We start from the raw sequence: 110463 nt of genomic DNA on the forward strand, positions 1-110463 counted from the left end.
TTTGCCGCTTTCATATACTGCCGCCACACCGTGGCCGCCCAATCCGGTTAGCACCTTGTCCGGCGCTGTGTCGGCGAGGAAGTCGACAACCTCGCTCGCGGTTTTCTCTTCCTCATTCGAGATTTCCGGATGCTGGTGCAGCCTGCGGCGCCATGCCGTCAGCTCGACAATGTCTCGATTGGTCAGGGTCATGTTTTTCCTGCTCCGCTTGGCGCTAGAGCAATTCCAGGAAACGTGTGAAACGGTTTTCCGTTCGGAATTGCGTCAAGACAAAGAGATAGAGCGGCTCGGCGTATCAAAAGCTGAACCGCAGCCTGACACGTTGCGCGTGCTCGATTATCCCGAGCAATCGGTGATGATGGGCATTGACGCAGCGTGAACGGTTTCACCCGGCCGCCGGCGTTGGACTAGAGCTACGTTCGCAAAGCCTTTGGCCACCGGCTTCTTGGGAACACGACGGCTTTTCCGCTCGTTGATCTTTGTGCCCTCTACCTCGATTCGCAAAACTGAATACGATCCCGAGCGCAAGGTCCTTTCCGTGTGGTTCGTCGCCAGCGGCAAGTGGTACGAGTTTGAGGGAGTACCGCCGGAGACCTTTGCCGCGTTTAAAGCCGCGTTCGCGAAGGGCCGCTACTTTAACGACAAATTCGCAATCATTTCCCGTACCGCCTGATTGCGAGCGATAGTGACCCGGGATGACCTAACCTGACCTGTCGTGGCGACGTGGCGCTAAGTGCGCCCGGTCATTGCGACCTCGTCCAGGAGACTGCTCGACGGCAACTGGCCGTCGGGAGTGAGCTTGTCCACTGCGTCGGGGAGTTCTCTTGTGAGCCGATCGAGAAGCTCGTCGTGGGACAGTCCGGTTTGCTCGGCCAGATCCTTCAACGTTTGCGGGTCGATTGCTTTTTCAACCTGCTCGCGCTGAACGGGCCGGTGTGATCCTTTACTTACCCATGAATCAACTTGGTCGCCCGCACCTGCATTCCTGAGGCGGTCCAAGATATCACCGAGACCGCCGGGGGAGCCGGCGCCATTGGGATCTGTCGATCTCTTTCCCGCGATCAGCTCGCCGATCTTGTCCCTGTTCTTGTAGGCAAGCAGCCCCAGCAAGGCTATGGCGACTTTTCCTATATCAAGGCTCATCTCCGATCTCCTTCTATTGAAAGCGATCGACGACATCGCTCGAACATCGTCCTGCGCCGCATAGTTGAGCGCCTTGAGTGAGGCGGGGTGCTGAGGCAGAACAACTAGAATACGAGGCGCGTTCGGCGGGGTTCACCATTCAAGCCAAGCAATATTGTTTGCCGTTCGCGCACGCAGCGACATCAACGGCGCGATCCAGGCGATGAACCTAGGCGAGGCCGCGTTTCGGCCGCTGGAAGAGCCCATCCGGCAGACCTTCAACGGCGGCGGCGTTGCCACGGTCAGCAGATGCCGGCGCTTCGCGATCCAAGCGGCTTTCAGGTCGTGCTGCGCTGGGATGCACGGAACATGGCGGCGGAGACCTGGCTGCGCGAGCACTCGGCGCAACTCGTCACCAACATTGTTGCTGATCAGCAAATTGCGATCCGTGCCGCTTTTTCTGAGGGTCTTGCCCGCGGCACCAATCCGACCAGGACCGCACTGGAGGTCGTTGGGCGCATCAATCGGGTGACCGGCAGCCGAGAAGGCGGGGTGATCGGGCTCACCACAGTTCAGAGCGACCTATGTTGCCCGAGCCCGCGATGAACTGCTCTCTGGCGAGCCCGACCAGTTGCGGGCCTATCTGACTCGGAAGCGACGCGACAAACGTTTCGACCGCACGATCACAGCTGCGATCCGAGATGGTAAACCAATCCCTACCGATATGGTGACGACCGCGAGGCGCCTGTTCATCGCTGGGAGCGATCCGCATCACCGCATGGGGCTTCTGCAGATCGATGCGTTCCAGATACTCGATGCCGGCGCTTCCGCGGCAACGGAGATCGCCGGGCAGATCGCGGCATGGTTTCCCTGCGATCTGCCACTGTTCCAGGAGGGTATCCGAATTCGGGTAACGAAAGCGCCGGACATCGCCGGTGCACTCTCTGATGACACCCACTGGATGGTTCCGGTGACCGTCTCCTACGAGGCTTTTGCCTGATGCCATAAGCCGCCCCTGGCGAGGGCAATCCACCTAAACTTGAAAGGATGCCGTTGTGGCCATCAAAGTCTTATCTCGGCCGCGCGAACCGGATTGTCAGATCGCTTGTGGCACATGCGATACGACCGTCGCCCGCGTGATTGCCATGCCTACATTCTTCATTGGCGGTGTATCAACTCGACTTCGAAAGTCATTGTCGCCTTCAAGAGCGGTTGGCTGTTTTCGTCGCGGACTTCGATTGCGAGGCAGCAGCGGCTGTCGGGTGGTGCGATTTCTCTCACATAGTCTGCCAAGGCTGCGAAAGCCTCCGCACGAGCAGCATTGAGGCCCCCAGCAAGCCTTGTCCCCTCATCGTCGGGAAAGAGCCGGTCATTGTCGCGCACGTCGAACAATACGGCGCCATGTTCGCCGACTGCACTCGGCTCTGCCTGTTCCATGTTTGATCTTGTACGATGCCGGTCCAGGTCGCTTCAGATAAGCCCGTTATCCTCGGCCGTCTGGCGAGCACGGCGTCGAGTCCCGTCAGTGTCGGATTTCCGGTGCCTTTCTATCGCAGCCTTGCGGGTCTGCTCGAGGCGGTTCTCTTCGCTTTCATCGGGCGCAGGCTGGAGCTCGGTTTTCTTTTCGAAGGTGATCACCAGTCGCGTTCCCCGCTCAGCTTGATCGGAAGGGCGCGCCGGGACGGGCGTCCCGGCGATGGTCGTTTCAATCAAAGCGAGCTTCAGGCGGCGAGAGCGGTGGTGCAACCTTGAATGCCCAGCTTGTCGGGCGTCGTCTGTCCAGGCATGGTCGCCCAGCCTCCCGCTTCCACGAACTGAAGCTTCTTGTAGCTGTCGGTGATGGCCTTGAACTCGACAAGCTTCGCCGCCGCATCCGGCGCCGCGTTGAACCTGTCAACGCATATGGCGGATGCCAGGTCTCCACGCGCCGTGTCGCTGGCCGTGGCCGCCATCTTTTGGGACGTGCCGCCGGTGACCCAGCCTCCCCAACTGAAGCCGATGACGATCGTGGCGATCACGGCCGCGATGCACGCCCAGACCAGCATGGTCTTCGAAGGCTGGTAGTCCTCCCAACGACGGGAGAGAGATTGTTTAGTGGTGTTCTGCATGGCCATGGAGGTTTTCCTTCCAGGTTGGAGTGCGGATTGCTTTGTCCGGCCGCGCTGGCCGAACGGTTCAGGCACTGTTCTCAGTATCCACCCATGCCGCCGTTGCCTGCCGCCGGGGCGGAATCCTTCGCGGGAATGTCGGCGATCATTGCTTCAGCGGTGATGAGCAGCGCCGCGATCGAACCGGCATCCTGCAGCGCAGTTCGCACGACCTTGGCAGGATCGACGATGCCGGCCTTGATCATGTCCACATAGGTTTCCGTCTGCGCATCGAAGCCCTGGTTGCGATCCTTGCTGTCGGTCAGCTTGCCGACCACGATCGAACCTTCGACGCCGGCGTTCTCGGCGATCTGACGGATTGGAGCCTCAAGCGCCCTGAGCACGATGGAGATGCCGGCGATCACGTCGGCGTTGGCGCCTGTAAGGGAGGTCAGCACGGCCTTGGCGCGCAGCAGCGCGACACCGCCACCGGGCACGATGCCTTCCTCAACGGCCGCACGCGTGGCGTTCAGCGCATCATCGATGCGATCCTTCTTTTCCTTGACCTCAGTCTCGGTCGCGCCGCCGACGCGGATGACGGCGACGCCGCCTGCGAGCTTCGCCAGCCTCTCCTGCAGCTTCTCCTTGTCATAGTCGGATGTGGTCTCCTCGATCTGCGCCTTGATCTGGCCGATGCGCGCTGCAATGCCGGCCTTGTCGCCGGAGCCGTCGATCACCGTGGTCGTATCCTTCTCGATCAGCACGCGCTTGGCGCGGCCGAGCATGTCGAGCGTGACGTTTTCCAGCTTGACGCCGAGATCTTCGGAGATCATCTGGCCGGCGGTCAGCACCGCGATGTCCTCCAGCATCGCCTTACGGCGGTCGCCGAAACCGGGAGCCTTGACGGCCGCGACCTTGAGGCCGCCCCGCAGCTTGTTGACGACGAGCGTGGCGAGAGCCTCGCCCTCGACATCCTCGGAAATGATCAGCAGCGGCTTGCCGCTCTGCACCACAGCTTCGAGGATCGGCAGCATGGCCTGCAGATTGCCGAGCTTCTTCTCGTGGATGAGAATATATGGGTCATCGAGTTCGACGCGCATCTTCTCGGCGTTGGTGACAAAGTAGGGAGAGAGGTAACCACGGTCGAACTGCATGCCCTCGACGACGTCGAGCTCGGTCTCGGCGGTTTTCGATTCCTCGACGGTGATGACGCCGTCATTGCCGACCTTGTCCATCGCCTTGGCGATCATCTCGCCGACGGTCGCGTCGCCATTGGCGGCGATGGTGCCGACCTGGGCGACCTCAGCCGAAGACTTCACCTTCTTGGCGCGCGCCTGGATTTCCTTGACGACGGCGCTGACGGCAAGGTCGATGCCGCGCTTGAGGTCCATCGGGTTCATGCCGGCGGCAACGAATTTGGCGCCTTCGCGCAGGATGGACGCGGCGAGCACGGTCGCGGTGGTTGTGCCGTCGCCGGCGAGGTCATTGGTCTTCGAGGCCACTTCGCGCACCATCTGCGCGCCCATGTTCTCGAACTTGTCGGCAAGCTCGATCTCCTTGGCGACAGTGACGCCGTCCTTGGTGATGCGCGGCGCGCCATAGGCCTTGTCGATGACGACGTTGCGGCCTTTGGGGCCGAGCGTCACCTTGACGGCGTTGTTGAGCAGTTCGACGCCGCGCAGCATCCGGTCGCGAGCATCGGCGGAGAATTTGATTTCCTTGGCAGACATGATGTTTTGTCCAGTTCGATCTTGACAGTGAGGGGTCGGAGTCTGGTCAGGCGGCTTTTTTGGTGGCCGCTCCGGCTTTCTCGACGATGCCCATGATGTCGCTCTCCTTCATGATCAGAAGGTCTTCGCCATCGATTTTGACCTCGGTTCCGGACCACTTGCCGAACAGGATGAGATCGCCCGCCTTGACGTCGAGAGGAACCAGCTTGCCGCTTTCGTCGCGGGAACCTGGGCCGATGGCGATGACCTCGCCTTCCTGCGGCTTTTCCTTCGCAGTGTCGGGAATGATGATGCCGCCTTTGGATTTGAGATCGCCTTCCGCACGTCGGATGACGACGCGGTCGTGGAGTGGCCGGAATTTCATTGGGTTCTTTCCGCAGCCGACGCATAGGGGCAGCCGCAACACTTACATAGTGCTGTTGGCACTCGAATGATAGGAGTGCCAAAACTATTTTGCAGACTTCAAAAAATACAAATCCGCTCCCGCTGCCCGGGCACGTCGGGCGAAAAGAAAATTCATTCGTGTTTGGGAAGTTATTTTGCAGAGATATGCCGTTCTGTAGGGTCGAAGAATAAATAAATATGCCGATCGCCTTGTTAAAACACCAATTGAGGCGCATATGTAAACCACGTTGATTTGGCCGTTTTGGCTTTCGCGGTGTCAGAGACTACGACCCGCCATTCACCACCGAATTCTCGACAGCGAATGCACAAGTGCCGATCCGGCGCGCATCTCGCTCTGTTCGAACCTGGGGCGAAGTCCAGTGCTGACCACGGATGTACTGGCAGCCGCGGGATCGTTCCGGTTCGGATGGGAATGATGCAGGAAGCGCATCCGCGTGTCCCTGCGGAGACTCCTATCATGACCACACGCACCACGCAGACGGTCGTCCGATTTTCGTCCGCATTCCTGTTGCCCGGCTTCGATGCCCCGCAGCCGGCTGGAGAATACCGTGTCGACCAAGACGAAGAGTCAATCGACGGCTTATCCCGGCTTGCCTGGCGACGCGTCGCCGCCTTCATCCACCTGCCGGCGATCGCCAAGCAGGTTCCACTGCAGCAGATGGTGCCGATCAATCCGGCGGACCTCGATGCCGCACTCGAAAAGGACCATGAATTGTCATGACAGCAACGAGCTTTTCACACCGCAGCCGGGAGCTTCCGCGCGACACCGCAGCACATCGCTTTGCAGTGGGCCAGGCTGTCCGCCTGAAGAGCGGCTTCGGGAGACCGGCTTTGCCCAGGGACGTCTATCACATCACCGGCACCCTGCCGCCGCGGAGAGATTCACCTCAATACCGCATCCGCAACGACGACGAACGTCATGAGCGGGTGACGACGCAGGACAGTCTCGAGCCGGTCGGCATGTGGCCGGCAGGCGACGGCGAAACCCTCATCGAAAGGACGTTCGGCCATGGCCAAGGGACAAAAACGCAGCAATCGCGAGATCAGAAAGCCGAAGCAGGAAAAGGCTCAGTCCAAGCCTGAAAGCACGTTCGGCAACCAGATCAAGCTCGCCGCGAACGCCAACGTCCCGCGCGGCAAGGGCTGAGAGCAGCACGCTGTGACGAGACGGGAGCGCGGGCATCAATGAAGTGGTGATCGATTTTTACCGCACCCGGGACGTTGACGATGCACATGCGGTCGTCGCCCGCGAGACCGCAGAAGCTGCCGATCTTGCGAGACCGCAGAAGCTGCCGATCTTGATGACGCGGTCGAGATTGCACGGCAGCTTTCGCAGACCCTCGACATGTCGCAGCAACCGGACGCGGTGGCGATTACGGACGCGAATGGATTGATACCCTATTCAGGGCCCATCCACGCCGAAGCAGCCAATGAAGAAAGGCTACAATAATGAACCTCCACAACAACGACACCGAGCGGGTGCGCGATGCCACCGCGCTAGGCACGTGGGAGAATGAAGGCGGAGCACCCGGCCGCCATTCCGTGGACCATCAATACGGCCGCCGCATCGAAACGGATCGCTCCTGGACCGTCTACCACGTCTTCACCGGTGTTCCAGCCCAAGCAGACGGCCAGATCATGACCGGCCTCAGCCGATCGGCAGCAACAGAAGACATGGGGTCGCTGAATCGTCGTAATGAACGACGCAACAGAGATCAGGGTACCCTGATGGCACGCGCCCAACTTGCACGATGTTCAGTAGAGGAATGCCGACGGTGACCCTCGAATTTCCCAACCGGAGCCGGAGCTTCGACGAAGTGCGCAATGCTGTCCGCTTCGTCGGCCATGACGGCATGTTCGAGGTGCCGTTCTTCGTCGAGACCGCCGCGCTGGCACAGCCCGGCAGGACGCAGCTGTCCGAAGCGGATCTCCTCACGGCTTTCGATGCAGCGCGCAACTCGATCCACGATGTCGCGCGGGAAGCCTACTCTCATGGACGCCGCACCTCCTATATGCTGACGGCCGTCGATTTCCGCTAGGGGGAGCTCTCGATGCTAATCCGCTACGGTTATGAGATCACACTGACCTGCCAGCAGCCGACCGCATTGGTATGTCTCCTGTCGGTCCACGAAGATCGTGCGGCCGAGATCAGGGTTCCGGAAATGATCGAGGCAGCGGATGGCGCCGCCGCCATGGCCGCAATGGCTGCCCATCTCGATCACATCGAGGCTAGCACGCGCGCTGAAAGGCCGCGTCACCGAGTGGGCTGCCTTGCGGCCGAAGGCCGATGTAAGAGACGAGGCCGCCGGCGAGGAGGGCCGGAACGAGCGCCACGATCGCGACCATCTGCAATGTGGTGTTGCTCTTGTGGAGCCAGAATTGTTGCAATGGGGCGAATGGATTGGTGGTGATCGTCGCTTCGAGAATGCGGCCGTCACGGAAAAAAATCTGGAGGCCAAGGCCATAGCCAAGAATCCAGACTGCAAAGACGATTCCCGTGCAGAAGAACAGGTAAAAGGCCTTATAGCCTTGGCTCATGATTCATCCCGGGCAAAGAAGATTTCCGACACGACGCGCTTGCCGCCGTCGCGGCGAAGCTGGATGACGATCGGGATGACCATCTGAATGTAGGACATCAGATCGGCCTTGGAATAACCTGACGACAGCCAGCCTGTTGCATCATCATGGCAAGTTGCTCGTAGGCACCCATCGGTGTGTCGGCATGGACAGTGGACATGCTGCCGGGGTGGCCGGTGTTGATCGCGCGAAGGAACGAGAAGGCTTCGGCGCCGCGGATTTCGCCGACAAACAGGCGGTCGGGCGCATGCGAAGCGATGCTTCGAGCAGGCTTTGAATCGTCACGTCAGCAGTGCCCTGATCGCCCTTTGAGGCGACGAGGTGCACTTTGTTGGCCTGGGGCGGGAACAGTTCGCGTGTGTCTTCCAGGGTCAGAATGCGCTCATTGGCATCGATGCTTTTCAAGCATGCGTTCAGAAACGTCGTCTTGCCGGAGGATGTGCCGCCGCTGATCAGGATCGATACCCGTTTCGTGATGGCCGTATGGATGAAGTCATAGATACGACCGGCGCGCAGATGGGCAATCAAGTCGCGATCGATGTCGCTTAGGCCGCCGACAGCGACCGATACTTTGTCGAGCGAACCGCTGTCGCGATACTCCTCGAGCGTGAAGTTGTTGACCACCTGCTTGCGGATCGAGATTGAGCCCCCTTCCGGAGCGGCCGGCGGCAGGACGATCTGAATGCGTTCGCCTGTCGGCAGCGCGGCGCTGAGAATGGGCTTGGAGCGGCTGACAAACTGACTTGTCGCGCCGGCGACGCGCTCACCGATGTTTTGGATTTCGGCGGCCGTCAGTTCATGAATCTCGTGGTGCTCCATATGGTCGGAGCCGAGGCGTTCGACATAGACGTGGCCCGGCTTGTTGATCGAAAGTTTCGACGACGCGCGGGTCTTCCAGGAATGGTTTCAGCGGAGCCAGCGCGCGATCGAGAAAATGATGAGGGTTCGGGGCTCTACATACGGCGACGTTCACGTTGAATTTCCTTCATCGCTTCGGTGACGGGATCGTCGTATATGGCGCTGAAATCGAGATCCTGTCGGACATAAACAAAGATGCGTTCGCCTTGGCTAACGCCATGACGGTCAACCAAGACGAGACGCATAAGAGATTGTCACTCACGCGCCTCGGCCAGCGATGCGCGCAGCATCACGTCTTGGGTCGTTATCCGCGCCCTGATCTTCATCAGTTTCAACGAATAGTGCCGGCGGCATCGCCATCATGTCGGCACCGCGCAGCCAGTCAGCTTTCAGGTCTGTCATCTCGGTCGATGAGGATGCGCTCCGCGGCTCCGTCGAGGTCCTCGTATTGCCCGCTCCTCAAAGCCCACAGAAACCCAGATAGCCCAAGAGCACCGAGGAACAGGGCCACAGGTATCAGATAGACGAGCGTCGTCATGACGATCGCGCCAGTGCGCCGATGGCGGACCGGTTGCCGCGCCTGCCCACCGTCTCCGGTGCGTTCGTCGCAAAGGACGCCAGGCGTAATGCATTTCCGATGACAAGCAGCGACGAGGCGGACATGGCGATTGCGGCGATCAACGGTGTGACGTGCCCCGAAATGGCGATCGGTACGGCGACGGCATTGTAGATAATGGCGATGGCGATGTTTTGCCGGATCAGTCGTCCGGCCTTGCGCGAGACGTCGAGGGCAAGCGGTACAGCCGAAAGGCTTTCGCGCAGGAACACGAAGTCCGCTGCCTTGCGGCCGACATCGGCGGCCGTGGCTGGAGCTATCGAGACGTGTGCCGCGCTTAGCGCAGGGGTGTCGTTGAGGCCGTCGCCAACCATCAGCACCTTGTGGCCGTCCTTCGCCAGCGTTTCGATATGTTCTACCTTGCCCGAAGGAAGCAGCGCCGGAACAAAGTGATGGATGCCCAACGCCGCCGCGACCTCGCCGCAGGCAGCGGCGGTGTCGCCCGACAGCATTTGCGCGGAAACCCTCGCGTTGTTCAATTGCTCGACGGCCGCTCTGGCGTCTGCACGCAACGCGTCCTCGAAGACAAAGGAAGCCACAATGATCCCATCTTTCGTCAGAACCGTTCCGCCATATCTACTTTCGCCGCCGGTTCGGGCCTTCCATCCAGCCCATCCGCGCCTACCCAGCCGCCAGGTGCTGCCCGCGGCAGTGGCCTCGATGCCGAATCCAGGGTGCTCGCTGACAGAATCGAGCTTTGGCTGGCCGGCGAAACCTGCAAAGTTTGCAATGGCCTTTGAAAGTGGGTGACGGGAATGCGCGGCCATATCGGCTGCGATTGCCAGCATAGTCGGGTGGATGGACGGTGCGTTGAGGAGCCGGGGCTGTCCGAGCGTTAGCGTGCCGGTCTTGTCGAACACCGCGACGTTGATCGTCGCCAAGCGCTCCATGGCGGAACCGTCCTTGACCATGACGCCAGCTTCGAACAGACGCCGCGCGGCGACAACCTGCACGATCGGCACGGCGAGTCCAAGCGCACAGGGACATGTGATAATGAGGACGGCGATGGCGATCGTCATTGCCCGGTGCCAGTCGCCGATGGCCACCATCCAGCCGAGAAACGTCACGAAGGCGGTCAGATGGACCACCGGCGCATAGAGCGCCGAAACGCGGTCGGCGATCCGGCGATAATGCGCGCGACCGCCCTCGGCCGCTTCCATTAGTCGGACCATCTCTGCCAGGAAAGAGTCTTTTGCGGCGGCTGTCGCCTCGACCGTCAGTGGGCCCGTGAGATTGAGAATGCCTGCCTGTACGGCTTCTCCTGACGCCACGGTTCTGGGAACGCTCTCACCGGAAACCAGCGAACAGTCGAGATCCGAGAAGCCACGAATAATCTTGCCGTCGACCGGAATCCGCTCACCCGCCGCGATCAGCAACTGCATGCCGGGTTCTATCTCGCCAACCGGCCGGTAATCGCGCGTGCCATCATCACGCATCACCATGGCGCCACGCGCCGCCAGCCGTGACAGACCGTTCACCGCGGTCCGGGCACGCTCCCGCATCACGTGATCAAGCGTGCGGCCGATCAGCAGGAAGAACAGCAGCGACACCGATGCGTCGAAGTAAGCGTGGTCGCCATGGTGGATGGTTTCGTAGAGGCTCATCGCGTAGGCGAGCGAGACCCCAACCGCAATCGGCACATCCATGTTCATGCGGCCGTGACGCAACGCGTTCCATGCCGAGCGGAAGTAAATGCCACCGGCGAAGGCGAGGGCAGGGATGGCAATCAGCGCCGAGATCCAATGGAACAGGTCGCGGGTCGCACCTTCAGCGCCGGACCAGACCGAGACCGAAAGCAGCATGATGTTGCCCGCCGCAAAGCCGGCAACCGCGACGGCGCGGATCAGTTCCGAAAGCGTCTTGTCTTTTTCATCAACCTCGGGCTCGAAAAGATGCGCTGGGTAGCCCAGCCGCTCAAGCGCAGCGACGAATGGCGGTGCCTCATTCCCACGCCATCTGATCGAAACCCGTTTCGTCGACAAGTTGACCCGTGCGTCTTCGAGGCGATCGAGCTTTTCGAGTGCTGTCTCGATCGTCTGTATGCAGGCGCCGCAGTGAACAGTCGGCACTGAGAGATCGGTCTGGTGAAGGTCATCGCCAAGCGAGCGGCTCGCCAATTTGACCTCCTGGTTTGACGGCAAGACGGGTGTGACCCTATCGAGGGCCAGCGCCATTTCAGCGCCCGGCGCACAGCAGCTCATTGCAGCGCTCCTTGGGAAATCATGATCCGACGGACATCGCGGTAGGGTTCGGCGAGACCAGCATCGGCATCGACTTCGACGATCCAGACGCCATCTCTCGGCGTGTGCTGCGCCGCAAATTCCTGGCCTGTAGCAGAGGCCAGAGTGACGGACTTGTCCTCCGCCTCGTAAGCGGGGTGGCGAAACAGAACCTTCACAGAATGCAGGGGAATGGGCTTCCCGGCGGCATCGCTGAGGCTGTAGCGGACCTCGCCCCATGCGATGGTGAGTTTGCCGGTCCAGCCGAGTGCGGCCTGCGCGCGCCCCTCCTCGGCCTTCTTGTTGAACTGCTGGCTCGCCACATAGGTGTTTTCAACGACAAGACCGGTCCAGCTCGTGCTGGCCAGCGTCGCCATGGTCACATTCACGCCAACAACCACGCCGAAAAAGCTAAGAATGGTAAGCAGCATATGCCTTCCGGTAAATTCGCGGGGCCTTCGCATATTGACGCTCATCTAACGGTCTCCGGAGCGTTGAACGTGGCCGTGTATTCGTCGACTTCGAAACTTGCCTTGTCTTCGACCCGGAACTTGAATGTCTGCGCTTGCCCCTTGAGCTGTTCAGCCGGCTGGCGGACGAAAACCTTCAGCATCTTCAGCCGGTCTGGTTCGACGGCGATGGCAAATGAGCGATCTGCAGGCAGGTCGATCCCGACGACGTTCATTTCGGCGCGTTGTAAGCCCTGCATGGTGACGACAATCGTCCTTGGCTCGGGGATCATGTTGAGCAGCTTGACGGTGTAACCATTGCGGATCGAACCATCGGACAGCGTCACGAACTGCGGATTGCGGTCGTGCAGAACGCTGACGTCGAGCCGGTCGCGCGTCAGCAGCGAATAGAGCAGGGCAAGGCCGATCGCCGACCACGCGCCCATGTAGACGAAGGTGCGTGGCCTGAAGATTTTGCGGAGATGGAAATGGGCCAACCTATCGGAGAAAACGCCGTCGTCGGTCCGCACGAGCGACGGGTTCACCGAGCAAGAACCGCCTGCGGTGGCTACCGTCATGTTGGCGTTGTAATCGGACAGCGTCGCATAGGAGATCAGTCCCCGCTCCTTGCCGAGCTTGTCCATGACGCCGTCGCAGGCATCGATGCAGAGCGCGCACGTGATGCATTCGAGCTGCTGGCCGTCGCGAATGTCGATCCCCATCGGGCAGACGGCGACACAGGCATTGCAATCGACGCAGTCTCCAACCGGCTGCCCCGCGGCAAGCACCTTCTTGGCGTGGCGCGAACGCGGCTCGCCGCGCCAATCATTGTAGGTTACGGTGAGCGAATTCTCGTCGAGCATGGCCGCCTGGATGCGCGGCCATGGGCACATATAGGTGCAGACCTGCTCGCGCATCAGTCCGCCGAACGTGTAGGTGGTCGCCGTCAGCACCGCGATGGTGATGTAGGCGATGGGCGCTGCGGTCCCGGTGAAGACCTCTTGAATTAGAGTTGGCGCATCGGCGAAATAGAAGATCCAGGCACCCCCCGTTGCCGCGCCTATGGCCAGCCAGATAGCGTGTTTGGATACACGCAGCACAAGCTTGCGTGCGGCCCAGGGCCCGGCATCGAGTTTCATGCGCGCGTTGCGGTCGCCCTCGATCGCACGTTCGACAACCAGAAACAGGTCGACCCATACGGTCTGTGGGCAGGTATAGCCGCACCAGGCCCGGCCGACCGTGGAAGTGACCAGGAAAAGGCCGATGCCGGCCATGACCAGCAGGCCGGCAACATAGTAGAATTCCTGCGGCCAAATCTCGATGAAAAAGAAGTAAAAGCGGCGATTGGCGAGATCGATCAGCACAGCCTGGTCGGGGGCAAACGGCCCCCGATCCCAACGCAGCCAAGGCGCCAGGTAGTAAATGCCCAGCGTGATTGCCATCACCAGCCACTTGAAGCGACGAAAGCTGCCTGAAGCGCGCTTCGGGAAGATCTTCTTGCGTGCGGCATAGAGCGGCTGACGCGTTTTGGCCGAGTTGACCGCCTCGGCCTCAAGTCGCTCTACCTGAATGTTGTCCAGCACGAATATCTCCAGTCGCAGCGGATCATTTTGCCGTGCAACCGGACATCTCTGATGTGGGCGACGTCCGGAATGCAGCGTGCTAGCCAAACTTTGCCGCATGATGGGCCGCGCCGCGTTGATGCAAGTCAATCGCCGATGCCGCAAATACGATCGAGGCCCGGCGCTAGCCGGGTCTCGTCGCTTAGCTGGCGGAGGCCGGGAATAGAACCCCCCTTTATTCCCCACCGCCAAGCGAATGGATGTAGACGGCGAGCTCCTTCACTTTGGTGTCGCCAAGACGTCCGCCCCAGGCTGGCATCACGCCCTGTCTGGGCGCGCGAACCTGTGCGGCGATCGATGCTTCCCCGGATCCGTAAAGCCAGATGGCATCGGTCAGGTCCGGCGCGCCAAACTCCTTGTTGCCTTTTGCATTTTCGCCATGACACGCGACGCAATTCTCCGCGAAGACCTTGGCACCCGGCTCGACCAGACTTTCGTCTTGAACAGGTCCCGACAGGCTGGCGACGTAGGCGCTGACCTGCCTGATCTGGTCAGCCGTGATAATGTCGCCAAAGGCCGGCATTTCGGATTGGCGTGTGTCCGGGTCCGATGCAAAGCGGATGCCGTGTGTGATCGTCTGCTGGATCTGCTCGGCACTTCCCCCCCACAGCCAATCGTCGTCGTTGAGATTGGGAAAGCCGCTGGATCCTTGGGCGCCGGAGCCGTGGCACTGCACGCAATTGACCTTGAACGCGGCGCCGCCGGCGGCACCCGCGAATTCGCGCAGCGCATCGTCGGCGGCAATCTCCACGACAGTTTTCGACTGTACAGCCGCAACATACTTGCCCTTGGCGATTTCAGCTGCGGCGAGCTCGTTCTTCACATCATTTCGGCTCGAATAGCCGATTACGCCTTTGGTCGCGGAACTCAGCATCGGCCATGCTGGATAGGCGATGGTATAGCCGATCGCCCAGAGGATGGTGATGTAAAAGGTCGTGATCCACCAGCGCGGAAGCGGATTGTTGAGCTCCCGGATGCCATCCCACTCATGGCCGGTGGTTGAAATGCCCGAGACTTGATCGATATGCTCGTTGCTCATCGTCAATCGTCCTTGAGAGGTATCCGGGCGGCTTCGTCAGCTTCCCTGCGGCCGCCGGGGCGAAGCGCGAAGGCAACGCATCCGACGAAGAACAGCGCCATGGCGAGCAGGCCCCAGCTGTCGGCAAATTCCCGCATCAGATTGTAGTTCATCGATATCTTCCTCAGCGGTAGCCGGCGGCCTCGTCATAGTTTTTGAAGTCGACCAGCGTGCCTAGCATTTGCAGGTAAGCGACCAGGGCATCCATTTCGGTGACCTGCTGCGGGTTGCCATCGAAATCGCCAAGCTTGGCTTTCGGATAGCGGGCTTCGAGGCCGGACGTGTCGACGTTGGCATCCGCTTGTGCCATGAGATCGGCATTGGCATTAGCAATCATGTCATCGGAGTAGGGGACGCCGACACGCTTGTTGGCGACAAGATGTGTCGAGAAGTCCTTCACCTCGATCGGTGTATTTTTCAGGAATGCGTAGCTTGGCATGATCGATTCCGGCACCACAGAGCGCGGGTCGGTAAGATGCTGGACGTGCCATCCATTCGAATAACGGTCGCCCACCCGTGCTAGGTCCGGTCCGGTGCGTTTCGATCCCCACTGGAACGGGTGGTCGTACATCGACTCGGCCGCCAGGCTGTAATGCCCATAGCGCTCGACTTCGTCGCGGAACGGCCTGATCATCTGGCTATGGCAGAGGTAGCAGCCCTCGCGCACATAGATGTTGCGGCCGGCGAGCTCGAGCGGCGAATAGGGCCGCATGCCTTCGACTTTCTCGATCGTATTGTCGAGATAGAAGAGCGGCGCGATCTCGACTATGCCGCCGACCGTCACCACCAGAAGGGAGCCCACGAGAAGAAGCGTGGCGTTCTTCTCGATCACGGCATGTTTGTCCATCAAGCCCATTTTCTGGCTCCTTATTCGGCAGGCTGGAGGGCGGGAACAGGATCCGGCATCGGTTGCTCCTCGCGCTGGTAGCCGAGGATCGTCATCGCGATGTTCCACGCCATGATCAGCATTCCGGCGAGATACATCGCGCCGCCCAGAGCGCGCATGACATAATAGGGATGCATGGCTGCGACGGTCTCGGCGAAGGAGTAGACCAGGAAGCCCTGCTCGTCGTATTCGCGCCACATCAGGCCCTGCATGACGCCGGAGACCCACATCACCGCGGCGTAAACGACGATCCCAAGCGTCGCCAGCCAGAAGTGCCAGTTGACGAGCCGCAGCGAATAAAGCCGGTCGCGGCTCCATAACTTCGGGACCATGAAATAGATCGCGCCGAACGAGATCATGCCAACCCATCCGAGCGCGCCCGAATGGACGTGACCGATGGTCCAGTCGGTGTAGTGCGAGAGCGAGTTGACGGCCTTGATTGACATCATCGGGCCTTCGAAGGTCGACATCCCGTAAAAGGCGATGGCCATGACCATCATACGGATGATCGGGTCGGTGCGCAGCTTGTCCCAGGCGCCCGAGAGCGTCATCAGGCCGTTTATCATGCCGCCCCACGAAGGCATCCAGAGCATGATCGAGAACACCATGCCGAGCGTCTGGGCCCAGTCCGGCAGGGCGGTGTAGTGGAGGTGGTGCGGACCGGCCCAAATGTAGAGAAAGATCAAAGCCCAGAAGTGGATGATCGACAGCCTGTAGGAATAGACAGGTCGGTTGGCCTGCTTGGGCACGAAATAATACATCATGCCTAGGAAGCCGGCGGTGAGGAAGAAACCGACGGCATTGTGGCCGTACCACCACTGCGTCAACGCATCCTGGACGCCGGAAAAAGCTGAATAGCTCTTTGAACCCACGAACGAGACGGGCATCGACAGGTTATTGATCACATGCAGCATCGCGATCGTCACGATGAAGGACAGATAGAACCAGTTGGCGACGTAGATGTGCGGTTCCCTGCGCTTCAGGATGGTGCCGAGGAACAGGACGAGGTAGGCGACCCACACAATGGTCAGCCACAGGTCCACATACCATTCGGGCTCGGCGTATTCGCGGCTCTCGGTGATACCGAGCAGATAGCCGGTTGCCGCCATGACGATGAACAGCTGATAGCCCCAGAACACGAACCAGGCGAGATCGCCGCCGAACAGCCTGGCACGACAGGTCCGCTGCACGACATAAAGCGACGTGCAAATGAGCGCATTGCCGCCGAAGGCAAAAACCACGCCGGAAGTATGCAAAGGCCGCAAGCGGCCGAAGTTGAACCAGGGCTCGATGTTAAGATCCGGGTAGGCAAGCTGCAGCGCGATGACGACGCCGACCAGCATTCCCACCACCCCCCAGAACATGGTGGCAATGGCACCGTAGCGGATCGGCCCATCCATATAGGCGGACGAATCGATTGCCGCGGGCGCTGCGAAGCTCGTGTTGCGAAGAAGGATAGTGATAAAGCCAAGCAGCACGATGAGCAGCACCCACATGTGCTGCCGAAAAGGTTCGTCCACACCAAAGCCGGCAGCCACCAGCGCGACAAAGGCGAAAAGGCCCAAAGCGACGATTTCCGTGCCGAACTTCATGACATGTCCCCGAGGTCGGATTCCGATGCGCGGACGCCAATCCGCATCGATACCAATTCAGCAGTCTCCCGATCGCCGCCTTGATCCATGTCAAAGCCATTTGCTTTTGGATTGGGCAGCTTTGATCTCGCAAACGGTCAGGAGGCTGTCATTGAACAGGGAGAGGGAGCGGGAATCGTCGCGGTTCGAAACAGGCCGCGACAGTTCGACATCCGGCAGAGAGGCGGTACCAGTGGCGTTGATGAAACGCGCGCATCTGGACAAACTGCAGCTCTGTGATGCCCTGGAAAGAATCGCCGACACCTTGCCGAATGTCGACCGCCTGAAATGCCTTGGCACAGCCAACGCGATCGTCCCGTTGTTGCGCAACATTCATCAATACGAAGAGACGATCATCTTTCCCGCCTACGAGGCCTCTGTCGCTGGCAGCGATGCCAACCTTGCCTCAGTCCGACGGCTGCGCGCCGAGCATGTCGAGGACGAATGCTTTGCCGGTGAGGTGACCGAAATCCTGCTGGCGATCGGCCATGGCGAGAGGTTGCACAACGCGGAAGCCGTCGGGTTCATGCTGCGCGGATTCTTTGAAAGCTTGCGCCGGCATATCGCCTTCGAGCGGGAGCACGTCTTGCCCATGATCGGGATGGCCGACGAGCACTAGGCGCCTGAACGCCGCTCCAGCCGGCTCAAGTTGTCCACCCTGACGTGCCGATTGTTCTCGATCCGGATCACGCCGTCGGTCCGCAGCCTGGTCAACTGGCGGCTAACCGTTTCGATCGTCAGGCCAAGGAAGTCGGCGATGTCGCCGCGTGTCAGCGGCAGATCGAAACTCGCCGACCTAGCGGCTGGATCAATCGTGGGATCGATGTTCCTGGCGATCATCAAGAGAAAACTCGCCACTTTTTCCGAAGCGGTCTTGCGCCCCAGCGTCAGCATCCAATCGCGTGCATGGTCGAGCTCGTTCAGCGTTTGCTTGAGCAGGCGATGCTCGAGCTCTGGTGATTCCTTCATCATCCGTTCGATAGCCGCTTTTGGAAATGAGCATAGGGAAACTGCTGTTGCGGCTTCCGCGTTGATTGCGCTTTCCACCTTGAACGGCCGTCCCAGAAAGTCGGGCGCAAACTGGAGGCCGACGATCTGCTGTCGACCATCGGAAAGGCTCTTTGTCAGCTTCACCACACCCGAAAGCACGTTCGAATAGCTGTCGACGGCCTCTGCGTCGCCGATCAGTTCGAACCCCGGGTCAACGCTGTGTCTTGACGAGGTCTTGGCGAGTACGACCAACTGGTCGGGATCGAGCGCACCGCAGACACCGCGATGGCGTGCCTCGCTGAAGCCCGAGGATATGGTGGCGTTGGGGACTGCCTTACGGAACAGCTTCGATTTTGTTAAGGACGCAAAAATCAGCGTCGAGATCGATCCCAACGACATGGACGAGGCGCGCCTCGATGCACTGTGCGAAATCGGCATGACCAGGGCAAGCCTCGGTGTGCAGGACTTTGACCCGAAGGTGCAGAAGGCGATCAACCGCGAGCAGAGCTTCCTGCAGACCAAGACGGTTGTCGACGGAGTTCGTTCACGCGGCGTCGGTTCCGTCAATCTGGACCTGCTCTACGGCTTGCCGCACCAGACCAGCGAGAGCGTCTGTTCCACCGTAGCGCAGGCGCTGACCCTGGAACCAGACAGGATGGCGCTGTTCGGCTACGCGCATGTGCCCTGGTTCAAGAAGCACCAGACGATGATCGACGAAGCGTGGCTGCCTGGCCGTGCGGAGCGGTACGCTCAATCGCAAATTGCCGCCGACCTCGTACTGAAGGCAGGGTATGAAGCCGTGGGCTTCGACCATTTCGCCAAGCCAAGCGATGCGTTGGCGCAAGCAGCCCGTACAGGCACCTTGCATCGCAATTTCCAGGGCTACACCGAGGATCGCTGCGAGACACTGATCGGGCTTGGCCTTCATCCATCAGCCGTTTTCGCCAGGGCTACGTGCAGAACATGCCGGCGACCGCAGAGTACGGTCGCATGGTTGCAGGGGGCGGGCTGGCCGCGGTCCGCGGCATCGCGTTTTCCGATGATGACTGCGTCCGTGGCTGGATCATCGAGCGACTGATGTGCGATTTCGGCTTTTCGGCGATCGAGCTGCTGGAACGCTTCGGCGAAGCCGGCCAGAAGCTCCTTCTTCAGGCAAGTTCGATCGCCCTTCACGATCCCGTTCGATTGCTTGAACTCGATGGCGATTGTTTCGTCGTGCCGGCCGAAAGTCGGCCTTTTGTTCGAAGCATTGCGGCAAAGTTCGACAGATATTTGGAGACCGGAGCAGCCAGGCATTCGGTGGCGGTGTGAGCTCCCTCAGAAATGCTCGCCGGCTTTGAACGGGCCGATCCGGGTCCCCGCCGCGATCAGGTACGCGGTCGACCAGCCTATCAGCAGGAATCCATTCACCCCCTCAAGTGCCGCCAATACGCGCCATGCGTGAGCGGGTACGATGTCACCGTAGCCGACCGTCGAAAAGGTGATGGTGGAAAAGTAGAGTGCTGTTTCGAAGTCGGCGAAGATATCGAGCAACCGGTAAAGTCCGGCCCAAACCCAGACCTCCGCTGTCATCACGGCGAAGAGCCCCATCACCACGCTGATCATCGCAACGGTTCGGCTGCGGCGCCCGTGCATGCGAAATCGCGCCACCAGATGTCCCATTGCGCGCGTGACTGCGATAAGACCAAAGGTGTGAATCACTACCGTCAGGCTTATGACGATCGTACCGACGAAGAGGTTGAGAGCCATCCAAGGAAATTACGAAATTCGAGGGAAGCATTCCTTGCGCGAAGTCAATCCGGCCGGGTTTCGCCGAAGCCTGCCGGTTCGCCATCGCCCGTCACTACGGAGCGAGACGAAAGAACATCGCCAGCTTCAGGCTTGTCGCGATCCGTTCAGCGCGGTCGACGAACACTGCAGCGGTTTCCGGCGCGAAGAGTTCGACCGCCGTTTGCCGGAACAAGGTCAGCCAGACATCGAAATCGGCCTCGGTGACATCCTTGAGTTTGAGGTGTGCCGGCACCGGTCGTCCGTGGTAGTCGCCGCTCTTCAGGATAACGGAACACCAGAAATCCGTCATTTTCTCCAGATGAGGTTCCCAATCGCCGGTGATTTCGCGCGCGAAAATCGGTCCAAGACGCCCGTCCTTCCTGACCTTTGCATAGAATTCGCGGACCAATCTTTTGATCCTCGTGCGCTCGACGCCGGTACGGTCCAGCGGCCGTTCCGCGACGGGACCAGCCCGATCGGTAAAAGCTGATTTCAATGTCATCATGCACTCGTGTATGCGTCAGGAAGCTGTGTTTGTGCGTCAGGAAAATCCCAGGCGCCGAAGGGCAGCCTGCATAGGGCTGGGTCGGTCGCGGACAAGCCGGAAACCCAAATTGCCAGGCGGCGTCCCGACTGCGCAACCGCCGCTCTTTCCGTCCCGAATGAAGTCAGACATGTAGGTGCGGTGAAATCCCTCGACAACGTGTACGCCGCAATTGTGGATAGAACTCTCTATCCGCTTGCCATCAATCGCTATTATGGCGTGGGAATAGCATGTCGAGGTCCATTCCCAGACATTTCCCGCGATATCTGCCACGCCTTTTGAATTGGTGCCGAAGGACCCCTGAGCTCTCGGTTCCGGATCAGGTTTCCGCCCGAGTGCAGTCTCGAGCCGATACCGGGTGAGCCACCGCTGCGCTGGGTTGTTCGGGTCGCCTTCGCCGCCCTCAATGTCACCTCGGAACTTTTCGCTGGCCGCATAAGCCCACTCGACGTCCGTTGGCAGCCGCCATGCCTGTCCCGTGCGGGCTGACAGCCAGGTCGCATAGACTTCGGCATCTATGTGGCTGACGCCAGTGACCGGAATGCTGTTGCCCCTCTTGCGTGAGTCGGCGGGCTTGCATGCGCCGTCCGCCACGCAGCGTCCGTATTCCGAAATGCTTACCTGGTACTTCATGATCTCCAGCGGCGCCTTCATGGTTTGCTGCATGATGGGCGCTGCGACGGGATGGTTCCCCCTGAGGAACTCCCCAGCCTGTGGGTGCTCGAACGAGCCGGATCCCAGGACGACCAGTTCGCTCACTGCGGTTTGGTGGGGGAGGTCAAAAGGGCGCGTGTCGAGCGCATGGCTTACGCCCCAACCGATCAATGCGACGGCCGCAGTTGTTCCGAAGGTAGTGACGGGGTCAAAGGACATGGTGCGAACTCCGGCCGCAAGCGCAACCCCTTTGGCTCCGCCGCGGGGTCGCACCGATGATCGGATCTCCGGTCTAGGAGGTGATCGCCCTGGGCGCTTCGACCTGCATCATCAGATCGTCGTCCCAGTTTCCCTCGACCATGAAATGCGCGGTCGCGCCGAGCTCGACTGCCTCGATCAGATTGTGGTTGACATAGGCATAGATGCCAGGCTGCAGGAACGTATACAGCGCCGCCCCTGCCGACCCGCCACGGATGAACCAGGTTTCCAGATCCTTGGCCGGTGGGTTGGCGAACTTGCCGTGTTCCCAGACAAAGTCGCCATGACCCCCGATCAGGTGCGGACGCGTGTCGCGGTTGGCCTGGGAATGAACGAGCAACATGGTTTCACCGACCCTTGCTTTCATGGCATTGTCGCCGGTCAGCGAACCAGCCCTGCCATTGAACACCACATGCGTCGGGATTAGCCCGCGCATCACCTTGAGGGTATCGTCGTAATTGTCGCCGGCGGTTTCATATTTCTTGAATTTTCCCTGCTCGTCGCTAGGGATGTAGAAGTCGTTCTCGCCGATGTAGTAGATGCGATCATACCGAACGGGGTTGCCCTTCTCGTCCTTGAGGCCGTCGCGTGGCAGCACCATCACCGCGCCGCTCATCCCCGATACGACGTGCCACGGGATCATCGCGCCGCCGGGTGCGCAGTGATAGACGAACGTTCCAGCCCGCGTGGCCTTGAAGCGCAGCGTAACCTGCTCGCCCGGATTGACCAGCGTCAGCTCGCCGCCGCCGAGCCCGCCAGTGGCAGCATGGAAATCGATATTGTGGGCGAGAGTATTGGTGTCTGGATTGATGAGGGTAAGTTCAAGGTAATCGCCTTCATGCACGACCATCAAGGGGCCTGGGATCGAACCATTGTAGGTCATCGCATTGAGCTGCGTGCCGTCGGCGTCAATGACCATCGGCTTCTCCTCGATCGTCATGGTGAATTCGACGATCTTTGGACCGCCCTTGGCGACCTGATCGTGAGTATGCACGAATGGCGGCGGGACCAGCGTTATCTTTTCACGGGGCAGCCCGGCGACATGCTTGACGCTTGCCACTGCCGGCATTGCACCAATGGTGGCGACCGCGGCTGCGGTAAGAACAGAGCCCAACAAAGCTTCGCGTCTCGTAAGCATTTCCATCTCCTTGGTGTCGGCCATCCGATGTCATCAGAATAGCCTCGGCGTCAGCCAAGTCTTTGCGCTAGCGCAAATCCACTGCGTCATTTCAGTTGTCTGTGTTTTGGAGACTAATGTACCGACGGAAGGTATCGGCTTTGCTGCATGAAATCGGGAATCAAATAGGCCGGGCTGGACCTCCCCTCGGTCCACCCGGCCTTCCCCCGGCCGCCGAAGCGGGGGGATCTGCGAGATCTGCAATGAAGGTCAGTTAGAAGCGGTTTTGGTCGCCTCGGCGAATAGTTCGGCGAATACCGGCTTGGCTTTCCCGACCTGCTTGACGGCTTCCGCTGCCGCGAGGTTGACGGGCTTGCCGACGACGATCAGCGCAACCATGCCCATGCCGTAATGTGGAGCGCACTTCACGCCATAGACCCCCTCCTGCGTAACGGTCACGGCAATTTCCGCGCTGGGCTTGCCCTTGAAGGCTTCAGCTCCGTCCGGGATCATGCCCTTGATGCTTTCGGCGTTGTGGGACTTGTCGGTGGGCACGAACTTGATCGTGTCCCCAGGCGCCGCCCGAACAAAGGCAGGCTGGAAGACCATTGAGCCTTTCTCTCCCTTGTTCAGCATCTGTACGACATGTTCTTCGGCATTTGCCGCACCGGCGATGGAGAGCAGGGCGATAGCGGCGGCAATCAGGGGCAGTTTCATTGGGAATTCCTTTCTTGACTTCGTCACGGCACTAACCGTTGCGCTCTTCTACTGGACCGGCAGACGTGGTGATTTGCGCTGGCGCAAATTGGCGTGCGAAATGTGCGTGGGAGAGCCCGTCTCGCCCGGCGAGCCGGTTCCGCCCGCCTTCAGGCTGCGGTTTTTGACTGTCGCACTTGCAAGCGTGGTCGAACCAGCATGCTGCCGAACAGTCCCGCATAGCCAACGAAGGATGCGATCCACAGTGCCACAGAGATATGAAGGAGCACTGCCTCGGTGGGCGCGAACGCAGCTGCGATCCGAAAAATGGCCGCAAGCACGACAGCGGCAAAGATTCCGCACGTGCCTGTACTTGCTCGCAGTTCACGGCCCGTGTGTCCGAGCGTGGCGCGGCTCATGACGGCCAGCGTCATACAGGCCACCGCTCCGACGCCGAACGCATGAATGCCGGCCACCGCGGGCACTCTCTCGGGCACGAAGACAGCGAGGCCGGCAATCAGGAAGCCGATCGGCACGAAAGGCGAATGCCACGTGCAGGACCAGCACTAGAGGATCGCGCAGCGTCCGGTCCCCAGCCCAACGAGCAAGCCGGACCGCATTGAGGACCGCTCCGGCGATCAGCACCGCGCCGGTGCCTGAAAGGGTGGGAAAGAAGGCCCAAGCCGCCAATCCGGCCGCAGAGAGTGCGATCGTTCCCACGTCGAACCTGCCGAACGGGACCGGCAGGCGCCCCGGTCTCTCACCGCACCAGCCGGTTCCGGGTGAAGGAAGGAATGATGCGGCCGCCTATGATCATGACAAGGACGACCGCCGCGCCAAGGCCGAGACGGCGGCTGATGTCAGACACGCCTTGATAGTGCGCCTCGGCATGAAACACCATATTCGCCGCCAGAAGTGCCGTCACTGGCAGCAGGACCTTGAGGTTTCGCCAGTTTCGGCCCGCGATGATTTCCGTTGCGGTAGCGGCGACAACCGCGAGAAGAAAGGCGCAGTCTATGACGGCACTGAGCAGCCAGCCTGCCTGCGCCGAAAAGAAGACGATGAACCGCCCCGCGGACCAAAGCAATACGAGGCCCAGCAGAGAAAGGCCCTGCACCGGAAGCCTTCCGGTCCAGTTCGGGATTGCGGTCAATAGGAAACCGGTCACAACGGCCGCCGCATAACCAAACAGCAACTCGTGGACATGCCAGTCCACGGGCGAGAAGCTGCTGGAGGTCTCGAGCCTGCCGTAAAACAGAGGCAGCCAGAACAGCATCGCCGCACCGCCATACAGTGAGCCGATAAGAAAGAATGGCCGGAACCCGTAGGAGAGAACAGCCGGATGACGTCCCTTCAAGGAGAAAAAAACAGGTGGGCGTAATAGGTGACATGGGCGGCCGCCACGCCGGTCCTTCTATCGTGACTGGGCAGACGGAATTTGCCGCAGCGCAAACAAGATTGGAATTTCAGGGAAAGGCGGCGAATACACGCCTCTTGCCGCACGAGGGCCGCCCATGACACATTCTATGACTGGGCTGCCCTGACCACGGCGAACCTGATGTTGGGCGCAACAGCACTTGGGAGGGGACAGCGTTGGGTAGCCTCGATCGCTCGCTGATTGCCGGGCTTCCTGTGTTTGGGGGCATAGCCCCCACGGATCTCGACCGCATAATCGGCCAGGCCAGGTCGTTGAGGATTGCCAAGGACCAGCCGGTGTTCGAGCAGGAGCAGGAAGCAGCGCGTCGTGAAATCAACTCCCGACGGTCACGAGGTGACGGTGCGATACATAAGTCCGGGTGAGTTGATGGGCATCGCCCATGCGCTTGGCCTCACCACCTACCCGGCAAGTGCCATTGCCGCGGTTGATTGTATCGTTCTTGCTTGGCCGAGTCGCTTATGGCCGACATTCTCCGCCGATTTCCCCAGTTTCGGCTCCAATACGTATAAGGCCGTGGGCAGCAGGCTTCAGGACGCTCATTCGCGCGTCATCGAGATGTCCACCGAGCAGGTGGAACAGCGCGTCGCCCGTGGGCTGCTCAAATTGGTCATGCAGTCAGGCAAGAAGACCGACGAGGGCATCCTTATAGATTTCCCGATCTCACGTCAGGACATTGCCGAGATGACCGGCACGACACTTCACACAGTCAGCCGGCTGCTCTCGGCATGGGAAAATCATGGATTGGTCAAAAGCGGACGCCAGAAAGTGATGGTGGTCGAGCCTCACCGGCTCTTGGTAATTGCGGAAGGGCGTGGTGAAAAAGCCTAATCCGGGCCACCGGCATTTGTCACCGCCAGCAGGTCGCGACGGAGTTCTTCTTCACTCAGATCGTGCTCTCGTGCCGCGTCGGAAACGGTGTGAAACGAAGCAATCGGGCAGCCAATGCAAAGCATGCCATGCTGGAGCACTACCCGGATGGTCGCCGGCGACCCATGCATGATTTCGTCCATCGTCGCATCGTCGCTGAATTTGCGTTTCATGCCGCTTGTCCGCGTTTGGAGAGCGACATCCTGCTGCTGGTTTCAGGGATGTTCGTTGCGCTGAGGCAAACAAGAAGCAGTTCGGCCTACCTCACGCCTGAACGACGCGGATCGTCGAGCGCGTCAGGAATCTCTTCTCCCGCCCATTGTCGAGCGAGAACATGCCGCCGCGGCCAGGCACCACATCGATAACAAGATTCGTATGCTTCCAGGCCTCGAATTGCGAAGCCCGATATAGAACGGCGCGCCGTGGATGTGGCCGAGCAACACATCGTGATCGCCGATGATGAAACCGGCACGCGGATAGCACATGGGCGAAGAGCCGTCGCAGCAGCCGCCGGATTGGTGGAACAGCACCGGTCCATGCTCGGCAACGATCTCCGCGATCAGTTCGAGCGCTGCCGGCGTTGCCGTGACTTTCGCATGCATGGCTATTCCGATTTTTTACCCTGGGGCGCGGCCCTCGCGGGGCCGCGCAGTAGACGAAAAGACGATCAGAAGAAGCCAAGCTTTTTCGGGCTATAGCTGACAAGCATATTCTTGGTCTGCTGGTAGTGGTCGAGCATCATCTTGTGCGTCTCGCGACCGATGCCCGACTGCTTGTAGCCGCCGAAGGCGGCATGCGCGGGGTAGGCGTGGTAGCAATTGGTCCAGACCCGGCCGGCCTGGATCGCGCGGCCAAAGCGGTAGGCGCGGTTGCCGTCACGCGTCCAGACACCGGCGCCAAGGCCGTACAGCGTGTCGTTGGCTATTGCCAGCGCGTCCTGGTCGTCCTTGAAGGTCGTGACCGAAACCACCGGTCCGAAAATCTCCTCCTGGAAGATGCGCATCTTGTTGTTGCCCTTGAACACCGTGGGCTTGACGTAATAGCCACCCGCCAGGTCACCCGGCAAAAGATTGCGGGTCCCGCCGGTCAACACTTCCGCGCCTTCCTGAAGGCCGATGTCGATGTACGACAGGATCTTTTCCAACTGCTCGGACGAGGCCTGGGCACCGATCATCGTCGCCGGATCGAGTGGATCGCCCTGCACGATCGCCTCGACACGCTTGAGGGCACGTTCCATAAATCGGTCGTAGATCGACTCATGGATGAGGGCGCGGCTGGGGCAGGTGCAGACTTCGCCCTGGTTCAGCGCAAACATGACGAAGCCCTCGATCGCTTTGTCGAAGAAATCATCATCCTCGGCGACGACATCCTCGAAAAAGATGTTGGGCGACTTGCCGCCCAGTTCCAGCGTAACCGGGATCAGGTTCTGGCTGGCGTATTGCATGATCAGGCGGCCCGTCGTGGTCTCGCCAGTAAAGGCGATCTTGGCAATGCGCGGCGAGGAGGCGAGCGGCTTGCCGGCCTCGAGGCCGAAGCCGTTGACGATGTTGAGCACGCCCGGCGGCAACAGATCGCCGACGAGATCGGCCCACAGCAAGATGGCGGCTGGGGTCTGCTCGGCAGGCTTCAGGACCACGCAGTTTCCGGCGGCAAGTGCTGGTGCAAGTTTCCAGCAGGCCATCAGCAGCGGGAAGTTCCATGGGATAATCTGTCCGACCACGCCGAGCGGCTCATGGAAATGATAGGCGACGGTGTCGTCGTCGATCTGCGAGAGGCTGCCTTCCTGGCCTCGTAGGGCGCCGGCGAAATAGCGGAAATGGTCAATGGCGAGCGGCAGGTCGGCCGCGGTCGTTTCGCGGATCGGCTTGCCATTGTCCCAGGTTTCGGCGCACGCGAGCAGATCGAGGTTTTCCTCCATGCGGTCGGCGATGCGGTTGAGGATGAGCGACCGCTCGGCCACGCTGGTGCGCGCCCAAGTGTCTTTGGCCGCATGGGCCGAGTCAAGCGCCGCTTCGATGTCGTGGGTATCCGAACGCGCCACTTCGCACAGCAGCTCACCGTTTACCGGTGAGTGGTTCTCGAAGTAGCGGCCGGAGTGGGGCTCTGCCCATTTGCCGCCGATGAAGTTGCCATAGCGCTTGTCGAACGGCGCCTTGACCGCGCGTGAGAATTCTACCTTGTTCATGTGTCTTCCTCCCAAAGTAGACGCCGCGGGATGCGACGCTTAGGGAGAGAGACTTGCGATTTCCGCCGCCATTGTCACCGTGGCGAGGACAGTAGCCGGGCGCGGTGTGTCGCAGAATTGCGACAGTCATGTGAGTTTTCGAATGGTCAGTGGGACCTATGGACGTCCAGGCGATTGAGCTTGCGGTGAAGCGTCGCGCGGCTGATCCCAAGCGCCTGCGCAGCAGCCGACACATTTCCGTCTGCTCGCGCCAGCGCCCGCTGCAGAACGCCGCGCTCCGCCTCAGCGAGAACTGCGGGCCCGCTCTCCGTCCAACCGAGCAGATCGGCCGCGGGCATCGGCTTGTCGAGACACAGCTGGGTAATTCCAAGCGCCAGGCGAGCCGACCGCGTCGCGCCGACCACAAGGTCGTCCGCATCAACCGCGATCAGCGCGCCGGAGCCCTTGTCGGCTACTGGCGCCAGAAGGATCCGCGCCTTCGGGAAGGCCATCCTGAAGTTCTCCCCCTCAATCTGACGCACCGCGTCGACCACGGCCACCGAAATGAGATTGGCGAAGGCTTCGGTCAGATCGGCCCGGCAGGAAGACACGTCAAGCGCAGCCACAAGATCTCCCCGGTGATCATAGATCGGTGCCGTGGTGCAACTCAGCCCCGTGTTGCGCGTGTGGAAGTGCTGGTCGCGATGGATTGTCAGCGCTCGCTGTTCCACCAGGCAGGTGCCGATCCCGTTGGTGCCCTGGCTTTCTTCGTTCCAGATAGAGCCGGTCCACAAGCCCCAGGAATGAAAAGTCTCGTCGTCGACGGGCGCGCCGCGCCGCTCGACCGGCACGCCGTCACGATCGGCAAGAAGCACGCAGCAGCCAACCCCGCCCACCGCGAGATAGAGACGGTCCAGGCTGGATTGGGCCGCCCGGACGAGCGGTTCAATGCGTTGCCGGGCCGCGATCAACTCCATTTCCGTCAGGTAGCGTGGCGGCCTGCAATCGGCGGGATCGAGCCGATGCAAACTGGAAGAGCGTCGCCAAGAGGCGACCAGCGCGGACTTCGCGGCGGCGTCCGAAGCGATCGCGGCCTGAATGCGGTCGGCATGACGACCGGACAGATCCTCGCTCATGTTCATCCTCCCTTTCAGCTTCTGGAACAGCCTGCCTCAGAAGAGGCAACGTTGGCATAGCACCAGGTTCCGCCTTCAATCACCACGCTGTCAATTCGACAGAAGCACCAGAAGGCACATCCTTATGTTTCCCGTCAGTTAGTGATGTTTGGCAGATCGATAGTCATTCCTCGCCAGTGCACCTTTCGGTGTTGATGCCCCAAAGCCTACAAGTACGAATTTGATCGAGGGCAAAGACGAACCACTATGTTCAGCCGCCGTACCGTGCGGAACGATGCGGGAAGGTTCTGATATTGGCCGGCCCATGAAGGCAAGGATCAGATACGGCCTCGGGTTCATTAAGATCAGTGCTATCAAAGCATGCTCGCCCGGCACCAGTTCAAAAGGAGCCCTCACGGGCGCCGGCATGTGGCTACAAGAAGGGCAGCGACCGATATTTCTCGATCGTGAAGCTCGGCTGGGCAGCCATGAGCTTCCGAGCGGCCCAGCGGGCGGTCTCCAGATCTCCGTTCATCGCCGACCAGGGGGCGAGGTATCGATAGAAATGATGATGCCGGCAGGGGCGGCGATGACCTTACGGGCGGAAAGGCTGTGGCCATAGGTGCCCGCTCGCTTTTTCGCCGCGACAACCCTTGCGTCAAATATCATTATACATTATATGCAATTGTATATTGACGTTAGGAGCAGACATGAGAATGATCCGTGTGAACGATAGGCTTTCCGTAGGTCCGCAGCCCGCACTGTCTGAAATTCTGTTGCTTACTGATCAGAAGTTCGCAGGAGTGATAAACGTTCGCCCTGATTTGGAAGAGCCCGCCCAGCCCGGAAACGAAGCTGAACGAGAGGCTGCCGATCGAGCGCGCATCTCCTACAAATTCATACCTGTCACAATGCCGACCATCACGGAAGGGGACGTGCGGTCCTTCCAGGCAGCTATGGCCGATGTTGGTGGCGCGGTCTTTGCCCACTGCAAGACCGGCACCCGCGCATTGAGCCTATATGCCCTGAGCGAGGCGCTCGATGGCCGAATGTCGCCTGTCGAGATTACTGCACTCGGCCAGAAGCTCGGGGTAGACCTGTCGGCAGCAAGCCGATGGTTGGAAGGGCACAGGCGGACCCGACCGGCAGTAAAAGGGTTTTTCGACCCCCGAACATGGAGCGTGCAATATGTAGTTTCGGATCCCAGTACCCGCAAATGCGCGATTATCGACCCGGTGCTCGATTTCGATGAGAAGTCCGGGGCGACCAGAACACGCAACGCCGATGCGATGCTTGATTACATCGCCGAGAAGCGGCTGTCCGTTGAATGGATTCTCGATAGCCATCCTCATGCCGACCACTTTTCTGCTGCGCAGTACCTGAAGGAGAAGACCGGCGCGCCGACTGCGATAGGAGCGAGGGTCGTCGACGTCCAACGTTTGTGGCAAGGCATCTACAACCGACCTGAACTTCACATAGACGGCTCGCAGTGGGACAGGCTGTTCTCGGATGGAGACACTTTCAAGGTCGGTTCAATCGAGGCGCGCGTAATGTTTTCGCCCGGTCACACGCTGGCCTCGATCACCTATGTGATCGGTGATGCGGCTTTTGTTCACGACACCATCTTCATGCCCGACAGCGGAACGGCTCGCGCTGATTTCCCTGGTGGAGACGCTCGCACGCTGTGGAGATCGATCCAGGCCATTCTGACGCTTCCAGACGAAACGCGGTTGTTTACTGGGCACGACTACCAGCTAGGCGGACGCGAACCCAAGTGGGAAAGCACGGTCGGCACTCAGAAGCGTACCAATGCACATCTGGCCGACATGACCGAAGAGGGCTTCGCCGCACTGCGTCAAGAGCGAGACCGTATGCTGCCTATGCCGAAGCTGATCCTCCATGCCTTGCAGGTCAACATCCGGGCTGGGCGTTTGCCGGAGCCGGAAGGAAACGGTAAGCGCTACCTAAAATTTCCCCTCAACGCATTGGGAGAAGCAGTGTGGTGAGCGAAATCCTTATCGATGAAACCGAAATGGAGATGTCGCTTGCCGCAATGGAATCCCGCGCCGGCGAAGTTGCAGCTCTTCTAAAGACACTGGCGCATCCAATGCGACTGATGCTCGTCTGCACCCTTGTTGAAGGAGAGCATTCGGTTAGCCAATTGGAAGATGAGCTCAACATCCATCAACCAAACCTATCCCAGCAGCTGACAGTGTTGCGGGACGCCAAAATTGTGGAAACCCGGCGCGACGGAAAACAGATCTTCTACCGGTTGACCGCCGAGAAGGCTGCTCAATTGGTTTCGGCGCTCTACACGATCTTCTGTTCGGACGGTCCGTCATGACCTCTTATCTTCCTTCGCTTTTGGGCGGGGCTCTGATCGGGCTTTCGTCTATGATGCTCTTGATCCTGAACGGTAGAATTGCCGGCATCAGCGGGATTGTTGGCGGGTTGCTCCAAGGCAACAATAGGTGGACAAACGCTGCCTTCGTCGTCGGGTTGCTGCTTGGCCCGGTCGGTTATTTCCTAACTTTTCATCATTGGCCGACCGCGACCATCACTGCGTCACTGCCGCTGGTTATGATAGCTGGTTTTCTGGTCGGTTTCGGATCCCGCATGGGTTCGGGTTGCACCAGTGGTCACGGAATAATGGGGCTGGCGCGGCTATCGCCGCGGTCAATTGTCGCCGTTGTGACGTTCCTTCTGAGCGGCGCTCTAGCCGTCGCGCTTCTCCACGGAGCAGTCTTGTGAGACACGCTAAATTACAGGTCATGGCGGCCCTGGCCGCGGGCACCATCTTTGGCTACGGTCTGGCGTTGTCGGGTATGCTTGATCCTGTCCGTGTACAGGGCTTTCTCGACGTCTCTGGCGCGTGGGATCCGAGCCTCGCATTCGTGTTGGGCGGCGCCGTTGCAGTTGCAACGGGAGGCACAGCCTGGATGGGGCAGATGTCACGACCATTTCTGGCGGAGACCTTCCATTTGCCTGTCAGTTCGCGGATTGACGCCCCCCTGGTTCTAGGTTCGGCGATTTTCGGCCTTGGATGGGGACTGGGCGGGTTCTGTCCTGGCCCTGCGGTAGCTTCGTTGTCTCTGGGATTATCGCCGGTACTTTTCGTAGCCTTAATGCTGGCGGGGATGGTTGCTCATGACCGCTGCTTTGTCCGAAGAGCATCATGACAGGTACTTTGTTTTCTGCTGTGGGCTCAGGGAGTCTGGTGGGCTTCACTCTTGGTATGGTCGGAGGCGGCGGATCGATCCTTGCCACGCCGCTCCTGCTCTATGTTGTCGGTGTCGCTCAGCCGCATATTGCCATCGGCACGGGCGCCCTGGCGGTGGCCGCCAACGCATTGGCGAACTTTGGAGGCCATGCCCTCAAGGGGCACGTCTGGTGGCGTTGTGCTATCGTATTTGCAGGACTGGGCTCGGTTGGGGCGCTCGCAGGTTCGACCTTGGGAAAGTCAATCGACGGGACGCATCTGCTTTTCTTTTTTGGGCTGCTTATGCTTGTGGTCGGCGCACTGATGCTTCGCCCGCGGCGCCGTTCTTCGACAGCAGGCCGACCTGTCGATGCCAAGATGTGTGCGATGACTGCTGCAGTCGCCGCCGTCGCCGGTGCGGCCTCTGGCTTCTTCGGAATTGGCGGCGGCTTCCTCATCGTTCCCGGATTGATCCTGGCGACCGGAATGCCGACGATCAATGCAATCGGCACGTCTTTGCTTGCCGTCGCAGCTTTCGGCCTCGCGACGGCCTTCAACTACGCCCTGTCGGGAATGGTCGACTGGCAACTGGCCGCAGAATTTATTGGAGGCGGCATTGGCGGCGGGTTGATCGGCATGTTTGTGGCGACACGCCTCGCTTCGTACAAGAACATGCTCAATCGGATCTTTGCCGTACTTGTAATTGTCGTCGCGGGCTATGTTCTCCACAGGAGTGTCGGTCAACTGGCAGGCGGATAGTTTAGAGTTGCAGCTTGATAGATTCGCCGATCGGAGGTGAGGTTTTTTCGCCTCGTGCGTTCATCACCCGGTCTTTGCTAGTAATGTATGCCCTGCAGCATGAGCCCAGAGACCAAGTAGTCTGTGATCACGGCCGTCACTGTCCGACGCGCCGCGTCCCGAACGGTCCCCAAATGACATTGGCTGGTGCCGATACTGATCGCCTCCGCCACCTGGCTTTCGTTCGGCGAGTATTCCTACGGGCCTTTCGGGAAGCGACAGTATGATCCTGCCGGAACATGAACGACGGGCAGCCGTGCAGACAGAACTGGCCAATCACCCTATCCGTCGAATTGTGGCTCCTCGTCGGCCTACGCATCGAACGAAGCGACCGCTGCGAGCTGGCCTCGACCCCGGCAGCGCGTCGAGCGGGACTTCAGGCAGCGCCGGCCATTTCCCCGGGCAGTTCGCCTCCGCGGACATTGACCTGCAGCGCATGCAAAATGAGCTTTGGCATCGGCAATGTCCTGTCGCGGGCCTCTCGAAGCTTGATGAAGTCCTGCTGCGATTGGCCGGCGACATGCGCATTTTTTGCTTTTTGTTGTTCCACTGAGCTCTCCCACAGTGACCCGCGCCCGCCCGGCGTTGCTGGCCGTCGAGCAAGCCCTCGGCCGCAGCTTGCGCCAGGGTTCGGAGTCGTCGTTTACATGAGCCCGCAGATCCTTTGCAGACACGCCCGATGCTCGTCGTCAGTTGTTTGCAGGCCGTACTGCGCGGTGAATTCCCCCGACCTCGATGCTTTAGAATTCCGAGGAGGTTCCGCTCAGGTCCGCACCCTCAGCGCCCGCTCCAGCCTGTCGGCAATCTGTGTGACGATATAGGCAATCACCATGTAGATCACGACGGCAATGACGAAGGCTTCGAGGTAGTAGTAGTTCAGCGCGGCGGTCAACTGGGACTGGGCGAAGATATCGACAACCTCGATGGCGAATCCGAGCGAAAGCGCCTTCATGATGACCATCATCGAGGTTGTCAGGTCGGGAATTGCCGTGAGGGCCACCTGGGGAAATAGGATACGTCGGAACAGTTGGCCGCCCGTATAGCCCAGCGAATGGGCTGCGTCCGACTGACCGGTATCGAAGGCGTTGAGGGCTCCTTTGATGATCTCCGCTTGGAACGCCGCAACACAACCGGTGACTGCAATGACAAGGATTACCCAATTGGGCGTTTCGTGGGCGTTGAAGTTGATCCCGAGCAACGAGAGCAGGAACTGGAGTGCCGGGGGCAGACCGAAATAGGCGAGGAAAATCACGATCACCATCGGAACGCCCTTGAAGACGACCTTATAGGCCATGATGAGCTCTCGCAGCACGGGGATCCGCCTATATTCGACGAGCGCAAAAAGGCTGCCGACGATCGTGGACAGGATGAAAATCGTGAAAGCCATGCCGAGCGTCACGGGTACGGCGCCCAGAATTTCCTGCGAGTCCTGGAGCAGAATTTCGGTATCAAACATGGTCGGATTACCCTTTCGTCACACGCTCGCGACGGCCGCGTTCTTGATCTGAGCTGTTGTCGTCGCCTCTGGCGCTTGCATTGGTGAGCGGAGCTCGAAGAAGCGCACGATGAGCCACGCGACAAGGCACATCAGCGAATAGATGACCGCCAGCACCAGGTAGGTTTCGAACTGGTACTGGTTATAGTCGCGCTCCATGATCAAGTGCGCGGTCGCCATTACGTCCGCAGCCCCGATGTACATGACCAGCGCAACGTTATGGATCAGGTAGATGATGGAGTTTCCATAGCCCGGCAATGCGAAGTGCACCGCTTGCGGGCCGACTACGCGGGTGATCTTCTGTCGGAAGGTATATCCCAGACTGTCGGCCGCATCATGCTGGCCGCGATCGACGGCCAGGTATGCAGGTCGCATGACTTCCGACAGATACCCTCCATGATAGAGGCTCAGCCCCACCATCGCAGCGATCGTTGCAGAAATAAAATCCTCGGCGCCGAACAGGATTACCAACAAGGGCAGCCCGTAGAACGCGACGAACAACTGCAGGACGACGGGAACACTCCGGGCATAGGACACGTAGAGGTCAGTCAGATGACTGATCACCGGTATCCTCCGAACCCGGAGTGTTGTCGCGACGAGAGCCAAGCAAAAGCCCACGACCATAGCGGTAAAGGTGATGGCGAGCGTTAGCGGCAACGCCGAGAGCAGCTCGGGAATCATAGCAGAAACATCCACTTTGAAACGCTCCTTCTTTCAATTCAGCCTTACCGCTGGCTATCGCTACATCTTTGGGGAAATGTCCTGTTACTTCATGTATTTGACGATGTCCTCGCCGAACCATTTCTGCGAGAGTTTTTCGATCGTGCCATCGTCTTTTAATTCCTTGAGAACCTTGTTCACGTCGTCGGCTAAAACCTTGTTTTCGTCCGACCTGTGAATCAGCATGTAGGTGTTGTTGCTGAAGACCGGATCGGACGCCACAATATCGAGCTTCTTTTCCTCGATGACGGTCTGCTCACCGAGATTCGAAGGCAGAACAAGCGCGTCGAATTTGCCGTTCTGAACTTCGTCCAGTCGGTTCGGATAGGGAATACCGGCGCTAGATGCCGTTACATCAAGCTTGTATTGTGGATTTTCTTTTTGCCAGTTCATAATGAACTTGTATGTTCCACCGCCGGCCGTGGTCGGAACGATCCTCTTGCCGACCAGGTCCTTCATTTCCTTTATGCCGCTGCCTTTTTTGCTATAGATCTTCATCAGGCTGGCGCCCATGGGGTTTTCCGGAATGAAGAACTGCTTGGCGCGCTCAGGCGACTTGTAGTAGCCACCGACCGCGATGTCGTATTTGCCCGTGGCCAGGCCGGTTTCCTGCGCGATATCCGAAACACCTTCCATTTCAAACTTGTACTGCGGGAGCTTTGCGTTGATCGCTCTCAGAAGATCGGGCTCATAGCCTTGCGGCTCGACGCCGATCGCGCCCCATGCCAGCGGCTTGGATTCGGCAGACGTCGCGATCTTGATCGTGCGAACGGTCTGACCATAGCTGATCCCTGCGGTTGCAAGGGCAATTGCGATGCCGCCGGCAACAGCCAGGGCAGCGCGACGGGAGAAACTGGATGTGATTGCAGACATTTCTTTGGTTCCCTTCTTGTTGAGCTATTGAAAAGCGAGTTCTGACTGCAGGAATTGAGCAAGTCGTGGGCTGGATGGCGCATCGAAGATCTCAGTTGGACTGCCATCGGCGGCAATCACGCCACGATCCATGAAGACGATCCGGTTCGAGATGTTCTTTGCGAATTGCATCTCGTGGGTCACAAGCAGCGAAGTGATCCCTGACGACGTGACATCCTTGATCACCTTCAGAACTTCACCGACGAGTTCAGGATCCAGCGATGACGTGGGCTCATCGAAGAGCATCACGTCGGGACGAACCGCCAGCGCACGCGCGATGCCGGTGCGTTGGAGCTGGCCGCCCGACAGCTGGGACGGATAGCTGTCCCGCTTCGCTGAGAGGCCGACCCGGTCAAGCTCTCGCAGCGCGATTTCACGCGCCTCGTCCGCGGACTTGCGCTGCACGACGACAAGCGGATCCATCACGTTCTGGAGGACTGTCATGTTCTTGAAGACATTGAATTGCTGAAAGACCATCGCTGTTCGAAGCCGGATCGCCTGGACAGCGGTCTTGTCGGCGCGCTGGTAGTCCATCCGAATCTGGTCGAACGCGATGGTTCCGGACGACGGCTTGGCCAGGTAGTTGATGCATTTCAGCAGCGTGGTCTTGCCGGTGCCGCTGGGGCCGATGATCGACACCACGTCACCCCGCTTTACCGAGAGATTGACGCCGTTCAGGACCTGCGTGCTTCCGTAGGACAGCCTTATATCTTTGAGTTCAAGCATTTCTGGTTAGCCCTTCAGAGTGTGGGACGGACTGCCTTGACATGTGGGTCATCATCATCCGCTCTCCGCGTGGCCGAGAACGTGCATCAGCCGGTTTGCCCAGCCGAAGATCGCTATGGCGTGGATCAGGTCGATGATCTCAGCATCATTCATGCCGACGGCACGCAGCGAGGCGATGTCGTCCACCGTTGCTTCCGACGGCGCCGCCGACAGACGGCGGGCAAAGCTGTAGATTGCTGCATCGCGCAGCCCAAGCTTTTCGGGTTTGTCGAGGTAGAGCGCGGTGACCACTTCGTCGCTCTTGGTCAGCTCTGCATGGCGGCGGGCGTGAACCACGGCGCAGAATTTGCAGCCATTGACGATCGAGGCACCCAATGCGCCAAGTTCGCGGTCGGGACGGGCAAGCCCGCCTTCGACATACATGATCGCGTTGAACAAGACGGTGCGGGCAAGATAACTCTCGGGATCATGCACAAGGGTGCGCACATATTCCGAAACTTTCTTGGCCGACGGCGTTACCTTCATCGCTTCGAGTTGTTCCGGCGTGGCCTCGGATAGCTCGACCGGTGCGATGTAGGGACGCCAATTCAGCGGCTTCAGGCGAACCGAGGAAATCATGCCGATCTCATCAATCGCAGGCCGGTCGCAACCCGCGTCTGGAAGTTTACGAAAGCAATCAGTTCGGAGAGCGCGACGATCTGAGGATTGTTCAGTCCGGCCGCGGCGAGGAGGGCGATGTGGTTCGCCTCCGCCTTTTTCGGCGTCAGCGTGATCAGGTCGACGTGACGGGCGATGGTCGCCAATGGCTCATCGAGATCCGTTTCGCCCCGAGCCAATGCCCTGAGCTGCTCTGTCGGACCAAGTTGGGCCAGCTGCACATCATATTCGGCCATCAGGACGGGATCGGCATTCAGAGCGGCCATGCGACGGGCCAGAGCAACCCTCAAATTCGGCGCCAGCCCCTGATCGTTTGCCGGCTGCAGGACGGAGAGGCGACATTCCTCCGCCCCTTGCACAAATTCGGGCCGAAACCGCCGCGCAGCGAAAAGTGCATCGTTCGGCGAAATACCGGCGGCCTTGTCCATTGCGTCGATCACAGCGCGGCCTCCTTTTGCAGCAAGGGTGTTGAATCGACCCATTCGTCGCCCAGAAGTTCCGGGGTGTCGTAAGCGATCAGATTGGCGAAGTGGGTTTCGACATCTTCAGCAAACAGCGACGCCGCAATGCCGCGGACGAGACGGTCGGCACCGGCACTGACGGCTGGGATATCGCCGGAGACCTTGCCATGTGTCAGCATCGCGGCATCGTTGAAGCAATGGATGTGCGCCAGCACCGGGCAGGAGCCGGGAACGCGTTCGCGAAACTCGAAGGCAGGACCGAGGTCCGGCGCCTCCGACATGCCTGCACGTGGCGACCCCATATCCGGTGTATATCGGCCATCCGACCAGGTGCGGATGTGTGGGGCGAGTGCTGCAAACTCCGGGCGGTCGCTGAAATCGTTTGAAAAGCCGGTTGCCGCGATTATGAAGTCGTATCGCATCGGCCCTTGTGTGGTTTCGACCAGAAGGCCTCCCGCATCTTCCTTCACCGCAACTATGCCGCAGTCGAGAAAGAACCGGGCATTCGAGTGGCGAGACACGCGAAGCGTCGATGAACGCGGCGGCGGTGTCTGGGTCGAGGCGGTATAGTCGAAGAATTTCCACTTCCAGGCATCGGGCAGGTGGTAGATGCCGAGGACGACACCCTGGCTACCTATGCCGGTCAGCTTGTTGATGCGCGGCATTTCCTTGCGCCGGATTAACATGTCGACAGAGCCGGCACCCGCTTCGAGTGCCGTTGCGGCATTGTCCATGGACGAGGCACCAGCGCCGATAACCGCTACACGCTTACCTTTCAGCGCGTCGAAATCGATGTCGTCGGCAGAATGGGCCCAATAGGCGCGATCGATGCCCCTGAGGAAATCGGGCACGGCAAAACCGCCGAGACCGGACCGACCGGTGGCCAGAACGAGGCGACGGGTGAGAACCCGGCCGGCTTCCGCGCCCTCGATATCGATTGCAATCAGATCACCAACGGCTGCGACGCCGGTCATGCGTACACTGTTGCGCACCGGCAGACCAAGAACCTTCCGGTACCAGACCAGGTAGTCCATCCACTGGCCCTTGGGGATTTTGTCCAGCGACTGCCAGGCCTCAGGTCCCCATTGTGCCGTAAACCAGGCGCGGAACGTGAGTTGCGGCAGCCCGAGCGACGGACCGTGGAGGGTCTTCGGCGAGCGCAGCGTCTGCATACGCGCAAACGTTACCCATGGTCCTTCGAGCCCGGCCGGAGCCGCATCGTAGGCAACGACATTGGTTATCCCGGTCAGCACAAGCTTTGCCGTGGCAGCAAGTCCGCACATGCCGGCGCCGATCACTACGACGTCACGGACTGGGGCGCCATCGTGCGTGCGCTTGGGGACCCAAGGCTTGGCGGGCAGCTCGAGAAAGTCGAGATCCTGCGCGAGCTGGGCTTCCAGCGCGGCAAGGCCGCTCGAAGCTGCCGGGGTGGGAATATGCTTCATATTCCCGTCCCGTTATTTGTGTCCGAGGCGGGATCGGTGACCAATTGGCCGGCCAAAGCTGGATCGAGTTTCCTGAAACCGGCAATTGACCGTTCAGCCACCGCTTCGACCGCATCCATCAGCGCCTGCGCAACTGGACGGAGGGGACGGTTTGCGGCAGCCACAACACCCCAATAAAAGAGAACGGTTACGTCGAGAGGGCGAATGACGACACCGGGCAGGGGAACGCCATAGGCGGTGAGGGGATCGATGACAGCCGCCACCCCAGTCTGACGCACGATCTGCAAGGCGCCATAGGCAGTATTGGTCCGGATCACTGGGCCAGTGTCGATGCCGCGAGACGCCAGCGCTTTGGCGACATGCAACTGAAAACGCAGTGGATTGAGCAGCGTGGCGACGCGGCGACCGGCAAAACCCGAAAGCGGCACGACATCAAGTTCAGCCAGCGGATCGTCCTCCCGCACGGCAGCCACGTCAGGCGCCGAGTACAGCCGCAGGACATCCAGACCGGGCGTATCGAGCGGCAGGCTTGAAAATCCGATCTCGGCGCGTCCGCTGCGCACTTCCTGGGCGACGATCGAAGGAAGAAATTGCCCGAGATGCGTCTCGTGCGGAAGCTCGGCACCTTGGAGCTCAGCTAGGGCCGTCGGGATCAAGCCGGTCCCGATCGCAGAGGTTGTGACAATCTGCAGGATCCGTCCCCTGCCGGCGGCGATCATTTTGGCTCGCGCTGCGAGTTCGGTGAAGGACATCAGCAGGCGCCGCGCTTCCTCTTCAAAGGCGACTCCCTCTTCAGACAGCTGCACCCGTCGACCGATCCGATGCAGCAATTCGAAGCCAAGCTCGGCCTCGAGATCCTGAATGGTGCGCGTCACCGCAGGCTGGGAGCGCCCGAGCATGTCAGCCGCCTTGGTGATGCTGCCGCTGGCAGCAACCGCAAGGAAGGTCTGAAGGTCTCGGGTTTCCATGCTCTCCTTCATGCGCAATCCGTATGATTGACATCGTCTCATTCGTTTTTGATATATGTCAAGCGGAAACCAATGTTCGTTACGGCTTTTGCATTTGGCCGGCTTCAGAGCCGGAATCCCTGGCGGAGGCGGACGAGGACGGCAGACGCGGGCTCCAACCTGATGAAAAACTTTCAGGTGACGACGGCAAGAATTCTCAAACCACAAAGCCTGCAACAGGAGGAATATTATGCGCGTGAGTATTCTGGGCGCCGGAGCAGTTGCTTATGGCCTTGCCGCCTATTTGGCAGGATCGGGACATTCGCCAATGCTTTGGTCACCCTCGGGACACCGCACCAGGGCTTTGGCTACTGGCGAATTGTTAAAAGCGACGGGGGATATCGCGGCGACGGTACCGGTGCGCATTGCCAAGGATTGCAAAGACGCCATTGTCAACGCGGACGTGGTGGTGATTGCGCTTCCGGCTTACGGCCACAAGATGGTGATGGATGCGGCGGTCCCTCACCTGGCTGATGGAATTCCCGTCATCATCAGTTCGCATTGTTCCTTCGCGGCGCTGTATCTCTCCAAGCGGTTAGCCGAGCGCAAGGTCAGGTTGCCGATCGTTGTTTGGGGCACGACGCTCCTATCTGGCCGCCAGCTCGGACCAACTGAAGTCCATGTCACCACCATTCGCCAGAAGCTTGATGTTGCGACGCTGCCTTTCAGTTGCCAGGATCAAGGACACGAACTTTGCACGACCGTGTTCGGCGATCGTTTTGTCAACCGCGACGGGATGCTTGCGATCGCACTTAGCAACCTCAATCCGCAAAACCATCTAGGAATTGCCCTTCTTAATCTGACACGCATGGAAAAGGCCGAGCAATGGAGCCAGGGGGGAAATGTCACTCCTGCCGTCGGCCGCCTTATCGAGGCTCTGGATGCCGAGCGGTTGGCCATCGCTGCCCATTTCGGCATCGCCGTTCGCACCGTCAAAGAGCATTTTTCATTATCGTTCCATGTTCCGATGGGAACGGTTTCGGAGATGAACCAGGAGATGGACCGCCAAGGCCGCGGCGGCTTTGGCCCGACAACCATCGAAAGCCGCTACATTCTCGAGGATGTCCCGTTCGGATTGCTGTCGACCGTACTATTGGGCAAGATTAGCGGGAATCCGGCGATACTCCACGAGTCTGGAGTTTCGATATTATCGGCGGCCTATGGTCGCGACCTCAAGGAAGATAATGATATTCTTCCTGCCCTTGGGATCGAAGGGTTATCAGACGTGGACCTCGCGAACCTTTCGCGTGAGGGATTCTAGACCGGGTGAATTGGTAAATGCCCACCTCAGCCAGGAAGAAATCCGCAACTTACGGATAATGTCGATGTTGCCGGCCGGGCCGCTGAGCCTAGTCGTGCGCAGTACGGTTTGAGGCCCACTGGTTTGGCGCTCAACGAGCAGTCCTTGGATATGATAGTCTGCTCACGGAAGCCGCGAGTAGTATGTTAAGATGCCTCGTGATTTCTCTGAATGTCTCCCGTACGGCGGGCCAACTTATTCGAAATCTGAGCACTTCAGTTGGACCTCCTGCCGGGCTGATTCGGCGTGTCGCTATAGTTCCGACTAATTCCTGGTTTCCTGCACCAAAGTTTGGCATTTGCAACATCTGCCACGGAAAGCGGATGGACAAGCCGCTTGCCCGAAGGAGACGCCGGCTGCCAAGACGCCGTCAGCAAAAAGGAAGGGAAGGGGTGAAATTGCGCGTTCCCTCCGCCAATGAAAGACGGCTTGAAGAAGTTCCCACCAGGGCCGCAACATGAAACGGCCGCTTCCGTCCCCATACCGGCCGGGCGACAATGCGCGCGTTGCAGACATATTGGGATCTGACTGCGAAGACTAGAAAGCGGACATTGTTCCGTCCAATTGCTACAACGAACAACTATTTGCCCTTCATACCGAGCTCGGCAGGACACGAACTCATGATGCATGACGATCAAGTGAATATCGACATCGATATCGCCCGCCAGTTGATCCGCGATCAATTTCCCCAGTACCGTCATGAGGACCTCACCACAGTCACATCGTCGGGAACCGTCAATGCGATCTTCCGCGTTGGCTCGAAGATCACTGCCCGGTTCCCGCTGAGGGCGATGAATCCGACCGAATGCGCCGATATGCTTCGGTCAGAGGCCGCTGCTATTGTTGAAATTGGGGAACATTGCTTGTTTCCGACGCCTCAACCAATTGGGCTCGGCGAGCCAGGTCCTCACTATCCAATGCCATGGGCATTACAAACGTGGATCGAAGGCGAGGTTGCCACGCCGCACGGGCTAATTGGTTCTTCGGCGTTCGCGCTAGACCTTGCACACCTCGTGGCATCGTTGCGCCAAGCGGACACACGGGGCCGACGCTTCGACGGGCAAGGACGTGGTGGACATCTCTCGGATCATGACGATTGGATGAGTGTTTGCTTTGAAAACAGCGAGGGTCTTCTTGATGTGGCTCGACTGCGCAATTTGTGGACTCGCTTCCGGGAGTTGCCATCCGCTGGGTCTGTCGTGATGAGTCATAGGGACCTTATCCCAGCAAACCTTCTCGTGCAGGGCGGGCGTCTTGTCGGAGTGCTTGATGGCGGCAGTTTCGGGCCAGCCGACCCGTCGCTGGATTTAGTAGCCGCGTGGCATCTTCTAGACCGCGAGCGAAGGGCGACCTTTCGGCGCGTCCTTCAAGTTGAAGATCTTTGGTGGAAGCGCGGTGTCGCTTGGGCATTCCAGCAGGCAATGGGTCTCGTCTGGTATTACCATCGCACCAACCCCGCAATGAGTGCGCTGGGGTGCAGCACGATCTCTCGCATTCTCGATGACCCGGACATCTGAATCGAGCAGACGGGTCACCGGGTGGAGTACAATGCGGCTGCGGCCGGCAGGTCGATAACCGATGTTCGCGTCTTCCTACGAGGAGTCTCTGGGAACTAGGGTAGGTGGGTCGTCTCCTGGCCAGATCGGGCTCTGTAAGTCACCCATCGTAAGGGTCGCCAGTGTCGACTTCCCCACCCTTCCAAGACATTCGCACGAAACCAAGCAGCTTCCAAAGCAGCCGATGAGGTGACCGCCGCTCCGGTTTCCCTTAACAGCGTCATTGGACAATCACCTGGAACGGCCGTTGATCTCGTTTGCGGCATGTTGAGCATCGAAACGATTGCGCAAACGTTTCGATTGCATTATCGTTTCGCCTAATCGCCAATCAGAACAAGAGCGGATGGGAAACACAGTGAGGGAGGAGCGCTTGCGAGCACCCCATTCGAGCCGCCATGCCGACAATGGCTGAAGTGGCGCGCCGCGCGGGCGTGTCGGTTTCGACCGTGTCGCATGTCGTCAACCGCACCCGTTTTGTATCGCCCGAGAAGGCGAAGCTCATCAACGACGTGATTGCCTCGATGGGCTATCAGCCTAATGAACTGGCGCGCTCTCTCAAGGTCTCGACGACCAACAGCGTCGGCCTGGCAATCTCGGCAATTTCCAATCCCTATTTCACCGACATCATCTGCGCAGTGGAGGCCGAGTGCGCGCGTCTCGGCCTCATGGTTTTCCTGTCCGACACCCAGGACGACCCGGATCGCGAGCTTTCGGTAGTTCGTGCGTTCCATCAGCGGCGGGTCGACGGCGTCATTCTGGCGCCATCGGGCGCGCCGCAGCGAGCGATCGACTATCTGGCCGAGAAGAAGCTGCCCTGCGTCTTGATAGACCGCTTGGCCGACGAGCGCTTCGACCAGATCGGCGTTGAAAACCATTCGGCAATGCGAGCCCTTATCGATCACGTCGCCTCCTTCGGCCACAAGCGGATCGGCTTCGTCGCTGGCCAGCCGGGCTTGGCGACGACCCGCGAACGCGTCGAGGCGTTCCGGTCTTCCCTGGCCGGCAACGGACTTGACTGCCTGCCGCGCTATTTGTCGGTCGGGAACGTAGACACCGCGTCCGCGACAGCATCGACCCGCGTCATACTGTCTTTGCCGTCGCCGCCCACGGCCTTGGTCACCGGCAACAACATGACGACGATCGGAGCAGTCCGCGCGATCCGCGAAATGGGCCTGGCGATACCGGGCGATCTTTCGCTTGCCGGCTTCGACGACTTCGAGTGGGCCGATTGTTTCGAGCCGCGGCTGACGCTGGTGGCGCAGCCTTGCGCCGAGATCGGCCGGCAGGCGGCCGCTTTGCTCAGCGCTCGTATCGCATCCTCCGCGACGGAGCCGCGCACCGTCCGACTCCAAGCCACGCTTCATGCCCGCCAATCCTGCGCGAGGCCGAGATGAGCGCGCCGCTGCTTTGGGTCACCGGCGCGGTCAAGCGCTTCGGTGGTGTCCAGGCTCTGCGCGGCGTCGACTTCGAGCTCAGGGCCGGTGAAATCCACGCCCTTCTCGGTGAGAACGGCGCCGGCAAATCGACATTGATGAACCTGTTGTCGGGCGTCTATGCGGCGGACGAAGGCACGATTGAGATCGACGGCAAGCCAGTGCGCTTCAGCAATCCACGCGAAGCGCAGGGTGCCGGCATTGCCACCATCTTCCAGGAGCTCGATCTCGTACCGACGCTCGATGTGGCGTCGAACCTCTTCCTGGGCCGCGAGTTAATGCGCCCGGGCGGCTTGCTCGATGTGGCGGCGATGCGCCGCGAGGCCCACAGGCGGCTGGAAGCGATCGGACTCGCCATTGACCCGGCACGACTGGTCGCCGATCTCTCGATCGGCCAGCGCCAGGTGGTGGCGATCGTCAAGGCGCTGTCCTACGCGTCGCGCGTGCTGATCATGGACGAGCCGACGGCGGCCCTGACGGTGGGCGAGGTCGAAAGGCTGTTCGACATCATGCGCAAGCTCGCCGCCAGCGGCATCGGCATCGTCTATATCTCGCATCGGCTGGAGGAAGTGCCCGAGATCGCAGACCGGGTGACGGTGATGCGCGACGGGCGCGTCGCCGGCGTCACCGAGCCGCACGCGCCGCAAGCCGAGTTGGTGCGGCTGCTGGTCGGGCGTCCGCTCGACGAGCTTTATCCCCAGCGCGCTAAAGCAGTCGGCCGGGCACTGCTCAGCTTGCGCGATGCAAGCTTCCGGCTGGCGCGCGACAGTGCCGGCTGGCAGGCCCCGACAGGGCTTTCGCTCGATGTGCATGAAGGGGAGATCGTCGGACTGGCCGGCATCATGGGGGCAGGGCGGACCGAACTTCTCAGCGCGCTTTACGGCACCGGCCTCTCCGGCCACTGGGAGGGCTGTGTCGCCCTCGACGGCCGTCAGGTGAAGCTCAATTCGATCAGGGCGGCGCGAGCGGCCGGCATCGCCTTCGTCACGGACGACCGTCGCGGCAGCGGCCTAATGCTGAGGATGGCTGTCGGCCTCAACCTGGTCATGTCGGTGATCCGCCGCCTCTCGCCGGCCGGACTGATGTCGCCGGGCCGGCAGGCGGAGGCGGTGAAGCAATCCTTCGGTCAGTTCGACATCCGGCCGAAGAACCCCGACATCGCCGTCGGCGCGCTTTCGGGTGGCAACCAGCAGAAGGTGGTATTGGCTAAGGAAATCTTAGGCAATCCGCGTCTGCTGCTGCTCGACGAACCGACGCGCGGCGTCGATGTCGGTGCCAAAGGCGAGATCTATGCGCGGCTGAGGCAACTGGCCGCTCAAGGGTTGGGCATTCTGGTCGCCTCCAGCGAAATGCCTGAGCTGATCGGCCTATGCGACCGCATCGTGGTGCTGCGCCAAGGGCGCAATGTGGCGGAATTCATCGGCGGCGTCGACGAGCACACGGTGCTGGCCGCAGCAAACGGCAAGGAGGCCTAATGTCTGACGAGACGACTTCGGTTGCAGGCGGCCCGTTGGCGGCAGCACCCGTGCATCGCGATCCGCTCGCTTTGGTCGTGCGCTTCCAGAGCTTGATCGGCCTGGTGCTGGTGGCGATCGGCGGCGTCATCTTCTCGCCGAGGCGCCATGGCGAGATCCTGTTTCTTGCGCCCGACAACATGGCCAACATCGTGCGCGCGGTGTCTGAGACCGGCATTATCGCAATCGGCATGACCTTCGTCATCATCACCGCCGGCATCGACCTCTCAGTGGGCGCCGTGCTCGGTCTCTCCAGCGTGGTTACCGCAACGATGATGATCTCCGGCGGCTTCGGGCTTATCCCGACCGTCCTCGCCGTGCTGGTAATGGGCACCGTCTTCGGCATGATCCAGGGCATGATTTCCAGCCGCTTTCGCCTCGAGCCGTTCATTGTCACGCTCGCCGGCCTGCAGGCGGCGCGGGGGCTCGCGCTGGTCGTTTCGGGCAACCAGTACATCAACATTTCCTATGGCGACGGCCCCGGCCTGGCGCCACCTGTTTTCGCGGTGCTGGGCGAGCGTCTGTTCAACAACACCGTGCCGGTGGCGACCATTGTCTTCATCGTCTTCGCCGCCATTGCCACCTTGGTACTGAACACGACGCGCTTCGGCCGCTATGTCTTTGCCGTCGGCGGCAACGAGCGGGCGGCGCGTATTTCCGGCGTGCCGGTCTCGGTGGTCAAGATGTCAGTTTATGCCATCACCGGCTTTGCCGCCGCCCTTGCCGGCATCGTTCATGCCGGCCAGTTCAATTTCGGCAGCGCCAATGACGGCATGGGCTATGAGCTCACGGCAATCGCAGCAGTGGTCATTGGCGGGACAAGCCTGTTCGGTGGGGCCGGCTCTATGGTCGGCACCGTCGCCGGGACTATCATGCTCGGCGCGCTCGCCAACATCCTTCAGCTCAACAACATTACCCCGGCCATGCAGTTGCTCGCGACCGCCGCGATCATCGTGCTGGCGGCAGTGCTTCAATCCCTTGTTCGCCGCCGCGAGGGTTTGGGCAGATAGCAGGCAGACGGCGAGCAAGTGGAAGGCGTTAAAAACCAAGGTCTGGCCGCAGCGGCCCCAAAAGGAGGAGAGAGAGCATGAGAACCATAGAACGAGGATCGTGGCGTGCCTGGCGGCTTGGACTGCTCGCCGGCACGTGCCTGTGCATGGCGGGCACCGCAGAGGCCGCCGACCCTATGGTCAAGGCCTGCGCCAAGGACGGCCAGTTCATCATTGGCTTTTCGCAGGCAAACAACGCCGAGCCCTACCGCCAGCATGTCAATGACGAACTGAGCGCGGCGGTCAAGGAAGTGTCTCAGTTCACGCTGCAGATCGCCGATGGCGCCGGCAACGTCAACACGCAGACATCGCAGGTCGACAACTTCATCACTCAAAAAGTCGATCTGCTCTTGATCTCGCCCTTCGAGGCAGCGCCCCTGACCCCGGCGGTGAAGCGCGCCATGGATGCCGGCATTCCTGTGATCGAGCTAGACCGCAAGACGGTAGGCGACCCAGGTAAAGACTACACCGCCTTCATCGGCGGCGACAATTACAAGATCGCGCTCGAAGCGGGCAAATACACCGCAAAGACCCTGCTCCCGGAAGGCGGCGAGGCAGCGGTGCTTGAAGGCCTGCCAAGTTCGACGCCGGCGGTGGAGCGACTCAACGGCTTCAAGGATGGTGTGAAGGAAAATGACAAGATCCAGGTGGTGGCCGAGCAGGCCGCCGACTGGGTGCCCGACAAAGCTCAGACCGCTTTTTCTGCCATGCTGCAAGCGCACCCCGACATCAAGGTGCTCTACGCCTCGAACGACATGATGGCAGCCGGCGCGCTGCTTGCAGCCAAGGGCGCGGGCAAGCAGGTCAAGATTATCGGCACCGACGGCCTGCCGGGCCCAGCCGGTGGCATCGAGGCCGTGGCCAAGGGCGACTGGGCGGCAACCTTCACCTACCCGACCGGCGCCAAGGAGGCGATCGAGATGTCGAAGAAGATTCTGCTTGATTGTGCTTCGTCGGTGGAGCCGACGGTGACGGTGGCCACGACCGCGATCACGCTAGAGAATGCCAAGCAGTTGATGGGGAAATGAGTTCAGAGCAAAAGTTGACAGGACAAGGCCCCCGTGAGGGGCCTTGTTGCGTATTGGGAGACGCCATGCAGCGCACGCACCGTGCCGAAGAGCCTGCCGATTCATCGCCTGGGAAATTAGCTAGTCTGATGGAAGGGTGGCACGCGCCGAATGAATAAGTTGTCCATGAGTAGATAGATTGCCGGCAACCGGACTTTCGCCAGGGCTCACGCCGGCCGATAGATCTGCGCCACCGCGCCCCCGGAAATGCCTTCGAGCTTGTCAGCTTGAGAGACATCGGCGCGGCGACTTCGGAGAACAGCGGCAGGCCTTTGCCCAGCGCCACGGGCACCACCATCAGGGCGAGCTGGTCGACCAGTCCCTGAGCGGCGAGACTGCGGGCAAAGCTCACTCCGCCGTGCGCGATGATCGGCTTGCCCTCTTGGGCTTTTCAACTTCCCGATTTCCTCCGCCATGTCACCGCTCGCCACATAGGCCTCCGCCCAACTTTCACCACCGGGCTGCAACTCCGCAAGCTGTCCTGTTCCCGCATTGACGGCGCGCGCCTCATCCAGCGCTGCCGTCGTGTTCGGAGCTGTGCAAAGACCGGTTCTCGGGGCGCCATGCGCTTGGAGCTTGAAACCAGTCGAAAAGCGCCATATGTTTTGCACAGTAAATGCGGCTGTTAATATGACAAGGAACTCCATGGGGCAGGTCCTCAAGAAATCCGTGCAGAAGGAACCCCTGGTTTTGTCCTATATGGACCGGGCCGGGAAAATTGCCGTTGACCAGGTGGCCGACAGCTTTGGAATGTCCAAGGCTCAGTTGGCTCAGACGGCCGGGCTTGCCCGCGAAACCCTCTATCGGCTGGAGCGCAGCCGAACGGCCAAGACGCAGGGCCGTCTGCGCGAGATGCTCGAGATCATCAGCCGCGTGACGGATTGGGCGGGAGGCAAGGAACAGGCCATGGCCTGGTACCGAGCCCAGCCGCTGCCGGCATTCGGTGGACGGACCGCCGAAGCCCTCGTGAAGGACGGCAAGGCCGCTGCTATTCGCGACTACCTCGATCACATGGCCTTGGGTGGCTTTGCTTGAGGTTTGTCGGAACCTGCTACCGGGCGCATCATCCACGTTGGGCATTCAAGCCGAGTTCCGGTGATGGAGCGGCGATCAGGGGCGCTCGATTCAATCCCAAAGGTGTGCCCGCGCTATATCTGGCGCTGACCGTCATGACAGCTGTCAAGGAAGCCAACCAGGGCTTCGCGCATCGCATCGACCCCTGCGTGCTGTGCTCTTATGAGGTGGACTGCGAGGACATCACTGATCTGACAACCGAGCGGGGGAGGGGAGAATCTTTTGTCACGCTTGCGGACATGGGCAGCGCCTGGGCCACGGCTCTCAGCAACGGAGAGCGACCTGCATCCTGGTCCATCCATGACCGGCTGCGGCCTGAAGGCATCGCTGGAATTCTGGTGCCGAGTTTTGCTCCGGGCGCGGAGACGGAAGACCGCAATCTGGTGCTATGGTACTGGGGCCCCGATCTTCCGCACAAAGTGAACGTGTTCGATCCGAGCGGTCGGTTGCCGAAAGACCAGCTGTCCTGGCGATGAAACAGGCCTGGAGGCTCCGGGGCTGCCCGAATGGCAGAAACCAGTCTGTTGGCGCTCAGGGTGAAGGCGTTCGCGCGAACCTGAGCGGCGGAATAACGGCAGAGGAGGGGTTTTTTGCCTCGAGGTCGGAAGCCCTGGTCAGGTTGATGCGGAAGCGATGTCTGCGGCGCTGACAGCGGCGGGTCATCTCCGAGGAGGTATGGCCGAGCTGTTTTTGCACATCGCGTTCGTCGACCTCGGCCGACGAGGCGAGGTCAGCGCGCAGCGAGTGGCCGGCGAATTTGACGATGCGGGCTGGCTCCCACGCCCTGCATCGCCAGCGACCGATCGGGAGCACCTGCTGCTCTGTCTAGGTGCAGAATAGGAGCCGCGTCTACAACTGCTCGCGGCGCCAATGGCGCCCAAAAGGCATTCGTCGACGAAGCTGGTGCACGACGAGGCATTGAGCATCCACGGCCTGCGGCGCCTCTACGCGTTGATGACCCGAAGCCGCCTTACGCATCGCCTGTTGACCCAGGCATATCTTCTCTGTCCGCACAAAAGGCATACAGTGGTATAAACAAGAGATATCGTCGGTTTCCAATCTGATAACCGGATGAAGGGAGTTGAGTGATGTTCACGAACAGCAAACGTTTTTCGCGCCGTCGGTTCCTCGGCGTCAGCGCCGGCGCCCTCGCAGCCGGCCCGTTGGGCCCGTTTGTGCGAGCGGCACGCGCGCAGGTGACGACATTCAAGGCCGGCGTTATCACCTCGCTGTCGGGCGAGAACATCCTCGGCGGCAACCTGACCAAACGCGGTTACGACCTATGGGCCGAGGCCATCAACGCCAAGGGTGGGGTTGAAGTCGCCGGCGAGCGCTTCAAGGTCGACATGTTCTACGGTGACGACCAAAGCAACCCCGCGACCGGCGCCGATGCCGCCGAGCGCCTGATCGTCCAGAACGAGGTCGACGTGTTATTCGGCCCCTACACCAGCGGCTCGACTATCGCCGTGCAGCCGATCTGCCAGAAGTACCAGGTGCCGATGATTTCCGGCTCCGCGGAATCGCCAAACGTCTGGAAGGCCAAGCCGGAATTCAACTTCGGCATCATCCCGGCCGTGGACACCACTGCGGGCAAATCGCTGGCCGTGCTGGCGAAACTGTCTAACCCCATGGCCAAGACGATTGCTGTGATCGGCGTCAACGAACCCTTCTCGAAGGAAACCGGCGAAGGTTTTCGCGACGGGGCCAAGGAGGCCGGATTGGAAGTCGTCGCCTACGAATTGGTGCCGGCCTCGGGCGACCTTACCCCCGTCATCTCCAAGATCGCAGCGCTTAATCCCGATATCGTCGCCGTCGGCGGCCATGAGGAGCCGCTCATCAATGTCGTCAAGACGTCCAAGTCGCTGAATTTCCGGCCCAAGGCGCTGATAATGCACTATGGCGTCACCGACCCGGCCTTCGCCCAGGCGCTCGCCACGGACGCCGACGGCACCTGCGGCGTCTCCGTGTGGCTGCCGTCAGTTCCATATAAGGACGACCTCTTCGGCACCGCAAAGGAGTTTGCCGAGATGGCGCAAAAGAAGTCCGGGCACGAGCCCGACTATACCGAAGCGGCCTGCGCGGCCAGCGGTCTCGTTTTCGGCGATGCCGTCAAGCGGCTTGGCAAGAAGCCGGGGCTCACGCCTGAAGACAGGGTGGCTCTTAAGGACGCGATAGCCGCGACCGACATCCAGACCTTCTACGGACCGATCAAGTTCGAGAAGGAAGGCATCCACTACCACGACAACGTCCAGCCGGTGCCGGTGCTGATCCAGATTCAGGGTGGCAAGACCGTAGCGGTGGGGCCGAAAGAGGCCGCGGCAGCGGACCTCACCTACCCGCTGCCAGCTTGGAAATAGCCGGTTCTGGGCAGGGTGCGGGCGGGCCTCGTCGCCATCACCCTTGCCCGGCGCAATGACGGTGGTTGCGCGTGCTCGGAAAATGACGGACCATGCTATCGTGTGTACGGCCGCTTTGCCGCGGCACTCCGCTCTTTCGTTGGCTGACGGACGGTTCCCGCGTTGGATCTATTCCTACAGACCTTGCTGAACGGCCTTCTGATCGGCGGCGTTATCGCCACTTTTACGATCGGTTTCCAGCTCGCTTTCGGCGTGCTGCACGTCATCGATTTCGCGGTGGGCGGCTGGGTCGTGCTGGGCGGCTATCTCGGCTACTACATGGGTGCCGGACTGGGTGTCGACGGATTCCTGGCGATCCCGGTGGCCTTCGTGCTGTTCGGCGCCATCGGCTATCTGATCGGGCCGATCCTCTACAATGTCCGCAACAGCCGCACGGCGCGGCCGGAATTGATGGCGCTTGCGTTGACCTTCGGCCTGTTCACGCTGCTGCGCGGCGGCATGCTGACCGCGTGGGGCTTCAATACCCACAGCGTGCCGACCGTGTTGAGCGGCGAGAGCCTCGCCGTCGGGCCCGTGACGGTGCCACTGATCCGCGTGGCCGCGGCGGTCTTCGCGATCGCCATCGCCGGCGGACTGTTCCTGTTCCTCTACCGCACCCGCTATGGGTTGGCGATCAGAGCGACGGCTGAAAACCGGCAGAACGCCGCACTGATGGGCGTCAACATCCGCCGCCTCAGCGCCACTGTTTACGGGCTCTACGCAGGCATCACTGCCATGGCCGGCGTACTAATGGGTGCAATCTTTTCAGTGAACCCGGAAGTCGGCCTGCGCTATACTCTGTTCGCATTTTTCGTGGCTGTGCTTGCCGGCTTGGGCTCCGTCGGCGGTGCCCTCGTCGCCGCGCTGCTGCTCGGCGTCATCGAAGCCTTCGTCGCGACCTATGTCGGGTCGAGCTATTCGCTGCTGGCGATCTTCGGCACCCTATTCCTCGTCCTTCTCGTGTCTCCGCGCGGGATCCTGCGGCACGGCTTGTGAGGCGGGACATGAAGCCAAGCTGGGCCGGCCTCCTCCTGCTGATCGCCGTGATCGTTGTGCTGGCGCTGCTGCCGATGCTGGTCAACAACTACTGGCTGCGCATTGCCACTGGCGCGCTGATGTGGGCGGGGCTGGCCTGCTCTTGGAACATGCTCGGCGGCTATGCCGGCTACATCAATTTCGGCCATTCGGCCTTCTTCGGGCTCGGCGCCTATGTTACGGCGCTGCTGATGGGCGACAGGCTCGCCTGGCCCTTCTTCGCCACCCTCCCGGCCGGTATCGTGGTGACGGCGCTGTTTGCCATCATCATCGGCGCGCCGACGCTGCGCCTGCGCGGCGCCTATTTCGCCATAGCCACCTGGGCCTTCGCCGAGGTGCTCATACAGTTCGCCTCGGTGATGGACTTCACCGGCGGCATCGGCGGCATTGGGCTGCCGCCCTTTCTTGACGAGCGCTTCTTCTACTTCGCCATGTTCGGCGCGGCTGCGCTCACCTATCTCATTACGTGGGCGCTGTTCGAGCGCTCGCGTTTCGGGCTGAAGGTCAAGGCGCTGCGCGATCATGAGCCGGCGGCCGAGGCTATCGGTATCAACACTTCGCTGGTCAAGCTGCAGACCTTCGTGCTCAGTGCCGTCACCGCCTCGGTATTCGGCGCGATCTTCGCCTACTGGGTCACGTTCATCAATCCGAAAAGCGTCTTCGGCGGCGACATCACCGATCAGATGGTGGTGATGGTGCTGCTGGGCGGGCTGGGCAGCCTGTGGGGGCCGGCATTGGGCGCTGTGGCGCTCTTTGTCGTAAACCGCATCATCTGGATGTACTGGGGTGACACCGCCTTCTATATCGCCATATTGGGCGCGGCCATCGTGCTGGTGGTGCTGTTCCTGCCAAACGGCATCGCCGGCCTGTTTTCGAGGCGCGTGGCCAAGTCTGGCGCCGTGCTGGACAAGGCGGTCGGCAATCTTGTCGGCGGCGGCCCGGGACGGCCCAGTTGAGCGCCGCCGAGGGCAAAACGGCTGGCACCGGCAAGCCTATTCTCGTCGTGCGCGAACTCCACTGCCATTTCGGCGGCATCAAGGCCGTCAACGGTGTCTCCCTTGACGTCGGTCGGCGCGAGATCGCCGGCCTGATCGGACCTAACGGGTCTGGCAAGTCGACTCTGTTCAACCTAATATCGGGCACGGTGACGCCGGATCGTGGCCAGATCCGCTTCGACGGTCACGAAATCGGCGGCCGAAAGGCTCACGCGATCGCGCGGCTGGGGCTTGCTCGCACCTTCCAGATTCCGGCCATGTTCGACAATATGAGCGTCACCGAAAACCTGCTGGCGGCTGCGGCCGAGGGCCACTGGCAGGGCGCGCGCGAACGGGCGGCCGATACGCTGGCGCTGCTCAAGCTGGAGCATGTCGCAGACAACCGCGCATCCGATCTTTCGGGCGGCCAGCAGAAACTGCTGGAGTTCGGGCGCGTTGTGATGCGCCAGGCCTCGCTCATTCTGCTCGACGAGGTGACGGCGGGCGTGCATCCCAGCATCCGCAGGATCATCGTGGATGCCATCGCGCGGCTGCGCGAGCGCGGCACCACCGTCCTGGTCATCGAGCACGACATGGAAATGGTGCGGAACGTGTGCGACCGCATAATCGTCATGGATGCGGGCCGTGTCGTGGCCACAGGGCCTTTCAACGACATCGTTCGCAATTCGGAGGTTATGCAGACCTATCTGGGGCGGCCGCAATGAGCACCACGCTCACCACCGACAACATCGTTACCGGCTACGGCAAGCAGGAGATCGTCCATGGCGTCTCGCTGAGCGCGGAAGCTGGCAAGATTACCTGCATCTTCGGGCCGAACGGCAGTGGCAAGTCGACCCTACTCAAAGCCATTGTCGGCGCGCTGCCGGTGTGGAGCGGCACGGCGAGCCTGGGCGAATCAACACTCTCCAACCTTGCCGTCCATGAAGTGGTGCGCCAGGGGCTGGTGTTGATGCCGCAGGGCGGCGGTGTGTTTCCGCGCCTGACAGTGACGGAGAATTTGCGCATGGGTGGCTACGCCATCGCGGACCGGCGGATAGTCGAACAGCGCATCGAGGCGCTGATCGAGCAATATCCCTCTTTGGCACGGCGGCGCCGTACCGCGGCCGGTTCGCTTTCGGGCGGCGAGCAGGCAATGCTTGCGCTGGCGCGGGCGCTGGTTTCGGAACCGCGCTTCATTCTGCTGGACGAGCCTTCCGCCGGATTGTCGCCGGCCATGGTCATCGAGACGCTCGAACGCATTACCACCCTCACCGCGCACGGCATCGGCATTGTGATGGTGGAGCAGAACATCCGCGAGGCGATGCCGATTGCGGACAAGCTTTACATCCTGGCGGCCGGCGAAAAGCGCTTCGAGGGGACGCGTCGGGACGTGCGCGACGACCGGCAGATCATGGAAATCTATATGGGGGGAGCGTGAGAGAAGCGGTCGACACCCCAGCGCGAGTTTGCAAGTGCCAAATGTGGCTTGGCGGCTAATTGTAGGAAGGCGGTCATTTTCGGCAGTCAATTGGGAGAATGATCAGGCTGAGATCGGTTGTCGTACAGAAGTTCAAGCCTGCTGCTCAGAACCTGAACACTCGCCTATGGCCGACTTGGCGAGACCCTTTGTGTCGAGCAACATTTCCGGTCTCATATCCAACTCCCGCCGTTCGTTTGCCGAAGATCTCGCCGAAAAAGGGAATGTTCAGATCACCGGCCCGGCGCTTCGCCGAAGGCACCGGCAGGATTGCCAAGACGGACCGGCTCCTTGGCGAGTGGCCATGGGAATCTCGCCACACTTGTCACTCCAGTGTCGATGTCCGATCCTATTCTATCGCACGAGCAGCCAAATGGTTTACAATTGCTCCAACTGTCGCAACTATGGAGGAGGCCGATGCAAGAGGCCCTCGTCGTCCGCCGCGAGACACACATCCCGGCGCCCCCCGCTGCGCTGTTTGCCCTCCTGACCGATCCGGAGAAGATCCTGCGCTGGATGGGAACGGAGGCGCAGCTCGAGCCGCAGCCCGGCGGGCTCTATCTCGTCAATGTTACCGGGGCTCGCGTCGCTCGCGGCTCCTTCCGGGAGGTGGTGCCGGTGCACCGTCTGGCATACAGCTTCGGCTGGGAAGAGAGCGATGAGGTGCCGCCGGGATCGAGCCTGGTCGAGATCGATCTGATCGAGCAGCCGGACGGAACGCTGCTGCGCCTGACCCACACCGGCCTGCCCAATGCCGAGCAATGCGCCGGCCATGCGGAGGGCTGGGCTCATTACCTCGGCAGGCTGGGCGAGGTTGCAGCCGGGCGTGATCCCGGCCCGGATCCCAAATACGGCCACACGGGCAGGGGGTGACGGCCTTCCGCGCTCGATATCGCCGCCCGTGAGCCCGTTGCAATTTGACGGCGGACGCCGGCTCGCAGGGCGTGTCGAACCCGGCGCCATCGAGGATCGGACCGTACCAGCGCCGGGGGGCGGGGGGAGGATAGATCGGCGGGCCGGCTGCGCATCGTCACGGCGCGGATGACAGGCCGGGCGCGGTGGCCGCATAATCGCACCATGGATCTGCCCGCGCCTCTCGCCTGGCTGGTGGACGAGGCCGGCGCCTCGGCCGCCCCCGACCGGTTTCTGGCCGAGCTCGGCGGCCGACTTCTGGCCGACGGCCTGCCGCTGGCCGGCGGCGCGCTGACGCTCGCGGTGCCGCATCCCATCATCACCCGCCGCACCTGGCTTTGGCGGGCGGAGACCGGGGCAGTGATCGAGGCGCTGGGCTTCGCCGGCGGTCCGCTCGGCCAGGCCGGGCGCGACTGGCTGGCGGAGCTCGGCCCGGTGCAGGAGGGCCCGGTTGGCCGGGCGCCGGATAGTCCGGTGCTGGGCTGGGCCGGAACCCGGCCGTTCGGCCCCGCCGAGGCTGCCCGGCTGCGCCAGGCCGCGCGCTTCGCCGCGGCGCCCCTTGCCGCACTTGCGGCGCGGGCGGCGCTGACAGCGCTGCTCGAGGCTTATCTCGGCCGGCGCAGTGCCGCCCGGGTGCAGGGCGGTGCCCTGCGCCGCGGCACCGGAGAAACCATTCACGCCGCGCTGCTCTATGCCGACCTGCGCGGCTTCACCGCCCTGTCCGAGGCAACCGAGCCCGCGGCGGTGATCGCCGCGCTCGACGCCTGGTTCGACCGCGTCGCCGGTGCGGTGCACGCCTTCGGGGGCGAAGTGCTGAAATTCATCGGCGACGGCGTGCTGGCGATTTTCCCGGTCACCGCTGCGCCGGCCGAGGCCTGCGAGGCGGCGCTGCGCGCCGTCGTCGCCGCCCGCGCCGGCATGGCCCATCTCGATGCGGGGCGGCAGGCGCAGGGCCTGCCGCGGCTGCCGTTCGGCGCGGCGCTGCATCTCGGCGAGATGCTGTGGGGCAATATCGGCGCCGTCGACCGGCTGGATTTCACCGCCATCGGCCCCGCGGTCAACCTGGTCAGCCGGCTGGAGGGGCTATGCCGGCCGCTCGGCCGCTCGGTGCTGATCTCGGGCGCGGTCGCCGCCGAGACCACCACACCGCTGGTGCCGCTGGGCGAACACGTGCTGCGCGGCATCGCGGCGCCCTGCACCGTCTTCACCCTGCCGGATGCGTAATCGCGGTCCTGCGGGGCGGCGGCGTCAACCGCAGATTTCGTTAGCTTGATTTTGGCCATCTAGTCGTCTCCGAACGTCAAAAACTAGGAGCAGAATAGGGGCACTCAGACCCACTGCTCCGGGCTACTGCCGCGTGCTAGAGAAAAGGTCGAAGGCTCAAGAACGCAAGCTAAGTCCTTGCATCGTAGTGGCTTTTCGCATTTTTACTTGCAAACGGCGGACATGAACTTAGACGAAATTGGCGGGCTCTCAGTCGGCTTCCGCCCCCTTCGGCGTCTTCATCCGGTACGGTTTCATCAAAGATGACCGACCAGACAACATCCATCAGCCTGCAGCGCCTCGACGCCATGATCGTCGCTTGGGGGGAAGGCCGGACTGGCGCCCTGAGCATTTGTGGCGCAACTGCGACCCATGGCATGTGCATGGAATGGCGCGAAGACACCGTCCTCGGGCAAGGTGCGGCAATGCTATCAAGTCACGATGATAGTCATCAATTCGCCCTTCTGCCGTGCAGACTTTGGTCTTCCGCTTGATTGGCGCGAACGCGACTTCCTATTCCAAGCACGCTCGAATGCTTAGGCTCAGGTTTAAGGTGGCGGCGCATTGCGGTCTGGGCAATCAAGGGTTGAGCCTTCCTCACATGGAGAAGGCTGATCGCCAACGCCGCCATAACGTTCAACGAGTTTTGCGAATCCGTAGGCGAAGGCGGAAAGAAGCGCCAGGATAACCACTATTCGGATGGCCATAGGGGATCGTAACAGGATCCCACATTGGATGTCGCAATTCCTCCGCTGCCGGTAGTGCGTCAGTTTGAAATTTGACCTTTGCCGTGTCGCATCCGGTCCCGGCTCCTATATGCTTAGCGGAGGTACGCAGGAGACGTGGGTCATGAGCGTGACGTCTGGTAAGCCCGAGCATGTCGCTACCGCTTTTGCGAACGCTTGGAACCGGCATGACATGGATGAGTTTGCGTCTCTGTTCGTTTCCGATGCTAATTTCGTTAACGTGGTAGGTGTTTGGTGGAAGAACCGATCCGAGATCGAAGCGGCGCACCGAGCCACCCATGACACCATGTTTCGGGATAGCCGATTAGAAGGCGATATCTCGTCGGTTGTGGAATTGGCTCCGGGGCTTGCTGCTGTTCATTACACTTGGACCCTAACAGGAGCATTTGCTCCTAACGGCTCCCCGGCCGGGGTTAGGAAAGGCATATTGCTTCTGATTGCCCAAGAAGGGCAGTCGGGATGGCGAATCAAGGTGGCTCAGAACACGGATATTGTTCCAGGCGCAATCGCCCCAGCCGGCTCGAAAGGCTAGCTCGCGCCAACCGGAGGCGGAACAGGGCGTCCACCAGCGAGTCTGACCACCAATACGTATGCGTGTCGGAATGCCGAATTCGACTGCTTTGATCCTCATCACCGAGGCCGTCAGCGCGACGCGTGCCGAATTCCTGGTCTTCGCCAAGGCCCATGGCGCCATGGACCTGAGGGTACCGCCCGAGGTGCGCGTCGTTGCGAAAGTGCCTGTCCTCAGCTCAGGCAAGCTCGATTTCCCCGCCGTGACCAAAATGGTGAGCGGCGAAGACATGAAAACCCGAGCGGCTTGACAATAGCTGACTGAGGAAGTCGGCCTGTTTGCCCAATCACATGCAACTAAGGTCGTCTTGGCTCAAAGGTAGCCTTTGGCCGAGGTCGGTTCTGAATTGAAGCCGGCCTACATCTATCACGAAGTGAACGGCAGTTTTGCGCTTCAATATCGGCCGCAGAGGCGGATTTTGCTTTCGCCCAAAAGCAGACATCGCAGCTGACCATGCTGAAGGTCGCGCTCGCACCACCTGCCGACCTCAGCACCTCTAAGCGCAAACGTCTGGTGTAATGGCTGATGCGCGCGCTCGTAGGGCATCTCGCTGTTACATCGCCGTGACAAAAGCACCGCCACGGTGGCGTCAACCGGTTACACAGGACAGGAAATATCTCCGGCCTTCTGGGAGTGACGTGTCAACGTCTCCAGAGTCTGCGTAGGCGCGGCGACTGGAACGCTCCACGCCTCGCAAGCCGGATAGCGAAATCTCGTGAAGGCAAGGTCAAGCTGCGTTCTCCGTTCTGTATCGGCAACGGCCAGCGACTGGGAAAGATGGATACGATGCACGTGGGGCGTCAGGAAGTTGGCAGGACCCGGACGCGGGGCGGCCCCCGTGCAGGCGCTTGGCTTGCCGGTGCAATGACCACGCAGCGCCACCTCGCAGCGATCCTGGCTTGCGACGTGGTCGGTTATTCGCGCCTGACGGAGCGCGACGAGCGCGGCACGCTCGAGCGGCTGAAGATGTACCGCAAGGACCTCCTCGAACCGCTGGTCACTGAGCACCAGGGTCGGATTGTCAAGCTCACCGGCGACGGGATGCTGTGCGAGTTCGCGAGCGTCGTTAACGCGGTGACCTCGGCGATGGCGATCCAGCAGGCCCTGGCAGAACACGAGGCGGAGAGGTCCGAGGAAGAGCGGATTCGCTTGCGCATCGGCGTCAATCTCGGCGACGTGGTCTGCGAGGAGGACGGCGACCTCTACGGTGACGGGGTCAACATCGCCGCCCGACTCGAAAGCATCGCCGATCCCGGCACCGTGGTCGTCTCGGGCACCGCCTACGACCACCTTCAGGGCAAGCTCGATTGCGGCTTCACGCCGCTCGGCAACCTGCGCCTCAAGAACATCGAGCGGCCCGTGCGCGCCTACCGCGTCGAGACCGACGCCAGCGCCTCGGTGGCTGCACCGCCTCCCTTGCCCGAGAAACCCTCGATCGCGGTTCTGCCTTTCACCAACATGAGCGGCGACCCCGACCAGGAATACTTCGCCGACGGGCTGGTGGAGGACATCATCACGGGATTGAGCCGGGTGAACTCCTTCTTCGTCATCGCCCGCAACTCGTCCTTCACCTACAAGGGCCGGGCGGTGGACCTGCGCCAGGTCGGGCGCGAGCTGGGCGTCCGCTACGTGCTAGAAGGCAGCATCCGCAGAGCAGGATCGCGGGTGCGCATCAGTGGACAGTTGGTGGACGCGATCAGCGGACATCATGTCTGGACCAACCGCTTCGAGGGCGACGTGAGCGACATCTTCGACCTGCAGGACAAGGTGACCGAGAGCGTCGTCGGCGCAGTCGAACCGAGCATCCGGCTGGAGGAGATCAAGCAGGCGCGCATGAAGCCGACCGAGTACATCAGCGCCTACGACCTCTACCTTCGCGCGCTGCCGCGCTTCTACAGCATGACGCGCGAAGGCTTTGCCGACGTGCGCCGGCTCACCAACGAGGCGCTCAGCATCGACCCTGGCTTCAACTTGGCGAAGGCACTCGGCGCCTATATCCGCAGCCTATCCGTGAGCCAGTGCTGGCACGAGCCCGACGATATCCGAGTCGCCGCGCGCATGGCGCGAGAGGTACTGGCGGAAGCGCGCGACGATCCCACGACCCTGCGCTTCGCCGCGCAGGTGATCGCCTACAGCGCGAAGGACTACGAGATGGCGTTGCGCACGATCGAGCGATCCCTGCTGCTCAACCCCAATTCGGCGCAGGGCCATACGGGCAGCGGCTGGGTGAACGCACATTCCAGCCGCCCGCTCGTCGCCATCGAGCACTTTCACAGGGCAATGCGGCTGAGCCCGGTCGACCCCGAGAAGGGCATCGCGCTCTCCGGCATCGGGATGAGCTACCTGATGCTCGAGCGCTACGAGGAAGCGCTGGCATGGGGAGAACGCGCGCTGCACGAGATGCCGAACTACGGCTCCTCGCACCGGGTGGTGATCATGGCGCTGGTCAAACTCAACCGGCTGGACGAGGCGCAGGCGGCGGCGCGGCGGCTTATGAAGGCATTCCCGACCTACACGCTCACCCTGCAGAGACAGATCAACCCGTGGCTGGACGAGGTGTTCGCCGAGCGTTACGTCGAGGCGCTGGGCATCTCCGGCGTGCCAGAGTGATCGTCGCGGTTGCAAAGATGCCCGGCGAGGCGACGTTCCCTTGACCCGCGTCGCTTCTGGAAGGCCAGTTCTCTGGCGGCTTGTCTTAGGACTGAGCGCGTAGAGCAGCCGTGAACAGCCGGCGAGCTCTCTGTTGAATTCGCGTCGAACTTCCGGTTTCGATCCGCTTCTTATAAGGCAACAGGCAACCTCCGGGCGGTTCAGATCCTGCTTGGGCACACCGAGATCGAGAATACGGTTCGCCATCCGGATGTCGAGATCGGGGACGCGCTCACACTCGCCGAGGGAACCGAGATCTGATCACGACGGCCTCTCGACTTCGCCGAGAGGCCATCATGTTCTGAAAAGCCAGCGGTCAGTTACGGGGCTGGATTTCAGCAGTGCGCCGCATCACAGCTGTTCGGCAGGGAAGATGGTCATCCCGAAAGCCGCCGGTCCACTGTCGCCCATCAAAAGCGGAACTATGCGGCGTTGAGGCGCTAGGCGAGTTTGCGCCTCGTCTCGGCCGTTGCGACGAGCTCTGCCACTTCCTGAAAGCGCACGCTAACGGCGATCACAAGCCAGATCCGGCCGAGCACCCAGAAGGAAAGCGCCGACCGGAGCAGCAGCCAGAGATGCGGTGTTGGCATTTTCAGGCCCCCTGAATTCGGCCCGGCTAAGTTTGATGGAAAAGTTCGAACAGGCGCCAGGCATTGATCGGCAGCAGAATCAGTTCCAACAGGCTCAGGGATAAGCTGCCGATGAGGGCGCCATAGGCAAAGCACAAACAGCTCAGCACCGCCGTGATGTGCAGCCACAGCATGGCTTTCATTGAGTAGGTGAGAACGGTGGAGAAGCTTCCGAGGAAGCCGATCGTCTCGGTCCAGATCATGATCATGTGCAGCCGGCGGGCCTTGGTCAGCCGGCGAAGCCGCCGTCATCGAGAAAACGTCTCCGCGTCCGCCGTTCCTCTCCTGGTCGCGGCTGGCACTGACCACGACCGGGCATTGGCCCCGGCTGCGCACATGTCCCTCAAAAGTCTGCGCCATGGCGGAGAAGTAACGATTGTCGTGGATGGGCAACATCAGTCCGACCAGGCCCGATCGCGAGCCTCCCAAGCCCCGCGCCTGCAGATTGGTAGTGTACTGGTGGCGTTCGGCGAGGTTGAGAATTGTTTCCGCCGCCGCAACCCGATGGCGCTTGCACGGCGATACGCTTCCTTCACCGGCCCGATAATCACGGCGAACTCGGAGCCAATGCCTCGATCGACAGCCAATACGCGGCGTCAAGACGATAAGGCGATCCGGCTCGGCACGATCCGGCTGCGCTTGCGCCCGTTCCGGCCCGCTCGCATGCGATCAGCCCGCTGGCCGACAAGGCGAAGGTGCGCCGCGATACGTGAGTCTGGTCGCATCGATCCACGGAATGAATGCTTGACCTCAAGTTAACTTCAGCTTGTACCAATGGGTTGTATGGATTGAAGGAGTATCGTCAATGCTGACCAACATTGATCTTCAGGGACTTCGTGTAGCAGTCACCGGCGGCACGTCCGGCCTAGGACTGGCGCTTGTCCGGCAGCTTGCCAGAGAGGGTGCGTTCGTCGCCTTCGTTGCCCGCACTGCCGCGAACGTCGAACGCATCGCTGACGAGACGGGCGCACATGGCATCGTCGGCGACGTCGGCAAAAAGGACATCTACCCGATCGCGTTGCAGGTCACCGCGAGCCTAGGCGGGCTCGACGTTCTGATCAACAATGCGTCGAGCCTCGGGCCCGTTCCACTGGCGCTCCTTGCCGATACCGAGTGCGAAGAGCTGGAAAAAGCGCTCGCGGTCAACCTCGTCGGCGCGTTCCGGCTGACGAAAGCACTGTTCGGTGCACTTGCCGCGTCCGCGCGCGAGGGCCGTGGCGCGCTGGTGATCAACATCTCCAGCGACGCGGCGGTGAACGCTTATCCCGGCTGGGGCGCGTATGGTGCGAGCAAGGCCGCTCTTGCTCACCTGACGGCGATTTGGGACGAGGAGGCGAAGGCCGACGGCATCCGGCTCCTCGCGCTCGATCCCGGCGATATGGACACCCCGCTGCACGCGCTGGCGCTTCCTAACGCCGATCCGTCGACATTGAAGCGTCCCGACCTGGCTGCTGCCGAGATCATCGAAAAAATGCTCGATACGTTGCCGGCCGGCGCAACACTTCTCGCCGAGACACGCGGATGATTGCCGCCGACCGTCCGGATCGGCGCGCCGCCAGGCTGCTCGTCGTGGAGGCGGACGGCGCGACGCGCGACCTGTCGCGCACTGAACTCGCGATACTGTTCGATGCCGGCGATCTGGTCATCGCCAATGACGCCGCGACCTTGCCTGCCAGCTTGCGCGGCACGCACCTTCCCAGCGACGAGGCGATCGAGATCCGCCTGGCAGGCTGGCTGACATTTCCCGACCCAACCAACTTCCTGGCGATTGCCTTCGGCGCGGGCGATCACCGAATGCGCACGGAAAATCGGCTGCCTCCGCCCCCGCTATCACCAGGCGATCACCTCCGGCTCGGCCGGCTTGAAGCCGTCATAGAGTGCCTTCTCGACCATCCTCGCCTTCTCGAGTTGCGCTTCCCAGGCGACCGCGCAGCGGTGCTTGCAGGACTGGCGCAGCACGGCCGGCCGATCCAATATGCGCATGTTCGCGAACCGTTGGCACTTTGGAATGTCTGGACGAAGATTGCCGCCGGGCCGGTGGCGTTCGAGGCGCCATCGGCAGGCTTCGCACTCAACTGGCGCACGCTCCAGGCCTGGCGTCGGCGAGACGTGGGCTTCGCAACACTCACGCATGCCGCGGGCGTGTCTTCCACCGGGGACCCCGCTCTCGACTTGCGCCTCCCTCTCGACGAGCCGTACCGCATTCCCGAGCGCACGGCGGCGCAGGTCGCGCGGGCGAAGCTCCGCGGAAGCCGCATCATCGCAATCGGCACGAGCGTGGTGCGCGCGCTTGAGGCAGCTGCCAACCCCGACGGCAATGTGCGTGCCGGAAATGGCATTGCGACGGGGCGCATCGCGCTGGGCACGCCACTTCGCGCGGTCGATGCGATTCTAACAGGCGTCCACCAGTCTGGCGAAAGCCATTTCGAGCTCCTGCGCGCCTTTGCCGACGATGCTCTGCTCGCCAAGGCCTCCGCAGCCTTCGCCGAGCACCGATACCGCACGCATGAATTCGGCGATTCCATGCTGCTCAATCGCCAACGGTTGGATCGATCGCGCGAACAGAAACGACCGAAGCGCGCAAAAGGAAGCCTCAACTCTAGGCGATCCGATGATCTTGGTTTTCCAGCCTTTCGAAAATGACATTTTGATTAAGTAATTCATCTAAAACAACTATTTTTGACACCAGTAACTTCGACTCTAGGGTCCGGAGTTCGAATTTCGTCGCCGGGAGTCACGCGCGAGCTGCGGCTGAGACGCGGATAGGCCCGCGCCCTGCGCCGCCCAGCGGTGATCGCCACCACTGCCTATTCGCCGCGCGGGGCTGAGCCGGGACCGACGATGGCGGTATTCAAATTGACGCTAATACAATATTGCCTACGCTCCAACGTTGGGCGAAAGTGTGCGCCGAGAGGCAGGAGGCCATAGTTGGCTTTAGCTTAGACCTTGCCCCAATCACGAGAGAATACCTTGCAGCTCGTGAACCGGCTCAAGGCAGCAGCTTGTGCTTCAGCCTAGGCTGAAGATGCCAGGTGGATCGTCTCTTCCACTGTAACGTTGCGTGGTTGGGAAGCAATTCGGCAAGCCTTTTCACAGAACGAAGACAGAGATCTCGCTTGCGCAATACAGGAACTCAGCTACTACCCTGATGTTTGGGCAGGATGCCTTCGATGCGCCATGACGACCAGGAAACTGGGAGGCGACGCGTGAAGTCTTGGTAAGGGCAGCTGGCACGTAGTGGTGGTGTCGACGATCGGCTGAACGCCCGGGCTCCAGACAGTGTCGAGGAGACAGCGGATGAGGCAACTCGAATTTTTCTATTTCCTTGGGAGTGGTTATGCATACCTCTCCGTCATGCGTATCGGCCCTTTGGCGAGGGACGCTGGCACGCGATGAACGGGAATGTTTGATATGACAACGTTGACAGTGACGACAAGGGGACAGGTAACGTTCCGCAAGGACGTGCTGCAACATCTGGGCATCAAGCCGGGCGAGAAGATCGAGCTTGATCTGCTGCCCGACGGTCGGGCAGAATTGAAGGCGGCACGCGCGAAGGGGTCGTTCCGGGACCTCCACGGCTTCCTCAGAGGCAAGACGAACGGCCGGGCGCTCAGCATCGAGGAGATCAACGAGGCGATAGCGGAAGCGGGCGCCGCGGCCGGGTCCGGCAAGGAATGAGGGTTACGGCCGACACGAATGTGCTTCTGCGCGCCTATGTCGCCGATGATGAGGGGTAGGCAGCCATTGCGGTCGACCTGCTGGCCAAAGCGGACATCGTGGCCGTGAGCTTGCAGGCCTTGTGCGAGTTCGCCTGGGTTCTGGCCCGGCAATACCAGACAGAGCGCGAAAATATTGCCGCGGCGATCCGGGCGTTGCTGAACACCGCGAATGTTGTAGTCAACCGGCCCGCAGTTGAGGCAGGGCTGTCAGTCCTCGATGCCGGCGGCGATTTCGCGGACGGCGTGATCGCTTTTGAAGGCGGCTGGCTTGGCGGGGAGACTTTCGTCTCGTTTAATCGGAAGGCCGTCAAACTGCTTTCGGCGCAGGGACAATCCGTACAGCTTCTTTTCTAACGTTTCCGCGGTGGTCTTTCGCCCTGTGCTGTCCGTCTTTAGAGGCTGCTGCGAGCAATCGGATTCAGTCTGCGGTTCGGATGTCAGATCAAGAATGGCGCGGTGAGAGCCGATAATCGCCGATAGATGGGTTGTGGAAATCGTTAGAAATTTCCCAACTACGAGGCCGACTTGGTCGCGCAGATCGCGTAGCGATGCTGCGTCGAGCGTTCCAGCGCCCTGAGGAAGTTCATGTGCCGTGCCTGCGCGCGATGAATCGCGCCGAGCCGGGTGTCGACCACCGGTATCTCGAAGCCAGCCTCCACGAGAAGCGCGCAAACCTCGTCCGCTTTGGCGCCGTGCGAAAAGTGCAGCCGCGACAGGATGCTGCGATGGCGGTCCGCCATCGCCTGATCCAGTCCGTGGACCGGCTCGCCTGTCCGGCCAATGGCCCTTTCCAGGACTTGTCGCAGAGAGGTTACCCAGGTCTTACTGACGAAATCACCATCAATGATCAGCAGCCGTCCGCCAGGCTTGAGCAGCGAGAACCATTCGGCGAACGCCGCTCGCGGATCCACCAACGTCCAGACGAGATGACGGGTGACGAGGACGTCGTAACTTTTTCCTTTTTCAAGGGTGCGCTCGGCGTCGCCGATCAGAAACCGCATGCCGCTTTCCCTCTGCGTCGCCTTTGCACGCGCGCGGGCAAGCATGGCCTCTGACCAATCGAGCCCGGTCACGGCATAACCCAGGTCGTGCATGAGATGGGATAGAACCCCGGTGCCGCAAGCGAGATCGAGCGCGCGACGCCCATCCCCAGGCCCCAAGTGCTTGAGTATCAGCCTGTGCCAGGCCAGGCGTTCCCGCTGTGAGAAGATTTCATGCCCCACCGAAAGGTCGAATGTTCCGGCGCGCGTCGACCAATAGTCGCGTATCTCGTCCCGCAGCGAATAATTGGGCTCCCCCGCCATTCCAGACCCCTTGTCGTCGCACCAGTCTGGAATGGCTCTAAAAGATATTTCTTGAGAATTGAAGTCATCTTTTATAAGCCACCTCTGGCTAATCCACTTCAAGAGAGGGCGCGATGAGTTTCGGAAAGATCCCAGCAGGGACGATGGCGGCCGCTATAGTCGCCCTGTCGATGACCCTGGCCGCCAGGGCCGAAATGGTTGCAGTGACTGACATCACGGGCCGCCAGGTCGAGGTGAACGTCCCGGTCGAGAAGGTAATCCTGGGTGAGGGCCGGCAGGTCTATCTCGTCGCGGCGCTCGACACCGAGGATCCGTTCAAGCGCATCGCTGGCTGGCGCGAGGATTTCAGCCAAGCGGATCCGGACAATTACGCCGCCTATCTGGAAAAATTCCCCAGGATGGCGGAGATCCCGACTTTTGGCGGCTTCAAGGACGGTACTTTCGACGTCGAGCAGGCCGTCTCGCTCAAGCCCGACGTCATCCTGATGAATATCGAGTCGAAGCAGGCTACGGAAGACGGCAAGTATATCGAGAAGCTCGCCGCCGCCGGCATTCCGTTGGTCTATGTCGATTTCCGCGAGCGCCCCTTCACCAACACCGAACCCAGCATGCGCCTGTTTGGCAAGTTGTTCGGCAAGGAGGAGCGCGCCGAGGAATTCATCACCTGGCGCGCCGCCGAGATCGCGCGCGTTACCGATGTCATCGAGAAGGCCAAGCCGCAAAGGCCCAAGGTCCTCATCGAACGCGCCGGCGGCTATTCCGACGACTGCTGCATGAGCTTCGGCGACGACAATTTCGGCAAATTCGTCGAGATGGCAGGCGGCGACAACATCGCCAAGGACATCATCCCCGGCACGTTCGGCACGCTCAATCCCGAACAGATCATCGCATCCGACCCGGATCAGATCATCGTCACCGGCGGATGGTGGGAAGCCTATGTGCCGGGCGGTGCCTGGGTCGGCGTCGGGCCCGGCCGTGATCAGGCAGAGGCGCTGCGCAAGCTGAAGGCGCTGACCGAGCGGCCGGCGCTGACCGGCGTGAAGGCCGTCGAGGATGGCGCGGTGCATGCCATCTGGCATCAGTTCTACAACAGCCCTTATCAGTTCGTGGCCATCCAGCAGATGGCGAAGTGGCTGCATCCGGATCTTTTCGCCGATCTCGATCCCGAGGCGACCTTCAGGGAGTTGCACGAGAAATTCCTGCCCGTCGCATACAGACCCGGCCACTGGGTCTCGCTGACCGATGTCGATTGAATCGACGGCCGTCAGCACCGCGCTCGACAGCACCAATGGACGGGGGCGTTACCGCGCTCTCGTCTGGCGGCGGCAGTTGATCCTTGCCGGCCTCGGCGCTGCCCTGCTCTTCAGCCTGTGCGTCGACCTTGCAGTCGGTCCCGCCCGCTACGGACTTGGCGAGGTCGTGCGGGCACTTGTGTTCCCCGACACGGTGCCGCCGCAGGTGCGCGTGGTGCTCTGGGACATCCGCATGCCGGTAGCCCTGATGGCCATTGTCGTCGGGGCAGCGCTCGCCGTGGCCGGCGCGCAGATGCAGACCATTCTCAACAACCCACTGGCGAGCCCCTTCACGCTCGGCATATCCGCCGCCGCGAGCTTCGGCGCCGCGCTTGCACTTGCCTTCGGGGTGAGGCTTCTCCCCGCCGCAGTCGGATATGTAGTGCCGATCAACGCCTTCGTGATGGCGATGCTGGCGGCCTTCCTCATTCACGTGCTGAGCGTAAAGCGCGGCGTCAGCGCGGAGACCATCGTGCTGCTCGGCATCGCGCTGGTTTTCACCTTCAACGCGCTGCTCGCGCTCGTCCAGTTTTTCGCGTCGGCGGAAGCGCTGGCGGCGGTCGTCTTCTGGACAATGGGCAGCCTCACCAAGGCCACCTGGCCCAAGCTTGCAGTCACTACCTTCATTCTCCTCGCAGTCTTACCCGTTTTCGCCCGTCGCGTTTGGGCGCTGACGGCGTTGAGGCTCGGTGAGGACAAGGCGGCCAGCTTCGGCGTCAAAGTCGGTCGCCTGCGGCTCGAGACGCTCATCCTGGTGAGCCTCCTCGCCGCCATTCCCGTCGCCTTCGTCGGCACCATAGGTTTTATCGGCCTCGTGGGCCCGCACATCGCGCGCATGGTCATCGGCGAGGACCAACGCTTCTTCCTGCCCGCCTCGGCCCTTGCGGGCGCGCTCATCCTGTCGGCTAGCTCGGTCGTCAGCAAGTCGCTTATCCCGGGGACGGTCTTCCCGATCGGCATCGTCACCTCGCTGATCGGCATCCCGTTCTTCATCTCGCTCATCCTGTCCAGCACGAGGCGCTCATGGTGACGATCCGGCTCGAGGCGCTCGGCGCGCGCTACGGCACGAGCCTCCGGCTTCGGGATGTGACGACGCCTGCGTTCGAGGGCGGAGACATCGTGGCCGTGATCGGTCCGAATGCCGCCGGGAAGTCGACGCTCTTCAGGCGCATCGCCGGCCTCCTGCACGGTCCGGGAGCAATGCATGTCGAGGGGGCCATTCGCGGGAAGAGCGGCATCTGCTACATGCCACAGGAAACGTCCGCCAACGCGGTGCTCACCGTCTATGAGTCAGTGTTGCTCGCCCGTAAGCAGGGTATGGGCTGGTCTGTGGGCGACGATGATCTGGCTCGCATCGACGAGACGCTAGCGGCGCTCGGCATCGCCGACATCGCTTTCCGCAACATTGGCGAGCTTTCCGGGGGCCAGCGGCAACTCGCCAGCCTGGCACAAACGCTGGTGCGCGAGCCTGAGATCCTGCTGATGGATGAACCGACATCAGCACTCGATCTGTCGCGGCAGGTGGAAGTGCTCGGCCTCATGCGGGGACTTGCTCAGGCGCGAGGCATGGTCGTGCTGATCGCCCTGCACGACCTCAATCACGCCCTGCGCTTCAGCGATCAGACAATGGTCATCGCGGACGGCCGGCTGGTCGCATGCGGGCCATCGCCGGCCGTCATCACATCCAATCTGCTGCGGGACATTTATCACCTCAACGCCCGCATCGAGCCGTGCTCGCGCGGCATCGGCCACGTCATCGTGGACGGCGTGGCGGATGGGCGTCGGACGGTCATTATGGCGGCAGCGGAAACCGAATCCGGGATTAGGAGCAGATTCGAAGCGGCAGCCGTTCCGGCCGTGTGACGGCAACCGCATTATGCCGGTTGATCGACGCCGCGCACTGATCGACCTGATCCTCTGACGGCTGGTTGAAGGCGACAGCGTGCTTGCATTCAACTCAAGGCATGGCCGGCCAATCCATAGACCCAAGGCCCATTGCCTTCTCGGTTCAGGAAGCGGCGCCCTTTGGACATGGTCGTAACGGTCTCGGCAATGCCGAGGCCGCACTGCTGGAGAAACGCGGCAAACACGCCATCCTTCTCGCGGGTGTCGACGCGGGCGAACCGTCCTGCCAGTTCCTTCAGATGCACGGCTGTGAGATGGACCGCATCAAGATCGTTGCGCGCGACCATGGGGCCGATCACGTGACCACGTCCGAACTCGCGACACATGGAATAGCCGACGATCTCGCCGCCGCGGCTCAAAGTGCAGATTGAGGCATCGGCCGCGAGCAACGCGAGCAGCCTCTCGCGGTTCGTCCCAAACGCGCGCGTATCCAGCGCCGTGATCTCATTCAGCCTGTCGCTCGGTAACGCCTGCAATTGACCATCCAGGGCCGGCATTGTTGGGAGCGTCTGTGGGACCTCCCCCTGGCGCATGTATACGATCGCCTCGGTCGCGAAGCCGAGTGAGACATAAAGAGGATAGGCAGCATGGGTAGCATTGAGTGCCAAGTTGCGATCGCCGCACTGCTCGAGCACCAAGTCCATGAGCCATCGGCCGCCGCCTTGCGCTTGCGTGCGGGGCGTTGTGATCACTACGCCGATTGTGGCGAAATCGTCTCCGTGGGGAAACCACATCGCACTGCCGAAAACGCGTCCAATACCATCAACGGCAACAATGCCGCGGCCGGCACGGCGCAGAAAGTCCCAATCCTTTGGCCGATGAGGCCAGCGGACTGAGATCGACAGCGCGTGCAGTAGCTTGACGTCGACATCATCAATGTCCCGCGCGACCAGTTCGAAGGATTTCAGGCGTACTGATCTCTGCGTCACAGTCGATCCGCTCCTTCAACGAATGCGCAAGGCACCCGGTGTTGATCCTGTCATCGATCACCATATCGCGACATGCCTCTTTTGCCGCAGCATTATACGGGAAAGCCAGCAGGTTTCGCTGGTTCGAGGTGCTTTTTCGCAATCTTCGGCTAAAGCACGACGCAATTCGGCAGGGAACACTGCCGCCTGCGGATAGGCTGGTTGCACCCGGTGATAGTGTGCAAGCAGAGCGGACCGCCATGAACGTGGAAGAAATCCTCGCGACGCTGATTGGATTTCCCTCTGTTGTGGGCACGCCAAACGGCGCGATCGTCGATTGGATCCGCGACTACTGTCAGGCAGCCGGAGCCGAGGTGACGGTCCTACCCGGTCCCGAGGGCGACCGGTCCAACCTTTTCCTCACGATCGGCCCGCGCCAGGGTCGGGGCTACATCATCTCGGGACATATGGATGTCGTGCCGGCCGGCGAGCCGGAATGGAGCTCGGACCCGTTCGTCCTGCGCCGCGAGGGCGGCAGGCTATACGGCCGCGGCACCACCGACATGAAGGGCTTCCTCGCCTGCGCATTGGCCGCGCTCCCAGGACTTGCGGCGATGAACCTGCGGCAGCCAGTTCATCTCGCATTCTCCTATGACGAAGAGGCGGGGTGCCGTGGTGTGCCGCATCTCCTAGCCGCGTTGCCGAGCTTATGCGAGAGGCCGCTTGGCGCGATTGTCGGCGAGCCGAGCCGGATGCAGCCTGTGCGCGCGCACAAGGGGAAGGCCGCCGCGCGACTCGAGGTGATCGGGCGATCAGGCCATTCGTCACGCCCCGATCTCGGACTCAATGCCGTGCATGCCATGGCCGGCGTCATTACGCATGCCGTGGCCTACGGCCGATCCCTCGCCGACGGGCCGCTCGATGACAATTTCGAGCCCCCGTATTCTTCCTTGCAGGTGGGCGTCATCGCCGGTGGACAGGCGGTCAACATCATCGCTGGCCACTGCACAGCCGATATCGAGGCGCGTGCCGTGCCCGGCGTTTCTCCAGCCTCCCTGCTTGAGCCGGTCAAGGCCCGGCTTTTCGCCCTGCGAGACAGCGGCTTCGATGTGGCGTGGCACGAACTGAGCACCTATCCCGCCCTTGCGCCCGCCAACGGGAGCGAGCTAGCGGCCATTCTGACGGAGCTGACGGGGCAGGAGCCGCTGACAGCCGTCAGTTACGGCACAGAGGCAGGCCTTTACCAGCAGGCCGGCATTGACGCGATCATTTGCGGCCCTGGCGAGATCGGCCGTGCTCATCGTGCCGACGAATATATCGATATTGGTGAACTCGCCGCTTGCTGGAAGATGATCCACGGTCTCGGCGCGCGTTTTGCGGCCTGAAGGAAGGGGCGGTCACCTTGGCGTTTCTTTTCAATTCCGATACCGCGCGTGCTGCGGTCTTCCGCGAGATCTTCGCGCGCCAGCTCCCGGATCTGGAATTCTTCCATTCAGGAGACGAGATGGAGCCGGAGAAGGTGCGCTATCTCATCACCTGGACGGTGCCGGACGAGATCTCGCGCTACCGCAATCTGGAAGTGCTGTTTTCCATCGGGGCGGGCGTCGACCAGTTCAAGCAGGACGTGGTGCCAAGCCATGTGAAGCTGGTGCGCATGGTCGAGGACGGCATCATACGCATGATGCAGGAATACGTCGCGCTCGGCGTGTTGGCGCTCCACCGGGAGATGCCCGCCTATCTCGAGCAGCAGAAAAGATGCCTCTGGCAACCGATTGCCGCTCGACAGGCGGCCGAACGCCGGGTTGGCTTTCTCGGCCTTGGCATGCTGGCCCGCGCAGCTATCGAGCGCTTGGAACCGTTCCAGTTTCCGGTTGCCGGGTGGAGCCGCAGCGAAAGGCGCATAGAGGGCGTCGCCTGTTTTCACGGCACGGACCAACTCGCGGGCTTTCTGAAGCAAACGGATATTCTTGTCTGCCTGCTCCCGCTCACGGAACAAACGCACGGCATGCTCGATGCAGAGTTCTTCGACTTACTGCCCGTCGGGGCGCAGCTGCTGCATGTCGGCAGGGGTCCGCAACTGGACCAGGCCGCGCTGATCGACGCGCTCGACACCGGTCACGTATCTGCGGCGATGCTTGATGTCACCGATCCAGAACCGCTCCCGCAAGACCATCCGCTGTGGTCGCATCCGAAGGTGATGATAACGCCGCACATCGCCTCGGTGACGCAACCGCATACGGCGGCACAATCCGTCGTGGACAATATCCGGCGCCACCGCGCCGGAGAAGAATTGATCGGCCTCGTCGATCGGACACTCGGCTACTAACCAGGAAACATCACATGTCACTTCTGATCACGATCGACACAGTTCCAGACTTCGCGCCGAAGGAGGCATTACCGGCTCCGGAGCGGCTCATTTCCGGCAATCCATCCTTTAAGACCTGGGCGCAGGATTCCTCGAAGGAAGAAAGGGTGCTCACCGGTGTCTGGGAGGCGACGCCCGGCGAGACGCACTCGATCAAGGGCACTATCTACGAGTTCTGCCACATCGTTTCGGGTCTCGTCCAAATCGAGGAGAAGGGCGGTGAGACCAAGACCTACCGCGCCGGCGACAGTTTCGTGATGAAGCCCGGTTTCGTCGGCGTCTGGCGCACTATCGAGACCGTGCGCAAGATCTACGTCTGCGTTTACGACTGAGTTCAGTGCTCAAGGTCGGGCCGAATAGCGCCCGCGGCGGCTCCAGAACAATCGGCTTTCCAGGTTCCGCCTGACGCGATTCGACGCCGTCGGGCGGCTCATCCTCGACGGAAAATGCGGCGGGCGGTCCATTATTGTTCCGATGACGCTAGTGCGAATGAGGACCCCCATCAATGAAGACCTACAAGATAGCGCTCATCCCCGGCGACGGCATCGGCAAGGACGTGACGCAGGCGGCATGGCAGGTGCTGCAGGCGGCGGCTAAGCGGGGCGGTTTCGCCCTTGATGGCACAAGATTCCCGTGGTCGTGCGCCTACTATGTGGAGACCGGTGCAATGATGCCGTTAGACGGCATCGAGACACTTCGAAAATTCGATGCGATCTATCTCGGCGCTGTGGGCTGGTCCGCGGAAGTGCCCGACTCAGTATCGCTTCATGGACTGCTCCTGCCGATCCGGAAATCGTTCACGCAGTACGCCAACATACGACCGCACCGGCTGCTGCCGGGCGTTCAGGGGCCCCTCCGCTCCGATGGTTTCGACATCCTGTGCATCCGCGAGAATACGGAAGGCGAATATTCCGGCGCCGGTGGGCGCGTTCATTCCGGCACGGCCGATGAGGTCGCGGTTGAGACTGCGATCTTCACGCGTACGGGTGTCGAACGGATCATCCGTTTCGGTTTCGAACAGGCGCGGGCCCGCCGCAAGAAGCTGGCATCTGTCACCAAATCCAACGCGCAGAAACACTCCATGGTTTTCTGGGATGAGGTCACGCGCGAGTTGGCGAAAGACTATGCCGATGTGGAGGTCTCGCAGTACCACATCGACGCCATTGCCGCCCGTATGGTCCTGGCGCCGGAAAGCCTCGACGTAATCGTCGCATCGAACCTTTTCGGCGACATCCTCACGGATATTGGAGCGGCCATTCAGGGCGGGCTGGGTTACGCCGCCTCCGCCAATATCAATCCCGATCGCAGCGCGCCTTCCATGTTCGAGCCGGTCCATGGTTCGGCGCCCGACATCGCGCATCTCGGCACCGCCAATCCGATCGCAGCGATCTGGTCCGGTGCGATGATGCTCGAGCATCTGGGCGAGGGGCATGCTGCGGCAGAAGTGATGTCGGCAATCGAGTCCGCAACCGCGCGGGGGATTGGCACGATCGCAGGCAAGGACAGGACTGAAACAATCACGCAGGCCGTGCTGGCAGGATTAAGCTGAAAGAGCAGAGGAAAGACCATGAATGCGATGACGAAGATTGGCATGTTCAACGATTCCGACCTTTTCCGCCAGCAGGCGCTGATTGGCGGTGTCTGGTGCGATGCGGAAACGAAGGGCGTGGTCGATGTCGTTGACCCTGCCAGCCAAAGTGTTCTCGGCACAGTTCCCGAAATGAGGGAGAACGAGACGAGAGCCGCAATCGACGCTGCGGCTGGGGCATTCAAAGGCTGGAAGAAGAGGACCCATGCCGACCGTGCAGGATTTCTGGAGCGCTGGCACGACCTCATCCGCCAGCACGAACAGGATCTTGCGCTCCTGCTGACGCTGGAACAAGGCAAGCCGCTTGCCGAGGCGGTGGCGGAAATCCGCTACGGCGCATCTTTTGTGAAATGGTTTGCGGAGGAGGCGCGCCGGATCGGTGGCTCGACCATTCCGTCACCCACTGCCGATCGCCGCATTCTGGTGCTGAAAGAGCCCGTCGGGGTCTGCGCCATCATCACGCCGTGGAATTTCCCCAACGCGATGATCACGCGCAAAGTAGCACCGGCGCTGGCCGCAGGTTGTACGGTTGTCATCAAGCCGTCGGAATTTACGCCATTCTCGGCGCTGGCGCTCGGCGTTCTGGCGGAACGGGCAGGTATTCCTGCCGGCGTGATCAACATTGTGACCGGCATGCCCATCGAAATCGGCAACGAACTGATGGCCAACGAGACGGTGCGCAAGATCTCGTTCACCGGTTCGACCCCCGTCGGTGCGCTGCTCATGCGCGGCGCGGCCGATAGCATCAAGCGGCTGAGCCTGGAGCTTGGCGGCAACGCGCCCTTTATCGTCTTTGACGACGCCGATCTGGATAGGGCAGTTGAAGGGGTGATCGCATCCAAGTTCCGCAATGGCGGTCAAACCTGCGTCTGCGCGAACCGGATTCTCGTGCAGCAGGGCGTTTACGATGCTTTCGCCGAAAAGCTGAGCCAGCGCGTCACGCGGATGAAGGTTGGCGCAGGGACCGACGAGGGCACTGAGATCGGCCCGATGATCAACGCGGCCGCGATCGACAAGATCGAGCGTCACATCGCGGATGCACAGGCGAAAGGTGCGCGGGTCATCGCCCAAAGCGAGACGATGCCGGAGGGCAAGCAATATGCACGGCCCGTCGTGCTGGGAGAGGCTACTACCGAGATGCTCCTGGCATCGGAAGAGACGTTCGGTCCGGTGGCGCCGCTTTTTCGCTTCGAGACGGAGGAAGAGGCCATCGCGATCGCAAACGGTACGCCGTTCGGCCTTGCCGCCTACTTCTACACCGACAATCTCAAGCGGTCGTGGCGTGTTGCCGAGGCGCTGGAGTTCGGTATGGTCGGGCTCAACACAGGCATGATCTCGACCGAGGTTGCCCCTTTCGGCGGTGTCAAGCACTCTGGAGTCGGGCGCGAAGGATCGCAGCTCGGCATCGAGGAATATCTCGAGGTCAAGACGCTTCATGTTGGCGGGCTTAATTAGTTATCTTGCAAGCAGGTGGCAACACTTGCAGCCCTAAAGCGTTGGAACAACAAGAAAGGGACGGTGAAAACCGCCCCTTTCTCTATTGCAACCATTGACTATTAACGTTTGGGAGCGCCTCGCTCGGGCGCGACTGCGCCAGCAAACAGACGTTCAGGCGAATTCCCGAACGGGCTCCAGTCCGACGGCGCCGGCCAGACCGCCGATATCCTTGATTTCGGTATATTCGTAGAAGGGGTTCGCAGGCTCGTGGCCGCGGTTCACCCAGACCTTGCTCTTGATACCGAGATCATAGGCGGTCATGAGATCATAGCGAAATGAGGACGACACGTGCGTAATGTCCTCCGGGCCGCAGCCGAGCTTCTCGAACATATATTCGAAGCCCTTCATCAAAGGCTTGTAGGCACCGGTCTCCTCCGCCGTGATGACCATGTGGAACGGTGCGCCGAGTTTCTCCACGTTCGACATGATCAGGCTCTTCATGGAGTTCGACAGGATCACCAGCGGAATCTCCTTGGCGACCTTGGCCAGGCCCGCCGGAACATCCGGGTGCGGACCCCATGTCGGCACTTCCGCATAGATGCGCTGGGCATCCTCGGGCCGGAATGCGACGCCGTTGCGCTTGCAGGTTCGTTCCACGGAATTGTGCACGACCTCGCTGTACGGCTTCCAGGCGCCAAGGACCTCATCGAGGCGATAGGCCGAGAAATCCTTGATGAACTGCGCCATCCCAGCTGGGGAGAGCTGCGCGCCGTATACGCGTCTCGCCGCGCCGGCCATGTCGAAGTTGGTCAGTGTACCGTAGCAGTCGAAGGTGATGTATTTCGGTCTGAACTGGGTCATGAGCGTCGATCCTTCCAATCCTGTCGGCACTGCGTGCCTTTAACAGCAAGGATCATAATGAGGGCCGGAGAAGACTAGTCGCCGCATTCGATGCGCCCTGAAGCAGATTGTTTTGTATTGCGTGAGAGCTTTGGCAGAGAGTTGCGCCTGAGTTCGTTTCGGGCTTCGGCGGGCGCGCGATCTCTCAGCCGTGCGTGGCATAAGATGCGGTGCCAGCGGCAAAGGAAAGTCAAAACGCCTATCGCTCAGCTTCTGGTCGGGAGGAACTGCTGTCCGCGGCAGCCTACCTTGGGCATAGAGAATTCAGGCCCGGAATGAACCATGACCGCGCAGCAGATCACGCTGAAAACGAGTTGAAGGACGAATCCACACCACACCGGACTTATGCTCTCGTCAGTCAGGCACTACGCTGAATCGGAGGAAGAAATGCTGGCAAACTCACTGATCGAACTCGATCGCGCACATCTGGTTCACCCGTTTTCATGCTATCGGAGCCACGAGGAGACGGGCGTGCGGGTGCTCAAATCCGCCAAAGGTGCAACCGTGACCGATGCAAGCGGGAAAACCCTGCTGGACGGATTCGCCGGTCTATGGTGCGTCAACATCGGATACGGCCAGGAAAGCGTTGTTGAGGCGGCGGCAAAGCAGCTAAGAGAGCTTCCCTATGCGACGGGATATTTCGGGCTGGGATCCGAGCCTGCCATTCGCCTTGCTGCCAGGCTTGCCGAACTGGCGCCCGGCGATTTGAACCATGTCTATTTCACGCTCGGCGGCTCCGACGCAGTCGACAGTACGATCCGCTTCATTCGCTATTACTACCATGCCAAGGGTACGCCGCAAAAGGACCAGTTCATCTCCGTCGAGTATGGCTACCATGGATCCTCGACGGCAGGGTCAGGTCTGACAGCGATCCCGGCATTCCATGCGGGTTTCGGCGTCCCTTACGACTGGCAGCACAAAATTCCCTCGCACTACGCCTATCGCAATCCGGTCGGTTCCGACCCGCAGGCGATCATCGATGCATCGGTCGCGGCCCTGCGGGCCAAAATCGCAGAACTCGGCGCGGGCCGCGTTGCGGCTTTCTACGCCGAACCCATCCAGGGTTCGGGCGGTGTTCTCGTTCCACCGACAGGTTGGCTGAAGGCTCTGCACGCCGTGTGCAAGGAACACGACATTCTGTTCGTTGCCGACGAAGTTATCACTGCCTTTGGCCGTACCGGCCCCCTCTTCGCGTGTGAGGAAGACGAGGTCGTGCCGGATTTCATGACCACAGCGAAGGGACTGACCTCGGGCTACGTGCCGATGGGCGCCGTCTTCATGGCCGACCATGTATACAATACGATCGCGGACGGAGCCGGCAAAACGGCTGTCGGCCATGGCTACACTTATTCGGCCCATCCCGTGAGCGCGGCGGTCGGGCTCGAATGCCTGCGTCTCTATGAAGATGGCTTGCTCGAGAATGGGCGCAAGGCGGGGAAGCGCTTGACGGAAGGGCTTCGCTCGCTCGCCGACCACCCGCTGGTTGGCGACATTCGCGGTCGCGGCATGCTGGCAGCAATCGAGTTGGTCACCGACAAGGTACGCAAGACGCCTCTGCCGGCGGCGGCCGATCCGGGGCGTCGCATCTTCGAGCGCGCGTGGGCGAACGGCCTTGTCATCCGTGCCTTCAACAGCGGCATTCTCGGCTATGCGCCGCCGCTCTGCTGCACAAACGACGATATTGATGGAATCCTCGAACGCACGCGGATGACGCTGGACCAAACCCTCGACGATAAGGATGTGCGGGCAGCGATGAAGGGATGATCAGCGGGGCGCATTGCATCGACCAGGGCTAAACTCACCCCGTCCGGGTCTTTCGTATGGTTCCCGGCCTAAGTATCACGCTAGACGCTTCGTTCTCCCGAAGCAAAATCCCGAGGTGATGCACCAACAAGGCCGAGTTGGTCATCGTCCGCGCTCGGCCCGGGAATCTTCTCTATATGAACGGCTCCGAAAACGACATTCAATGCCCGGTGATCCGGCGCAAGATGTCTGGCGAAACCCGCTTACAGGCAGGAAGCGCCTGTCGTGATACCTTCCTGGGCCCAATGAAAACCGCTAAAAGCTCCGACCCTCCTTCTTGGCGATCGGCTCGGCGTCACCGAGGCTTCGCATCCAGTACTTGCCAAACCTCGTCAGCGGCGGCTTCGCATCCCACTGATCGACTTTGCCCCTGTTGCCCATGGCGCAGCAAAGATGATGGTCCGGCGATTTGTTTTCACGAATCGTCGACCTCGCATCGGCCATTCTGAAGCTCAGCGAGTTCGATCGTGACTCGTTGCACGGCGAGTTCGGGTCTCTTCGGCCTGGAGCCCACCATTGAGACAATTCCCGCCCGCTCAAGGGCCGCCAAGGAGCGGGATACGTTCGGCTGCGGACGCGCCGCCAACCTGCACAGTTCCGTGATGCTTTGCGGTCGATACCGATGGATCAGCGCCACCAGCCGACAATTCTCAGGGGTCAACGCCCGGAGAATCTCTTCCGGCGCACACGACTGAGCCATTGGTTCAGGGACCACCAGATGCCCCGCCTCCTGAGCCGTCGCCGCCGCCATTACTGTCGTGCGTGTTTTCCTCAGTAAGAGTGCTTTCCAAGTAAACAATGGCCTCGACGAAAGACGGAAATGCCTCTTTTACCCTGTCGAGGTTTTCCTGCACCCTGTCTGTTTTCAGGTCAAAACCGTACCGATGCCTCACCAGGTGACGGAATCCCTTTAACTCACTCAGGGACTGATAAAGCTCGGGGTCGAGCACAGCCGGGCGGATGCCTGCAATTTCCGCCGACATCTGATCGAGCACGTCCTGGTGCATCGTAGGCCCTTGGGGAACGAGGCCGTCTATGTCGTTGGACAGGCTGAGCAGGATGTCCTCGATGCCGTTGTAGACATTGTGGACTCCCAGCGAAACAGCTGCGATCGCCCCCCATTCGCCGAGTGACATCTCACTCCTATGAGCCGACAGATATTCCTCGATTTGCTGCAGTTCCTTCGCAGCGCGGGCGATTTTTGGCGACAGCTTTGCGAATGCCGGATGCTTAAACGCTGTCATTGAGCAATTCCTGTACTCGTTCGGACGAAACGTCTGAGGCAAAGATCAGGTCATAGGGAATGTTCGTTCCCCGAAGCTGGTCTGCGACCAAGCGCTCTACCATGGCCCGGCGCGCAGGATCAGTACTTCCGTGAACCAGCAGATCTACATCCGAGTGGACGCGGAAACGGTTTTTCGCGAGAGATCCGACAACAGAGATATCGACGCCGTGGGCTTTGGCGTTCCGGAGAATACGCGATACACAGGCTTGCGCGGTCTTCCGGCGATCGTCAGCTCTTCGGTGGATCAAAGTGTCAATCTTGTTCATCTTTTCGCCTTTTGCCTTTGGTCCAACTGTGACCCGAGGCTAGATCATCGCAACTCCGCAAGCTGTGCATGCTGCCTGACTATATATCATTGCAGGATATATATTCAAGCCATTTGACGAGGACAAGGCGAAAACAGGCGTTCGCTGGAAGTGTCCAGATGCGGTCGAAGTTTTAGGCTAAGCACCGTTCAGACGAGTGACAATGACGGCCTCCCCTGAAACGTGACATCGTCATTCGACAATGCCGCGCGCGACAAGATGGAGCGTGGCACGAGCGCACGCCGCTTGAGAATCGAGCCGGAGCTGCCTTCTCATTTGTCGAAAATGATGTCGAGAGGCAAATGGGATTTCACGATCGGTGACTTCAGCACGACGAAGCTGAAATATTTGTCGATTCCGATATCCAATTCGATCATGCGCTCCATGATCGTCTGGTACTCGCTGATGCCCGCTGTGACAAACTTCACAAGATAGTCGTAGCCGCCTGAAACCAGATGGCATTCGATGACAGAATCGACTTTCTGAATTGCGGTGAGAAATCTCGCGAAGTCGTTCTGTTGATGGTGCTTGAGCGTGACTTCGGTGAAGATCGTTAGAGTCTGTCCGAGCTTGGACACGTCGATCTGGGCGGAATAGCCGGTGATGAAGCCTTCGGCCTGAAGCTTCTTCACCCGCATCAGGCAAGGGCTCGGCGAAAGGTTGACCAGGTCGGCAAGCTCGACATTCGTGACCCGCCCGTTCTTTTGCAATTGGGATAAGAGCTTGATGTCGATCTTGTCGAGCTTCATTGGAAACCTGTCACACGTTCGAACCGCGGATCGTCCGGCAGACGGCGTCCGTCACTTCCTGCGTGGTCGCTGTCCCTCCCACGTCGGGCGTTAGCACGCCTTCACTCGTCACCGTTTCCACAGCGCTCATCAACCGGACGGCCGCTGCGCTCTCGCCCAGATGTTCGAGCATCTGGGCAGCGGTCCAGAAGGTGGCGACCGGGTTGGCAATACCCTTGCCGGCGATGTCGAATGCCGAGCCGTGAATTGGCTCGAACATCGAGGGATAGCGCCGCTCGGGATCAATGTTGGCGGTCGGTGCAACGCCGAGACTGCCCGCGAGCGCGCCTGCAAGGTCCGACAATATGTCAGCGTGAAGATTGGTGGCGACGATCGTATCGAGGCTCCGAGGTTTCAACGTCATACGCACTGTCATAGCATCGACTAGCATCTTGTCCCACGCGACGTCCGGGAATTCCCGCGCCACCTCGGCTGCGATTTCGTCCCACATTACCATGCCGTGACGCTGCGCGTTGGATTTCGTAACAACTGTCAGGAGCTTTCGCGGCCGTGACTGCGCCAGCCGGAATGCATAGCGCATGATGCGGGTGACGCCGACGCGCGTGAAGATCGCGACCTCGGTTCCGACCTCCTCGGGGAGGCCGCGATGGGCGCGGCCGCCGTGGCCCGAATACTCGCCCTCGGAATTCTCACGCACGATCACCCAATCCAGATCGCCAGGGCCAACGCCCGCCAGCGGCGAAACAATCCCGGGCAATATCCTGGTCGGCCGCACGTTGGCGTACTGATCAAAGCCTTGGCAGATCGGCAGCCGGAGGCCCCAGAGCGTGATGTCGTCAGGCAGATCGGGGGCGCCTACCGCGCCAAAGAAGATGGCGTCGAAGCGCTTCAGTTGCGCCACGCCATCTTCGGGCATCATGCGACCATGTGCCTTGTAGTAGTCTGAGCCCCAGTCGAAGTGCTGGACGCGCAGCCTGAAGTCGCCGCAGCGCTGCTGCAGCGCCTCAAGCGCCTGGAGACCTGCGGCAATCACCTCTGGGCCGATCCCGTCGGCCGGAATGGCGGCAATCTCATATTCGCGCATCGTCACTTCCCTGTTTTTTGGTGCTGGCCGCCTCGTGGCCTCAATCTCGTGTGCGACCGATTGTACCTTGGCAAGACGGTCTTCTCAGAATTCAGCGACCTTGCCCCACGCAGCGGTCTTCAGACGCTCGGGCCTATAAGGACGCGGATCGACAATAGGCTCGCTGCCCGTGATGATGTCGGCGATCATATGTCCCGCGCCGGGGCCAATCCCGAAGCCGTGCCCGCTGAATCCCGCCGCCAGGATGAAGCCCGGAATTCCCTCCACTTCACCGGCTGCGGGAATGCCATCGGGTGTACTGTCGATATAACCCGCCCAGACATCGGAGATCGCGACGCGTTGGAGTTCGGGGATCAATTCGCAGGCTCTTCCATATGTCAGCCGAATCTGTCCCATGTCGGGCTTCGGGTCGAGAATCCGGTTCCGTTCCATCGGCGTGATGTCGTCGAGGGCCCATTTGCGCAGGCTTTCATGGCCTTGACGCCAGCCCTCGAAGGCGCCCGGGGCCAGATTGCGCCAGCGGCGGGCGAACATGGGTACAAACTCGCGGCTGAACCTGAACTGCTGCGGCGTTGGATCGACACGCGCCCGCCCGCTGATCGCCAGCGCGTATCCACCGTTGCTGCGCCGCGTCAGAGAGACGCGCGTGGTATGCAGGGCATCCGGCAGGCTGTTTGCGCCGGGTGCCACGGCCAGAATGGACGAACGTACGGCAGCTTGCGGAAAACGCACACCAAGCTGGTTGCAGAAGGAAGAAGCCCACGCGCCTCCGGCCATGACAACGGTTTTCGTCCGTATGGTGCCCGCTTCGGTCACCACAGCGCTCACCCGGCCGGCGCTCAACTCCAGCCCGCGCGCCGCGCAATGCTGATGTAGGGTGCTGCCCGCCGCGATGATGCCGCGCGCCGCAACCGGCACTGCCTTGGAAGGGTCCGCCGTTCCGTCAGTTGGCGAGAACACGCCACCTTTCCATTTGCGGCCCGTCGCTTTGCCCCGTTCGGTGGCTTCTTCCGCGCTCAGCATGTGTGTGGTGACCCCGACCGTTCTCGCAAAATCGCGCCACTTTGCCCAGCCTGCCAGCTCATTTTCGTCTTGCGAGAGATAGAGGAGCCCGCAGCGGCGAAAGCCGGTGTCTTGGCCGGTCTCCTGTGCCACCTTCTCCCAGAGGTCGAGACTCTTGGTCGCCATCGGCAGCTCGCGCGCATCGCGGTTCTGCTGGCGGCACCAGCCCCAGTTGCGGCTGGATTGCTCGGCCGCGATGCGCCCCTTCTCGACCAGGGCGACCTTGAGGCCGCGGCGCGCCAGATAGTATGCGCTGAACACGCCCACCACGCCGCCGCCGATGACGACGACGTCCGCCTCGCGAGGGAGGGAAGGGCTGCAGTCGATGTGCATGAGCGGCGCGGACATGGATGGGACTCCGGTAATTTGAAGCATCCTAACCTCCCGCCTGCAGAGGCAGGCTGCGGAGTTTGTGCCTGGACGGAATTTCCTGCGTTTAGCAGCCCCCAGGACAGGCAATTATTGCGCGAAAAGTTCGCTGCGCGGGGCAAGCGGGAGTACACTTCACGCAGTCGCGTCATCTACGGCATGGGCAGTTCGGCACACGGCGCATTCGTCGACCTTGATCGGCAGCGCCTTGGCCGACATTGCGATGGGCCGTACGGTCACCAATCCGCTCAGCGGCATGGCCTGCACATGGGACCGATGTACACCGGAAAGCCTTGGTCCTATCCCTCATGGGCGCGTATTGCCGGATGAAGGATATGGTTGCCTGATTTCGGTTTCCGCGCCGAAACGGGAACAGAGTGAAATGCCGAACTGGATGTTCTTTTCAGAAGTTCCTGCCGCGCGAGGGCCAAGTTTCGAAGACTCTGCGGAAACAGAACAGTCAAACTGGCTGGAAGAACGGAGCAACCCTTCCTTATGGCAGGCAGGCTCCAGAGGACATCCGATAGGCAGGGCTTGCCCCTTCGGAGAGTTCTCCAAGAAAAGGGAACAGAGTCCGGTACACGGACCGGATTTCACAAGGGAGCCGCCAGGATGAGCAGAACCCGCCTCTTGCAGCCTCAGCGCGCGAAGCGCCGAGAAGGCCGGACTACGGCCGCTACGGTGAGGCGCTTCTGCCTAAAGGGCGATGATGCGGTCCGCAACAGGGTGGACGCGCTCGGTTGAAAGGGGAGGTGATCTCGATGGTCGCAAGCATCCAGGCTGTAGCCCCCCACGATGTGGCGCTTTCGGTGCGCGACCTAACGGTGAATTTGCCGCAAGGCATGGAACGGACCCATGCTGTCAAGAACATCTCCTTCGATCTGAAGCGCGGCCAGATCCTCTGCATCATAGGCGAGTCCGGATCGGGTAAGTCGGTCACGGCGAACGCGATCATGGGGCTTCTGCCAAAGGTCATCCGCCTCTCATCGGGTGTCATCCAGTTGGAGGGGATGAATATCGTCGGCATGTCGCCAGACAAGCTGCGCAATCTGCGTGGACGGGTCGTGTCGATGATCTTTCAGGACCCGCTCTCGGCGCTCAATCCCCTGATGACGGTTGGCGCGCAGATTGACGAGGCCATGGCCGCGCATGGCTTCGGCACACCACAAACCTGTCGAAACCGCGCTATCGAACTGCTCACTGAAGTGGGCCTGCCAGATCCCGAACTCATGTATCACCAGTACCCGTTCCGGCTTTCGGGCGGGCAGCGGCAGCGGGTCATGATCGCCATGGCCTTGGCGCTTGAGCCGACGGTGCTGATTGCGGACGAACCAACCACCGCGCTCGACGTCACCACCCAGGCTCAGATCCTGCAACTGATCCGTGACATTCAGCGGCGCAAGGGCATGAGCGTGATGTTCATCACCCACGATTTCGGCGTGGTGGCCGAGATCGCCGACAGCGTCGTGGTGATGGAAAAGGGCCATGTCGTCGAACAGGGCAGCGCCGGGCAGGTGTTGAAGTCGCCCAAGCACCCTTATACCCAGCGCCTGATTGCAGCCGTACCGCATTTGACCGGCGAAGATCGCCCTCGTCCGGAGGCTGCCAGCAAGGAGCCGATCCTGAAGGTTGAGGGTCTGGTGAAGACCTATCGAGGCGGCAGTGCGCTGTTCGGCGCGCAGCGGACTGTGACAGCGGTCAACGAGGTTTCGTTCGAACTCGCGCCCGGCCGCACATTGGGGGTCGTAGGCGAGAGCGGTTCGGGGAAATCGTCGCTGGGCCGGCTGCTGATCAAGCTGCTGGACAGTGACGGCGGCGGGATCTTGTTCGAGGGATGTGACATAGCCAAGCTTTCCGAAGCGAAGTTCCGCCCGCTTCGACCGCGGATCCAGATGATCTTCCAGGATCCCTTCGCTTCTCTGAACCCACGCTCAACCGTCGGCCACATCATGACGGTAGGCCCGATGGCGCACGGGATGCCTTATGTCCAAGCGCGCGATGAAGCGCGTGCGCTTCTGGCCCATGTCGGTCTCGATGCCGGCGCTTTTGGCCGCTACCCGCACGAGTTCTCGGGTGGGCAACGCCAGCGCATCGGCATCGCTCGTGCGCTGATGTTCAAGCCGAAGCTGTTGATCGCCGACGAGGCGGTCTCCGCACTCGACGTGTCGATCCAGGCGCAGATCCTGCAGCTTCTGGACCAGATCCAGCGCGAGACCGGCGTGTCGATGGTCTTCATCACGCACGACCTGCGCGTCGCCAGCCAGATCTGCGACGAAATCGCTGTGATGCAGAAGGGCCGGATCGTCGAGCGCGGGCCGCCCTCGCAAATATTCCTGAACCCGCAAGCAGCCTACACGCGCCAACTGGTAGCGGCAATTCCAGGAGAGCGGCCGGGCAATGCCCGTCCAGTAGCAGCAAACGCATAACAAATAACAAGAGAGGAACTACCATGACCAGAAATTCATCGACTACGTCCAACTACTCGAGGCGCGAAGCGCTGCGACTGATCGCGCTAGGTGGGGCTGCAGGCTTCATCGCGCCCAATCTGTTGGGCAAGCCCGCCTTCGCCAAGACCCCTGCTGCGGGCCCGGCCGGTCGCGTCGTCGTCGGCCTCTCGCAAGAGCCGACCGTGTTCAATCCGCTGATGGCGCATATCGAAGTCGATGACGCGGTCCATTTCTCGGTTTTCGATGCGTTGGTCCGCATGGATCCGCAAGGTGGCCTACATCCAAACCTTGCAGCCGAGGTGCCAAGCCAGAAGAACGGCGGCATTTCGGAAGACGGTCTCAACTGGCGCATCCGGTTGCGCGACAATGCCCGCTGGCACGACGGTGAGCCCTTCACGGCCGAGGACGTGAAATTCACCCTTGAACTCATCACGAACCCGAAGTTTCGCGCTTGGCGCACGAGCGGCCATTCGCTCGTGCAGGACATCACAGTGGTTTCGCCCACCGAGATCACATGGCGGATGAAGGAGGCTTTTGCGCCCTATCTTTCGTTCTTGGCCGAAACCTTCATCGTGCCCAAGCACATTCTGGAGAAAGAGGCCGATCCGAATACAGCCGCGTTCAACCAGGCGCCGGTCGGCACCGGCGCATTCAAATGGAGCCAGCGCGTCGCGGGCGATCACATCGAGCTCGTCGCCAATCCTGAGTACGCCGGCGAAGGTCCCTATGTCGAGCAGCTCATCTTCAAATACATCCCCGATATGACGGTGCTCTACACGCAGTTCAAGAGCGGCGACGTGGACCTGGTCGATCAGTCGTTCATCACCGCCGACCACTATACTGAAGCCCGCGAACTACCAGACCGCGTGGTGACACTGGAGACAGGGGCATCCCTGGAGTCGATCTACCTCAATTTGGGCCGCCCGCAGTTCAAGGAGTTGGCCGTGCGCCAGGCGCTCTACGCCGCGTTGGACAGGAAAGCGATCGTCGACACGATCTATTACGGCGTGGGCACGCTCACCGAGACCTTCATGCCGAAGGAGTCCTACTACTACGACCCGAACCTCCCGGTTCAGGAGTTCAATCTGGACCGGGCGCGCCAAATCCTTGATGAGGCCGGCTGGGTGCCGGGGCCGGATGGAATCCGCGCCAAGGATGGGGTGCGACTCTCCTTCTCCAACTCGACAACTTCTGGCAACAACCTCCGCGAGCAGACGCAGCAGTTCCTGCAGCAGACGTTTGCCGAGATCGGCGTCGAGATGACGATCTCGAATTTGCCGGCTGCAGTCATGTGGGGCGAGTTCTGGCTGAAGTCGCAATTCGACACCGCCATGGTGGGCGTCACCTATCTGATTGCCGCGGACCCCGACGCCACAAACCGGCTCCATACGAAGGCAATCGCCGCTCAAGGCGGACACGGTTCGAACACCGGGCAATATTCCAATCCTGAGGTCGATGCCCTGCTCGAAAAGGGTGCTCGCAGTTTCGATCCGGAAGAACGGCGCGGGATCTATAATCGCGTGCAGGAAGTGGTGCGCCACGATCTGCCCTTCCTGCCGCTGTTCGCCTACACAATCGTCCTCGGGCGCAAGAAAGGGCTGGACGGCTTCGAGCCCAACGCCAACACCCGCACCGCATCGTGGAATGCCGCGGCCTGGCAGTGGAAGGCCTAATCCACGCAGTTGCCGCCGCCCCGCCCGATTCCCCCGCGGGCGGCGGCAACAGACTAAAATGGTCAACCCACAACGGAGGACTCGAATGCGCGGCTTCCTGCTCAATCGCCTCTCGCAGAGCCTGGTGCTGCTTGTGATCGTTTCGATCATCGGCTTCGGGATTCTGAACCTCCTTCCCGGCGGCCCGCTCGCCCAATTTGGGCTCGATCCCGGAATGACCCAGCAGGACATCGAGCGGCTCAAGGGGTTACTGGGCCTCGATCGACCCATATGGATTCAATATCTGGACTGGGCATGGCGGCTGGTGCGGGGCGACTGGGGTCACTCCTTCCGTGACGGAGCGCCGGTCTTGAAGGTGATCGGTAGCCATCTCTTTGCCACGCTGCTGCTGATGGGGTCCTCAACCGCGATTGCGATCTCCATTGGCGCCTGGATCGGAATCCGGGGCGCCACGCGCCGCTACTCGCTGTTCGACTATCTCGCAACTGTCGGTGCCATGGTCGCGTTGTCGGTCCCTACCTTCTGGTTCGGCCTCGTCGGCATCTATATCTTTTCCCTGAAGCTGGGCTGGCTGCCCGCGGGCAATATGTCCGAGATCGGCGATGCCTCGATCCTGGGCTATCTCCACCATCTGATCCTGCCAAGTGTAGTGCTGTCGCTGGTCCATGTCGCGATCTGGAGCCGCTACATGCGGACGGCTACTCTCGACGCCATTAGCCAGGACTTCGTCAAGACGGCCAGGGCCAAGGGGTTGAGTGAACGCCGGATTCTGATGAAGCATGTCGTCGGCAACGCACTTTTGCCGATGATTACCTTGGCCGGGATGCAGCTTCCCAGCGTCCTCACTGGCGCGCTCGTGACCGAAACCGTCTTTACCTGGCCAGGAATGGGACGGTTGTTCCTCGATAGCCTTGGTTACAGCGACTATCCGGTCGTAATGGGGCTGCTGATGTTCTCCGCCATCCTCGTTCTGCTTGGAAACCTGATCGCCGACATTGTCGTCGCTATTGTCGATCCGCGCATTCGCCTGGCTTGAGCGCGCAACTTCCCCGACAGGAGACAGCCGATATGACCGCTCTCACCGCAAATGCAGCTCCAAGCCGATGGAGAAACAACCGCGCGGCACTTCGTTTCATGCGGCATCGCTTGGCGCTGCTCGGGTTGGCGATGATCATCTTCCTGAGCCTTGCTTGCGTCCTCGGCCCCCATCTCCTGCCCTATGACTCACTGTATATCGATCTGCGGGCCCGCTTTGCCTCCCCGCTGACGGGCTACCACTTTCTAGGCACCGATCCGCTTGGCCGCGACGTGGCGGCAAGGCTTTTGATGGCGGGACGAATCTCGCTGCTGGTCGGTTTCTTTGCCATGGTTTTGTCGACGCTCATCGGCACCCTGGTCGGCGTGATTGCCGGCTATCGGGGCGGCTGGGTCGGGGCCACGCTGATGCGCACGGTCGATGGATTCCTGTCATTCCCATCGATCTTTCTGCTGCTGGCGCTGGCTGCCGCACTGAAGCCCAGTCCTGTGATGATCACCGTTATTATCGCCCTCACCAGTTGGATGGAGGTTGCTCGTATTGTGGAAGCGGAGGTCCGCTCGTTACGCGAACGCGAGTTCGTCCTCGCCGGCCGAATGCTGGGGTTGAGCGGCACCCACATCATGTTCCGCGAGATACTGCCCAACGCCATGGGGCCGATTATCGTCGCTTCCACCTTGACGGTCGCGCGCGCCATTCTCATGGAGGCCTACATCAGCTTCCTCGGCTACGGGATCCAGCCGCCACTGCCCAGTTGGGGCAACATGCTGAATGGCGCCCAACAATATCTGGGCAGCGCACCTTGGCTGGCAATCATTCCCGGAGCTGCAATCACCATTGCGGTAACCAGTTTCAATTTCATCGGTGACGGGCTGCGTGATGCGCTCGACGTCCGAGACGACCACATCTGAAGTTTCACCGACCGCAGATCTTTACCCCTGCAATGCAGCGAGAAGTCAGCCACGTGCAAGAGCCTCATATCGCCGACAAGAGCACACCCTACTGGTGGGAAGCAGCGCCCGTCATGCCGCTGCCGCGGCAGCCAGTCGCAGAGAAGCTTGACGTGGCAATTGTCGGCGCCGGTTATGCCGGGCTTTCGGCCGGGCTTGTGCTGGCGCGCGAAGGGCGCTCGGTCGCAGCTTTTGATGCGATGAATCCGGGCGAGGGTGCTTCCACCCGCAACGGAGGGATTACGAGCGCAAGCATCCGGCCGGACTATGCCGCGATCACCCGGCGCTTCGGGGAAGAGAAGGCCATGGCGATCGAGGCCGAGGGCAAGGTCGCACGCGAATTCCTCTACGACTTCATCAAGACCGAAGGGCTCGACTGCGACTTCCGACTGGTTGGCCAGTTCAAGGGCGCTTTCGGATATGAACAGTATGGGAAGATGGCGCGCGGCGCCGAGACGCTGGCGAAGAAACTGGGGATCGAGTCCTACGCGGTTCCGCATGACGAGCAGCGAAATTATATCGGCACCGATTTCTACCGCGGCGGAACCGTTCGGATGGATATTGGCGGGCTGCACCCCGCAAAATTCCACGCTGAACTCCTGCGGGTGGCGCTCGCCTCCGGGTTGACGGTCCATTCGCATACAGTGGTCAAGTCGATCGAGAGGAACGGTTCGGGGTTCCGCGTCGCGACTTCGGCAGGGACGGTGGATGCACGGCAGGTTCTGGTCTGTACCAACGGCTATACCGACGGCGCCGCTCCCTTCCTGCGGCGCCGCCTGGTTCCGGTCCGCAGCCGGATCATCGTGACTGAGGAACTTGCGCCCGATGTCATGGCGCGACTGATGCCGAAGCTGATGACGATCACCGAGAACCGGCAACTCGGTTTCTATTATCGCCCGTCGCCCGACGGGAAACGTATCCTGCTGGGGGGCCGTGACAGTTCTCGCGTCGGCGATCCGGCGGCGCCGAAACTTCTCCTACGCAAGGGACTGGTGAACCTTTTCCCGGAGTTGGAGAACGTGCGCCTTTCGCATTGCTGGTTCGGCAATGTGGCGATGAACCGAGACATGCTGCCCCGCATCTTCGAGAAGGACGGTGTGGTCTATGCCTCCGGCTTCTGCGGTTCGGGCGTGGTCTGGGCGCCTTGGATTGGCATGCGTGCGGCCCACAAGTTGATGGGGCATGGCGAGCAGTCGCGCACTGCGTTCGACTTTCGACCGCCTTCGGCCGTCCCGCTCTATCGTGGCAATCCGTGGTTTATGCCGGCGATTATCCAGGGCTATCGGTTGCAGGACCGTCTCGCCTTCTGGCGCGCCAGCCGCTGATCGCCGGAAATATCACGTGGGTAACCCTTTGGCGTGCCCGCCGCAGACACGACTGCAGAGCGGGTCACCTTGTTGCCGGAGAGCACTCCGTCGAAAAATCCGTCGGGGCTGGGGCCTGTCGGTGCGAAGCTGATCAGCGGTGGGACGCCTTTGCGCGGATCAGCGCGTCGGCCATGTAGAGGTCCTGCAGGGAGATACCGGAACTGTCGAAGACCGTGATCTCATTGTCGAAGCGGCGTCCGGGCGCACGCCTTTCGATGACGTCGCCGATTGGTGTTACCGCAAGCACGCCTGCGTCGATCTCGTCGCGCACGTGTTGGAACTCGCCGATCTGGACGGACTGGGAAAGCAGATCACAAAACAGACGTGCCTTGGGAAATAATTCGCTCGGCAATTCGCGCTTACCCGGAGCATCCGACCCCATGCTGACGATATGCGTTCCGGGTCCCACCCAAGCGGCATCGAACAGCGGTTCGCGTGAGGGTGTCGCCGTCACCACGATGTCGGCCGCGCGCACGGCTTCTTCCGGCAAGGCAGCGCGCGCCTTCAGTCCCCTTTCGCCGATCTGATCGACAAAAGCGTCGCGCCGCGGCGAAGGCCGGGCCACAACCAGCACGGTTTCGATTGGGCGGATGCGTGCCAGCGCCATCACTTCGAAGCTCGCCTGGTTGCCCGCACCGAAGATCGCCAGAACCTTGGCTTGCTTGCGCGCAAGAAGATCAGCCGCAACCGCGTCGGCTGCGGCCGTCCTGTAGGCGTTCACCTTTCCGGCCTCGATTACGGCGCGGAGCCGTCCTGTATGCTGATCGAGCAGGACGATGGTCGAGTTGTGGCGGGGAAGGCCACGTGCCGGGTTGCCCGACCAGAAGGAGCCGATTTTCACCCCGGTCAGGTCGTCCGACGAACCGGATTTGATTGAGAAGGTATTGGTCGCCTCCTGTGCGCGCCCGAGAACAGCCGGAAAGACCCAGCTCTGCCGCGATGCTGCTGCCACGAGAGCCTCCCGCGCCGCCTCGAAGGCAAGTTCATGCGTGACAAGGGCGGCAGACTCCTCTTCGCTAATGTAGATCATCCAAACTTCCTTGTGAGCATCAAGCCGTTCATCGCTGCAGCGTGTTCCGGCATGGCGTGGTCAGGCCCGAGATTACATCGGTGTAGAGGCACGGACGTCACGCCGACCGGCAACCATGATGGGCGACGCAAGGTGGCAGATGAGTAGTTTTCACTCGATTTGCGCCATTTTGTATGCCGAGGGACGGGGTCAAAACGAATGATCCCGTCGAGTTAACAGGGCAAAACAGCAGGGAAATCTGCCTGGCAGGCGCGACTTTAAGGTCCGACTTCAAATCGACCTCGGACCAAGAGACAGCGTTGCACTTATGGCCCTCGAATATGAGAGAGACACCGTCAGCGCCCCGATCGAGCTGATGAACTTCGAAACCCGCCATGTGCCGGGCGCGCTGAAGCTGTCGCAGGAGATGGGCTGGCCCTATCGCCATGAGGATTGGGAATTTGCCGTGATGGTCGGCAATGGCCTGATCCTCGAGCGGGCAGGACAGCTGATTGGCACTGCCATGTCGTGGAATTACGGACATTCCTATGCCACGGTCGGGATGATCATAGTTACTGGCTCCGCGCAAGGCGGCGGCAACGGCGCCCGGCTCTTTGATGGCTTGCTTGAGGCGGCACACGGTCGCAACGTGCTGCTCAACTCAACCGAAGAGGGGCTGGCGCTCTACAAGCGACGCGGCTTCACTGGCTGGGGCACGGTGCTTCAGCACCAGGGCTCGCTGACTGCCGCCGTGACGCGGAGTACCCGCGACGACATCCGTCAAGCGACAGCCTCCGACCTCGCGGCGATCCAGGCCTTCGACGAATCGGCCACGGGCATGCCCCGGCTGGCGATGGTGGCTGCGCTCGCCGATGTGGGCAACGCATTGGTCATTGAGCGCAGGGGACGGATTGCAGGCTACGCTATCGCGAGGAGGTTTGGCCGCGGCTATGTCGTCGGCCCTTGTGCAGCCGAGAGCGACCAAGACGCGCGGCTTCTGATCCTGGCCCAGCTTTCGAAGCTTCACAATCAATTCGTTCGCATCGACGTCTATGCCGAGGATGGATTGGGCGACTGGCTTGAGAGCCTTGGTCTTCAGCGGTCCGGCAGTGCGACCGCCATGGTCAAAGGGCAGCGACCCGTCTCCGAGGGGCCAGCCCATATGTATGCGTTGGCAAACCAATCGTTCACTTAGGAAACGAACTTATGAACAAGAGGGCGGCAAACCTGGCAGTGAGCGAGACGGCTCGGACGATCGACGCCTTGGTCACTCCGGCGCTGCTTCTCGACCGTGGGCGGCTCGAGCGCAACATCCAGGGTCTGGCCGAGCGCGCCAAGAAGCTTGGCGTGGTGCTGCGCCCGCATATGAAGACGGCCAAAAGCATCGACGTCGCCCGATGCGCGTTCCACCGCGAACCCGGTCCGATCACGGTCTCGACCATCGCCGAGGCGGAGTATTTCGCGGGCCATGGCTTTCGAGACATGACCTATGCGGTCGGCATCTCGCCGGGCTCGGCCATGCGTGCCTTGGAGCTTTGTCGCCGTACTGGCATCGACCTGAAGCTGCTGCTCGATACGGTGGAGCAGGCTGATGCTTTGGCCGACGTGCGCCAAGCAATCGGCATGACGCCGTCCGTCTTCATCGAACTGGACTGCGATGACCATCGCGGTGGATTGAAGCCGGACGATCCCAAGCTGCTCGAGGTGGCCAACAGGGTCGTCGAGGCGGGCGCTAATCTCGTCGGCGTCCTCGCCCATGCGGGCGAGTCCTATACCTTGAGCACGCCCGAGGCGCTGATCAAAGCAGCCGAGAACGAGCGTTCGGCCAGCTTGCGCGCGGTCGAAACTTTGCGCGCACACGGCCATGCCTGCCCGATCATCAGCCTCGGTTCGACGCCGACTGCACACTTCGCCGAGAATCTAGAAGGCATTACGGAGTTGCGCGCCGGCGTCTACATGTTTTTCGACCTCGTCCAGCACGGGGTCGGGGTCTGTGCCATCGACGATATCGCGGTTTCCGTGTTGGCCACCGTGATCGGCGCCAAGCCGGAAAAGGGATGGGTGCTGGTCGACGCCGGGTGGATGGCGCTTTCGCGCGACCGGGGAACCGCAAATCAGCAGATCGACCAAGGTTACGGCGTGGTCTGCGACGAAAAGGGGCGGGTGCTTGAAGATGTGATCGTGGCCCAGGCCAGCCAGGAACACGGTATCCTCGCCATTCGTGCCGGCTCTGGAAAGTCCATGCCCGAGTTGCCGCTCGGGACTCGGGTCCGGATTCTGCCCAACCATGCGTGTGCGATGGCCGCCCAGCATGATTTCTACAGCGTCGTCAACGGGGACAGCCCCAAGATTGAAGCGCGTTGGGAGCGGATGCGCGGCTGGTAGGCGCGCAACTACGCTCGGATGTCGCTCCACTCAAATCAACACTGGTGGTCAAGAAAATGAAGTTTACCTCTTACTGGCTGGACACATCTCAGCCGTTCAATGAAGGATCGTCCAAACCGCTCGAAGGCCACTACGACGTGGCGATTGTGGGCGGCGGCCTGACCGGCTCCTCCGCCGCGCTGGCCCTTGCCAAAAAGGGCGCCAGGGTTGCCCTGCTGGAGGCCGAAACGATCGGCAACGCCGCGTCCGGCCGCAATGGCGGGATGTGCAACAACGGCTTTGCCCAGAACTATGCAATCATGGCTGGCAAGCACGGCAAGCCGGCCGCAAATGCTCTCTACAAGGCTTTCGACGCCGGCGTCGATATGGTCGAGCGGTTGGTGCAGGAAGAGAAGATCGACTGCAGCTTCTCCCGCGTCGGCAAGCTCAAGCTTGCCGCCAAGCCCGAACACTACGACATGCTGGCGCGCAGCCAGGAACTGCTGGCGGCCAATGTCGATCCCGAAACCAGGATGATCGCGCGCGAGGACCTGCGAACCGAAGTCGGCACCAACCGCTACCATGGCGGGCTGCTCTTTCCCAAGAGCGCGGGCATGCATGTCGGCCGGTTCGTCCGGGGCCTCGCGACCGCCGCTGCCCGGCGTGGCGCAGACGTCCATGAACGCTCGCCCGTCATGGCGATGCGCAAGGGTTCAGGCGGGCATGAGGTAACGACGCCAAAGGGCAAGATCGTCGCGCGGCAGGTCCTGTTGGCGAGCGGCATTTCCCAGGTTGGCCCGCTCGGCTGGATCCGCCGGCGCATGATCCCGGTCGGCGCCTTTCTGATCGTGACCGAGCCGCTGTCGCCCGACCACCTTAAGCGTCTCATGCCGACCGGGCGCATGATCGTCGACACGCGCAATCTCGTTGTCTACTGGCGGCTCACGCCAGACAATCGCCTTCTGTTCGGCGGGAGGGCGCGCTTTGCCGTGTCCAATCCTCAATCCGACGAAAAAAGCGGCCGGATACTCAAGGCGGCGATGGTCGAGGTCTTTCCGGAACTGGCCGGCACCCGCATCGACTACTGCTGGGGCGGCATGGTCGATATGACCCGCGATCGCCTGCCGCGCGCCGGAGAGCGCGATGGCATCTATTACTCAATGGGCTATAGCGGACACGGGACCCAGATGTCGACGTTGATGGGCACCATCATGGCCGACGTCATGGACGGGCACCCCGAGCTCAATCCCTGGAAGGATTTCGACTGGCCAGCGATCCCCGGTTATTTCGGGCGTCCCTGGTTCCTGCCGATTCTCGGCGCCTATTACCGCATGAAGGACCTTGTAGGGTGATGACGCCCCTCGAACACCTGTCCCGCAACGGCCACCTGGACAAGTTTTTCATCGACGGTCAATGGGTTGAGCCGAGCGGCACCGCGACGGGCGCCGTCGTCAATCCCGCCACAGAAGAGGTTGTGAGCCAGTTTCCGCTTGGAAATGGCGAGGACGTGGACGCGGCCGTTGCAGCGGCTCGCAGGGCATTCGCCACCTGGAGTCGGACCACGCCAGAAGACCGCGCGGGTCTGCTCGATCGCCTGCAAGCGCTGCTCGAGGCGCGCGGCGAACTGCTGGCTCAATGCCTGAGCCTCGAAATGGGCGCGGCGATCGGCTATGCGCGCAGCGCGCAGGTGCCGCTGGCGATCACCCATGTTAAGGTCGCTCGCGATGTGCTGACAGACTTTCGCTTCGTCAAGCAACGGGGGCAAACCGCCGTCACCCACGAACCGATCGGTGTCTGCGCCTTGATCACTCCGTGGAACTGGCCACTTTACCAGATCACCGCCAAGGTTTCGCCGGCGCTCGCTGCAGGCTGCACGGTCGTGCTGAAGCCGAGCGAGCTTTCTCCCTTGGACGCCCTGCTGTTTGCCGAGGCGATCGAGAAAGCCGGCTTCCCTGGCGGAGTTTTCAACCTCGTGCAAGGTGACGGTCCGTGCGTGGGGATGGGTCTCGCCTCCCATCCCGATGTGGATATGATCTCCATTACCGGGTCCACCCGCGCGGGCATTGCGGTGGCCCAGGCGGCAGCGACCACGGTCAAGCGTGTCGCGCAGGAGCTCGGCGGCAAGTCGCCGAACGTGATCCTGCCGGACGCAGATCTCGATCGCGCCGTTTCTCTGGGCGTAGCCGCCGCCTTCCGCAATCTCGGCCAGTCATGCAGCGCCCCGACGCGCATGATCGTGCCACGCGCGCTGCTCTCCGAGATCGAGGCAATCGCCAAAAGGGCCGCAGCCCAGATCGTAATTGGCGATCCTCTTTCGGAAGCCACAACTCATGGTCCAATCGCAAACCGTGCCCAATTCGACCGCATCCAATCCATGATCGGCGTCGGGATTTCTGAGGGCGCCAGGCTCCTCACCGGAGGACCGGGTCGTGCGCACGATCTGAACGTCGGGTTCTATGTGAGGCCGACTATCTTTTCCGACGTGCGCACGAGCATGCGCATTGCCCAGGAAGAGGTCTTCGGGCCCGTTCTCTGCATCATCCCCTACGACACAATCGAGGAGGCCGTCACCATCGCCAACGACACGGTCTACGGTCTGGGCGCCCATGTGCAGGGCGAGGATGTGGACGCCGTCAGGGAGGTGGCCTCGCGGATACGCTCCGGTCAGGTGCATCTCAATTACCCGGCCTGGGATCCGCACGCCCCGTTTGGCGGTTTCAAGCAGTCTGGAAACGGACGCGAATATGGGGTCGAGGGCATGTTGGAGTATCTCGAGGTCAAATCCATCCTCGGCTATTTCTAGGCGACATCTTCGCCAAGCACAGGGGCGCGCGCCCGTGGGCCGAGCCGAGCTCCTGGACCGGGCTCGCGTACGAACCTGGCAATTTGCCATGGCTCTGCGCCGCGCTGGCGATCTGCTGAGTAGCCGGTCGAGGCCCGGTAGCGAGGCTTGGTCGATCTAGGATGCCGTCGAAATTAGAAATGTCTGGCCGTAACGGTCCAGTCGATCAAGTCTGTACGGTTTCGTACATCGAATTGAACACAACCGTGGATAGATTACCATCGCCCTGGGCCGCGTACGGGGAGGGTTGGATGAGTAAGGTGCAGAGGATCAGTCCGGTAGTAGAGCAAGCAATCGCCGCAGTCCTCAATAGGGAGGATCGTGGTGACACCATCTCGATCACAGCGACATTAAAGGCAGCACGGCAAGCCGCCCCTTATCTGGTCGCATCCGACGAAGAGCTAACCGAGGCGATCGTCGAGGCAGCAACTGCCCTTGGCCTGTCCGTGGCTTTCGACAGCCGGGAATAGCCGCCGGCTCACCAGTTCTTGCTCGCTACCCTGGCGCGCTTACTGCGAGCCCACGCGATGACGCGTGCGTGCTCGTCCGCCATAGCCGCGCCGAAGCGGCAAGGCATCGCCGATGCCCTGCGCAGTGATTGCGTCCTTGTTATAGCCAGCATCGCCAACGAGCGCCCACACTGCTTGCGAAAGACGTTGGACAACGCTGCGCCAGCGAATGGCCTCTCGTGCCTTGCTGCGCCAAGACGGTCGGCGAAGGCAGGCCATCCCGGCTCCGATCAAGTGCCCTGCGCCAGCCGGTCCACCAAGGTTGCCGCGATCACCCTCGATGTCGTAGAGCCTATGGTGGGCGGTTAAAATTGGCGGAGAAGAATATATGCCAGAGCACCCGAAACTCGTCTCGACTGCCAAGTCGCATGGCGGCGCCCAGCATGTTTACTCTCATCTCTCAACGAGCTGCTCGTGCGAAATGACGTTTGCCATTTTCGTGCCTCCGCAGGCACGGGAACGGCGTTGCCCGGTGGTGTGGTACCTCTCCGGACTCACCTGCACCCATGCGAATGTAATGGAAAAAGGCGAATACAGACGTATTGCCGCCGAACTTGGCTTGATCGTTGTCTGTCCCGACACCAGCCCGCGTGGTGCCGACATTCCGGATGAAAAGGACAATTGGCAGTTCGGCAGCGGCGCCGGTTTCTACCTCGACGCGACGCAAGAGCCATATGCCAAGAACTATCGCATGTATTCCTATATCGTCGAGGAGCTGCCAGCTGTAATCGGGCGCGAATTTCCCGCCGATATGGCGCGCCAGTCGATCTTCGGCCATTCGATGGGCGGGCATGGCGCGCTGACGATCGCACTGAAAAATCCCGCACGTTTCAGGAGTTGCTCAGCATTTGCGCCGATCGTGCAGCCAAGCACAGCCGGCTGGTCGAAGCCGGCTTTCGAAAAATATCTCGGCCGGGATGAGGCCTCGTGGCGGCGCTACGACGCCACTTCGCTCATCGAGGATGGACACCGTTTCCCGGAATTCCTGGTCGATCAGGGAACATCAGACGGTTTCCTCCAGGAGGACCTCAGGCCTTGGCTGCTCGAAGACGCCTGCTCCAAAACCGGCATTCCGTTGAAATTGCGGATGCAGGACGAATACGATCACTCCTATTTTTTCATTTCGACCTTCATGCATGACCATATGACGTGGCATGCCGAACGGCTTTCACGAGGCTAAGGCCAGAGGAATAGGTCGGCAGTCAGGCGGGCTCGGTGACGACGCCGATACGCCGGTAGACGAATGGTCCGTCCTTCGAAGGAACCGCCGCAGCGCGCTGGGCTTCGTCGATCAGCATTGCCATGCGCGCATGGATCGGCGATTTCGCGCAAGCCGGGTCCGTCGCGGCGGCATCGCCGGCGATTGCCATAGCCTGGCAGCGGCAGCCGCCCCAATCGATCTCGCGCCGCTCACAGTTGCGGCAGGGCTCCTGCATCCAGTCCGTACCACGAAAGGCATTAAATGCCGGGGAATCGGTCCAGATCGCGGCCAGGCTGCGCGGTCCAAAACGCTCGAAGCTGAGCGACGGGATGGTCTGGGCAGCGTGGCATGGCAGTACGGTGCCGTCCGGCGTCACCATGAAGGCGTCGCGCGCCCAGCCGCCCATGCACGGCTTGGGATAGATGGCGAAATAATCCGGCGTGACGAAATCGATGTTCATGATGCCGGTGAGCCGTTCGCACGCCGCCGCGACGATCTCCGCCTGCCGGTCGACGGCAGCACGCTCGGGCATCAGTTGATCGCGATTGGTCAGCGCCCAGCCGGCGTACTGCACGTTGGCGATCTCGAGACGCTCCGCACCCAGCGAAAGGGCCAGATCGATGAATTCCGGTACCTCCTCGATGTTGTGGCGATGGATCGGCGCGTTGATGGTAAGCGGCAAGCCGGCCGCGCGAGCGCGCCGTGCCGTTTCCAGCTTCTTTTCGTGGCTGCCCCTGTGATTGCCGATGCGCTCGGTGGTCGCCGACCGTGCGCCTTGAAAGCTCAGTTGCAGATGGTCGAGTCCGGCTTCGGCAAATGCCTCGATGCGGCCATCCGCAATGCCGACGCCGGCGGTGATCAGGTTGGTGTAGACGCCGCGGGCCGAAAGCCCGGCGATCAATTGCTCGAGATCGCGACGCAGCGTCGGTTCACCGCCGGACAGATGCACCTGGAGAACGCCAAGATCGGCCGCCTGCGAGAACAGGTCGAGCCAACTCTGCGTGTCGAGTTCGCGATTGGCCTTCAGCAATTCGAGCGGATTGGAGCAATAGGGGCATTGCAGCGGGCAGCGATGCGTCAGTTCCGCCAGCATGCCGATCGGGGGGAGAGGGGGCTCGCTCATAGCTTCACCAGCAGCTTGTCCGACCATTCCTGCAGGAAGGCGACGACATCGGCCGCCACAGCCTCCTGTTCGGCGTCATAATCTGCGGCAAGGCCGGCAATGATGTGGCCGACCGTGGACCGTCCATCGCAGCGGCGCAATATGTCGAGGCTGATATCGTTTGGCCAGAACACCTTTTCGGGCGAAAGCACGGCGAACGCCTGGCGCACGGGGTCGTACTGTATGCGCACGTGCTTCGGCAGCGATGGAACCGACTGCGGCGACACCATGGCTCTTTCGCGCAGTGCCATCATTGGGCTGCCTCCGGACGGAAGGCGCCGGGCGGGATATTGCCCGGCTCGCCATAGGCGTGTTGAAGCGCGTCAAGCATGGCCCAGAGTATATCGCATTTGAACACCAGTGCATCGATCGCCTGCTGCTGGCGTTCCGCCGTGTCGGCATGTTCGAGCACATAGGCAAGAGCGAAGTCGGCGTCGCGCGAGGCCTGTTCTGGCCGTCGGCTGAAATAGGCCAGCGTGTCCTCGGTGATATAATCGTATCTGGCCAGCATCGCGGGTACCCGCTCGCCGATGATGAGCGGCGAGAACATCTCGGTCAGCGACGACGCGACCGCCTCTAGCAGGGTCCGGTTCGTGCAAAAGGAGAGGTAAGCGCCAACCGCGAAACGTGTCGCCGGCAGGGCCAGCCTCTCGCTCTTCACCGCGTCGGCATCGAGACCGAGCGAGGTCGCCAGGTGCAACCAGCGCGCAATACCGCCGCTCCAGCCGTTCTCGCCGTCATGATCCTCGATGCGTTTGCGCCAGGCGGCGCGAAACGCCGGATCCTCGGCATGTGCGAGGATCATAGCGTCCTTGCGTGGAATGACGGCCTGATAGCAATAGCGGTTCAGCGCCCAGGCCTGCATCTCGGTCTTCGACAGCGCACCGCTGGTCATCCTGTGATGGAAAGGATGGCGGTTGTGATAGCGCTCGGCACCGACCCGCCGCAGCACGGCTTCGAGCTCGCTGGAGGACAGGCCGTTGCTGGCTGCGTCGTGGAAATCACTCAAAGGTCCATCTCCATCCCGTCGCGGGCCACTTCCCAGCCAGCCGCTTTGACTGCTGCATGCTCGGCAGAATTCTCGTCCAGAACAGGATTGGTGTTGTTGATGTGGACGAAGACACGGCGGCCGATCCTCACATCGGCCAAGCCGGCGATCGACCCCGCGTCTCCCGACATTGCCAGATGCCCCATGCGCGCACCGGTCTTCTGGCCGACGCCGGCAGCAATCATCTCGTCGTCGGTGAAGACCGTGCCGTCGAACAGAAGGCATGCGGCATCGGCTAGACGCGTTCGCAGGTTCGCATCGATGCGGGCGCAGCCGGGGATGTAGAAGACGGAGCCGCGACTGCCGGCACCGGCGATTCGAACGCCGATCGTGTCGCCGGCATCGGAGCTGAAATTCGCATCCGGCTGGCCTCTTTCTTCGAGATAGAGGGCTATCTTCCCGGGCACGGGAAAGCTCTCGACAGCCACCCCAGTGTCGTGCCCGTCTGCATCGCAGATCGCCAGTTCTTGCGCCGGCGGCAAGATGCGTCGCGGCACGAGCGCCGGATCGAGGACATTGAAAATCGAATTCGCCTCCAGCGTTGCCAGAACCTGAGTCGTTGCATAGACAGCGAAAGGCTGCCGCTCACGCAGGCTGAGCAGGCCGGCGACATGATCGACATCGGCGTTGGTCAGCACCACCGCGCGAATAGGTGTCGAGCGCAGCGGCGCGTCGTGCGCGGGTTGCAATTCAGGCGTTGCCGCGATCTGCTGGCGAATGTCGGGCGACGCGTTGAACAGAACCCAGCCGAGCCCATCCGCCGACGCGGCGACACTTGATTGGGTTCGTGAATGCACGCCAGCTACCCCCGTGCGAGCCGCACGGCTCAGACGATAATTGCAGTTCCATTGCGGAAAGCCACCGCCTGCCGCCGATCCGATGATTCTCAAGCGCATGAAAACGCCCGCCCCGCGGCTTCTCTGACCAGCAGCCGATTTGCAGCCGCAAAAAACGTCCCGCCCGCTTTGCGTGCCTCAAACTCTTTCACGAAAATCCCATGCGGCAAGGGATGCGTGCCCCTGTTGCCAGGGACACGCACCTCTGCGGCCTACTTCTTGGGAGTAATTTCAGCAGGCAGATACCGCGAAATTTCAAAGCCCGCAGCAACCTGACACATGGTCGGTTTTGTCCAGCTCTTCTTCATAACATTTCTCCTCTTCTACCAGCCCGAAGGGGCCGATCCGGTGGTTAGCCAACCATTGCAGGGCACCGAAGCAATGGCTCGTCCATCACGTCTCAAAATGGACAAATGAAACACAAGGTTTTGAAAGGCCGAAAAACAAAACTATCGAAAGTAGCTGTAGTTCTCTTCAATTGTTCATCGCGTAGGTTATTTTCTCCTCCTGACCCATCCCAACTATTGCGTAATCGGATTGTCGTGCTCGTCGATCAGCGGCACATTGTAACCCAGCAGGAGCTTGGTGATCTCCGCCTGGTTTTCCCTGATCACCCGGTTGAGCGTCCGCTTCCATTCCTGGTCGGACGGACGTACGCCCATGGTGATGCGGTAGGACATGCGCGAGCCGGTTTTTTCCTTCAGCAGCGGAACAATGGTGACATCGGCTCCGAGTTCCCTGGCATAGTAACCTGCCATCGGCCCCCACAGGGCCGCCGCGTCAATCTTGCCGGCGAGCATGTCCTTGATCATGACCTCCCCTATGGAAGGGGTGACGCGCGTATCCACCGCCAGCGGGTAGATCTTGGCGGTCCGCAGAAGCTTGTTGGTGGCCATGTTGGCGGTTGGCGGCGTGCTTTCGACGACGCCGATTCTCTTGCCGGAAAGTTTCGGGTCTTCGATCGTCTCGACGCCTTCCATGCCGTTGCCTTTCGGGTATACGAGCACATAGGCGGAGCGGTAGTAGGCATTGGTGTTCTGCACCAGTTCATCACCTTGGGCGTAGCCCATGATGATGTCGCATCGGTTGGCCCCCAGCGTGTTGCGCACAAAGCCGGTAACATTGGGAAACCACGTGTAAGCGACTGATTTCCGCCCCGTGTTCTTGGCAACCAGTTCAGCCAGCTTGTTTTCGAAGCCTTGGCCGCTCTTGTCGGTAAAGGGCATGTTCGAGGGATCGGCGCAGACGCGCAGAATGTCAGGATCGACCAGTTCGCCCGCAGCGCCAAGCCCGGCATTTTGCGCCAGAACGTTCGACGGCAGCAAGGCGAGCGCGCCGAGGATCGGCAGAACGACGCGCAGCTTCGATGCAGTGCAGCCGGTCATATCATCCACCCATGCAGGATGCTTCGGCATCCTTGGCTGCCTGAGCCTTGTTTTCGTGCTTAGGCGGCCTGCCGCGGGGTGCCGCGCCATCGGCGCGAGCGCGCAGATAGACGTAGAGATCGTCCAGGTAACAATAGACGTTCTTGTTGTCGCCAAAGGCAGGCATGACATTTTCCTTGCCGCCGCCGACATTCTTGCGGCCCTCGGCGACGATCGACAGGAACGTGGCGTAATCCATGTTCTTCAGGCTATTAGCCAGGGCAGGCGCATAGCTCGAACCTGTGGCGTCCTGTCCGTGACAGACATGGCAATCTGAGTGATACCGGCGATACCCGCTGAAGGTGTACCAATCGACGGTTCCGTTTTCGATCTTGTAGGTCGGATTTCCGTCCGCATCTAAATATTTGCCTCCTTCTTGCTTCACCGCCTTGGCTTTTTCCATGCTGTCTTCGGCCCGTGCCAGACTTGAGCTGGCCAGAGGCAGCAGGATCAGGGCGAGAGCGGAAACTGCAATGCGAACGATCATTCAGACTCTTCCTTCATTTGCCAGAAACCCTGGCTGCCGTCGTGCAGCGGCATTGATCGGTGTTGGGTGCGCGGCGCAATCGAGAGCCCGGTTCCCGGCTTCGGGTGACCCGGGCTCTCGTTTTCGATCCTAGTCGTTAGGCTCTTCCGGTTATCAGTCCGGGAGGCCGAAGACGGTGAGTTGGCCGCCCAGCGTCGTATAGTCGGCAAGTGCAGCGTAACCGCCGACAGCACCCAGACCGGCGGTTCCAACGACTGCGGTCTGGTCGCCCTGCGCACGGCCCTGATCAACGGCGCCATGCCAGGCAGCGGCATTATCGGGCGAAAGCAGGCCACCTGCCAGACCGATACCGGCCCATCCACCGACGCCGGACAGAACGGCGATGTACTGCTTGCCGTCATGCTCGTAGGTCGTGATGTTGCCGATGATGCCGGACGGGGTCTTGAACTTGTAGAGTTCCTTGCCGTCCTTATCGACCGCCTTGATGTAGCCTTCGAGGGTACCATAGAAGACGACGTCGCCATCTGTCGCCAATGCGCCCGACCACACCGAGAACTGCTCGGGCTTCGACCAGACGATCTCACCCTTGGCTGCATCCCAGGCAATGAAGTTGCCCATGTTACCGTCACCGCCAGGCGCCGCATACATCGACACGGTAGCGCCCACATAGGGCTGACCGGCGGTGTAGCTCACTTTGTAAGGCTCATAGTCCATGCAGACATGGTTGGTCGGCACGTAGAACAACCCGGTCTTCGGCGAGTAGGCGGCCGGCTGCTGGTCCTTGGTTCCAAGCGCGGCCGGGCAGATTCCGGTCGAGTTGGTGTCTTCGCCGTTCTGCTGGGTCGAATACTTGGCGACGACCTGCGGGCGGCCATACTGGTCGCTCTTGGGATCCATGTTGACTTCCGTCGCCCAGTTCACTGCCGGATCGTATTTTTTGGCGACGAGAAGTTCGCCGGTGGCTCGATCCATTGTGTAGGCAAAGCCGTTGCGGTCGAAATGCACCAGCACGTCGTGCTTGGCGCCGTTGACCTCCATGCCATCGACGAGAATCATCTCGTTGATGCCGTCATAGTCCCACTCGTCATGCGGGGTCATTTGGTAGAGCCATTTGGCAACACCGGTATCCGCATCGCGAGCCATGATTGTCATGGACCAGCGATTGTCGCCTGGGCGCTGGACCGGGTTCCACGTCGAGGGATTGCCGGTGCCGTAGTAGACGAGGTTCAGCTTGGGATCATAGGAATACCATCCCCATGTCGTGCCGCCGCCCGTCTTCCACTGTTCGCCTTCCCAGGTGTTCGTGCCGGAATCCTTTCCGACAGGCTTGCCGAGATGGGTCGTCTTCTCGGGATCGAGAAGGGTGTCTGCATCAGGACCTTCCGAATAGGCTTTCCAGGCGAGCTTGCCGTCTTTCAGATTGTAGGCGGCTAGCCAGCCGCGAACACCGAATTCAGCACCGGAGACGCCCACGAGCACCTTGTCCTTGATGACTACGGGTGCCGACGTGCCGGATTCGCCCTTCCCGCCGTCGGTCTGGTCGCCGTTTTTGACGGACCACACCACCTTGCCGGTCTTGGCATCGAGCGCGACGACGGTGGTGTCGGCCTGGTTGAGAATGATCTTGCCGTCACCATAGGCAACACCGCGATTGACCGTGTCGCAGCACATGATTGGAATGACGTTCGTGTCCTGCTTGGGCTCGTATTTCCACAGGATCTTCCCGTCGTTCTTGAGGTCGAGAGCAAAGACGTTGTTTGGGAAAGGCGTGTGGACATACATCACGTCGCCGATGATCAGCGGCCCGCCTTCGTGACCGCGCAGCACGCCGGTGGAAAAGCTCCATTTGACCTGCAGGTTCTTCACATTATCCGCAGTGATCTGGTTGAGTTTGGAATAGCGGGTGTTGGCGTAGTCACCCGTCTGCATCGCCCAGTTCTTCGCATCCGATGCGAGCTTTGCAAGGTCTTCATTGGCCGAAGCCGTATAGGCAGCGCCGAGCGATAAAAACGCCGCGGTCGTCAGAATGTAGGTAGTTTTCGCAAGTACACGCATCCAAAATCCTCCCGGGTTCACAGTGAAGAATCGACCGTCAAGCCCCACAAGGGCTTGCCCAAGCAATTCATGTTGGGAAGTTATTTTCCGGCAGCTGTCACGACCTACCCCGAAGCAGAGGGCACCGTTACCGCCCGCCCCCCTTGGTCTTCGAAAGACTGCCGCCGCTCCCTGATGACGGTGGCGCTCTTGAAGCCGGAAACAGGAAAAAGCTATGTCATCGTAAAAGGCCAGGCAAGCAAAAACCTACAAAGCGTGGTTGCGCTGCAATATCGATATGGTGCGATGCAATATTTAGAAACAATTAAAATAAGCATCGTGCGAGAAACTAATAGGAGGATGATCGCCAGCCGCGATATATATAGCAACCATATTGTTCTCGTATTATATAGGTGATACACATTTGACTTTATTTCGATATATTCCACGGGGCACCTCCGAGTAAGTATGCGTGCGTCTCGCTGGCTGCCGATAGTGAGCGAAGCATGAAATGAACGTGTGAAGGAGGGTGCGCAGCGGGTCATGAAGCTGGCTCTTGTCGGTCGATAGGGCATTCCTCCTTTGGTCCTATACGCAGGCCATGGGAGCTTGACTGGCTTTGCGGTACGTCGCCAATTGGCGCGATGATCCCGTCTGGATGCATGGTGTCCAGGCCAACTGGAGGTTCCTCATGATAAGGTCTGTTGGATCTCTCACCTTGCCGCTGGCCTTTGCGGCGCTGGCCTTTGCGAACTCGGCCAACGCCGCGGGAGACTACCCGACGGCAACGATTGCCGACTACGTGCTCGGCTGCATGCAAACAAATGGCCAGACACGTCAGGCGCTTGAAAGCTGTTCCTGCTCGATCGATGTTATCGCCTCGATCCTTCCTTACGATAACTATGAGAGGGCGGAGACCTTCAAAAGCATGTCGTTGACGACAGGGGAGGCGGCTGGGTTGTTTCGCGAAAGCGCGCCGGCGAAGGCGGCGCGCACCGAACTGAAACGCGCGCAGGCGGAAGCTGACATACGTTGCTTTTAGTCAGGCGGAACAGGCACGTGTGGCCGTGCGCCTCACAGTCCCGCTGTTTCCATCGGCCAATGGCCGCGAAATACCTTGCCATCCGTGATACCTTGCCATCCGTGTCTGTCGCCTCCACACGGATTTCGCCTTTGCCATCCGCCGTGATCAATTCATCCACGCCCTGGAAAGCAAAGACGTTGTCGGCGACTTTCCTGATCTTGAATTCAAGGCCGCCGGCAGCGGCGAGAGCGGTCCGCCCGAGGCAACAAAGGCAGTACCGCGGCGCTGACCGCGGTGCAGCCGTTCACAAGCTTGCGTCGTACCCTGTCGATCGGCATGTCTCCTCCGATATGCATTCCGAACGGCAAGGCGATCAGGCCACACCCGGAAATTTTTGCTGGAACGACCGCAAAAGGTCGCTCATCACCTGTGGATTGCGATGTTGCCGCGGCAATCTTACGTCGAACATGCGAACCAGGAATGCCGATCAAATCGCTCGTTCCCTGCTCGGAAAGGCACATTTCCAGCGCACGACCTTGAGCCTCGGATGTTCCTGAGACCATTTTGCGATCTCGGCGGGCGCCAGGAACATGCATTGGAACAGAGAGCCGCGGCTCTCGAAATAGAGATGTTCATCTCGGCAATTGCCCGGATTGGCGCTAAGGCACACCGTTAATATGAGATCGACCATGTCCATTTGGCACTTATCGTCGCCTGCGCGGCGAACTCTCCAGAGTTCGTGCTTTGGAGTTGCAGCGGATTCCTGAAGGTGCCCAAACAGCAAACCGGCTGGAGTGAGGCTACGTGTTCGGCCAATAGGCGTCAATAATGTGAACCGCGTGTCGCTACGCGCTTCCCCTTCGCGCAGTCGGAAAACGAAACAGGACCTTTGTACGATTGACTTCCTTCATCGGCAGTCTAGCTTTTCGAGGCGTGCAGGTGCTGCCAGTCCGAGGAGGAAGGACGAACGTTTGCTCCCCCCCGTAAAAGCGGATGCCGCGGTCAAGGCATCGACACGCGTAAATTGTCCGGGGCACTCACACGATCAATGAGGAAATGCCATGCGCGCAGTCGCATTTTTCGCCGCCGTCTCCGTCGCCACCTTTGTCACCGCCCAGTCTCAGGCCCAGGATGCCGCGGCGGGTGAGAAGGTCTTCGCCAAATGCAAGGTCTGCCACGTGGCAGACAAGGACCAGAACAAGATCGGTCCGTCCTTGAACGGCGTCATCGGCCGAACGGCCGGGACGCATCCGGGGTTCAGCTATTCCAAGGCCATGACCGAGGCCGGCAAGTCCGGCGTCAAATGGGATGAGGCCACGTTGACCACCTACCTTCACGATCCGAAAGCGATGGTCAAAGGAACGAAGATGGCGTTTGTCGGCCTCAAGAAAGACGAGGACATCGCCAATGTCATTGCCTACCTGAAGCAATTCTCCAAATAACGCTGTACCGCCGGCCATTTTGACTGCGGACGGCCGGCGTTGGCCTGGGTCTTGCGCTTGGGGTCACGCAGCGTCTTGCAGCCTCTGCATCGCGGACGGCAGATCGAACAGGCTGTCGCAAACGAGGTCGGCGCCAAGCTCTTCAACGGGAATTTGGCTGTATCCGCCACGCAGCAGAATGACTGCCATGCCGGCGGCGCGGGCGGCGGCCACGTCGGCGCCGCTGTCTCCGACCATCAGCGTGTCACGAGGTTCGACCTGAAGCTGGTCGAGCGCCAGCAACAGCGCGTCTGGCGCCGGTTTCAAGTATGTCACCGCGTCTCCGCCGACGATCGCGCCGAGATATTCCGTCAGCCGAAAATGCAGCAGGATTTCGCGAGCCGCCAACTGCGGCTTGTTGGTCACCACGCCCATGGCTATTCCGCTCAAATGCAAGTGCGTGAGAACTTCCCTGACGCCAGGCATCAGCCTCGTGCGGCCGGTCAGATGCCTGCGATAGATCGGCGCCATGACGCGGTTGGCCTCATCGAGCGCGCGGCCGAGGAGCGGCGTGCCGGAAGCCGCGAAGGCTCGTTCGACCAGTTTCCTGATGCCGCCGCCGATCATGGACTTGACCTGATCCAGACGCAGCGGCGGCAGATCGCGGCCGGCCAGCAATTCGTTGACGGCGGCCGTTATATCAGGCGCCGAATCGACCAGCGTGCCGTCGAGATCGAACAGGATCGCCTTGGGCGACCCAAACGGCCTGCCTGCGCCGACGTTCATGCAGCATCCTTCCACTTGATCGAACAGCCGATCGAGGCGATCTGGTCGAGTGGTCCGTCGCCGGTTCGGGCAACCTGCTTCATCGCCTCGAACAGGTCGCGCCTCAGCCTGGGCGATTCGGCGTCGCGTCGCGACGCGTCCAGCCGGCCGCGATATTGCAGCGTCAACTCGCTGTTGAGCCCGAAGAAATCCGGGGTGCAAACGGCTCCGTAGGCACGCGCCACCGTCTGGCGCTCGTCGTGGAGATAGGGGAAAGTGAAGGCGTTCGTGCTGGCGAAGAGCTTCATATTGTCGAAGGAATCATCCGGATAGGCCCCGGCATCGTTTGAGTTGATCGCGACAAAGCCGATGCCTTCGGCCTTGAGGTCGTTGGCGTCGCGCACCATGCGTGAAATCACCGCCTTCACATAGGGGCAGTGGTTGCAGATGAAGGCCACCACCAACCCGTTCGGGCCGGCGTGGCTTAAGATCGAATGCGATGTGCCGTCGACGCCGGGCAAAACGGCGTCGATGGCTCGCCAGCCGAAATCGCAGACAGGTGGAATTGCCGCCATATTTGCCCTCCGATGAAACGGTTTTATGCAGCTTTCCGAATCGCCCCGTCGGCCGCCTGCCTGATGGCGCCGATATTGGCGCAATAGGCCGCCTCGGTGCCGCCCTTAAAGATGGCCGAGCCGGCGACCAGCACATTGGCGCCGGCCGCGGTGACCAGCGGAGCGGTTTCGGGCGTGACGCCGCCGTCGATCTCGATGTCGATCGGACGATGGCCGACCAACGCCTTGACACGCCTGACTTTGTCGACGACTGCCG

General features: G+C 61.0%; 114 protein-coding genes and 12 pseudogenes (1 of these 126 only partly in view). 64 read left to right on the forward strand and 62 right to left on the reverse strand.

All coding sequences use genetic code 11. The annotated features are described in order from the left end of the window. Positions 1 to 192, reverse strand: a pseudogene (locus NKH23_RS19415) (amidohydrolase); the annotation flags it as partial. On the opposite strand from NKH23_RS19415, the gene NKH23_RS19420 reads away from it, so the two are divergent. Together NKH23_RS19420 and NKH23_RS19425 are read left to right on the forward strand one after the other, a co-directional pair. Then, positions 191 to 379 (forward strand): hypothetical protein, encoded by a 189-nt coding sequence (locus tag NKH23_RS19420; protein ID WP_353015399.1) that lies wholly within the window; start codon positions 191 to 193, stop codon positions 377 to 379. The pseudogene NKH23_RS19415 and the gene NKH23_RS19420 overlap by 2 nt on opposite strands. Positions 380 to 430: 51 nt before the next feature. Then, positions 431 to 673, forward strand: coding sequence for a KTSC domain-containing protein (locus NKH23_RS19425; protein ID WP_353015396.1), 243 nt, complete (start codon positions 431 to 433; stop codon positions 671 to 673). Between the two features lie 56 nt (positions 674 to 729). Here NKH23_RS19425 and NKH23_RS19430 read toward each other — a convergent pair whose 3' ends face one another. After that, complete coding sequence (locus NKH23_RS19430) at positions 730 to 1143, reverse strand: YidB family protein (RefSeq protein WP_353035175.1); 414 nt, start codon at positions 1141 to 1143, stop codon at positions 730 to 732. A gap of 288 nt (positions 1144 to 1431) precedes the next feature. On the opposite strand from NKH23_RS19430, the gene NKH23_RS19435 reads away from it, so the two are divergent. Continuing rightward, complete coding sequence (locus NKH23_RS19435) at positions 1432 to 1728, forward strand: hypothetical protein (RefSeq protein ID WP_353015392.1); 297 nt, start codon at positions 1432 to 1434, stop codon at positions 1726 to 1728. 25 nt (positions 1729 to 1753) lie between these two features. Continuing rightward, positions 1754 to 2122 (forward strand): phage tail terminator-like protein, encoded by a 369-nt coding sequence (locus NKH23_RS19440; RefSeq protein ID WP_353015390.1) that lies wholly within the window; start codon positions 1754 to 1756, stop codon positions 2120 to 2122. 158 nt (positions 2123 to 2280) lie between these two features. Here NKH23_RS19440 and NKH23_RS19445 read toward each other — a convergent pair whose 3' ends face one another. From NKH23_RS19445 to NKH23_RS19465, 5 genes are all read right to left on the reverse strand, one after another. Further along, entirely contained in the window at positions 2281 to 2559 is a 279-nt protein-coding gene (locus tag NKH23_RS19445) for a DUF6894 family protein (protein ID WP_353035177.1), read from the reverse strand. 33 nt (positions 2560 to 2592) lie between these two features. Next, positions 2593 to 2760 (reverse strand): hypothetical protein, encoded by a 168-nt coding sequence (locus tag NKH23_RS19450; RefSeq protein WP_353015386.1) that lies wholly within the window; start codon positions 2758 to 2760, stop codon positions 2593 to 2595. An 83-nt stretch (positions 2761 to 2843) separates the two neighbouring features. After that, positions 2844 to 3236 (reverse strand): hypothetical protein, encoded by a 393-nt coding sequence (locus tag NKH23_RS19455; RefSeq protein WP_353015384.1) that lies wholly within the window; start codon positions 3234 to 3236, stop codon positions 2844 to 2846. Between the two features lie 74 nt (positions 3237 to 3310). Next, positions 3311 to 4939 (reverse strand): chaperonin GroEL, encoded by a 1629-nt coding sequence (gene groL / locus NKH23_RS19460; RefSeq protein ID WP_353035179.1) that lies wholly within the window; start codon positions 4937 to 4939, stop codon positions 3311 to 3313. Between the two features lie 46 nt (positions 4940 to 4985). Continuing rightward, on the reverse strand, positions 4986 to 5303 hold the full coding sequence (locus tag NKH23_RS19465; protein ID WP_353015380.1) for a co-chaperone GroES: 318 nt from the start codon (positions 5301 to 5303) through the stop codon (positions 4986 to 4988). A gap of 498 nt (positions 5304 to 5801) precedes the next feature. Here NKH23_RS19465 and NKH23_RS19470 point away from each other — a divergent pair, with 498 nt between their 5' ends. From NKH23_RS19470 to NKH23_RS34645, 6 genes and pseudogenes are all read left to right on the forward strand, one after another. After that, positions 5802 to 6065: a hypothetical protein gene (locus tag NKH23_RS19470; RefSeq protein WP_353015378.1), complete on the forward strand. Its 264-nt coding sequence runs from the start codon at positions 5802 to 5804 to the stop codon at positions 6063 to 6065. Beyond that, positions 6062 to 6427, forward strand: coding sequence for a hypothetical protein (locus tag NKH23_RS19475; RefSeq protein WP_353015376.1), 366 nt, complete (start codon positions 6062 to 6064; stop codon positions 6425 to 6427). The genes NKH23_RS19470 and NKH23_RS19475 overlap by 4 nt, the downstream gene beginning before the upstream one ends. 366 nt (positions 6428 to 6793) lie before the next feature. Continuing rightward, positions 6794 to 7123 (forward strand): hypothetical protein, encoded by a 330-nt coding sequence (locus NKH23_RS19480; RefSeq protein WP_353035182.1) that lies wholly within the window; start codon positions 6794 to 6796, stop codon positions 7121 to 7123. Then, positions 7120 to 7383 carry a DUF1488 family protein gene (locus tag NKH23_RS19485; protein WP_353015372.1) on the forward strand — a complete coding sequence of 88 codons (264 nt, stop codon included), beginning with the start codon at positions 7120 to 7122 and terminating at the stop codon, positions 7381 to 7383. Before NKH23_RS19480 ends, NKH23_RS19485 begins: the two co-directional genes overlap by 4 nt. A gap of 12 nt (positions 7384 to 7395) precedes the next feature. Then, a pseudogene (locus tag NKH23_RS19490) lies at positions 7396 to 7512 on the forward strand (transglutaminase family protein); the annotation flags it as partial. 10 nt (positions 7513 to 7522) lie between these two features. Continuing rightward, on the forward strand, positions 7523 to 7969 hold the full coding sequence (locus NKH23_RS34645) for a hypothetical protein (RefSeq protein ID WP_502912367.1): 447 nt from the start codon (positions 7523 to 7525) through the stop codon (positions 7967 to 7969). Here NKH23_RS34645 and virB11 read toward each other — a convergent pair. From virB11 to ccoN, 9 genes and pseudogenes are all read right to left on the reverse strand, one after another. Then, a pseudogene (gene virB11, locus NKH23_RS19500) lies at positions 7879 to 8894 on the reverse strand (P-type DNA transfer ATPase VirB11). The gene NKH23_RS34645 and the pseudogene virB11 overlap by 91 nt on opposite strands. A gap of 267 nt (positions 8895 to 9161) precedes the next feature. Beyond that, complete coding sequence (gene ccoS, locus NKH23_RS19505) at positions 9162 to 9317, reverse strand: cbb3-type cytochrome oxidase assembly protein CcoS (protein WP_292656569.1); 156 nt, start codon at positions 9315 to 9317, stop codon at positions 9162 to 9164. Beyond that, positions 9314 to 11596: a cation-translocating P-type ATPase gene (locus NKH23_RS19510; protein WP_353035184.1), complete on the reverse strand. Its 2283-nt coding sequence runs from the start codon at positions 11594 to 11596 to the stop codon at positions 9314 to 9316. Before NKH23_RS19510 ends, ccoS begins: the two co-directional genes overlap by 4 nt. Further along, a complete protein-coding gene (locus NKH23_RS19515; protein ID WP_352978046.1) occupies positions 11593 to 12090 on the reverse strand; it encodes a FixH family protein in 498 nt (165 codons plus the stop codon). The genes NKH23_RS19510 and NKH23_RS19515 overlap by 4 nt, the downstream gene beginning before the upstream one ends. Further along, positions 12087 to 13646, reverse strand: a complete 1560-nt coding sequence (gene ccoG / locus NKH23_RS19520; RefSeq protein WP_353035186.1) for a cytochrome c oxidase accessory protein CcoG — start codon at positions 13644 to 13646, stop codon at positions 12087 to 12089. The genes NKH23_RS19515 and ccoG overlap by 4 nt, the downstream gene beginning before the upstream one ends. 214 nt (positions 13647 to 13860) lie before the next feature. Next, positions 13861 to 14724, reverse strand: coding sequence for a cytochrome-c oxidase, cbb3-type subunit III (gene ccoP, locus NKH23_RS19525; protein WP_353035188.1), 864 nt, complete (start codon positions 14722 to 14724; stop codon positions 13861 to 13863). Between the two features lie 2 nt (positions 14725 to 14726). Beyond that, on the reverse strand, positions 14727 to 14876 hold the full coding sequence (locus NKH23_RS19530; protein WP_353015361.1) for a cbb3-type cytochrome c oxidase subunit 3: 150 nt from the start codon (positions 14874 to 14876) through the stop codon (positions 14727 to 14729). An 11-nt stretch (positions 14877 to 14887) separates the two neighbouring features. Further along, positions 14888 to 15619, reverse strand: coding sequence for a cytochrome-c oxidase, cbb3-type subunit II (gene ccoO / locus NKH23_RS19535; RefSeq protein WP_353015359.1), 732 nt, complete (start codon positions 15617 to 15619; stop codon positions 14888 to 14890). 11 nt (positions 15620 to 15630) lie between these two features. Next, positions 15631 to 17241 (reverse strand): cytochrome-c oxidase, cbb3-type subunit I, encoded by a 1611-nt coding sequence (gene ccoN, locus NKH23_RS19540; RefSeq protein WP_353035191.1) that lies wholly within the window; start codon positions 17239 to 17241, stop codon positions 15631 to 15633. Between the two features lie 241 nt (positions 17242 to 17482). On the opposite strand from ccoN, the gene NKH23_RS19545 reads away from it, so the two are divergent. After that, positions 17483 to 17899, forward strand: coding sequence for a hemerythrin domain-containing protein (locus NKH23_RS19545; protein WP_352978155.1), 417 nt, complete (start codon positions 17483 to 17485; stop codon positions 17897 to 17899). Here NKH23_RS19545 and NKH23_RS19550 read toward each other — a convergent pair. Then, positions 17896 to 18669, reverse strand: coding sequence for a Crp/Fnr family transcriptional regulator (locus NKH23_RS19550; protein WP_353035193.1), 774 nt, complete (start codon positions 18667 to 18669; stop codon positions 17896 to 17898). The two genes, NKH23_RS19545 and NKH23_RS19550, sit on opposite strands and share 4 nt — an antisense overlap. On the opposite strand from NKH23_RS19550, the pseudogene NKH23_RS19555 reads away from it, so the two are divergent. Continuing rightward, positions 18569 to 19581: pseudogene (locus NKH23_RS19555) on the forward strand (radical SAM protein); the annotation flags it as partial. The gene NKH23_RS19550 and the pseudogene NKH23_RS19555 overlap by 101 nt on opposite strands. Positions 19582 to 19587: 6 nt before the next feature. Here NKH23_RS19555 and NKH23_RS19560 read toward each other — a convergent pair. From NKH23_RS19560 to NKH23_RS19585, 6 genes and pseudogenes are all read right to left on the reverse strand, one after another. Beyond that, positions 19588 to 20019: a potassium channel family protein gene (locus NKH23_RS19560; RefSeq protein ID WP_353015351.1), complete on the reverse strand. Its 432-nt coding sequence runs from the start codon at positions 20017 to 20019 to the stop codon at positions 19588 to 19590. Positions 20020 to 20113: 94 nt separating this feature from the next. Further along, positions 20114 to 20542 carry a group III truncated hemoglobin gene (locus NKH23_RS19565; protein ID WP_353015348.1) on the reverse strand — a complete coding sequence of 143 codons (429 nt, stop codon included), beginning with the start codon at positions 20540 to 20542 and terminating at the stop codon, positions 20114 to 20116. A 39-nt stretch (positions 20543 to 20581) separates the two neighbouring features. After that, a complete protein-coding gene (locus tag NKH23_RS19570) occupies positions 20582 to 21457 on the reverse strand; it encodes an SUMF1/EgtB/PvdO family nonheme iron enzyme (RefSeq protein WP_353035195.1) in 876 nt (291 codons plus the stop codon). A gap of 73 nt (positions 21458 to 21530) precedes the next feature. After that, positions 21531 to 22634 carry a copper-containing nitrite reductase gene (gene nirK, locus NKH23_RS19575; protein ID WP_353015342.1) on the reverse strand — a complete coding sequence of 368 codons (1104 nt, stop codon included), beginning with the start codon at positions 22632 to 22634 and terminating at the stop codon, positions 21531 to 21533. A 249-nt stretch (positions 22635 to 22883) separates the two neighbouring features. Further along, entirely contained in the window at positions 22884 to 23330 is a 447-nt protein-coding gene (locus NKH23_RS19580) for a pseudoazurin (RefSeq protein ID WP_353015339.1), read from the reverse strand. 149 nt (positions 23331 to 23479) lie between these two features. After that, positions 23480 to 24666 (reverse strand): annotated as a pseudogene (locus NKH23_RS19585) (NnrS family protein). A gap of 236 nt (positions 24667 to 24902) precedes the next feature. Between NKH23_RS19585 and NKH23_RS19590 the strand changes: the two are divergent. Beyond that, positions 24903 to 25575: pseudogene (locus NKH23_RS19590) on the forward strand (Crp/Fnr family transcriptional regulator). On the opposite strand, the gene NKH23_RS19595 reads toward NKH23_RS19590, so the two are convergent. The 4 genes and pseudogenes from NKH23_RS19595 to NKH23_RS19610 form a co-directional block, all read right to left on the reverse strand. Then, entirely contained in the window at positions 25572 to 25787 is a 216-nt protein-coding gene (locus tag NKH23_RS19595; protein ID WP_353015333.1) for a DUF1858 domain-containing protein, read from the reverse strand. The pseudogene NKH23_RS19590 and the gene NKH23_RS19595 sit on opposite strands and share 4 nt — an antisense overlap. A gap of 91 nt (positions 25788 to 25878) precedes the next feature. Beyond that, a pseudogene (locus NKH23_RS19600) lies at positions 25879 to 26216 on the reverse strand (DUF779 domain-containing protein). A gap of 65 nt (positions 26217 to 26281) precedes the next feature. Next, positions 26282 to 27799, reverse strand: a complete 1518-nt coding sequence (gene adh / locus NKH23_RS19605; protein WP_353035198.1) for an aldehyde dehydrogenase — start codon at positions 27797 to 27799, stop codon at positions 26282 to 26284. A 146-nt stretch (positions 27800 to 27945) separates the two neighbouring features. Next, complete coding sequence (locus tag NKH23_RS19610) at positions 27946 to 28914, reverse strand: helix-turn-helix domain-containing protein (protein ID WP_353035200.1); 969 nt, start codon at positions 28912 to 28914, stop codon at positions 27946 to 27948. A 689-nt stretch (positions 28915 to 29603) separates the two neighbouring features. On the opposite strand from NKH23_RS19610, the gene blh reads away from it, so the two are divergent. Genes blh through NKH23_RS19635 form a run of 5 tightly spaced genes read left to right on the forward strand, consistent with a single transcriptional unit; the run spans position 29604 to position 32851 of the window. Beyond that, positions 29604 to 30899, forward strand: a complete 1296-nt coding sequence (gene blh, locus NKH23_RS19615) for a bifunctional sulfur transferase/dioxygenase Blh (protein WP_353015322.1) — start codon at positions 29604 to 29606, stop codon at positions 30897 to 30899. Positions 30900 to 30925: 26 nt separating this feature from the next. Further along, positions 30926 to 31237, forward strand: a complete 312-nt coding sequence (gene bigR / locus NKH23_RS19620; RefSeq protein ID WP_352719939.1) for a sulfite-sensing transcriptional repressor BigR — start codon at positions 30926 to 30928, stop codon at positions 31235 to 31237. After that, complete coding sequence (locus NKH23_RS19625; RefSeq protein WP_352464092.1) at positions 31234 to 31644, forward strand: YeeE/YedE family protein; 411 nt, start codon at positions 31234 to 31236, stop codon at positions 31642 to 31644. The genes bigR and NKH23_RS19625 overlap by 4 nt, the downstream gene beginning before the upstream one ends. Before the next feature lie 20 nt (positions 31645 to 31664). Then, entirely contained in the window at positions 31665 to 32072 is a 408-nt protein-coding gene (locus NKH23_RS19630; RefSeq protein ID WP_352516579.1) for a DUF6691 family protein, read from the forward strand. Next, positions 32069 to 32851 (forward strand): sulfite exporter TauE/SafE family protein, encoded by a 783-nt coding sequence (locus NKH23_RS19635; RefSeq protein WP_352464093.1) that lies wholly within the window; start codon positions 32069 to 32071, stop codon positions 32849 to 32851. Before NKH23_RS19630 ends, NKH23_RS19635 begins: the two co-directional genes overlap by 4 nt. A gap of 315 nt (positions 32852 to 33166) precedes the next feature. Here the strand turns inward: NKH23_RS19635 and NKH23_RS34650 are convergent. The 9 genes and pseudogenes from NKH23_RS34650 to NKH23_RS19680 form a co-directional block, all read right to left on the reverse strand. After that, positions 33167 to 33473: pseudogene (locus tag NKH23_RS34650) on the reverse strand (hypothetical protein); the annotation flags it as partial. A 180-nt stretch (positions 33474 to 33653) separates the two neighbouring features. After that, positions 33654 to 34346 carry an amino acid ABC transporter permease gene (locus NKH23_RS19645; protein WP_352464095.1) on the reverse strand — a complete coding sequence of 231 codons (693 nt, stop codon included), beginning with the start codon at positions 34344 to 34346 and terminating at the stop codon, positions 33654 to 33656. Positions 34347 to 34364: 18 nt separating this feature from the next. Further along, positions 34365 to 35081, reverse strand: a complete 717-nt coding sequence (locus NKH23_RS19650) for an amino acid ABC transporter permease (RefSeq protein ID WP_352719760.1) — start codon at positions 35079 to 35081, stop codon at positions 34365 to 34367. A gap of 69 nt (positions 35082 to 35150) precedes the next feature. Further along, positions 35151 to 35978: a transporter substrate-binding domain-containing protein gene (locus NKH23_RS19655; RefSeq protein WP_352464098.1), complete on the reverse strand. Its 828-nt coding sequence runs from the start codon at positions 35976 to 35978 to the stop codon at positions 35151 to 35153. A gap of 24 nt (positions 35979 to 36002) precedes the next feature. Beyond that, the gene (locus NKH23_RS19660) at positions 36003 to 36743 is read right to left on the reverse strand and encodes an amino acid ABC transporter ATP-binding protein (RefSeq protein WP_352464100.1); all 741 of its coding nucleotides are present in this window, start codon (positions 36741 to 36743) and stop codon (positions 36003 to 36005) included. A gap of 54 nt (positions 36744 to 36797) precedes the next feature. Next, the gene (locus NKH23_RS19665; RefSeq protein WP_352464102.1) at positions 36798 to 37361 is read right to left on the reverse strand and encodes a peroxidase-related enzyme; all 564 of its coding nucleotides are present in this window, start codon (positions 37359 to 37361) and stop codon (positions 36798 to 36800) included. Then, the gene (locus tag NKH23_RS19670) at positions 37358 to 37828 is read right to left on the reverse strand and encodes a CMD domain-containing protein (protein WP_352722263.1); all 471 of its coding nucleotides are present in this window, start codon (positions 37826 to 37828) and stop codon (positions 37358 to 37360) included. The genes NKH23_RS19665 and NKH23_RS19670 overlap by 4 nt, the downstream gene beginning before the upstream one ends. Before the next feature lie 8 nt (positions 37829 to 37836). Further along, positions 37837 to 39306 carry an NAD(P)-binding domain-containing protein gene (locus tag NKH23_RS19675; protein ID WP_353027421.1) on the reverse strand — a complete coding sequence of 490 codons (1470 nt, stop codon included), beginning with the start codon at positions 39304 to 39306 and terminating at the stop codon, positions 37837 to 37839. Continuing rightward, positions 39303 to 40490 (reverse strand): LysR family transcriptional regulator, encoded by a 1188-nt coding sequence (locus tag NKH23_RS19680; RefSeq protein ID WP_353027420.1) that lies wholly within the window; start codon positions 40488 to 40490, stop codon positions 39303 to 39305. The genes NKH23_RS19675 and NKH23_RS19680 overlap by 4 nt, the downstream gene beginning before the upstream one ends. Positions 40491 to 40503: 13 nt before the next feature. Between NKH23_RS19680 and NKH23_RS19685 the strand changes: the two genes are divergently transcribed. The 6 genes from NKH23_RS19685 to NKH23_RS19710 all read left to right on the forward strand — a co-directional run bounded on the left by NKH23_RS19685 (position 40504) and on the right by NKH23_RS19710 (position 48193). Beyond that, positions 40504 to 41574 (forward strand): NAD/NADP octopine/nopaline dehydrogenase family protein, encoded by a 1071-nt coding sequence (locus NKH23_RS19685; RefSeq protein WP_352464109.1) that lies wholly within the window; start codon positions 40504 to 40506, stop codon positions 41572 to 41574. A 659-nt stretch (positions 41575 to 42233) separates the two neighbouring features. Next, positions 42234 to 43130, forward strand: a complete 897-nt coding sequence (locus NKH23_RS19690; protein WP_352516566.1) for an aminoglycoside phosphotransferase family protein — start codon at positions 42234 to 42236, stop codon at positions 43128 to 43130. Positions 43131 to 43564: 434 nt separating this feature from the next. Then, positions 43565 to 44563: a LacI family DNA-binding transcriptional regulator gene (locus NKH23_RS19695; protein ID WP_352718779.1), complete on the forward strand. Its 999-nt coding sequence runs from the start codon at positions 43565 to 43567 to the stop codon at positions 44561 to 44563. Next, on the forward strand, positions 44560 to 46077 hold the full coding sequence (locus NKH23_RS19700) for a sugar ABC transporter ATP-binding protein (RefSeq protein ID WP_352718780.1): 1518 nt from the start codon (positions 44560 to 44562) through the stop codon (positions 46075 to 46077). The genes NKH23_RS19695 and NKH23_RS19700 overlap by 4 nt, the downstream gene beginning before the upstream one ends. Then, positions 46077 to 47126 (forward strand): ABC transporter permease, encoded by a 1050-nt coding sequence (locus tag NKH23_RS19705; protein ID WP_352464116.1) that lies wholly within the window; start codon positions 46077 to 46079, stop codon positions 47124 to 47126. Before NKH23_RS19700 ends, NKH23_RS19705 begins: the two co-directional genes overlap by 1 nt. 77 nt (positions 47127 to 47203) lie before the next feature. Continuing rightward, positions 47204 to 48193, forward strand: coding sequence for a substrate-binding domain-containing protein (locus NKH23_RS19710; RefSeq protein ID WP_353035204.1), 990 nt, complete (start codon positions 47204 to 47206; stop codon positions 48191 to 48193). Here NKH23_RS19710 and NKH23_RS19715 read toward each other — a convergent pair. Further along, complete coding sequence (locus tag NKH23_RS19715; RefSeq protein WP_352464119.1) at positions 48156 to 48584, reverse strand: dihydrofolate reductase family protein; 429 nt, start codon at positions 48582 to 48584, stop codon at positions 48156 to 48158. The two genes, NKH23_RS19710 and NKH23_RS19715, sit on opposite strands and share 38 nt — an antisense overlap. 293 nt (positions 48585 to 48877) lie before the next feature. On the opposite strand from NKH23_RS19715, the gene NKH23_RS19720 reads away from it, so the two are divergent. Together NKH23_RS19720 and NKH23_RS19725 are read left to right on the forward strand one after the other, a co-directional pair. Next, a complete protein-coding gene (locus NKH23_RS19720; protein WP_352464121.1) occupies positions 48878 to 49267 on the forward strand; it encodes an antitoxin Xre/MbcA/ParS toxin-binding domain-containing protein in 390 nt (129 codons plus the stop codon). After that, the gene (locus NKH23_RS19725) at positions 49264 to 49782 is read left to right on the forward strand and encodes an RES family NAD+ phosphorylase (RefSeq protein ID WP_352464123.1); all 519 of its coding nucleotides are present in this window, start codon (positions 49264 to 49266) and stop codon (positions 49780 to 49782) included. Before NKH23_RS19720 ends, NKH23_RS19725 begins: the two co-directional genes overlap by 4 nt. A gap of 121 nt (positions 49783 to 49903) precedes the next feature. Here the strand turns inward: NKH23_RS19725 and NKH23_RS19730 are convergent. After that, a pseudogene (locus tag NKH23_RS19730) lies at positions 49904 to 50083 on the reverse strand (integrase); the annotation flags it as partial. A gap of 311 nt (positions 50084 to 50394) precedes the next feature. On the opposite strand from NKH23_RS19730, the gene NKH23_RS19735 reads away from it, so the two are divergent. The 11 genes and pseudogenes from NKH23_RS19735 to NKH23_RS34655 form a co-directional block, all read left to right on the forward strand. Continuing rightward, positions 50395 to 51663 (forward strand): amino acid ABC transporter substrate-binding protein, encoded by a 1269-nt coding sequence (locus tag NKH23_RS19735; RefSeq protein ID WP_352464125.1) that lies wholly within the window; start codon positions 50395 to 50397, stop codon positions 51661 to 51663. A gap of 162 nt (positions 51664 to 51825) precedes the next feature. Next, positions 51826 to 52698 carry a branched-chain amino acid ABC transporter permease gene (locus NKH23_RS19740; RefSeq protein WP_352464127.1) on the forward strand — a complete coding sequence of 291 codons (873 nt, stop codon included), beginning with the start codon at positions 51826 to 51828 and terminating at the stop codon, positions 52696 to 52698. 8 nt (positions 52699 to 52706) lie between these two features. Next, a complete protein-coding gene (locus tag NKH23_RS19745; RefSeq protein ID WP_352913528.1) occupies positions 52707 to 53693 on the forward strand; it encodes a branched-chain amino acid ABC transporter permease in 987 nt (328 codons plus the stop codon). Further along, positions 53690 to 54436 (forward strand): ABC transporter ATP-binding protein, encoded by a 747-nt coding sequence (locus NKH23_RS19750; RefSeq protein ID WP_352913530.1) that lies wholly within the window; start codon positions 53690 to 53692, stop codon positions 54434 to 54436. Before NKH23_RS19745 ends, NKH23_RS19750 begins: the two co-directional genes overlap by 4 nt. After that, positions 54433 to 55149, forward strand: coding sequence for an ABC transporter ATP-binding protein (locus NKH23_RS19755; protein ID WP_352913532.1), 717 nt, complete (start codon positions 54433 to 54435; stop codon positions 55147 to 55149). Before NKH23_RS19750 ends, NKH23_RS19755 begins: the two co-directional genes overlap by 4 nt. 456 nt (positions 55150 to 55605) lie before the next feature. After that, positions 55606 to 56061: an SRPBCC family protein gene (locus tag NKH23_RS19760; protein ID WP_352464137.1), complete on the forward strand. Its 456-nt coding sequence runs from the start codon at positions 55606 to 55608 to the stop codon at positions 56059 to 56061. 204 nt (positions 56062 to 56265) lie between these two features. Continuing rightward, positions 56266 to 57324 carry an adenylate/guanylate cyclase domain-containing protein gene (locus tag NKH23_RS19765; protein ID WP_352913533.1) on the forward strand — a complete coding sequence of 353 codons (1059 nt, stop codon included), beginning with the start codon at positions 56266 to 56268 and terminating at the stop codon, positions 57322 to 57324. Positions 57325 to 58212: 888 nt separating this feature from the next. Then, on the forward strand, positions 58213 to 58641 hold the full coding sequence (locus NKH23_RS19770; protein ID WP_353035206.1) for an SgcJ/EcaC family oxidoreductase: 429 nt from the start codon (positions 58213 to 58215) through the stop codon (positions 58639 to 58641). A 70-nt stretch (positions 58642 to 58711) separates the two neighbouring features. Beyond that, positions 58712 to 58930, forward strand: a complete 219-nt coding sequence (locus NKH23_RS19775) for a hypothetical protein (protein WP_502908401.1) — start codon at positions 58712 to 58714, stop codon at positions 58928 to 58930. Between the two features lie 614 nt (positions 58931 to 59544). Continuing rightward, entirely contained in the window at positions 59545 to 61290 is a 1746-nt protein-coding gene (locus tag NKH23_RS19780) for an adenylate/guanylate cyclase domain-containing protein (protein WP_352913536.1), read from the forward strand. 162 nt (positions 61291 to 61452) lie between these two features. After that, positions 61453 to 61590, forward strand: a pseudogene (locus NKH23_RS34655) (integrase); the annotation flags it as partial. Positions 61591 to 61769: 179 nt separating this feature from the next. Here NKH23_RS34655 and NKH23_RS19785 read toward each other — a convergent pair. The 3 genes and pseudogenes from NKH23_RS19785 to NKH23_RS19795 form a co-directional block, all read right to left on the reverse strand. Then, positions 61770 to 61919, reverse strand: a complete 150-nt coding sequence (locus NKH23_RS19785; RefSeq protein ID WP_352464145.1) for a hypothetical protein — start codon at positions 61917 to 61919, stop codon at positions 61770 to 61772. Between the two features lie 26 nt (positions 61920 to 61945). Continuing rightward, complete coding sequence (locus NKH23_RS19790) at positions 61946 to 62161, reverse strand: cyclic nucleotide-binding protein (RefSeq protein ID WP_352913538.1); 216 nt, start codon at positions 62159 to 62161, stop codon at positions 61946 to 61948. A gap of 79 nt (positions 62162 to 62240) precedes the next feature. After that, positions 62241 to 62450, reverse strand: a pseudogene (locus tag NKH23_RS19795) (LacI family transcriptional regulator); the annotation flags it as partial. A 313-nt stretch (positions 62451 to 62763) separates the two neighbouring features. Here NKH23_RS19795 and NKH23_RS19800 point away from each other — a divergent pair. The 4 genes and pseudogenes from NKH23_RS19800 (at position 62764) to NKH23_RS19815 (ending at position 66031) form a co-directional block, all read left to right on the forward strand. Further along, positions 62764 to 63483, forward strand: coding sequence for an SDR family NAD(P)-dependent oxidoreductase (locus NKH23_RS19800; protein WP_352913540.1), 720 nt, complete (start codon positions 62764 to 62766; stop codon positions 63481 to 63483). Beyond that, complete coding sequence (locus NKH23_RS19805; RefSeq protein WP_353035208.1) at positions 63480 to 64601, forward strand: S-adenosylmethionine:tRNA ribosyltransferase-isomerase; 1122 nt, start codon at positions 63480 to 63482, stop codon at positions 64599 to 64601. The genes NKH23_RS19800 and NKH23_RS19805 overlap by 4 nt, the downstream gene beginning before the upstream one ends. 768 nt (positions 64602 to 65369) lie before the next feature. After that, complete coding sequence (locus NKH23_RS19810) at positions 65370 to 65636, forward strand: AbrB/MazE/SpoVT family DNA-binding domain-containing protein (RefSeq protein ID WP_352718798.1); 267 nt, start codon at positions 65370 to 65372, stop codon at positions 65634 to 65636. Continuing rightward, positions 65633 to 66031: pseudogene (locus NKH23_RS19815) on the forward strand (type II toxin-antitoxin system VapC family toxin). Before NKH23_RS19810 ends, NKH23_RS19815 begins: the two are co-directional and overlap by 4 nt. Before the next feature lie 158 nt (positions 66032 to 66189). On the opposite strand, the gene NKH23_RS19820 reads toward NKH23_RS19815, so the two are convergent. Continuing rightward, complete coding sequence (locus NKH23_RS19820) at positions 66190 to 66981, reverse strand: class I SAM-dependent methyltransferase (RefSeq protein ID WP_352718800.1); 792 nt, start codon at positions 66979 to 66981, stop codon at positions 66190 to 66192. Between the two features lie 143 nt (positions 66982 to 67124). Here NKH23_RS19820 and NKH23_RS19825 point away from each other — a divergent pair, with 143 nt between their 5' ends. From NKH23_RS19825 to NKH23_RS19835, 3 genes are read left to right on the forward strand one after another with little or no spacing between them, the layout of a single operon-like run. After that, complete coding sequence (locus tag NKH23_RS19825) at positions 67125 to 68234, forward strand: ABC transporter substrate-binding protein (RefSeq protein ID WP_352718898.1); 1110 nt, start codon at positions 67125 to 67127, stop codon at positions 68232 to 68234. Continuing rightward, positions 68224 to 69303 (forward strand): FecCD family ABC transporter permease, encoded by a 1080-nt coding sequence (locus tag NKH23_RS19830; RefSeq protein ID WP_352718801.1) that lies wholly within the window; start codon positions 68224 to 68226, stop codon positions 69301 to 69303. Before NKH23_RS19825 ends, NKH23_RS19830 begins: the two co-directional genes overlap by 11 nt. Next, the gene (locus NKH23_RS19835) at positions 69297 to 70136 is read left to right on the forward strand and encodes an ABC transporter ATP-binding protein (protein WP_352718802.1); all 840 of its coding nucleotides are present in this window, start codon (positions 69297 to 69299) and stop codon (positions 70134 to 70136) included. Before NKH23_RS19830 ends, NKH23_RS19835 begins: the two co-directional genes overlap by 7 nt. 89 nt (positions 70137 to 70225) lie before the next feature. Here NKH23_RS19835 and NKH23_RS19840 read toward each other — a convergent pair whose 3' ends face one another. Continuing rightward, positions 70226 to 71107, reverse strand: coding sequence for a GNAT family N-acetyltransferase (locus NKH23_RS19840; RefSeq protein WP_352718803.1), 882 nt, complete (start codon positions 71105 to 71107; stop codon positions 70226 to 70228). Between the two features lie 239 nt (positions 71108 to 71346). Between NKH23_RS19840 and argE the strand changes: the two genes are divergently transcribed. From argE to NKH23_RS19865, 5 genes are all read left to right on the forward strand, one after another. After that, the gene (gene argE, locus NKH23_RS19845; protein ID WP_352718804.1) at positions 71347 to 72471 is read left to right on the forward strand and encodes an acetylornithine deacetylase; all 1125 of its coding nucleotides are present in this window, start codon (positions 71347 to 71349) and stop codon (positions 72469 to 72471) included. A gap of 17 nt (positions 72472 to 72488) precedes the next feature. Continuing rightward, positions 72489 to 73412, forward strand: a complete 924-nt coding sequence (locus NKH23_RS19850) for a 2-hydroxyacid dehydrogenase (RefSeq protein ID WP_353035211.1) — start codon at positions 72489 to 72491, stop codon at positions 73410 to 73412. A 14-nt stretch (positions 73413 to 73426) separates the two neighbouring features. Beyond that, positions 73427 to 73783, forward strand: a complete 357-nt coding sequence (locus NKH23_RS19855; RefSeq protein WP_352718805.1) for a cupin domain-containing protein — start codon at positions 73427 to 73429, stop codon at positions 73781 to 73783. Positions 73784 to 73956: 173 nt separating this feature from the next. Next, a complete protein-coding gene (locus NKH23_RS19860) occupies positions 73957 to 75000 on the forward strand; it encodes a tartrate dehydrogenase (RefSeq protein WP_352978097.1) in 1044 nt (347 codons plus the stop codon). Between the two features lie 18 nt (positions 75001 to 75018). Continuing rightward, the gene (locus tag NKH23_RS19865) at positions 75019 to 76494 is read left to right on the forward strand and encodes an NAD-dependent succinate-semialdehyde dehydrogenase (protein WP_352718807.1); all 1476 of its coding nucleotides are present in this window, start codon (positions 75019 to 75021) and stop codon (positions 76492 to 76494) included. A 153-nt stretch (positions 76495 to 76647) separates the two neighbouring features. Here the strand turns inward: NKH23_RS19865 and NKH23_RS19870 are convergent, their stop codons facing one another. Beyond that, on the reverse strand, positions 76648 to 77337 hold the full coding sequence (locus NKH23_RS19870) for a haloacid dehalogenase type II (protein ID WP_352718808.1): 690 nt from the start codon (positions 77335 to 77337) through the stop codon (positions 76648 to 76650). Between the two features lie 426 nt (positions 77338 to 77763). Here NKH23_RS19870 and NKH23_RS19875 point away from each other — a divergent pair, with 426 nt between their 5' ends. Next, positions 77764 to 79140 (forward strand): aspartate aminotransferase family protein, encoded by a 1377-nt coding sequence (locus NKH23_RS19875; protein WP_352718809.1) that lies wholly within the window; start codon positions 77764 to 77766, stop codon positions 79138 to 79140. A gap of 454 nt (positions 79141 to 79594) precedes the next feature. Here NKH23_RS19875 and NKH23_RS19880 read toward each other — a convergent pair whose 3' ends face one another. The 6 genes from NKH23_RS19880 to NKH23_RS19905 all read right to left on the reverse strand — a co-directional run bounded on the left by NKH23_RS19880 (position 79595) and on the right by NKH23_RS19905 (position 84012). Further along, positions 79595 to 79930 (reverse strand): HVO_A0114 family putative DNA-binding protein, encoded by a 336-nt coding sequence (locus tag NKH23_RS19880; protein ID WP_352978099.1) that lies wholly within the window; start codon positions 79928 to 79930, stop codon positions 79595 to 79597. After that, complete coding sequence (locus tag NKH23_RS19885; protein ID WP_352718811.1) at positions 79884 to 80423, reverse strand: ribonuclease toxin HepT-like protein; 540 nt, start codon at positions 80421 to 80423, stop codon at positions 79884 to 79886. Before NKH23_RS19885 ends, NKH23_RS19880 begins: the two co-directional genes overlap by 47 nt. After that, complete coding sequence (locus NKH23_RS19890; protein WP_352718812.1) at positions 80410 to 80730, reverse strand: nucleotidyltransferase domain-containing protein; 321 nt, start codon at positions 80728 to 80730, stop codon at positions 80410 to 80412. The genes NKH23_RS19885 and NKH23_RS19890 overlap by 14 nt, the downstream gene beginning before the upstream one ends. Positions 80731 to 81041: 311 nt before the next feature. Next, positions 81042 to 81518: an Lrp/AsnC family transcriptional regulator gene (locus tag NKH23_RS19895; RefSeq protein ID WP_353035215.1), complete on the reverse strand. Its 477-nt coding sequence runs from the start codon at positions 81516 to 81518 to the stop codon at positions 81042 to 81044. 10 nt (positions 81519 to 81528) lie between these two features. Next, positions 81529 to 82602: a tartrate dehydrogenase gene (locus tag NKH23_RS19900; protein WP_352718813.1), complete on the reverse strand. Its 1074-nt coding sequence runs from the start codon at positions 82600 to 82602 to the stop codon at positions 81529 to 81531. Positions 82603 to 82686: 84 nt separating this feature from the next. Then, a complete protein-coding gene (locus NKH23_RS19905) occupies positions 82687 to 84012 on the reverse strand; it encodes an NAD(P)/FAD-dependent oxidoreductase (protein ID WP_352718814.1) in 1326 nt (441 codons plus the stop codon). A 782-nt stretch (positions 84013 to 84794) separates the two neighbouring features. Between NKH23_RS19905 and NKH23_RS19910 the strand changes: the two genes are divergently transcribed. From NKH23_RS19910 to NKH23_RS19930, 5 genes are all read left to right on the forward strand, one after another. Further along, positions 84795 to 86459 carry an ABC transporter ATP-binding protein gene (locus tag NKH23_RS19910; RefSeq protein WP_353035218.1) on the forward strand — a complete coding sequence of 555 codons (1665 nt, stop codon included), beginning with the start codon at positions 84795 to 84797 and terminating at the stop codon, positions 86457 to 86459. Between the two features lie 23 nt (positions 86460 to 86482). Continuing rightward, positions 86483 to 88153, forward strand: a complete 1671-nt coding sequence (locus NKH23_RS19915) for a peptide ABC transporter substrate-binding protein (protein WP_352718816.1) — start codon at positions 86483 to 86485, stop codon at positions 88151 to 88153. Between the two features lie 85 nt (positions 88154 to 88238). Next, entirely contained in the window at positions 88239 to 89189 is a 951-nt protein-coding gene (locus NKH23_RS19920; protein ID WP_352718817.1) for an ABC transporter permease, read from the forward strand. A gap of 32 nt (positions 89190 to 89221) precedes the next feature. Continuing rightward, positions 89222 to 90100 carry an ABC transporter permease gene (locus tag NKH23_RS19925; RefSeq protein ID WP_352718818.1) on the forward strand — a complete coding sequence of 293 codons (879 nt, stop codon included), beginning with the start codon at positions 89222 to 89224 and terminating at the stop codon, positions 90098 to 90100. Positions 90101 to 90132: 32 nt separating this feature from the next. Continuing rightward, positions 90133 to 91464 (forward strand): NAD(P)/FAD-dependent oxidoreductase, encoded by a 1332-nt coding sequence (locus NKH23_RS19930; RefSeq protein WP_502909197.1) that lies wholly within the window; start codon positions 90133 to 90135, stop codon positions 91462 to 91464. Positions 91465 to 91597: 133 nt separating this feature from the next. On the opposite strand, the gene NKH23_RS19935 is transcribed toward NKH23_RS19930, so the two are convergent. After that, a complete protein-coding gene (locus NKH23_RS19935; RefSeq protein WP_352718820.1) occupies positions 91598 to 92536 on the reverse strand; it encodes an ornithine cyclodeaminase family protein in 939 nt (312 codons plus the stop codon). 376 nt (positions 92537 to 92912) lie between these two features. Between NKH23_RS19935 and NKH23_RS19940 the strand changes: the two genes are divergently transcribed. The 6 genes from NKH23_RS19940 (at position 92913) to fghA (ending at position 99410) form a co-directional block, all read left to right on the forward strand. Then, a complete protein-coding gene (locus NKH23_RS19940; protein WP_353035222.1) occupies positions 92913 to 93710 on the forward strand; it encodes a GNAT family N-acetyltransferase in 798 nt (265 codons plus the stop codon). Between the two features lie 11 nt (positions 93711 to 93721). After that, positions 93722 to 94900 carry an alanine racemase gene (locus NKH23_RS19945; protein WP_352978105.1) on the forward strand — a complete coding sequence of 393 codons (1179 nt, stop codon included), beginning with the start codon at positions 93722 to 93724 and terminating at the stop codon, positions 94898 to 94900. A 56-nt stretch (positions 94901 to 94956) separates the two neighbouring features. Further along, positions 94957 to 96231 (forward strand): NAD(P)/FAD-dependent oxidoreductase, encoded by a 1275-nt coding sequence (locus NKH23_RS19950; RefSeq protein WP_352718822.1) that lies wholly within the window; start codon positions 94957 to 94959, stop codon positions 96229 to 96231. Continuing rightward, positions 96228 to 97682, forward strand: coding sequence for an aldehyde dehydrogenase family protein (locus NKH23_RS19955; RefSeq protein ID WP_353035225.1), 1455 nt, complete (start codon positions 96228 to 96230; stop codon positions 97680 to 97682). Before NKH23_RS19950 ends, NKH23_RS19955 begins: the two co-directional genes overlap by 4 nt. A gap of 290 nt (positions 97683 to 97972) precedes the next feature. Beyond that, on the forward strand, positions 97973 to 98191 hold the full coding sequence (locus NKH23_RS19960; RefSeq protein ID WP_352718824.1) for a hypothetical protein: 219 nt from the start codon (positions 97973 to 97975) through the stop codon (positions 98189 to 98191). Positions 98192 to 98558: 367 nt separating this feature from the next. Then, complete coding sequence (gene fghA, locus NKH23_RS19965; RefSeq protein ID WP_352718825.1) at positions 98559 to 99410, forward strand: S-formylglutathione hydrolase; 852 nt, start codon at positions 98559 to 98561, stop codon at positions 99408 to 99410. Positions 99411 to 99432: 22 nt separating this feature from the next. Here fghA and pqqE read toward each other — a convergent pair whose 3' ends face one another. The 7 genes from pqqE to NKH23_RS20000 form a co-directional block, all read right to left on the reverse strand. Then, positions 99433 to 100554 carry a pyrroloquinoline quinone biosynthesis protein PqqE gene (gene pqqE, locus NKH23_RS19970; protein WP_352718826.1) on the reverse strand — a complete coding sequence of 374 codons (1122 nt, stop codon included), beginning with the start codon at positions 100552 to 100554 and terminating at the stop codon, positions 99433 to 99435. After that, positions 100551 to 100847, reverse strand: a complete 297-nt coding sequence (pqqD, locus tag NKH23_RS19975; RefSeq protein WP_352464196.1) for a pyrroloquinoline quinone biosynthesis peptide chaperone PqqD — start codon at positions 100845 to 100847, stop codon at positions 100551 to 100553. The genes pqqE and pqqD overlap by 4 nt, the downstream gene beginning before the upstream one ends. Continuing rightward, positions 100844 to 101602, reverse strand: a complete 759-nt coding sequence (gene pqqC, locus NKH23_RS19980) for a pyrroloquinoline-quinone synthase PqqC (protein WP_352718827.1) — start codon at positions 101600 to 101602, stop codon at positions 100844 to 100846. The genes pqqD and pqqC overlap by 4 nt, the downstream gene beginning before the upstream one ends. Further along, positions 101599 to 102537, reverse strand: coding sequence for a pyrroloquinoline quinone biosynthesis protein PqqB (gene pqqB / locus NKH23_RS19985; RefSeq protein ID WP_352718828.1), 939 nt, complete (start codon positions 102535 to 102537; stop codon positions 101599 to 101601). Before pqqB ends, pqqC begins: the two co-directional genes overlap by 4 nt. A 461-nt stretch (positions 102538 to 102998) precedes the next feature. Beyond that, positions 102999 to 103862, reverse strand: a complete 864-nt coding sequence (locus NKH23_RS19990; RefSeq protein WP_352718829.1) for a substrate-binding domain-containing protein — start codon at positions 103860 to 103862, stop codon at positions 102999 to 103001. Position 103863: 1 nt separating this feature from the next. Then, positions 103864 to 104388: a c-type cytochrome, methanol metabolism-related gene (locus NKH23_RS19995; protein WP_352718830.1), complete on the reverse strand. Its 525-nt coding sequence runs from the start codon at positions 104386 to 104388 to the stop codon at positions 103864 to 103866. A gap of 153 nt (positions 104389 to 104541) precedes the next feature. Then, positions 104542 to 106443, reverse strand: a complete 1902-nt coding sequence (locus tag NKH23_RS20000) for a methanol/ethanol family PQQ-dependent dehydrogenase (protein WP_352978108.1) — start codon at positions 106441 to 106443, stop codon at positions 104542 to 104544. A 69-nt stretch (positions 106444 to 106512) separates the two neighbouring features. On the opposite strand from NKH23_RS20000, the gene NKH23_RS20005 reads away from it, so the two are divergent. Further along, positions 106513 to 106839 carry a hypothetical protein gene (locus NKH23_RS20005; protein WP_352978110.1) on the forward strand — a complete coding sequence of 109 codons (327 nt, stop codon included), beginning with the start codon at positions 106513 to 106515 and terminating at the stop codon, positions 106837 to 106839. A gap of 274 nt (positions 106840 to 107113) precedes the next feature. Next, positions 107114 to 107464, forward strand: a complete 351-nt coding sequence (locus tag NKH23_RS20010; RefSeq protein ID WP_353035229.1) for a hypothetical protein — start codon at positions 107114 to 107116, stop codon at positions 107462 to 107464. A gap of 469 nt (positions 107465 to 107933) precedes the next feature. Here NKH23_RS20010 and NKH23_RS20015 read toward each other — a convergent pair whose 3' ends face one another. Next, positions 107934 to 108143 carry a hypothetical protein gene (locus NKH23_RS20015; protein ID WP_352978113.1) on the reverse strand — a complete coding sequence of 70 codons (210 nt, stop codon included), beginning with the start codon at positions 108141 to 108143 and terminating at the stop codon, positions 107934 to 107936. 364 nt (positions 108144 to 108507) lie between these two features. Between NKH23_RS20015 and NKH23_RS20020 the strand changes: the two genes are divergently transcribed. Continuing rightward, positions 108508 to 108888 carry a c-type cytochrome gene (locus tag NKH23_RS20020; protein WP_292654913.1) on the forward strand — a complete coding sequence of 127 codons (381 nt, stop codon included), beginning with the start codon at positions 108508 to 108510 and terminating at the stop codon, positions 108886 to 108888. Positions 108889 to 108951: 63 nt separating this feature from the next. On the opposite strand, the gene gph is transcribed toward NKH23_RS20020, so the two are convergent. The 3 genes in view from gph to rpe are tightly spaced (at most 23 nt apart) and all read right to left on the reverse strand, a layout consistent with a single transcriptional unit that may run on beyond the window. Beyond that, entirely contained in the window at positions 108952 to 109653 is a 702-nt protein-coding gene (gph, locus tag NKH23_RS20025) for a phosphoglycolate phosphatase (RefSeq protein WP_353017022.1), read from the reverse strand. Continuing rightward, a complete protein-coding gene (locus NKH23_RS20030) occupies positions 109650 to 110207 on the reverse strand; it encodes a thioredoxin family protein (RefSeq protein WP_353017025.1) in 558 nt (185 codons plus the stop codon). Before NKH23_RS20030 ends, gph begins: the two co-directional genes overlap by 4 nt. A 23-nt stretch (positions 110208 to 110230) precedes the next feature. Next, positions 110231 to 110463, reverse strand: the 3' end of a protein-coding gene (gene rpe / locus NKH23_RS20035; RefSeq protein WP_352978119.1) for a ribulose-phosphate 3-epimerase. It continues 454 nt past the right edge of the window; only the last 233 of its 687 coding nucleotides appear in the window; its start codon lies off the right edge, out of view — the gene reads right to left on this strand; the stop codon is at positions 110231 to 110233.

This window comes from Mesorhizobium sp. M1328 (assembly GCF_040318075.1).
Classification (GTDB): domain Bacteria; phylum Pseudomonadota; class Alphaproteobacteria; order Rhizobiales; family Rhizobiaceae; genus Mesorhizobium.

What these genes read in the sequence shown, in the direction of transcription:
- NKH23_RS19420 (WP_353015399.1), top strand. Translation starts at nt 191, where the DNA reads ATGTTTTTCCTGCTCCGCTTGGCGCTAGAGCAATTCCAGGAAACGTGT.
- NKH23_RS19430 (WP_353035175.1), bottom strand. Translation starts at nt 1,143, where the DNA reads ATGAGCCTTGATATAGGAAAAGTCGCCATAGCCTTGCTGGGGCTGCTT.
- NKH23_RS19435 (WP_353015392.1), top strand. Translation starts at nt 1,432, where the DNA reads ATGCCGGCGCTTCGCGATCCAAGCGGCTTTCAGGTCGTGCTGCGCTGG.
- NKH23_RS19445 (WP_353035177.1), bottom strand. Translation starts at nt 2,559, where the DNA reads ATGGAACAGGCAGAGCCGAGTGCAGTCGGCGAACATGGCGCCGTATTG.
- NKH23_RS19455 (WP_353015384.1), bottom strand. Translation starts at nt 3,236, where the DNA reads ATGGCCATGCAGAACACCACTAAACAATCTCTCTCCCGTCGTTGGGAG.
- groL (WP_353035179.1), bottom strand. Translation starts at nt 4,939, where the DNA reads ATGTCTGCCAAGGAAATCAAATTCTCCGCCGATGCTCGCGACCGGATG.
- NKH23_RS19465 (WP_353015380.1), bottom strand. Translation starts at nt 5,303, where the DNA reads ATGAAATTCCGGCCACTCCACGACCGCGTCGTCATCCGACGTGCGGAA.
- NKH23_RS19470 (WP_353015378.1), top strand. Translation starts at nt 5,802, where the DNA reads ATGACCACACGCACCACGCAGACGGTCGTCCGATTTTCGTCCGCATTC.
- NKH23_RS19475 (WP_353015376.1), top strand. Translation starts at nt 6,062, where the DNA reads ATGACAGCAACGAGCTTTTCACACCGCAGCCGGGAGCTTCCGCGCGAC.
- NKH23_RS19480 (WP_353035182.1), top strand. Translation starts at nt 6,794, where the DNA reads ATGAACCTCCACAACAACGACACCGAGCGGGTGCGCGATGCCACCGCG.
- NKH23_RS34645 (WP_502912367.1), top strand. Translation starts at nt 7,523, where the DNA reads ATGGCGCCGCCGCCATGGCCGCAATGGCTGCCCATCTCGATCACATCG.
- ccoS (WP_292656569.1), bottom strand. Translation starts at nt 9,317, where the DNA reads ATGACGACGCTCGTCTATCTGATACCTGTGGCCCTGTTCCTCGGTGCT.
- NKH23_RS19510 (WP_353035184.1), bottom strand. Translation starts at nt 11,596, where the DNA reads ATGAGCTGCTGTGCGCCGGGCGCTGAAATGGCGCTGGCCCTCGATAGG.
- NKH23_RS19515 (WP_352978046.1), bottom strand. Translation starts at nt 12,090, where the DNA reads ATGAGCGTCAATATGCGAAGGCCCCGCGAATTTACCGGAAGGCATATG.
- ccoP (WP_353035188.1), bottom strand. Translation starts at nt 14,724, where the DNA reads ATGAGCAACGAGCATATCGATCAAGTCTCGGGCATTTCAACCACCGGC.
- NKH23_RS19530 (WP_353015361.1), bottom strand. Translation starts at nt 14,876, where the DNA reads ATGAACTACAATCTGATGCGGGAATTTGCCGACAGCTGGGGCCTGCTC.
- ccoO (WP_353015359.1), bottom strand. Translation starts at nt 15,619, where the DNA reads ATGGGCTTGATGGACAAACATGCCGTGATCGAGAAGAACGCCACGCTT.
- ccoN (WP_353035191.1), bottom strand. Translation starts at nt 17,241, where the DNA reads ATGAAGTTCGGCACGGAAATCGTCGCTTTGGGCCTTTTCGCCTTTGTC.
- NKH23_RS19545 (WP_352978155.1), top strand. Translation starts at nt 17,483, where the DNA reads ATGAAACGCGCGCATCTGGACAAACTGCAGCTCTGTGATGCCCTGGAA.
- NKH23_RS19550 (WP_353035193.1), bottom strand. Translation starts at nt 18,669, where the DNA reads ATGTCGTTGGGATCGATCTCGACGCTGATTTTTGCGTCCTTAACAAAA.
- NKH23_RS19560 (WP_353015351.1), bottom strand. Translation starts at nt 20,019, where the DNA reads ATGGCTCTCAACCTCTTCGTCGGTACGATCGTCATAAGCCTGACGGTA.
- NKH23_RS19565 (WP_353015348.1), bottom strand. Translation starts at nt 20,542, where the DNA reads ATGACATTGAAATCAGCTTTTACCGATCGGGCTGGTCCCGTCGCGGAA.
- NKH23_RS19570 (WP_353035195.1), bottom strand. Translation starts at nt 21,457, where the DNA reads ATGTCCTTTGACCCCGTCACTACCTTCGGAACAACTGCGGCCGTCGCA.
- nirK (WP_353015342.1), bottom strand. Translation starts at nt 22,634, where the DNA reads ATGCTTACGAGACGCGAAGCTTTGTTGGGCTCTGTTCTTACCGCAGCC.
- NKH23_RS19580 (WP_353015339.1), bottom strand. Translation starts at nt 23,330, where the DNA reads ATGAAACTGCCCCTGATTGCCGCCGCTATCGCCCTGCTCTCCATCGCC.
- NKH23_RS19595 (WP_353015333.1), bottom strand. Translation starts at nt 25,787, where the DNA reads ATGAAACGCAAATTCAGCGACGATGCGACGATGGACGAAATCATGCAT.
- adh (WP_353035198.1), bottom strand. Translation starts at nt 27,799, where the DNA reads ATGAACAAGGTAGAATTCTCACGCGCGGTCAAGGCGCCGTTCGACAAG.
- NKH23_RS19610 (WP_353035200.1), bottom strand. Translation starts at nt 28,914, where the DNA reads ATGAGCGAGGATCTGTCCGGTCGTCATGCCGACCGCATTCAGGCCGCG.
- blh (WP_353015322.1), top strand. Translation starts at nt 29,604, where the DNA reads ATGAGAATGATCCGTGTGAACGATAGGCTTTCCGTAGGTCCGCAGCCC.
- bigR (WP_352719939.1), top strand. Translation starts at nt 30,926, where the DNA reads ATGGAGATGTCGCTTGCCGCAATGGAATCCCGCGCCGGCGAAGTTGCA.
- NKH23_RS19625 (WP_352464092.1), top strand. Translation starts at nt 31,234, where the DNA reads ATGACCTCTTATCTTCCTTCGCTTTTGGGCGGGGCTCTGATCGGGCTT.
- NKH23_RS19630 (WP_352516579.1), top strand. Translation starts at nt 31,665, where the DNA reads ATGGCGGCCCTGGCCGCGGGCACCATCTTTGGCTACGGTCTGGCGTTG.
- NKH23_RS19635 (WP_352464093.1), top strand. Translation starts at nt 32,069, where the DNA reads ATGACAGGTACTTTGTTTTCTGCTGTGGGCTCAGGGAGTCTGGTGGGC.
- NKH23_RS19645 (WP_352464095.1), bottom strand. Translation starts at nt 34,346, where the DNA reads ATGTTTGATACCGAAATTCTGCTCCAGGACTCGCAGGAAATTCTGGGC.
- NKH23_RS19655 (WP_352464098.1), bottom strand. Translation starts at nt 35,978, where the DNA reads ATGTCTGCAATCACATCCAGTTTCTCCCGTCGCGCTGCCCTGGCTGTT.
- NKH23_RS19660 (WP_352464100.1), bottom strand. Translation starts at nt 36,743, where the DNA reads ATGCTTGAACTCAAAGATATAAGGCTGTCCTACGGAAGCACGCAGGTC.
- NKH23_RS19665 (WP_352464102.1), bottom strand. Translation starts at nt 37,361, where the DNA reads ATGATTTCCTCGGTTCGCCTGAAGCCGCTGAATTGGCGTCCCTACATC.
- NKH23_RS19670 (WP_352722263.1), bottom strand. Translation starts at nt 37,828, where the DNA reads ATGGACAAGGCCGCCGGTATTTCGCCGAACGATGCACTTTTCGCTGCG.
- NKH23_RS19675 (WP_353027421.1), bottom strand. Translation starts at nt 39,306, where the DNA reads ATGAAGCATATTCCCACCCCGGCAGCTTCGAGCGGCCTTGCCGCGCTG.
- NKH23_RS19685 (WP_352464109.1), top strand. Translation starts at nt 40,504, where the DNA reads ATGCGCGTGAGTATTCTGGGCGCCGGAGCAGTTGCTTATGGCCTTGCC.
- NKH23_RS19690 (WP_352516566.1), top strand. Translation starts at nt 42,234, where the DNA reads ATGATGCATGACGATCAAGTGAATATCGACATCGATATCGCCCGCCAG.
- NKH23_RS19695 (WP_352718779.1), top strand. Translation starts at nt 43,565, where the DNA reads ATGCCGACAATGGCTGAAGTGGCGCGCCGCGCGGGCGTGTCGGTTTCG.
- NKH23_RS19700 (WP_352718780.1), top strand. Translation starts at nt 44,560, where the DNA reads ATGAGCGCGCCGCTGCTTTGGGTCACCGGCGCGGTCAAGCGCTTCGGT.
- NKH23_RS19705 (WP_352464116.1), top strand. Translation starts at nt 46,077, where the DNA reads ATGTCTGACGAGACGACTTCGGTTGCAGGCGGCCCGTTGGCGGCAGCA.
- NKH23_RS19710 (WP_353035204.1), top strand. Translation starts at nt 47,204, where the DNA reads ATGAGAACCATAGAACGAGGATCGTGGCGTGCCTGGCGGCTTGGACTG.
- NKH23_RS19720 (WP_352464121.1), top strand. Translation starts at nt 48,878, where the DNA reads ATGGGGCAGGTCCTCAAGAAATCCGTGCAGAAGGAACCCCTGGTTTTG.
- NKH23_RS19735 (WP_352464125.1), top strand. Translation starts at nt 50,395, where the DNA reads ATGTTCACGAACAGCAAACGTTTTTCGCGCCGTCGGTTCCTCGGCGTC.
- NKH23_RS19745 (WP_352913528.1), top strand. Translation starts at nt 52,707, where the DNA reads ATGAAGCCAAGCTGGGCCGGCCTCCTCCTGCTGATCGCCGTGATCGTT.
- NKH23_RS19755 (WP_352913532.1), top strand. Translation starts at nt 54,433, where the DNA reads ATGAGCACCACGCTCACCACCGACAACATCGTTACCGGCTACGGCAAG.
- NKH23_RS19760 (WP_352464137.1), top strand. Translation starts at nt 55,606, where the DNA reads ATGCAAGAGGCCCTCGTCGTCCGCCGCGAGACACACATCCCGGCGCCC.
- NKH23_RS19765 (WP_352913533.1), top strand. Translation starts at nt 56,266, where the DNA reads ATGGATCTGCCCGCGCCTCTCGCCTGGCTGGTGGACGAGGCCGGCGCC.
- NKH23_RS19770 (WP_353035206.1), top strand. Translation starts at nt 58,213, where the DNA reads ATGAGCGTGACGTCTGGTAAGCCCGAGCATGTCGCTACCGCTTTTGCG.
- NKH23_RS19775 (WP_502908401.1), top strand. Translation starts at nt 58,712, where the DNA reads ATGCCGAATTCGACTGCTTTGATCCTCATCACCGAGGCCGTCAGCGCG.
- NKH23_RS19780 (WP_352913536.1), top strand. Translation starts at nt 59,545, where the DNA reads ATGACCACGCAGCGCCACCTCGCAGCGATCCTGGCTTGCGACGTGGTC.
- NKH23_RS19785 (WP_352464145.1), bottom strand. Translation starts at nt 61,919, where the DNA reads ATGCCAACACCGCATCTCTGGCTGCTGCTCCGGTCGGCGCTTTCCTTC.
- NKH23_RS19790 (WP_352913538.1), bottom strand. Translation starts at nt 62,161, where the DNA reads ATGATCTGGACCGAGACGATCGGCTTCCTCGGAAGCTTCTCCACCGTT.
- NKH23_RS19800 (WP_352913540.1), top strand. Translation starts at nt 62,764, where the DNA reads ATGCTGACCAACATTGATCTTCAGGGACTTCGTGTAGCAGTCACCGGC.
- NKH23_RS19805 (WP_353035208.1), top strand. Translation starts at nt 63,480, where the DNA reads ATGATTGCCGCCGACCGTCCGGATCGGCGCGCCGCCAGGCTGCTCGTC.
- NKH23_RS19810 (WP_352718798.1), top strand. Translation starts at nt 65,370, where the DNA reads ATGACAACGTTGACAGTGACGACAAGGGGACAGGTAACGTTCCGCAAG.
- NKH23_RS19820 (WP_352718800.1), bottom strand. Translation starts at nt 66,981, where the DNA reads ATGGCGGGGGAGCCCAATTATTCGCTGCGGGACGAGATACGCGACTAT.
- NKH23_RS19825 (WP_352718898.1), top strand. Translation starts at nt 67,125, where the DNA reads ATGGCGGCCGCTATAGTCGCCCTGTCGATGACCCTGGCCGCCAGGGCC.
- NKH23_RS19830 (WP_352718801.1), top strand. Translation starts at nt 68,224, where the DNA reads ATGTCGATTGAATCGACGGCCGTCAGCACCGCGCTCGACAGCACCAAT.
- NKH23_RS19835 (WP_352718802.1), top strand. Translation starts at nt 69,297, where the DNA reads ATGGTGACGATCCGGCTCGAGGCGCTCGGCGCGCGCTACGGCACGAGC.
- argE (WP_352718804.1), top strand. Translation starts at nt 71,347, where the DNA reads ATGAACGTGGAAGAAATCCTCGCGACGCTGATTGGATTTCCCTCTGTT.
- NKH23_RS19855 (WP_352718805.1), top strand. Translation starts at nt 73,427, where the DNA reads ATGTCACTTCTGATCACGATCGACACAGTTCCAGACTTCGCGCCGAAG.
- NKH23_RS19860 (WP_352978097.1), top strand. Translation starts at nt 73,957, where the DNA reads ATGAAGACCTACAAGATAGCGCTCATCCCCGGCGACGGCATCGGCAAG.
- NKH23_RS19865 (WP_352718807.1), top strand. Translation starts at nt 75,019, where the DNA reads ATGAATGCGATGACGAAGATTGGCATGTTCAACGATTCCGACCTTTTC.
- NKH23_RS19870 (WP_352718808.1), bottom strand. Translation starts at nt 77,337, where the DNA reads ATGACCCAGTTCAGACCGAAATACATCACCTTCGACTGCTACGGTACA.
- NKH23_RS19875 (WP_352718809.1), top strand. Translation starts at nt 77,764, where the DNA reads ATGCTGGCAAACTCACTGATCGAACTCGATCGCGCACATCTGGTTCAC.
- NKH23_RS19880 (WP_352978099.1), bottom strand. Translation starts at nt 79,930, where the DNA reads ATGGCGGCGGCGACGGCTCAGGAGGCGGGGCATCTGGTGGTCCCTGAA.
- NKH23_RS19885 (WP_352718811.1), bottom strand. Translation starts at nt 80,423, where the DNA reads ATGACAGCGTTTAAGCATCCGGCATTCGCAAAGCTGTCGCCAAAAATC.
- NKH23_RS19890 (WP_352718812.1), bottom strand. Translation starts at nt 80,730, where the DNA reads ATGAACAAGATTGACACTTTGATCCACCGAAGAGCTGACGATCGCCGG.
- NKH23_RS19895 (WP_353035215.1), bottom strand. Translation starts at nt 81,518, where the DNA reads ATGAAGCTCGACAAGATCGACATCAAGCTCTTATCCCAATTGCAAAAG.
- NKH23_RS19900 (WP_352718813.1), bottom strand. Translation starts at nt 82,602, where the DNA reads ATGCGCGAATATGAGATTGCCGCCATTCCGGCCGACGGGATCGGCCCA.
- NKH23_RS19905 (WP_352718814.1), bottom strand. Translation starts at nt 84,012, where the DNA reads ATGTCCGCGCCGCTCATGCACATCGACTGCAGCCCTTCCCTCCCTCGC.
- NKH23_RS19910 (WP_353035218.1), top strand. Translation starts at nt 84,795, where the DNA reads ATGGTCGCAAGCATCCAGGCTGTAGCCCCCCACGATGTGGCGCTTTCG.
- NKH23_RS19915 (WP_352718816.1), top strand. Translation starts at nt 86,483, where the DNA reads ATGACCAGAAATTCATCGACTACGTCCAACTACTCGAGGCGCGAAGCG.
- NKH23_RS19920 (WP_352718817.1), top strand. Translation starts at nt 88,239, where the DNA reads ATGCGCGGCTTCCTGCTCAATCGCCTCTCGCAGAGCCTGGTGCTGCTT.
- NKH23_RS19925 (WP_352718818.1), top strand. Translation starts at nt 89,222, where the DNA reads ATGACCGCTCTCACCGCAAATGCAGCTCCAAGCCGATGGAGAAACAAC.
- NKH23_RS19930 (WP_502909197.1), top strand. Translation starts at nt 90,133, where the DNA reads ATGCAGCGAGAAGTCAGCCACGTGCAAGAGCCTCATATCGCCGACAAG.
- NKH23_RS19935 (WP_352718820.1), bottom strand. Translation starts at nt 92,536, where the DNA reads ATGATCTACATTAGCGAAGAGGAGTCTGCCGCCCTTGTCACGCATGAA.
- NKH23_RS19945 (WP_352978105.1), top strand. Translation starts at nt 93,722, where the DNA reads ATGAACAAGAGGGCGGCAAACCTGGCAGTGAGCGAGACGGCTCGGACG.
- NKH23_RS19950 (WP_352718822.1), top strand. Translation starts at nt 94,957, where the DNA reads ATGAAGTTTACCTCTTACTGGCTGGACACATCTCAGCCGTTCAATGAA.
- NKH23_RS19960 (WP_352718824.1), top strand. Translation starts at nt 97,973, where the DNA reads ATGAGTAAGGTGCAGAGGATCAGTCCGGTAGTAGAGCAAGCAATCGCC.
- fghA (WP_352718825.1), top strand. Translation starts at nt 98,559, where the DNA reads ATGCCAGAGCACCCGAAACTCGTCTCGACTGCCAAGTCGCATGGCGGC.
- pqqE (WP_352718826.1), bottom strand. Translation starts at nt 100,554, where the DNA reads ATGAGCGAGCCCCCTCTCCCCCCGATCGGCATGCTGGCGGAACTGACG.
- pqqD (WP_352464196.1), bottom strand. Translation starts at nt 100,847, where the DNA reads ATGATGGCACTGCGCGAAAGAGCCATGGTGTCGCCGCAGTCGGTTCCA.
- pqqB (WP_352718828.1), bottom strand. Translation starts at nt 102,537, where the DNA reads ATGCGCTTGAGAATCATCGGATCGGCGGCAGGCGGTGGCTTTCCGCAA.
- NKH23_RS19990 (WP_352718829.1), bottom strand. Translation starts at nt 103,862, where the DNA reads ATGACCGGCTGCACTGCATCGAAGCTGCGCGTCGTTCTGCCGATCCTC.
- NKH23_RS19995 (WP_352718830.1), bottom strand. Translation starts at nt 104,388, where the DNA reads ATGATCGTTCGCATTGCAGTTTCCGCTCTCGCCCTGATCCTGCTGCCT.
- NKH23_RS20000 (WP_352978108.1), bottom strand. Translation starts at nt 106,443, where the DNA reads ATGCGTGTACTTGCGAAAACTACCTACATTCTGACGACCGCGGCGTTT.
- NKH23_RS20005 (WP_352978110.1), top strand. Translation starts at nt 106,513, where the DNA reads ATGTTGGGAAGTTATTTTCCGGCAGCTGTCACGACCTACCCCGAAGCA.
- NKH23_RS20010 (WP_353035229.1), top strand. Translation starts at nt 107,114, where the DNA reads ATGATAAGGTCTGTTGGATCTCTCACCTTGCCGCTGGCCTTTGCGGCG.
- NKH23_RS20015 (WP_352978113.1), bottom strand. Translation starts at nt 108,143, where the DNA reads ATGGACATGGTCGATCTCATATTAACGGTGTGCCTTAGCGCCAATCCG.
- NKH23_RS20020 (WP_292654913.1), top strand. Translation starts at nt 108,508, where the DNA reads ATGCGCGCAGTCGCATTTTTCGCCGCCGTCTCCGTCGCCACCTTTGTC.
- gph (WP_353017022.1), bottom strand. Translation starts at nt 109,653, where the DNA reads ATGAACGTCGGCGCAGGCAGGCCGTTTGGGTCGCCCAAGGCGATCCTG.
- NKH23_RS20030 (WP_353017025.1), bottom strand. Translation starts at nt 110,207, where the DNA reads ATGGCGGCAATTCCACCTGTCTGCGATTTCGGCTGGCGAGCCATCGAC.